Below are 110,642 nucleotides of genomic sequence, written 5' to 3' on the forward strand. Positions count from 1 at the left end.
CGGGAGAAGGTTCGCTCTTGATGGTGAAGTCCCTTGCGGATGGAGCTGTCGGGAGTCGCAGTGACCAGATGGCTGGGACTGTTTATCAAAAACACAGCACTCTGCAAACACGAAAGTGGACGTATAGGGTGTGACACCTGCCCGGTGCCGGAAGGTTAATTGATGGGGTTAGCGCAAGCGAAGCTCTTGATCGAAGCCCCGGTAAACGGCGGCCGTAACTATAACGGTCCTAAGGTAGCGAAATTCCTTGTCGGGTAAGTTCCGACCTGCACGAATGGTGTAACCATGGCCATGCTGTCTCCACCCGAGACTCAGTGAAATCGAATTCGCCGTGAAGATGCGGTGTACCCGCGGCTAGACGGAAAGACCCCGTGAACCTTTACTACAGCTTGGCACTGAACATTGAACCTACATGTGTAGGATAGGTGGGAGGCTTTGAAGGCGTGACGCCAGTTGCGCTGGAGCCGTCCTTGAAATACCACCCTTGTATGTTTGATGTTCTAACGCAGGGCCCTGAATCGGGCTCGCGGACAGTGCCTGGTGGGTAGTTTGACTGGGGCGGTCTCCTCCCAAAGAGTAACGGAGGAGCACGAAGGTTGGCTAATCCTGGTCGGACATCAGGAGGTTAGTGCAATGGCATAAGCCAGCTTAACTGCGAGACGGACAGGTCGAGCAGGTACGAAAGTAGGTCATAGTGATCCGGTGGTTCTGAATGGAAGGGCCATCGCTCAACGGATAAAAGGTACTCCGGGGATAACAGGCTGATACCGCCCAAGAGTTCATATCGACGGCGGTGTTTGGCACCTCGATGTCGGCTCATCACATCCTGGGGCTGAAGTCGGTCCCAAGGGTATGGCTGTTCGCCATTTAAAGTGGTACGCGAGCTGGGTTCAGAACGTCGTGAGACAGTTCGGTCCCTATCTGCCGTGGGCGTTGGATGATTGAAGGGAGTTGCTCCTAGTACGAGAGGACCGGAGTGAACGAACCTCTGGTGTTCGGGTTGTCACGCCAGTGGCACTGCCCGGTAGCTAAGTTCGGAATCGATAACCGCTGAAAGCATCTAAGCGGGAAGCGAGCCCTGAGATGAGTCATCCCTGACCCCTTGAGGGTCCTAAAGGGCCGTTGGAGACCACAACGTTGATAGGTGGGGTGTGTAAGCGTAGCGATACGTTGAGCTAACCCATACTAATTACCCGTGAGGCTTAACCATACAACACCCAAGAAGTGTTTCTGGCCTTGTAGCGAATGAGCGAACTACTCAAATTCAGTGGTAATGACAACGCACACTAGCGAAGTCGTTATTCACGTCAGCTTTCCGAGATTGAAGATTTTTGCCTGGCGGCAATAGCGCAGTGGAACCACCTGACCCCATGCCGAACTCAGAAGTGAAACGCTGTAGCGCCGATGGTAGTGTGGCATTCGCCATGCGAGAGTAGGACACTGCCAGGCACCCAATACAAGAAACCCCGCTCACTCGAGCGGGGTTTTTTATTGCCTGAAATTCAGCCCTCACTGGAGGGCAAGCGGGCACTATGGTGCTGTTCGTCGTTCACTTGTTGCCTGCCTGTACCGGAAAAAGTTGCGGCTGCTCTGGCCGCATTGAACCCACATGTTGGCTCTCTCCGTTTTCATCATTTTTAGCGTAATAACCCAGTCGGAGCCGTTCTGTCTAAACCCGCCGCCCGCGCTGCGATTGGGGTTGTATCTGAATCATAACTCGGTAGAGTAAGGGGCATTCCGGGTTGGTCCGTGCCATGGTTTCGGTTTCTTTTTCTGGTATGGGACTCTCCGCCTGTTTTCATTCACCTTCACTCAGTGGTACCGATATGGAACAAGTAAACAAGTCAACCTTCAACGATGTGCTGGAATATGTGCGTATGTCCCGTCGTCAGAACAAGCTCAAGCGTGAAATCGCGGACAACGAGAAAAAGATCCGTGACAACCAGAAGCGGGTACTGTTGCTCGACAACCTGAGTGACTATATCAAGCCCGGCATGAGCATTGACGAGGTTCAGGCCATCATCGCCAACATGCGGACCGATTATGAAGAGCGCGTAGATGACCATATCATCAAAAATGCCGAGCTTTCCAAGGAGCGCAAGGAGCTGAGTACCAAGCTGAAGAGTATGAGCACCAGCAAATAATACCGCCCCGCTCTCATCGACACCGGCCTCTGGCCGGTGTTTCATTTTCATGCCGCAGCTCGGATCTCTTGCCGCGTTGCAACAATCGGCTCCCATTTTCACAATCGCCCTGTTAACATCGCTGCAAAGCGGTCAATAGATTTCAAGCCCTTGACTTGAAACGACTAAGCTTGATTGAAAGACAATAAATTGCGCAACCATGGTGGGGCTGATATGGGCGCATCAAAACAGACGGATTCAAATAAAGTGGCATCTCAGGATTCATCCGTACCTAATACGGACGGGCAACAACAGCGTAAACGCCGACCCTGGTGGCGCTGGTTGTTCTGTTTTATCTTCTTGCTTTGCCTGGCTGCAGTGGTCGTCCTGGTGGGTTATGAAATGAAGACCTCCCGACTGCAGTCACAGGAGATCTCCCGCTATGCGGCCACCCTGACCTATCAGCTCGAACCCGGCCCCAGCAAGCAAATTGCCTTCCCCGACGACGGCCCGTTCGACAAGCGACTCGGTTATGTGCTGATGCCCATGATCCAGGAACGTCTCGTTCAGCGTGGCTACCAGGTGAGCGAACAGGTCCGTTTTTCCGATGCGCTCTACAACTACGCCAGCCACGGTTTCTTCGTGCCTTATACCGAGAAGGTCCAGGCAGGATTGACACTCTATGACTGCCGTGCCGAACCTTTCTACCAGTACAAGTATCCGACTCATTACTATCCAGATTTCAATGCTATACCGCCCCTGGTCATCCAGTCTCTGCTGTTTATCGAGAACCGTGAACTCCTGAGCAACAAGGAACCGCTGGCCAACCCGGCCGTAGACTGGCCGCGCTTTGCCAAGGCGGCGCTGTCTCAGGTGGGCAAGGCGCTGGATATGCAGGATCAATCTGCTGGCGGCAGTACCCTTGCGACCCAGGTGGAAAAGTATCGTCATTCTCCCGATGGACTGACCGTTTCGCCGACCGAGAAGATCCGCCAAATGGTCTCGGCCAGCGTTCGTGCCTATCGGCTGGGGCCCGAGACCCTGGAGGCCCGCAAGCTGGTTGCCTGGGCCTACCTCAACTCGGTCCCGCTCTCTGCGGCGCCCGGTTATGGCGAGGTGCACGGTCTAGGTGATGGCCTCTGGGTCTGGTTTGGCGCCAATGTCGATGAGGTGAATCGACTGCTGGATCCCGCTCGCAACCAGGATTCTACCCTGGCCGAGCAGGGCCTTGCCTTGCGCCAGGTTGTCTCCCTGATGATCGCCCACCGCCGTCCTTCCTATTACCTGGCGCAGGGTAGAGAAGCACTGTCTACCCTGACAGACAGCTATCTGCGACTCTTCGTGCAGGAGGGAATGATCACGCCCCCCCTGATGGAGTCGGCTCTCAAGGCCAAGCTGGTCTTCCGCGATTTCCTGCAGGCACCTGCCATCACTCGAGTCAACAACAACAAGGGACTGCAGGTGGCTCGCACTCGTCTCAGTCGTCAGCTCGGGGTGCAGCTTTATGATCTGGACCGCATGGATCTGACGGCCAACACCACCCTCAATATGCCGCTGCAGAACGAGGTGTCACGGTATCTGCAGCAACTGGCAGACCCTGCATTCGCAGCCCAGGCGGGCCTGTTTGGTGAGCGCCTGCTCTCGCCGGAGAAGACGGGTGATGTGAAGTACAGCTTTACCCTGTTCGAGAAGACGCCGGAAGGGGTCAAGGTGAGGGTGCAGACCGACAACACGGACCAGCCGTTCGACATCAACGAGGGCAGCAAGCTTGAACTGGGATCCACCGCCAAGTTGCGGGTGCTGACGACCTATCTCGAGATTGTCACCGAGTTGCATGACAGCTACGGCAATATGCCGGTGGAGAGCCTGCGAAAGATCGAAGTGTCCGATCAGGACAACATCAGCCGCTGGGCCATCGCCTATCTGATGAGTGCCAAGGACAGAAGCCTGCCGGTGATGCTGGAGGCCGCACTGGACCGCAAGTATTCCGCGAGTCCCTATGAAGGCTTCTTTACCGGCGGTGGCATGCACACCTTCAACAACTTCCGCAAGGAAGACAACGGTCGCATCCCGCCCATTCGCGATGCGCTGCGGGAATCCATCAACCTGCCCTTCGTGCGCTTGATGCGGGACATCGTCCGCTACAGCCTCTACAAGGAGGGAAATCGTGCCCAGTTGCTGAAAGATGACAGGGATCCTCGCCGTACCGAGTACCTAGCCAAGTTTGCTGACAAGGAGGGCCAGACCTACCTGCTGAGGTTCTGGCGCAAATATCGTGGCAAGAGTGCAGAAGAGCAGCTCGATACCTTCCTCGATGGTCTCAAACCCAGCGCGGTGCGTCTCGCCGCCGTGCATCGCTATCTGATGCCGGAAGCCTCCCAGGCCGATTTTGCCGCTTTCCTGGCCAAACGCCTGCCGCGGGAGAAATTGACCGAGAAGCGCATAGAGCAGCTCTATACCAATTACGGCCCTGGCAAATATTCTCTTCCGGATCAAGGTTATATCGCACGGGTGCATCCACTTGAGCTGTGGTTGCTTGCCTATCTCAAGGAGTTTGACAAGGCCACCTTTACCGATGCGGTAACCGCCAGCCGTGACGAGCGTCAGGAGGTCTACAGCTGGCTGTTCAAGACCCGTCATCGCAGTGCCCGGGATAGCCGGATCCGCACCATGCTGGAGGTTGAGGCTTTCCTCGACATCCATCAGCGCTGGGCTCGCCTGGGTTACCCCTTCGATCACCTGGTTCCGTCCCTGGCGACTGCACTGGGCAGCTCGGGCGATCGTCCTGCTGCATTGGCCGAGCTGATGGGGATCATCCAGAACGGCGGCATTCGTGCACCGACCCTGCGCATCGAGCACCTCTCCTTTGCCAAGGGGACCCCCTTCGCCACCGTCTTTGAGCCGGCGAACACCCAGGGGGAACGGGTGATGCCTGCCGAGGTGGCCAACGCCTTGCGCAATGCACTTTCCAAGGTGGTGGAAGGGGGGACGGCGCGGCGCATCGCCGGGGCCTTCGCCTTGCAGGATGGTACTGTCCTGGCCCTGGGGGGCAAGACGGGGACCGGGGACAACCGGATCGAGACGGTCGGTCGCTACGGCAATGTGACCAGTTCACTGGCTCGCAACCGGACTGCGACTTTCGTCTTCTACATCGGGGATGATCACTTCGGCACGCTGACGGCTTATGTACCCGGCAGCCAGTCCGACAAGTTCCGCTTCACGTCGGCGCTGCCTGTACAGGTGCTCAAGGGGATGGCCCCCCTGCTGGTACCCTATCTGCAACCCGCTACTCACACCCAGTGCATGGCGGGCAGCTGAGCGGACATCGCATGAAAAAACGGGGCCATTTCGGCCCCGTTTGATTGTGTACTGCACGCCGCCATGAGGCGGACGTGAGTCATCACTTACAACAGATCTTCAATTTCACCGCGCAGGTACTGGTACATCTCGCGATAGGCTACCGGCGGCTTGTTCAGCTCCCGCTCCTTGTTAGCGGAGCGGATCAGCTGACGCAGCTTCTGGCGATCCAGCTCGTGGAACTGGGACATCAGCTCGTTGAGGGCGCTGTCGCCTTCGGTGATCAGCCGCTCGCGCCACTGTTCGAGGCGGTGCAGGCGGGCGTTCACGGTGGAGTGACGCATCTTGATGATGGAGAGGGCCTCTTCGATGGGGGCGACATCGCGGCTACGCATCAGACGGCCGATGAACTGGAGATGGCGGCGGAAGGACTCATCCTTCTTCGGCTTGAGCTTGCGTCCCAGCTCGACAGCTTCGGCAAGCTCTTCATCCAGGGGGATCTTCTCCAGCTCGCTGTGACTCAGGGAGACGATCTCTTCCCCCATCTTCTGCAAGGCCTCGGCATCACGCTTGAGCTGGCTCTTGCTGGGGCCCCAGTCTTCCCACTCGTTGTCGTCTTGATATTGACTCATCGGTCTCTGTATTCCTGTCATTCACGTTTGGCGGATATGTTACCAGCTTCTCCCGCTGGGCGCAGGGGTCTGATATGCTTAGCCCCTTTCCTTCCCTTCATACAGATGTGAGTTATGGACCAGCAAGATCAAATCCGCCAGGATCAATCCCATCTCGAGGCCGTGGTCGCCGAGGCCCTTGAGATAGCGAAAGGGCTGGGCGCCGGGCTTGCCGAAGTCTCCATCAGCAAACAGACCGGCCTCTCGGTGAACACCCGGGGCTGCGAGCTGGAAAGCATCGAATTCAACAAGGATGGCGCACTCGGCATCGCCGTCTATCGCGACGGTTGCAAGGGGTCCTCCTCCACCACGGATCTGACCAAGCCGGCCATTCGCGCCGCTGTGGAAGCGGCCATGGAGATCGCCCGCCACACCTCTCCCGATGACTGCGCCGGTCTTGCGGATGCGGATCTGCTGGCCTGGGATGCCCCGGACCTGCAACTGTGCCACCAAATCGAGCTGGATCCCCAGCGTGGCATCGCGCTGGCCATCGAGTGCGAGCGGCTGGCCCTGGGGCGGGATGCCCGCATCAAGCACTCTGACGGAGCCAGTTTCTCCAGCCACCTAGGCGTCAAGGTCTATGGCAACAGCCACGGCTTCGTCAAAGGCTATGCTGCATCGCGCAACTCCCTGAGCTGCGTACTGATCGGCGAGCAGGATGGCGACATGCAGCGCGACTACGGCTACTCCTCCAGCCGCTCCCTGAACGGGCTGTGGAGCCCCCAGCGCATCGCTGACGAGGCGGTGGAGCGCACTGTTTCCCGCCTGGGGGCTCGCAAGATCAGTACCCGCCATGCCCCTGTGCTGTTCCACCCCGATACCGCTGCCGGTCTGTGGGGCCATCTGGTGATGGCCATCAGTGGGGGGAACCTCTATCGCAAGTCGAGCTTCCTGCTGGACAAACTGGGCAAGCAGATCCTGCCCGAGTGGCTCACCATCCAGGAGTTCCCCCACTTGCCGGGAGGACTTGCCAGCACCCCGTTCGACGGGGAAGGGGTTCGTACCTGCGACATGGACATCGTCCGCAACGGTGAGCTGATGAGCTGGCTGCTCACCTCCTACTCTGCGCGCAAACTGGGCCTGACCACCACGGGCCATGCCGGGGGTATCCATAACTGGCAGGTTTCCAATACCGGCCAGGACTTTCAGGGCATGCTCAAGGAGATGGGCACCGGGCTGCTGGTGACCGAGCTGATGGGGCAGGGGGTCAACATCGTCAATGGTGATTACTCCCGCGGCGCAGCCGGTTTCTGGGTTGAAAATGGCGAGATCCTCTATCCGGTAGAGGAGATCACCATTGCTGGCAATCTGGCCGACATGTTCAGCCATATCGTGGCGGTGGGCAGTGATGAGGATGAGCGTTCCAGCCTCAAGACCGGCTCCGTACTGGTCGAGCAGATGAAACTGGCGGGGCACTGATCCCCTCCGTCCCGGCCATGAGAAAGGCCCCCTCGCTTTGCGAGGGGGCCTTTTTATGGTCGGCTCATGGTGAAGCCAGCTTATTCCTTGATGCGCTCGATGCGACCACCCAGGCCTTGCAGCTTGTGCTCGATGTCTTCGTAGCCACGGTCGATGTGATAGATGCGATCGACGATGGTGGCCCCTTCGGCCACGAAGCCGGCCAGCACCAGGCTGGCGGAGGCGCGCAGATCGGTCGCCATCACCTGGGCACCCTTGAGCTGCTGGGTGTCGCGGCAGATGGCCACATTGCCCTGCAGTTCGATGTCGGCACCCATCCGTACCAGCTCGGGCACGTGCATGAAGCGGTTCTCGAAGATGGTCTCGGTGACCATGCCGGTGCCCTGGGCGACCGCGTTCAGCACGGTGAACTGTGCCTGCATGTCGGTCGGGAACGCCGGGTAGGGGGCGGTCTTGATGGTGACAGGTTTCAGGGTGCGACCTGTCATGTCGAGGGTGATCCAGTCGTCACCCTTTTCAATCAGGGCGCCAGCCTCTTCCAGTTTGACCAGTACGGCTTCCAGCAGGCTGGGGTCGGTGTTGCGGCAGGTGATCTTGCCACCGGTCACGGCGGCGCCCACCAGGAAGGTGCCGGTCTCGATGCGATCGGGCTGCACGCTGTAGCTGCCACCGTGCAGACGTTCTACGCCGTCGATGGTCAGGGTATCGGTGCCGGCGCCCTGAATGTTAGCTCCGAGCGCGTTGAGGAAGTTGGCCAGATCGACCACCTCCGGCTCACGGGCGGCGTTTTCGATCACGGTGCGACCGTCAGCCAGGGTGGCGGCCATCATCAGGTTCTCGGTACCTGTCACGGAAACCATGTCCATCAGGATATGGGCACCTTTCAGGCGGCCGTCGACGCGGGCTTTGATGTAGCCCTCTTCGATGACGATCTTCGCGCCCATCAGCTCCAGGCCGTGGACATGCAGGTTGACCGGGCGGGCACCGATGGCGCAGCCGCCGGGCAGGGAGACGTCTGCTGCACCGAAGCGGGCTGCCAGCGGGCCCAGGGCCAGGATGGAGGCACGCATGGTCTTCACCAGCTCGTAGGGGGCGACATGATTGTTTACCGCACCGGTCAGTACGGTCACGTTGCCGTTGACCTTGGTGGTGGCGCCCAGCATCTCCAGCAGCTTGAGGGTGGTACCCACGTCTTTCAGGCGCGGTACGTTGGAGAGTTGAACCTCTTCGTCACACAGCAGGGTGGCAAACAGGATGGGCAGGGCGGCATTCTTGGCGCCAGAGATGGTCACTTCACCGGAGAGGGTGCAGGGGCCGGTGATCTTGAATTTGTCCATGGTTTACTTCTTTACCAAATCAGGAGGGCAGCTGGAATTTACGCTCGCGTTTCCACTCGGCGTCGGTATAGGCCTTGATGGAGAGAGCGTGGATCTCGTTGGTGGCGATCTTGTCCATCAGCGGGGCATAGATGGCCTGTTGTTTCTTGACCCGGCTCATGCCGTCAAACATGTCGCCGACGGCGATCACCTGGTAGTGACTGCCGTCCCCTTTGACATGGACTTCGGACAATGGCAAAGCCTCGAGGAGTATCGCTTCAATTTCAGAGACTTGCATTATGAGTCCTCAGTTGTGAGCGGGGTTGAATGAAAGAGGCTGGCCACCCCGTAGAGGTTGGCCAGCGTATGGAAATCGTTGGAGGCACCCACCAGTGTCGGAGTGGCACCCCGTGCCAGTGCCGCCTTGGCCCACTTGACCAGCAGGGCAAGGCCGGCGGAATCCAGGGTAGTGACGGCACCGAGTTCGAGCCGGTCGTCCTGCCACCAGTCGGCGCGGCGTTGCCACAGATCGTTGACCTGCGGGGCCTGCAAGTCACCGCTCAGGATCATGACTTGATCACCAGCGGCTTGGCGTTGTGTTCACGCAGCTGGGCGATCACCGCATCGATGCCGTTCTGGCGGATGAGGCCACCCAGCTCGTTCTGCTTGGCAGAGAGCAGGCTGATCCCTTCGGCAACCATGTCGAAGGCTTTCCACTCGCCGGTCTTGTTGTTCTTGCGCAGCTTGAACTCGAGGAAGATGTCCGGCTTGCCGGCCTCTTTCACGCTGACGTTGACGGCGGTGATGTTGCTCTCGGCGGCTTTGCCAGGCTGGACCTTGACGGTCTGCTTGTCGAAGTGTGCCAGGGCGTCCGCGTAGGAGCTCACCATGTACTCGGTGAAGACGTCGACAAAGGCGTCACGCTGGGCAGGGGTTGTCTGTTTGATCTGGTTGCCGAGCACCTTGTAGGCGGCGAAGCGGTTGTCCACGTAGGGCAGCAGCTCCTCGCGGATGATGACGCGCAGGTGATCTGGGTTGCTCTTTACCTGGGCCTGATCGGCTTTCAGGCGGGCAAAGGTCTGCTGGGCGGCCTGATCCACGAGGGCATAGGGGTCCGAAGTGTTGACATCCGCACGGGCGACGAGGGAGAACAGCATGCTGGTCATCAGACCCAGCATCAGGGCGATCTTCTTGAACATGGTTACTCCTTGGTTGCGGGTGTGTTGGCCGGAGAGGACTGGCTGTAGAGGAACTTGCCAATCAGATCTTCCAGCACGATGGCGGACTTGGTGTCTTCGATCATGTCGCCATCCTTGAGCATGCTGGTGCCCATCTCCTCATCGCTGAACCCCGGTGCCAGACCGATGTACTGCTCACCGAGCAGGCCAGAAGTCAGGATGGAGAGGGTGCTGGTCTCGGAGAACTCGCCGGCACTCTTCTGCATCTGCAGGGAAACGATGGGGACCTGGCTCTTGGGATCCAGGGTGATGTCGCTGACACGACCGACGACGACGCCGCCGACCTTGACCGGCGAGCGCACTTTCAGGCCGCCGATATTATCGAAATGGGCGCGCAGGGTATAGGTTTCTCCTTCCGGTTTGAAACTCAATCCCGCCACTTGCAGTGCCAATGCCAGAATGGCCGCGATGCCAGCCAGCATGAAGGCGCCAACCAGAAATTCTACTTTGCTGAACTTCATCTTTCCCTTATCCAAACATGACTGCGGTGAGTATAAAATCCAGACCGAGCACGGCCAGGGATGAGTGAACCACGGTACGGGTGGTCGCCTGACTGATCCCGGCCGAGGTCGGTTTGGCATCATAGCCGTTGAAGAGCGCTATCCAGGTCACCACCAGGGCGAAGATCAGGCTCTTGATGGCGCCCTGCATGATGTCGTCCTGCCAGTCGACGGAGGCCTGCATGGCGGACCAGAAACTGCCTTCGTCCACCCCCAGCCAGTCGACACCAACCAGCTTGCCGCCAAAGATGCCGATCAGGCTGAACATGAAGGCCAGCAGCGGCATGCTGATGACCCCGGCCCAGAAGCGGGGCGCCACGACCCGACGCAGCGGATCGACCGCCATCATCTCCAGGCTGGAGAGCTGCTCGGTGGCCTTCATCAGGCCGATCTCGGCGGTGAGGGCGGAGCCCGCACGACCGGCGAACAGCAGGGCGGTGACCACAGGACCCAGCTCACGGAGCAGGGAGAGGGAAACCAGAGGCCCCAGGCTCTGCTCTGCGCCGAAATCCTTCAATACGTTGTAACCCTGCAGGGAGAGCACCATGCCGATGAAGAGGCCTGACACCAGTATGATGGCGACGGATTGCACTCCCACCACATACAGTTGCTGCACCAGCAGCGGGAAGTGCTTGCGTGGCTGCGGCCGTCCTGCCAGTGCATGAAACAGCATGATGGTTGCCCGGCCGACGGCGTTGATGAAACGCACACCGCTGCGGCCCAGCTTGCTTATCTGACTTGTCAACATCACAGATCCTGTAGCAGGTCGCCTGCCGGAAAATGAAACGGAACAGGACCGTCGGGCAATCCCTTGAGGAACTGCTCGACTTCGGGATTGTGCTCCTCGCGCAGCTGCTCCGGTGTGCCGTGTGCCACTACCTTGCGGTTGGCGATGATGTAGGCGTAGTCGGCGATGCTCAGCACTTCCTTCACGTCGTGGGTGACGATGACGGAGGTGATGCCGAGTGCATCGTTGAGCTCCTTGATGAGCTTCACCAGCACCGCCATGGTGATGGGGTCCTGCCCCACGAAGGGCTCGTCATACATGATGAGATCCGGATCCAGCGCGATGGATCTCGCCAGGGCCGCGCGACGCGCCATGCCACCGGAGAGCTCGGACGGCATCAGCTTGGCCGCCCCGCGCAGACCGACAGCTTGCAGTTTCATCATGACGATGGTGCGGATCAGCTCTTCCGGCAGGCCGGAGTGCTCCCGCAGCGGAAAGGCCACATTGTCGAAGACGGTCATGCCGGTGAACAATGCGCCACTCTGGAACAGCATGCTCATCCGTTTCCGCACTTCATACAGGCGTGAACGGGAGAGAGTGGGAACGTCTTCCCCGTCAAACAGGATGTGACCGGACTCAGGCTTGAGCTGGCCCCCGATCAGGCGCAGCAAGGTGGTCTTGCCGATCCCGCTCGGACCCATGACGGCGGTGACCTTGCCACGGGGAATGGTCAGGTTGATCCTGTCGTACAGCAGCCGATCCCCGTGACTGAAGGTCAGGTCGGATATGGTGATCAGGTCATCGTTCAAACAATTGTCCATCCGGTATAAATGAAGAGCGAATTTTATGGGCTAGTCTAGGTCTAAGCAACAGCGAGGAACAACTATTGAGCGGGTTTCCCCCCCAAGTACGCGACAGTTTTATGTAACAACCTGCGTCAATGACCGCCCATTCCGCATCCGATTCGCTTATCTCGGCAGACTTTTTTATAATCCCGCAGCAAATTTCGGCCCGGAGCTGTGCCTTTATGTCTGTAAAGCCTGAAAAAGTGTCTGAATTGTTCGATTTCCGTCGCAGCGCCCGAGCGGTGCTGGACATAGAAAAACAAGCCATTGATGGACTCTACCAGTACCTTGACGAGGCGTTCGAGCGCGCCTGCGAGATGGTGCTGCGCTGTGGCGGCAAGATAGTGGTGACCGGCATGGGCAAGTCGGGTCATATCGGCAACAAGATTGCCGCGACCCTGGCCAGCACGGGAACGCCCGCCTTCTTCCTGCACCCGGGCGAGGCGAGCCACGGGGATCTCGGCATGATCTCAGCCGGGGATCTCATCATCGCCATCTCCAACTCCGGCGAGAGCGACGAGATCCTGGCCCTGCTGCCGGTGCTCAAGCGCCGCGGCATTCCACTCATCTGCATGACAGGCAATCCGGCTTCCACCATGGCGAAAGAGGCCAACGTGCACCTGTGCATCAAGGTGGAGAAAGAGGCCTGCCCTCTCGGTCTGGCCCCGACATCCAGCACTACCGCCACCCTGGTGATGGGGGACGCCCTGGCCGTGGCCCTGCTGGAGGCCCGTGGCTTCACCGCCGATGACTTTGCGCTGTCGCATCCGGGCGGGTCCCTCGGCAAGCGGTTGCTGCTGCGAGTGGGCGATCTGATGCACGGCGGCGAGCTGTTGCCCAAGGTGGGGATAGATGCCACCATCAGCCAGGCGCTGCTGGAAGTGAGCCGCAAGGGGCTCGGCATGACGGCGGTGGTGGACGATCAAGGGCTGCTTGCCGGTCTGTTCACCGATGGTGACCTGCGCCGCATTCTGGACCTGCAGGTGGACATCCATCACACCCCCATCAGCCGCGTCATGACGGTGAACTGTGTTACCGTAGGACCTGAGATGATGGCTGCCGAGGCCGTCAAGCTGATGGAAACCAGGAAAATCAACGGGTTGTTGGTCGTGGATGGGGAGAGACACCCGCTGGGTGCCTTCAACATGCATGACCTGCTGAAAGCCGGAGTAATTTGATGCAAGACGTACCGACCCTCTATGGTCCGGTGACGCGCAGCCAGTACGAGAAGGCGGCGCAGATCCGCCTGCTGGTGTGCGATGTGGATGGGGTGCTCTCCAACGGCTTCATCTATATGGGCAATAACGGCGAAGAGCTGAAGACTTTCTGCACCCGTGACGGTGCCGGCATGCGTGCCCTGCTCAATGCGGGCATCGAGATTGCCATCATCACGGGGCGAAACTCCCGCATCGTCAGCGATCGCATGAAGAGTCTGGGAGTCCAGCACCTGGTGCAAGGTGCAGACAAAAAGCTTCCCCACTTCGAGGCCTTGCTGACCAAGCTCGGGCTGGATGCATCGCAAGCCGCCTATATGGGAGATGACACCATCGATCTACCGGTGATGCAGGCTTGCGGCCTGGGTATCGCCGTTGCCGACGCCCATCCGCTTGTGCTGGCGAAGGCGGATCTGGTGACGCGGCTTGGCGGTGGCGTCGGGGCCGTGCGCGAGGTGTGCGACCTGATCTTGCAGGCCCAGGGATTGGCTGACTATCAACCCGAGGCGTCGCGATGAACAAACAGACTGTGCTGTTCGGCCTGCTGTTTCTGGCTGCGCTGGCGGCCTGGCAGCTGGGGGAGATCGAGCTGGTCCCCGAGCCGACCACCAAGACGGAAAATTTTCAACCGGACTTCACCGCCAGAGAGTTGGTGACGACCCGCTTCAACGAGCAGGGCAAGCGCACCGAGCGGCTGGAATCCGAATATGCGGAGTACTACCAGGTGCTCGAGCAGGCCACTTTCACCAAGCCTGTGGTCTACATGTTCGATGACAAGGGCGCGGCCGAATGGAAGCTGACGGCCGAAACCGGGGTACTCAACACCGATGACAATGTGATCCTCCGTGACAAGGTGCATCTGGACGGTCTGCTGCCCGCTTCCTTCATCTCCACGCTGGATACCTCCTATCTGGAGCTGGATCTGGTGACGCAGGGGATGAGAAGCAACCAGCACATCAGCATTGTGGGCCAGGAGTTCCAGACCGAGGGCGTTGGCCTCAAGGGTCACCTGGAACGTAAATATTTCGAGTTACTGGATAAAGGCCATGCCACTTATTTCAATGAAAAACGTTAATCTGGCCCTCACGGCCCTGTTGCTGTGCGGTTCCCTGAATGCCAAAGAGTCCGACTTTGCCGAGAAGGTCTATGTGGATGCGGTCAAGCAGGTGGCCGAGATGCAGGACAACCGCATCACCTTCAGCGAGGATGTCATCATCACCCAGGGCACCATCAAGATTAAGGCCGACAAGGTGGTGGTGATCCGCTCCGGCGACAAGGGCGCCGAGGTGATGACCGCGTATGGCAACCCAGCCACCTTCTTCCAGGTGCTGGACAACGGCAAACCGGTCAATGCCCATGGCAACAGCATCCGCTACGAGCTTAAGAACCGACTGGTGACCATCACCGGCAACGGCCAGCTCAAGCAGGAAGACAGCCAGGTGACCGGCGATCTGATTCGCTACGACATCGTCAAGCAGAAGATGATTGCCGAGAGCAAGGGGCCCACCCAGCGCGTCAAGACGGTGTTCCTGCCGGATCAGGTGGAGAACTTTGACAAACCCGCTGATCAGAAGAAGTAGGAAACAACAGCCATGGCAGTGTTAAAAGCAACGGGTCTGCAAAAGAGCTACAAGCGCCGCATGGTGGTCAGCGATGTGAGCCTGGAGGTGGGAACGGGCCAGATCGTGGGGCTGCTCGGCCCGAACGGCGCGGGCAAGACGACCTCCTTCTACATGATCGTGGGCCTGGTGCAGCGGGATGCTGGCCTCATCACCATCGACGAGCAGGACATCAGCCTGCAGCCCATGCATATCCGTGCCCGCAATGGCATCGGCTATCTGCCCCAGGAGGCCTCCATCTTCCGGCGCCTGTCGGTGTTCGACAACTTGATGGGGGTCATGCAGACCCGCAAGGGGTTGAGCCGCGAAGAGCGGGAGGATAAGGTCGAACAGTTGCTGGAAGAGTTCAATATCACCCATATCCGCGACAGCCTGGGCCAGAGCCTCTCGGGTGGGGAGCGTCGCCGGGTGGAAATCGCCCGGGCGCTGGCGGCAGAGCCGAGATTCATTCTGCTTGATGAGCCTTTCGCAGGTGTTGATCCTATTTCAGTCATCGATATCAAAAAGATCATCCAGCATCTGAAAGAACGCGGGTTGGGTGTGCTGATTACGGACCACAACGTCAGAGAGACGCTGGATGTGTGCGAGAAGGCCTACATCGTCAGCCACGGCAAGATGATTGCCGAGGGCGCGCCGGCCGATATCCTCGCCGATGAGCAGGTCAAGCGCGTCTATTTGGGCGATCAATTCAGTCTATAGTAAGGGGGCACCCCTCATTTTTGTTAGGTGACTGCCTCGCTGAACATAAGGATATCCCGACGTAGATGAAGCCGACATTACAGTTGCGTCTCGGTCAGTCCCTGACCATGACGCCACAATTACAACAAGCGATTCGTCTGCTCCAGCTCTCCACCCTGGAACTCCAGCAGGAAATTCAGCAAGCGCTCGACAACAACCCCTTGCTGGAGCAAGAGGAGAACGAGGCGCAGGAAACCAGTCAGGCAGAGACACAGGACGCCAGCCAACTCGACTCCAGCGATGCCATGGCCCAGGAGAGCATGCCGGATGAACTGCCGGTGGACACCACCTGGGACGAGGTCTACTCGGCCGGTACAGCTCAGAGTGCAGGCCCCATCCATGACGGGGAAGACAGCGTCTATCAGGGGGAGACCACCGAGAACCTGCAAGACTACCTGCTGTGGCAGATGCGGCTCACCCCGTTCAGTGATGTGGATGCTGCCATCGCCCTTGCCATCATCGATGCCATCGACGAATCCGGGTATCTGACTGCCACCCTCGAGGATATTCAGGCTGCAGTCAGCAGCGAGGAGGTAGAAGTCGAACTGGATGAGATCGAAGCCGTGCTCAAGCGGGTGCAGCATTTCGATCCGGTCGGCATCGCCGCCCGTTCGGTGCAAGAGTGTCTGCTGATCCAGCTCGGCCAGTATTCGCCGGACCTGCCCTGGCTCGACGAAGCCAGAGAGGTGATCCGCGAACACATGGACCTGCTCGGCAATCGCGACTACCGCACCCTGGCTCGCAAGACCCGCCTCAAGGAGAGCGATCTCAAGGAGGTGCTGGATCTCATCCAGCAACTGGAGCCCAGACCCGGCAACGGCATCATCCAGAGTGAATCCCAGTACGTGATCCCGGATGTGTCCGTGGTCAAGAAGGGCAGCAAGTGGGTGGTTGAACTCAATCCGGATTCTGCTCCGCGCATCCGTGTCAACGAGGCCTATGCGGCCATGGCGCGCAATGCCCGCAGCAGCACGGATACCCAGTTCATCCGTTCTCATTTGCAGGAGGCCAAGTGGTTCATCAAGAGCCTGGAGAGTCGTAACGACACCCTGCTCAAGGTGGCCAGCTGCATCGTCGAGCAGCAGCAGGGCTTTTTCGAGTACGGCGAAGAGGCCATGAAACCCATGGTACTCAACGACATCGCGGAAGCGGTGGAGATGCATGAGTCGACCATTTCACGGGTCACGACCCAGAAGTACATGCATACGCCCCGCGGCATTTTTGAACTGAAGTTTTTTTTCTCCAGTCACGTCAATACGGAGGGAGGAGGAGAGTGCTCATCGACCGCTATTCGCGCCCTGATCAAGAAGCTGGTGACGGCGGAAAACCCCGCCAAGCCGCTTAGTGATAGCAAGATCGCGGATTTGCTGGCCGAACAGGGTATTATGGTGGCGAGACGCACGATCGCAAAGTACCGTGAATCCTTGTTGATCCCGCCATCCAATCAGCGCAAACGCCTGGTTTAGGCAAACAAAAGGAAGACGTTATGCAAATTAACCTGACCGGACACCATGTCGAGATTACCGAAGCTCTGCGTGATTATGTGAACAACAAATTTGCCAAACTCGAGCGTCACTTTGACCATATCAACAACGTACACGTGGTGTTGAGCGTCGAAAAACTGAACCAGATCGCCGAAGCCAAGCTGCATGTCAGCGGGGGAGAGGTGTTCGCCAATTCGCAGCATGCCGACATGTATGCGGCGATTGATACCCTGCTGGATAAACTGGATCGGCAGATCATCAAGCACAAAGATAAGTTAAATCAAAAATAACTATGCAACTTGAACACATACTGAGTCGGGACTGCACCAAGAGTGCGGTCCCTTGTACCAGCAAGAAACGCGCGCTCGAGATCATCAGTGAACTGGCCGCAGAGCGCCTCGGCGCTTCCCGCCAGGTCCTGTTTGAAAGCCTGCTGGCGCGAGAAAAGATGGGCAGTACCGGGATCGGAGCCGGTATCGCCATCCCCCACGGCCGGATTGACGACGCCTTCGCGCCGACCGCCGTGTTGATGACCTTCTCCGAGCCCATCCCTTTCGATTCTATCGACAATCAACCGGTTGACCTGCTCTTTGCATTGCTGGTGCCGGAAAGCGAGTGCAAGCAGCACCTCAAGACTCTTTCCCTGATGGCATCCAAACTGGGTGACAAGGCCGTCTGCCGCCAGCTGCGCCAGGCGACCAGCGACGAAGAACTCTATCAGATCATGACGTCGGCCTGAGGCCGGGTCTGACACAGCCGCGTTGGCGTGAGGGGACAAGATGCAGTTAATTGTAGTAAGCGGTCGTTCGGGCTCCGGCAAGACGGTGGCCCTGAGGGTGCTCGAGGATCTCGGGTACTACTGCGTGGACAACCTGCCGGTCAACCTGCTGCCCCAGTTGATCGTGTCGGTGGAGAGCCAGTATGACAAGCTGGCTGTCAGCATCGACGTGCGCAACCTGCCTGCCCAGGCAGACAGGCTGGAGAACCTGCTGAGCCAGGTGCGCAACGAGGGGCGAGTCAAGTTTTCGAGCTTCTTCTTCGATGCGGACAACGCGACCCTGCTCAAACGCTACGGTGAGAGCCGCCGTCTGCACCCTCTGTCCCGCAACAAGCTTTCGCTGGACGAGGCGATCCGGGAAGAGACCCACCTGCTGGCACCGCTCTCCTCGACCGCCGACCTGCGCATCGACACCACCAACCTCAGCATTCACGATCTCAGCGAGCTCATCAAAACCCGGGTGCTTGGCAAGAAAGAGAACGAGCTGGTGCTGGTGTTCGAGTCATTCGGTTTCAAGTACGGCATTCCCAAGGATGCGGACTTCGTGTTCGATGCCCGCTTCCTGCCCAATCCGCACTGGATCCCCGAGCTCAAACCCTTCACCGGCAAGGATGAGCCGGTGGCCCGCTACCTCTCCAGCCAGCCCGACGTGATGCAGTTCATCCTGCAGATCGAGAACATGCTGGCGACCTGGTTGCCTCACCTGGAGCGCAACAATCGCAGCTATGTGACCGTCGGGATCGGCTGTACCGGCGGACAACACCGCTCGGTGTTCATCGCCGAGCGGCTGGCCAGCGCATTCCGGTTGCTTGGCAAGAACGTGCAGATCCGCCATCGCACGTTGGACAAGCGTTCAAACCCCGCCTGACAGATCCACAGGATGCTCAGATGACCGTTTCCGCCTCGGTAGAAGTCAAAAACAAGTTAGGCATTCACGCGCGACCGGCCATGATGCTGTTCGAGCTGGTGCAGGGGTTCGATGCCCACGTGTTGCTGCGCAACGAAGAGGGGGTCGAGGCCGACGCGGACAGCGTGATCGGCCTGCTGATGCTGGACTCCGCCCAGGGCAAACAGGTGGAGGTGCAGGTGGAGGGCCCCGAAGAGGTAGAGGCCCTGGCCGCCGTGGTGGCGCTGTTCACCTCGGGCTTCAATGAGGAGTAATACGCCTCGGCGTGCTCAAGGTGCGCTGCGAGCCAGCGCCTTGAAAGCGGCAAAATTCCGACAAGCCAGCAGACTTCTGCCGGCTTTTTCGTTCATCAGTGCCAGAAACAGATCATAAAGTCCCATGGCTTCCTCATAATCCGCCTTGGCGATGGCCAGCACGAAGATGAGGGTAGCGCTCTCGCCGTTACCCCAATCGATCCCCTGGGGGGCCAGCACGGTATAGACCAGGGTGCGGCGCGCCAGCAGGCCGAGGGAGTGGGGCAGAGCGATGCCGTCCCCCAGCATGGTTGAGACGATCTGCTCCCGCTCCTGCAAGGATCCCCGGAATCCGCTCTGCACCAGATCCTCCGCCTCAAGCGGGCTGCAGATGCGATCAAACAGCGCCCCCTGGCTGATGGGTTCATCAAGCACCATGAAGTGGTCGGCATCGAAATACTTGTCGAGCAGATAGGGACGGGTGCGATCGACGAGCACCAGCTTGCCGAGCTGCTCCAGCTGGTACTGGGTCGGGAAGGGGGAGACCTGCACCACGGGAGCATTCTTCTCGCTCACCTTGAGGGTGCTGATGACGAAATCCTGCTCGACTCGTACCAGTCCCTCATAGTCCCGCACCGACTCCAGCGTGGTCAGCTGCAGTTGGGGGTATTCCCGCCGGATGCGTGCTTCCAGCACCCGGAAGGTGGCGTTGCCCGCATCGCACAGCAGCAGCGCCTGGGGGCGCCGGGTGTAACCGATGTCGTAGTGGCGCTCCAGGCCGACCCCGATGTGGATCACCAGGTAGCCGATCTCGTGGTGGGTCAACCGGTAGGGGGTCTGCCTGATCCACTCAGAGATGGCCGCCAGGGTGATGTCGTAGGCGAGGGGGTAATACTGCTTGATGTGGTCCGCCAGGGGATTGTGGCTGCCAATCTGGTATTTGACCCGCAGCAGCATGGCGCCGATATGGGTCTGCAGGTCGGCTCGCAATTGCGGGTCGCCGCGCAGGTCATAGGGGTAGTGGTGGTGGATGTAACCCAGCAGGTGCGCAGTCAGCTGCTCGCTCTCGGCCGCCATGGCCGGGCTGAGCAGGGGCGTCTCTGCAGTGAGGCGAGCCTGGATCTGGATGGCGAGACAGGCGATCTCTTCCTGCCCCGGTGAAGTCAGGGTCGGCAGCTCGGCATAGATGTCGCGGGCCACCACTGCCAGGGGCGGGGTGATGTCGTCGCTGGCAAACTGGCGCAACTCGTGGCCAGACGCCTGGCGAAGCAGGGCGACGGCACAGTAGACGGTGACTTGCTGCAGGCTCTCGTCGGCCAGGCGCAGCTGATGGCGACCGAGTTGCTCGTGAATGTGGTTGCCCACTACCTCCAGCGTCTTGCTGGGACAGAGGGTGGGCAACAGGCTCTGGAGCGGATGCTGGTGCAGCAGCTCCTGGCAGAGCAGTTGGGTGAGGCAGGCGCGGATCGCCATCTCGCTTCCCGCAATGCGCATCCCCACTCTGGGTTTGCTGTCGATGGTGAGCCCGAAGTGGGCGAGCCGCTCCCGCACCTCCGTCATGTCCCCTTGCAAAGCCGCCCGGCTGAGATACCAGGTGTCCGCCAGCTCGTCGAGTTTGATCCCCTGTTCCGCCGTCAGCAGCAAGACCTGGAGGTGCAGCACCCGCTCGCGGCTGGTGCGAGGCAGAGGGCTCTCCTGCCCCTGGGCGGCCAGCAGCGCATCGAACAGTCCCTGATTGTAGATCTTGAGCTGGTAACCGCTGCCCCGCTGATGGATCAGGTGGGCGCCCCGGGTGGCAATGAGCTCGTTCAGGGTCGCCACGTCGGTACGCACCGTGCGGGTGGAAACATTGAGACGGCGGGCCAGCTCCTCCTGTGGCAGAGGCTCGGCGTGAAGCAGGGCGAGCAGTTGCTGGAGTCTGGGGTAGGGCAGCTTGGTCATGAGGGGGTGAGGACTCCTGTCGCGCATGGTGGGTCGATGTTAATAAGGGGGTCATTAACAAGCCAGGCACCGCCCAGTGATCGGACCGGTGCCTGTGGGGTTGCTATGCCAGCAGTGCCTTCACCATGGCGAGGAGGGTACGCACATCCTCCGGCCGGGTCTGGCTGCTCTCGCTGTCGATGATGGAGCTGTAGACATGGGGGATCACCTTCTCGACTCCTGCCTCCAGCGCGATCCGCACTATCTCCTCGAAGTTCTCAAGATCGATGCCGCCGGTGGGCTCCAGCCAGAAGCCGTGTCGGGCACAGGCCTCGGCCACTGCCTGATACTCGGCGCGGCAGGCGAGTCCCCCCATGGGGAAGAATTTGACCGAGCTGCCGCCCATGTCCTTGAGCAGGGCAATGGCGGTATCGATGGGGACGATGCCGTCAGCCTGCTGCGCGCTGAGGGGGCCGGTGGAGATCTTCACCATCCCCGGCGTGCCGGTGGGGGAGACAAGGCCATTGATGAGGGTGTCAGCTTGACCGAGCAGCGCCCGGCTGGCCCCGACCCCGGTGAACACCTGATTGACATGCTGAGGCTGCAACTGGCGGGCCAGCTCGGCCACCATGGCGGACTGGCGCGGATCACCTGCTCCCAGCCCGATGGAGAGGGCGTTGTCGATAAGTTTGGCGTAGGCCTGCATGTCGGCGACGGCAGAGGGGATGTCCGGGTAGTTCTTGGAGAGCACACCGACCAGGACGTGGCCCTCGGCGGCCTCATAAATGTCGACGGCATTCTCTTTGGAACCTGCCAGCACGTTGAGGCAGACCCGATCGCGGTAGTAATTGGGGGTAAGAGACATCAGTTGTTCTCCTGAACGAGGTGGGCAATGGCGGAGTGGATCTGGTCGAGCTGGGGCAGGGTGACGCTGCGCACATCTATCTCGATGTGCCCCTCGTTGGCCTTGTAGCCGCGGCAGTAGATGGCGGGGGTACCCTGTTGCAGACGGGAGACCACCTGGACCGTGGTCATGCCGAGGCGCTCATGGTCGAAGGCGATGTCGGTGCGGGCGATGTCGCGCCCCGCGCTGTCCCACACCACCTTGGCGGTGACGCCGGGCAGCTGGTTGAGGCGCTCGATGAAGGGGGTCATCTTGGCGACCATGGCGGTGCCGCTCTCCTTCTCTTTGGCCAGGTAGCGCTCGATGGCGTGGGTCAGGCCGAGGATCCCCTCCTTGCCCACCTTCATGGCGCGGCCTATGCCGCCAGCCTGCTGCTTGACCCACTCCACATACTGACGTCTGCCGAGCACCAGGCCGCTGGTGGGCCCTTCGATGGCCTTGGCGCCGCTGTAGATGACCAGATCCGCACCCTGGTTGTAGTAGAGACGCAGATCCTCTTCGGCCGCTGCATCGACGATGAGCGGGATCCCGTGGGCCTTGGCCACCTCGGCCGCCTCGGTCACCGACAGAATGCTCTGCTGCACGCAGTGGTGGGACTTGATGTAGAGGATGGCGGCGGTATTGGCATTGATGGCGGCGGCCAGCTGGGCGGGTGAGCACTCGTTGGCGTAGCCTGCCTCCACCACCCTGCCGCCCCCCAGGTTGACCATGGTGCCGACGGGGGCACCAAAGTTCACGTTGTGGCCCTTGGGCAGCACGATGTCGCTCGGCACGTCGTGAGCATGAGCATGCAACTGCTCGAGGCGATAGGGGTCGCCGCGCACTATCACGGCGGCCACCGACTGGGCGATGCCGGCGCTGGCGCAGGAGACCACCACCGCATCTTCAACGCCCAGCAGATCGGCCAGGTAGGCGCCGGTCTTGTTGACCAGATCCTTCACCTCGAAGTAGTGGCCGAGGCCGAAGTTGACCGCATCGACCACCTCCTGCTCGGGGGTGGAGACGCCGAGCAGGGTCATGCGCCCGGAGGCGTTGATCACAGGTTTGAGCCGGTATTTCTCATACACAGAAGGCATGGTGTGATTTCCCGTAGTGAGTCAGAACCAGTTCGCCGCCCACCAGGGCGGCGAGAGGGAGCAGTTGCCGGTCACCGTTGCGGGTGCCGGCCTCGGTATCGGTAAAGAGAGTGGGGCCGCAGCTCACCTCGAACAGGGTGATGTCTGCATCGGCGCCCACCTCGAGTCGCCCCTTGCCGGGCAGGCGCAGGGCATCGGCGGCCTGGTGAGTGACGCAGGCGAGCACCTGCTCCAGGGTCATGCCGATGGCGAAGAACTTCGACATCACGTGGGCAAGGCTGTAGACGGGCCCCTTGATGCGGTTCTTGCAGTAGATGTCTGAACTGATGGTGTGGGGCAGGATCCCCTGGGCAATGGCCAGCTCCGCCACTTCGAAGCTGAAGCTGGCGCCGCCGTGGCCGATGTCGAGCAAGAGTCCCCGCCACATCGCCTCGCGCACCGCCTGGCGCAGTTCACCCGCCGGGGTCAGGATGCGGTTGGGCTTGCCGTTGAAGCAGTGGGTCAGCAGATCGCCCTCCCCCAGCAGGGCGACGATCTCGTCCAGATCCGGCGGCGTGTTGCCCACGTGCACCATCAGTGGCAGGTTGCCATTGGCCTGCTGGATCTGCTTGGCCATGCGCAGGGGGAGCAGACCGTTCTCACCCACCACGCTGCCGCTCATGCGTGCCTTGATGCCGACGATGAAGCCGGGATGGCGTCGGATGGCTGCCGAGGCGAGATCCATATCGAGGTCCCGGCTGTCCGCCAGCTCGTTTTGGCGCAAGAGGCCGATGCGGGAGATGTTGAGCAGGGCGTGCACCCGGGTCTTGCAGGTGGCGGCTATGCGCTGGAAGTCGTCTACGTCGTCGGCCCCGGTACTGCCGGCGTCGATGACGGTGGTGACACCGGACGCCACCCCCACCTTGTCCGGCTCATCGTGGTAGAGGGGGGAGGCGGGGTAGCAGTGGGTGTGGCCGTCAATCCAGCCGGCGCTCACATGGACCTGCCCGCCCAGAGTGAGGGTTTGCTTCGCCTCCGTGCTTTCTGGCAGCGAACCCAGCGCCGCTATCTTGCCATGCTTGATGGCGACGTCGACGAGCTGCCCGTTTCCCAGGCGTCCCGCCCTGATGATCATGTCGTACATGCTGATATCCCTCTTGTAACCTGCTTGCGCTCTTACTGCGAGGCCGCTTCCAAGGCTCATGTGTTGCTCTTCACCTTGCTGACGACCTCTCGCGACAGAGCGCAAACAGGTTCTTGAATGCCGCCCAAGAGACGGCCTTGGATTAAGCCAGGGCGATGGGGAAGACGGTCCCGAACAGCATGGCCCCCAGAATGGCGCCGCCCGTGATGGGCTTTTCCCAGATGTAGAACAGCAGGGCACCCAGCAGGGAGCCTATCCCGATGGGAATGGAGGCGCCCATGGCGGAGAGGATGATGAGGGGACCGAGGAAGCGGCCCGAGCTGTTGCCAGCCCCCATCATGACGTCTGCGCCGTAGGTGGAGTTGCTCTGGTTGATGGTGAACTTGCGCGCCAGAATGATCACGTAGCCGATGGCCATCCCAATCCCCATGCCGGTGATCAGGGAAGCAGTGAAGTTTTCCACCGGATAGATGATGCCGGCCCCCAGCAGCAGGGCGGGCACCCCGAGGCCGACTCCGGTCTGGATGGCGCCGCCGATGTCGAGGATCCCCACCAGGGAGCCCTCGATGATGCGGGCGAACAGGAAGCTGGCACCGAAGGCGGCGACTGCACCATAGGCCCCCGTGTCCATGCCGGCCTTGAGCATGGCAACGAAGGCCACCTCGTTGAAGGCGCCGACCCCGTAGAGGTAGAACATGTGGGTGCCGGCGAAGACGCCGGAAGAGAGCAGACCGACAAAGATGGGGAAGGACCAGTCGGCATACCAGAAGTTGTTTCTCAGTTTCTCATCCATGGTGTGCTTCCTTATTTGCCGCTCATGAGGTTGTGGACGTTTTCCAGCCACAGGGGAACGCCCAGGTGGAAGGATTCAATGAGTTTCATGTCAAAGCCGCGGAAGAAGCCGCTCAGCACGAACAGCAGGACGATGGCACTCATCATCACCTTGGTGACGTGGTTCCAGCCGCTCTCTTCCACCCCCTTGCCGATCAGGATGCCAAGCACCAGACCTGGTACCGCGTTGCCCATGATGAGCTGGGCCAGACCGCCGAAGATGGTGGCCCAGAAGCCGGACTTCTTGCCTGCCTCGATGGCGGCCAGCCAGAAGATCACCGGCATGACGGTGTTGACCAGCAGGTTGGCGGCGGGCACCAGCACCTTGACCGCGGTGACCTGCAGGGCGGCTGGCACGGCGGCGGCGGTGCTGTTGAGGAAGGCGACCACGATGGCACCAATGATGCCGCAGGCGATGGCCATCTTTTTGGGATCATGGAGGGTGGTGGCGAGATCCCGGTTCTTGATCATCAGGGCCGCTGCACCCCAGTTCGGCAGGATGCGGTGATCCACGTCCTGAGTGAAGGCGCCGGCTGCGACCGTGGAGGCCCAGGCGTTGAAGAAGAAGCCCAGACCGAACGAGAAGTGGGAAGCGGGGTCCCCTTCGCAGGAGTTGAGCTCGCCCAGGGTACGGAACGCGCCCATTCCCTGCACGGTCGGGGCGTGGAACATCCGCGCCGCGCCAGCCCCCACCCCGACGCCTACCAGGCCGCCGATGATGAGTGACTTCATCAAAATGATTAGAAACATCCAACTTGTCCTTTTGGTTGTGGGGTCAGGCCCGGGTGAAATCCACCTTGTCGACATCCAGGCTGGTGACCTTGACGGTGATCGCCAACCGGACCCGGAACTCGTGGCGCTGGCGTGGCAGGAAGAAGAACAGGAACTTCTCCACCCGTACCGACTCCTCGGCCTCGAGCACCTCGACCTCGAGGGGTTCGATGCGCAGCATCACCTTGGGGCTCTCCTTGAGCAGGCTGGGTTGCACCTGGCTGAGGGCGGCGGCGAACGCCTGCTGGCGAGTCGCCCCCTTGCCGTTGACCGTGATTCGGGTGGTGAAGTGCTCTTTCATCAGGCGCGTCCGTGTTTCTTGGCGAAGGCTTCGATCAGCTTCTGGCCCAGCTCTTCCTTGTCCATGAAGCCGAAGCCCAGTACCACGCACCCCTCGTTGATGGCGGTGACACCCTCTTCGATGGATCGCATGCCGTAGCGGCACTTGTAGCCGTACTTGGTCTGGGCCGTGATGGCGCCCGCGCCACCGCTGCCGCAGAAGGAGATGCCAAGGTCGGCCTGCTCCTTGTTCATCACATCACCGAGTTTCATGTCGGCGGCCATGCCGGGGATGACGGTCACGGTGGCGCCGGCGGCTTCTGAGCCTGCCCCCACTTTCTGACCCTTGCCGAGACGATCTCCAATCACGAGTTTGATGGCAGTCATTTAGCTTTCTCCTTTTACTGAGCTGAGTTCGTTTTCTTTGGCCACTTCAAAATGGACAGACAAGAGGTGCGCCTCCTCGTAGGCGAGGCGGTCGAGCCAGGCGACGACCTGCTCTGCCAGGCGCAGGGAGAGGGGGGAGATCTCCTCGAACAGGCTGAGGTCGACCTCCGGCAGGGATTCCCCGCTATAGGAGCGCCACACCATGGCCTTGACGTGGGAGGCCAGCATCTGTTGCTGCACGTCGTTGGGGCGTATGCCCTGATCCGCCAGCAGGTTGTGAATGCGGGCCAGGGTCAGGTCGGTCTTGCGCAGCAGTGCCGGGCTGTCCGGGGTCAGGGGGGCGTCATGGGTGTCGGTATTCAAGGTCTGCTCTCCAGGCTGGCAGAAAGGATGGGATCACCATAAAGCGGAGGAGAGTGCGGGAGGAGGCAGGTTTTTTCCGATTCGAAGTGGAAATCCGGAGGAACAGGCATCAAAAGAGGCCTTTTTGGCGTTCAGGATGAGGAAAGGAGCGGACTGGCGGCAAGGGAGTGTGATCGGTGGCGCGTTTTGACGGCGTCTTCGCCCGATTGCTCTTTGGCGCAATGTGTGAGCTGTCTCACGCACAGGTGGGAGCCGAAGGAAAGCGAGCACAAAAAAGGGCCCTGTCGGGCCCTTGCGAGGATCCGCCCCTCAGGTGGCGGGCGCCGCACTGCTGGTCGGCAGGGTCTGATTCTGGTAGCGCAGGTCCTCTTCGATGATGACATCGACGTCCAGCGGCTTGCCGTTGCGGATCACCGAGATGGTGAGCTTGGTGCCGGGGCGGCTCTCGACGATCTTGTCCATGACGGGACGCACGCCGGTGATGGCCTCTCCGTTGATCTTGAGCAGCACATCCCCACGTTTGAGACCGGCCTTGGTGGCTGGGCCATTGGGATCCAGGCTCTCCACCACCAACCCCTGCAAGTCCCCCAGGTTCAGCATGCGCGCGACGATGGGATTGATCTCGACGCTGGAGATGCCGAGGTAGCCGCGGATGACCCGACCGTTGGCGATCAGCTCGTCCATGATGCGCTTGGCCAGCTTGTAGGGGATGGCAAAACTGATGCCATAGCTCTCCTGATTGCCGTTGAGGTGGTAGGCGGCGGTATTGATACCCACCAGATCGCCACGGCCATTGACCAGGGCGCCTCCGGAGTTGCCCTCGTTGATGGCGGCATCGGTTTGCAGCAGATCCTGTCTGCCATTGCTGTCCGGCCCCATGCTGGAGAGGCCGATACGCCCGGTGGCGCTGATGATGCCTTGGGTGATGGTCTGGCCGACGTTGTAGGGGTTGCCGATGGCGAGCACCACGTCTCCCACGTCCGGCAGACGATCCGGGTCCTGAGGGATCACCGGCAGGTTGTCCGATTCGATGTAGAGCACCGCCAGATCGGTCAGTTTGTCGGTGCCGACCAGCTCTGCACTGAATACCCGACCATCTTGCAGGGCGACGATGATCTGGTCCGCATCGGCGATGACGTGATAGTTGGTGAGCACGTGACCGCGCTGGTTCATGATGACGCCGGACCCCAGCCCCTGGGGTCTGAGTTCGGCTTTTTCACCGCGATTGCCGGCGAAGCTGCGGGTGTAGATGTTGACGACGGCAGGGCCGGCGCGATGGGCCGCGTAGGAGAAGCTCAGCTCGCGGGCGTTGGTGATGAGGCCCGGCAGGGGAGCGCCGCCGCGAAAATTGGGAAACACCAGCAACAAAAGCGCAGCCATGGCGAGGCCAAAGCCGACGGACTTGCCCAAGTAGCTGATCAGAGGTGGGATTTTCATGTCTTTCTCGTCCGTACAGGCTGCGGGCAGAGAATAACATTATCGATGGATAAAAATCACCCGCGGCGGTTGCCGCGGGTGTGAGGGGCTTAACGGATCACCAAATAGAGCGAGGAGTCGCCGCGCTGAATGTTCAGCGCCAGGACTTCCGGCTTGTTTTTCAACACCTTGGTCAGTTCACCCATGGAGTTGATGCGCTGGCGGTTGACTCCGATGATGATGTCACCCTTCTGCAGGCCGGAGGCGGCTGCCGGTGAGCGGGGATCGATGTCGGAGACTGCCACGCCGGTCACGGGGTCCGTGATGGTGCTCAGCTTGGCCCCTTCCAGGGCCGGATGCAGGGCGCTGGCCAGGATCTCGCTGTCATCCGCCTTCTTCAGGGTGACCTTGACGGTCTGCTCCTTGCCGTCACGAATGAGGCCGAGCGAGACCTGCTTGTCGGCCCCCATGGTGGCGATTTTGGCACGCAGCTCGCCGAAGGAGCGGATGGGCTTGCCATCGATGCTGATGATGATGTCGCCTGCCTTGATGCCTGCCTTGGCGGCGGCGGAGTCAGGCATGACCTGGTTGACGAAGGCACCGTCCTTCTTGTTGTAGCCGAAGGTCTTGGCGATTTCGCTGGTGAGCTCGGTGCCGGTAATCCCCAGCTGGCCACGGCGCACTTCGCCGTATTTCACGATCTGCTCGGAGAGATCGCGCACCATGTTGGACGGGATGGCAAAGCCGATGCCGATGTTGCCGCCGTTGGGGCCCAGGATGGCGGTGTTGATGCCGATCAGCTCCCCGCGCAGGTTGAGCAGGGCGCCGCCCGAGTTGCCGGAGTTGATGGCCGCATCGGTCTGGATGAAGTTCTCCAGATTTTCGATGTTGAGGCCGCTGCGACCCAGGGCGCTGACAATGCCGGAGGTGACGGTCTGGCCCAGGCCGAACGGGTTGCCGATGGCCAGCGCGTAGTCACCGACTCTCAGCTCGTCGGAGTCGGCGAACTTGATCTGCACCAGATCCTCGGCCTTGATTTGCAGCAGGGCGATATCCGACTGTTTGTCTTCCCCTATTTTCTTGGCCGCATACTCACGGCCATCCTTCAGGTTGACCTTGATCTCGTCCGCCTCGTGGACCACGTGGGCGTTGGTGATCACGTAGCCTTTCTTGGCATCGATGATGACGCCGGAACCAAGCGCCTGGAAGGGCTGCTCGCTCACCTGCTCGTCAGGCATGTTGGGGCCGAAGAAGAAGCGGAATTGTTCCGGCAGGCGTTGGCGGGTGATCTTCTTGCCAGAGACGGAGATGTTGACCACGGCAGGGGTCACCTGCTCGAGGACGGGGGCCAGGCTCGGCATCTCCTGGTTGTTCGCCATCAGGGGCAGTGCGGCCTGCGCCGGTGCTGAGGACATGGCGATACCGACACTGAGGGCTAAGACACTGAATACAGAAAGAGATTTACGCATATGAGAAACAGCTCCCAGAAAAAGTTGCAGTGCAATCGTCAAGGTCTGACCACGATAAAGCGTAATTAGTTCAACCGACGATCAGCCCGGCTGCTTGAGCAGGCCGGACGCACCGGCGTAATCGCGGGGAGGAAGGCCCGGCTCCTCGCTGTTGGCGGCATCGCCTGTTTCTTCCACTTCGGGTTCGCGGAACAGTGGTTCCTGTACCTTGGCCAGGAACTTGCTCTGTTCCGCCATGTGGCGATAAAGGGTCTGGTACTGTTCGGCCAGTTGCTCCATCAGGGCGGCGCTGTCGGCGAAGTGGGTGGTGATCTGCCCCTGGTAGCTTTCCAGCTCCTTGTGGGCTTTTTTCAGCTCCTGTTCCAGGCGTCCGGCATCCCGGCTACGGACAGAGAAGCGGCCGATCAGCACGCCGATGATCAGGGCGGCGATCGCCAGCAGGATCCCGTTAAACAGAGTCATAGAAGCTCCTTGTTACAGCTAACACGATGAATTTGAAGCGGTCGGATGGACCGCAACGCCTCGTTGGCACTATACCGTGCCCCCCGAGAGCGTGATACCATTTTGTCCCTCATTCAGGGACTTGGAGGCGGTTTACAGGATGACCCCGCAGCAAAAATATCAGCAGGATTTGCAGCGCCCCGGCTTTGTGGCCGATCCGGCCCAGGCCATGGCAGTCGCCCGCCTGGAGCGACTCTATCAGGATCTGTGCGCAAGCCCGACTCCGACCAGATCCCGTGGCCTGCTAGGTTGGCTGCAAAAGCCGAAAACCCGTGACCCCGTCCAGGGGTTATATATGTGGGGCGGTGTGGGCAGAGGCAAGACCTGGCTGATGGATACTTTTTTTGAGAGCCTGCCGGGGGAGCGCAAACTGCGCATCCACTTCCACCGTTTCATGCACCGGGTGCACGATGAGCTCAAAGGGCTGACCGGTCAGTCCGATCCGCTCAAGCTGATCGCCCGCAAGCTGGCCGACGAGACCGACGTCATCTGCTTCGACGAGTTTTTCGTCTCGGATATCACGGATGCCATGCTGCTCGGCACTCTGTTCCAGGAACTCTTTGGCCATGGCGTGGTGCTGGTGGCCACATCCAACATCCCCCCTCAGGATCTCTACCGCAACGGGTTGCAGCGTGCTCGCTTCCTGCCTGCCATCGCGCTTATCGAGCGCCACTGCGAGGTGATCAATGTCGATGGCGGTGTCGATTACCGGCTGCGAACCCTGGAACAGGCAGAGATCTATCACTTCCCGCTGGATGATCAGGCCAGGAGCAACCTGGATCGTTATTTCAGCCAGTTGACCGGGATTGGGCAGGTGACTGCCGCCGCACTGGAAATCAACCATCGCCAACTGGGTGCACTGGGCGTGGGGGAAGGGGTGCTTTATATGGAGTTTGAACAGCTGTGCTGTACTCCACGCTCCCAGGGCGACTACATCGAATTGGCCCGTGAGTTCCACACCGTCCTGCTGGCCAATGTGCAACCCATGGGCAGCGGCACGGATGACGCGGCCCGCCGCTTCATCGCCATGGTGGATGAGTTTTATGAACGGCACGTCAAGCTCATCATATCGGCGGCGGTCCCCATGACCGGGCTCTATGGCGAAGGCTTGCTGAATTTCGAATTCAAGCGTTGCCTTTCACGGCTTCAGGAGATGCAATCGCACGAATACCTTGCCAGAGTGCACCTTCCTTAGTCACAATACCGCGCCTGCCAGTCGGATGGGCATCTGCGGCAGGTAGGGTCGGGCGACATTTGCTAGCTTCATGGCAGTGAAATTAGCAGGTGATATTTAAGGCAACTTCACTTATAATCGCCCGGCCCACGTTACAGCTGTCGATAAGACAGCAACACTTTAAGCTTTACTTGTATTCGAAGGGGTACAGGTAGGCCATCGTTTGTTGTTTGTGGGAGAGCCCCCATAAGCAATTGGGTCTGTAACAGGTAATTGGGTTTAACTTAATGAAAACTTTCGTTGCCAAGCCAGAAACCGTAAAACGTGACTGGTACATTGTGGACGCAGAAGGTAAAACTCTGGGTCGTATCGCAACCGAGATCGCTGCTCGTCTGCGTGGTAAGCACAAAGCCGAGTACACTCCGCACGTTGACACCGGTGACTACATCATCGTTGTAAACGCTGAGAAGGTACACGTAACCGGTAAGAAATTTACCGACAAAATGTACCACGCTCACTCCGGTTTCCCGGGTGGTATCAAGTCCATCAGCTTCGACAAGCTGATTCAGCGTAAGCCGGAAATGGTAATCGAAGCTGCCGTCAAGGGCATGCTGCCGAAGGGTCCGCTGGGCCGTGCCATGTTCCGTAAGCTGAAAGTTTACGCAGGCGCAGAGCACGCTCATGCTGCTCAGCAACCTCAAGTACTGGATATCTAACGGGAACTGGCAACATGGCAGAAAATCAATACTACGGTACCGGCCGTCGCAAAAGCTCCACTGCTCGCGTATTCATCAAAGCGGGTAGCGGTAAAATCGTAATCAACCAGCGCTCCCTGGAGCAATACTTCGGCCGTCCGACTGCCCGCATGGTAGTTCGTCAGCCGCTGGAACTGGTCGAGATGACCGAGAAACTGGATCTGTACATCACCGTTAACGGTGGTGGCATCTCCGGTCAAGCTGGTGCGATCCGCCACGGTATCACTCGTGCTCTGATGCAGTACGACGAGACCCTGCGTTCCGAACTGCGTAAAGCTGGCTTTGTTACTCGTGATGCCCGTAAGGTTGAGCGTAAGAAAGTCGGTCTGCACAAAGCGCGTAAGCGTCCGCAGTACTCCAAGCGTTAATTCGCTTTTGGTACGCACTCTCAGGAGTGTCAAAAAAGCCTGGCAATTTGCCAGGCTTTTTTTATTGGTAATGTTACATGTGACAATGCTAAGCATACGTCACAAAAGACAAAAAATTGTGTATTTATTGTTTTTGTCCATCGACTCCCTTTCTTGTCAAATTGTTATCTTTTCTTTAAAATTTCCATGGTCTTTCTGTGTCAATTGCCACTCCGCTTCCATTGCAGTTGTCAGAGGGAGAGGAGAAGTAAACAGGGACACTATAAGAATGAGCGGAGTCCACATGGGAGAGTTTTTGGATGAGCAATGCGCCAGTTGATACCGGTCGCCGCAGATTTCTTACCTGGTCAACGGTTGCCGTTGGCGGTGTAGGAGCTGCTTTTACCGCAGTGCCGTTTATTAAGTCATGGAATCCGAGTGCCAAAGCCAAGGCGGCAGGCGCCCCGGTTGAAGTGGATATCAGCAAGCTGGAGCCGGGTCAGCTAATCCGCGTCGAGTGGCGCGGTAAACCGGTCTGGGTGGTGAAGCGCACCAAGCAGACGCTGGATGCTCTGGCTGCACACGATGACAAGCTGCGGGATCCTGCGTCAGACGAGCCACAGCAACCGGACTATGCCCACAATGGCTACAGATCCATCAAACCGGAAATCTTCGTGGCCGTTGGCATCTGCACTCATCTGGGATGCTCCCCTTCCTATTTGCCCGACAGCTTCGGCGAGCAGGTTCAAGGGGTAACTTCCGGCTTCTTCTGCCCCTGCCATGGCTCCAAATTCGACATGGCTGGTCGAGTGTTCCAGGGCGTCCCCGCACCGCTGAACCTGGTCATTCCGCCATACCAATTTCTTAGCGACACCACCATTCTGGTTGGTGCCGATGGCAAGGAGGCCTGACCATGTTTGCCAAACTCATGGGCTGGATCGATGATCGTTTCCCGCTCACGGCCATGTACAACGACCATATGGCCAAGTATCCGGCGCCCAAGAACCTGAACTTCTGGTACTTCTTCGGCTCGCTTGCCATGTTGGTGCTGGTCAACCAGATCATCACCGGCATCTGGCTGACCATGAACTACAACCCTTCGGCGGAAGGTGCCTTCGCTTCCGTGGAATACATCATGCGGGATGTGGATTATGGCTGGCTGCTGCGTTATATGCACTCCACCGGGGCATCCGCCTTCTTCATCGTGGTTTACCTGCACATGTTCCGCGGCATGATCTACGGCTCTTACCAGAAGCCACGGGAACTGCTGTGGATCTTCGGCATGCTGATCTTCCTGGTGCTGATGGCCGAGGCCTTCATGGGTTACCTGCTGCCCTGGGGGCAGATGTCGTTCTGGGGGGCCCAGGTCATCATCTCGCTGTTCGGTGCCATCCCCGTTATCGGTGACGATCTGACCCTGTGGATCCGGGGGGACTATGTCATCTCGGGTGCGACCCTGAACCGCTTCTTTGCGCTGCACGTCATCGCCCTGCCGCTGGTACTGGTGATGCTGGTGGCCATGCATATCCTGGCGCTGCACGAAGTGGGCTCCAACAACCCCGATGGCATCGACATCAAGAAGCACAAGGACGAGAACGGCTGGCCACTGGATGCGGTCGCGTTCCACCCCTATTTCACCGTGAAGGACATGATCGGGGTAGCCGGTTTCCTGTTCTTCTTCTGTGCCATCATCTTCTTCAAGCCGGATATGTGGGGCTATTTCCTCGAGAAACCGAACTTTGAGGTGGCCAACGGCCTGAAGACACCGGCGCATATCGCCCCGGTCTGGTACTTCACCCCCTTCTACGCCATCCTGCGTGCGGTGCCGGACAAGCTGCTGGGGGTCATCATGATGGGCCTCTCCATCGTGGTGCTGTTCCTGTTGCCCTGGCTGGATCGTTGCAAGGTGCGCTCGGTGCGTTACCGCAGCACCCTGCACAAGCTGAACATCGCCCAGTTCGTGGTCTGCTTCATTATCCTGGGGGTGCTGGGCGTGCTGCCATCAACCCCGACCCTGACGCTGATTGCACAGCTCTGTACTCTGGGTTATTTCGGATTCTTCGTCCTGTTGTTCTTCTACAGCAAGAATGAGAACACCAAGCCGCTGCCGGAGAGGGTGACATTCAAATGAAAAGAATAATTTTTGCAGTGCTGGCCCTGCTGCCTGGTCTGGTGTTGGCCTCTGGCGGTGGCTTCCCCCTCGACAAGGCGGAGTACGATCTGAGTGACAAGGCATCCCTGCAACGGGGGGCCGCCACCTTCATGAACTACTGTGCAGGCTGTCACTCCACCCAGTACCAGCGTTATAACCGGGTGGCGGCCGACATCGGTATTCCGGACGATCTGATGAAGGAAAACCTGGTCTTCACCGGCGCCAAGATCGGCGATCTGATGAAGAGCGCCATGTCCGAGAAGGATGCTGCTCGCTGGTTCGGTGCGCCACCTCCCGACCTGACTCTGGTTGCCCGGGTGCGTGGTGCAGACTGGATCTACACCTATCTGCGTTCCTTCTACGTGGACGAGACCCGTCCATTCGGGGTGAACAACGCCGTCTTCCCGTCCGTGGGTATGCCCCATGTGCTGGAGCCGTTGCAGGGGACGCCCCGCGCCGAGTTCGAGACGCACACCCTGGATGGCGTGGAGATGCAGCAAGTCGTCAGCATCAAATCTGACGGCAACGGTGAAATGAACAACGAAGAATATGATCAGACGGTACTGGATCTGGTAAACTTCTTGGTCTACTCGGCTGAGCCGGTGCAGCAGGAGCGCGAACGCATGGGCTTCTGGGTACTCGGATTCATCGCTATCTTCTTCATCTTCACTGTGCTGTTGAAGAAGGAATTCTGGCGCGACGTTCACTAAGCGACCAGATCGGAGTAATATGACGCACGGCAATGAAGACAGACATGCTTCATTGCCGTTTCTGCTTTTTAATGACGGGAGGGTTCAATGGCTGTAGCTGCCAATAAGCGTTCGGTAATGACGCTGTTTTCCGGTGCCAACGATATGTTCAGCCATCAGGTGCGTATTGTCCTGGCGGAGAAGGGTGTTAGCGTGGATATCTGCCAGGTTGATCCTGCCAACCTGCCGGATGAGCTGGCCGAGCTGAACCCGTACAACACTGTACCGACTCTGGTGGATCGCGAGCTGGCGTTGTACACCTCGCGCATCATCATGGAGTATCTGGACGAGCGTTTCCCGCATCCGCCCCTGATGCCGGTTTATCCGGTCGCGCGCGGCAACAGCCGTCTGATGATGCACCGCATCGAGCTGGACTGGTACTCTCTGGCCGACAAGATCATGGCGGGCACCGATACCGAAGCCGCCCGTGCCGAGTTGCGCGACAACCTGCTGGCCATCGCCCCCATCTTCGGTGAGATGCCCTACTTCATGAGCGAAGAGTTCGGTCTGGTCGACTGCTACATGGCGCCGTTGCTGTGGCGTCTGCCGAGCCTGGGTATCGACTTTACCGGTCGTGGCGCCAAAGAGCTGAAGGCTTACATGGTTCGCCTGTTCGAGCGTGAATCCTTCCAGGCTTCCCTGACCGAGGCCGAGCGCGAGATCCGTGCCGGCGTATGAGCATGGAACCGACAATGACACCCAGTCGCCCGTATCTGCTGCGGGCGTTTTTTGACTGGTTGCTGGATAACGATCTGACTCCCCATCTTGTGGTCAATGCCAACATTCCCCATGTGATGGTACCGATGCAGTTCGTGCAGGATGGCCAGATTGTTCTGAACATCGCCCCCCGGGCCGTGGGCCAGTTCCACATGGACAATGACGCTGTCAGCTTCAGCGCCCGTTTCGGTGGCGTATCGCAGCAGGTCTATATCCCCATGGCGGCCGTACTGGCCATCCATGCCAGGGAGAACGGAGTGGGCACCCTGTTCCCGCCGGAGCCCGGGTATGACCTCTGGCTGGAACAGGCACAGACACCCACGCCGGTTGAGCCCGAGCCGGAACCACCGCGCCCGAGCGGTCGCCCGACCCTGAAAGTCATCAAATAAAAAACGCAGCCTGAAGGCTGCGTTTTTTCATCCTGCCAGATGGTCAATTCTGGGCAAACTCGAAGGCTTTGATCACCTGCTTAACGCCACTGACGTGGCGGGCGATTTCTACGGCCTGATCCCCTTCCTGGCGGGTGACCAGCCCAATGAGGAATACCTCGCCATTCTCGGTGACAACCTTCACCTTGGCGCTGTCGAAGTTCTTGGTGCCCAGCATGTCGGCCCGCACCTTGGAGGTGATCCAGGTGTCATTGCTGCGCACGCCGATACTGACTGGTTTGCCAAGGCGCAGCTCGTTGTAGACATGGCGAACCCCTTCAATCCGGCTCACGATTCTGCCCGCTTCCTGTTTGTAAGCGTCAGAGGGTGTCTGACCCACCAGCAGCACACGGCCGTTGTTGCTGTAGACACTGATCTTGCTGGCGGCGCTCAGGGGCTTGTTGTCGGCCAACAGGTTGGCGGCTTTCAGCTCTATGGTCTGATCGTCCCACTGGGCACCCAGGGTGCGGCGATCGCCGCTCGCTTTGGCGGTGCCAGCCGCGCCACCGACCACCACGGCAGCACAGCCTTGCAGCAGCAGGACGCCGGTCAGCAGGGCAAGAGCGAGAATAGGCTTCTTCATGGTTTCAGTCTTCCTGTTGCGGGAAAAGTGTCTGGTCGATGAGATCACAGAGACAGTGCAGGGTCAACAGGTTCACTTCCAGAATACGAGGACGGCGAGCGGAAGGAACGCGGATCTCCACGTCATTGGGGCCCAGCAGACCGGCGATCTCTCCCCCGTCTCCGCCACCGAGAACAATGATGGTCATGTCGCGGGAGAGGGCGGCCTCCGCAGCCTTGATCAGGCTGCGGCTGTTGCCTGTCGTGGTGATGACCACCAGGATGTCGCCTGGTTGTCCCAGAGCACGTATCTGTTTGGCATAGACCTCTTCGAAACCGTGATCCGTGGCGATGGCGCTGATGGTCGCCATGTCGGGCGTCAGGGCGAGACCGGGCAGGGAGGGGCGAGGAGTTTCATAGCAGTTCACCAGTTCGGAAATGAACAGCTGTGCCAATGCCGAGGAAGGACCATTGCCACATGCCATCACCTTGTGGCCATTGAGCAGGCAGATGGTCAGCATCTGAGCTGCCGTATGGATGGCATCCGGCAGTGCTTCGGCGGCGGCTATCTTGGTCTGGATGCTTTCGGTGTAATTCTCTTTGATGGGATCAGTCATGGGGTCCTCTTAAAATGCGTTCTGGATCCAGTCCGGCTGGTCGCCCTCGAACGCGATCACATCGAATCGACAGGCCTGGTTGGCCTCATTGATGGCATGTTGCTTGAAATAGTGGCGCGCGGCCAGCACGATCTTGTGCTGCTTGCGCCGGGTGACCGAGCTGGCTGCACCGCCATGAGTGGCGTTGGCGCGATATCTCACTTCAACGAACACCAGGGTCTCCCCCTGGCGCATGATGAGATCGATCTCGCCGCCACGGCAGCGGTAGTTGCGGGTAACGGGTTGCAGGCCGCGGGCCTGCAACCAGCGTTCCGCTATTTGCTCAAAGTGTTGTCCCTTGCTCGTCGCTGCCGACGGCAACAGGTTCAACCACTGCTGGTGAAGTTGTGTCAGTAGCCTCTTCATGAGTCGCATCCTCCAGCTGGGGGGCGGCGCTGTCGCTGACCAGCTTGCCATTCTGGTAGGTGGCCCAGTCCAGCATGCGCACTATGTTGCCCTGGGGATCCACGCTCAGCTGGCCGCTCATGCCGGGTTGCTGCATGGCATTGACCTTGCGCATTTGCGGCAGGTTGCCTGCCAGGCTGACGGCATCGTAACCGAGGGCGAACAGGCGCAGCAGGTCGCCCTGGGTCTGGGGCCAGAGCAGGGCAATCTGTTCACGCTGCGTCTCGAAGCCACCCAGCAGCAGTGGCATGTCGGAGATATGCATACCGTTGAGCTCGGATGCTACCTCGGTCGTCCCGCCGTCGTATCCCCGAGAGCTGCTGTAGATGGGCAGGCTGCCCATGGGATTGACCGAGATGTCCACATAGGGCTTGATCATCCGGGTTTCCAGGCTGTTGGCCACCACATAGACGGCGTCGATGCTGCGCGGCGCGGCATCGGACAACTGGACAATCTCCCCGGCTCGAGCCGTGGAACGGCCGCTCAGAGCGTTCTTGACCATGCCCTGCACTTCGTTGCGCGCCCCGAAGGTGGCAACCACGGGCTTCTCCTGGCTGACGCCGGCCCAGGCCTGTTCAAACGCCTTGATACTGCTGTAGCCAATCCGGCCTTGTGCCGCGATCAGCAGCGGCTTGCGGTAGCCCTGACCATAGAGGTACTGGGCCGCCTGGCTCGCATCGGCAGCGGCGGAGAGCGAGAAATAGAAGGTGTTGTCGTTGACGATCGGCTTGTCCAGCTCGTTGAGCGCCAGCACCGGCACGGTCGGACTCGACTTGAGCAGCTCCTCCACCTGATCCTTGAGCAGGGGGCCGATGATCATGTTGGCCCCTTCCTGAATGGCCTGCTTGTAGAGGTCCCCCATCGCCTTGCCCTGGGTATCATAGAAGTTCAGGGTGAACTGGCTCTGATTTTCTTTGTAGGACATCAACATGCCGTTGCGGATGGCGGCGCCCTGGGCTTCCAGGTTGCCGGAGAGCGGCAGGAAGACGGCGATCTGCTGCAGCGAACCGTTGTCCGTAGTAGCGAGATCCCCAAGGCCGGCCGGCATGTCGCTCTGGGCAGGGTGGTTAGGGAAGCTCTGCTTCCAGCCGGCAAGCTGGCGGGCCAGCTGGCTCGGCTGTGCCCCGAATTCGTTCACCAGCGCCGCCAGTCGCAGCCAGCCGGTGGTCACATCGGGAGCTGGCTCCTCTTCGAGCGCCTGCAGGGTGGAGGGGGTCATGCTTTTCAGCAGTGACCAGATCTGCTGGTGATTGGTGGCCAGCTCATTCTTGGCCAGATAAGGTTCCAGCAGGATCAGCGACTTGGCCGCACCAAACTTGTTGTTGATGTCGAGCTGCAGCACCACGCGCTGGCGGTACCAGTCCTTCTGGGTATCGGCATCCAGCACCACATCCGGCTTGCCTTCCAGCAGGATCAGCGCCTGGTTGGCGTTGCCCTGGGCGAGCAGCAGGTGTGCCTGCAGCAGTTGCAACTGCGCCTGCTGCTCCGGGCTCTTCGCCTGCTTCTGCAACTGCTGATACAGGGCGGCAGCCGGTTTGGCCTGGCCGAGCGCCAGATAGCTGCGCGCCGCCATCATCTGCCACACGAAGGCCTCTGCCGGTTTGGCGGGATCCACCTGTTCCAGATACCACTGGGCATTCTTGGTCAGATCCGAGAAGGCTGACGGCATGCCGGGTTGTCCGGAAGATTGATTGGGCTCCGACGCACAGGCGGCGAGCAGGGCTGCCGCGAGTAGGATGCCGAAGAGTCGTGATACACTTAGCTGCTTTATAACCCGGTTCAAGTTCATTCCCCGACCAGTGTTGAAATTCTCCATAGTGTAAACGGGCCAATATGGCGACACAATTGTCGGGACACTCGGAGCTCCCATGAGTGACATCCCAACCCTGTATATAGTCCCCACTCCGATCGGCAATCTGGCCGACATCACCCAGCGAGCACTGGACGTGCTGCGCAGCGTCGATCTGGTGGCCGCCGAGGATACCCGGCATACCGGGATCCTGCTCAACCACTACCAGATCTCGGTGCCGACCTTTGCCCTGCACGATCACAACGAGCAGCAAAAGGCGGATGTGCTGATCGCCCGCATCAAGGAGGGCAAGAGCGTGGCCCTGGTCTCCGATGCGGGGACGCCGCTCATCAGCGACCCCGGTTATCACCTGGTCACCCGTTGTCGCGAAGCCGGGGTCAAGGTGGTGCCGCTGCCCGGTCCCTGCGCTGCCATCACGGCGCTGTCCGCCGCCGGGCTGCCCACCGACCGCTTCGCCTTCGAGGGTTTCCTGCCGGCCAAGGCCAAGGGGCGGGATGATCGCCTGCAAGCCGTCATCGAAGACACCCGCTCTCTGGTGTTCTACGAATCGCCGCGCCGGGTGCAGGAGACGGTGGAAGCCATTGCTCGCATCCTTGGCGAGCGCCAGGTGGTGGTGTGCCGCGAGCTGACCAAGACCTTCGAGTCCATCCACGGTCTGCCCGCCTCCGAGATGCTGGCCTGGCTCGGAGAGGACGATAACCGTTGCCGCGGGGAGATCGTGCTGGTGGTCGCCGGTGCCAGCAAGGTGGATGACGAGTTGCCTGCGGAGGCGATCCGCACCCTGGGCCTGCTGGTCAGCGAGCTGCCCCTCAAGAAGGCTGCAGCCCTCACCGCCGAGATCCACGGGGTGAAGAAGAACGCCCTCTACAAATACGGCCTCGAGCACTATTAATTGCCGTAAACCGGAATTGACGGTTTACCCCGTCCGTCTCGCGAGGCTATAATCCGCGCCTCGGAGTTGGCTGGGCAATCGCTGCTTCGTCGTTGTGTCCCTCGGGACAGACGGGCGGAGGGGAGGAAAGTCCGGGCTTCACAGGGCAGGGTGCCAGGTAACGCCTGGGGGGCGCGAGCCTACGACCAGTGCAACAGAGAGCAGACCGCCGATGGCCCGCAAGGGATCAGGTAAGGGTGAAAGGGTGCGGTAAGAGCGCACCGCGCGACTGGCAACAGTTCGTGGCACGGTAAACTCCACCCGAAGCAAGACCAAATAGGCCCCTATTGGCGCGGCCCGCGTTGGGGGCGGGTAGGTTGCTTGAGCCAGCGAGCGATTGCTGGCCTAGAGGAATGATTGCTACCCGGGGCAACCCGGTACAGAACCCGGCTTACAGGCCGACTCCGACCTCTTTCTGGTAAGTGATTACCTCGAAATCCCGGCACCTTTTGGTGCCGGGATTTTTATTTTCGGCTGGTCACGCGGTCGCGTGGCGCCTTTTGGGGTTTTGTAATAAAGTTCTCGCCCCTTTCGGTCGCTCTGTGTCGTCTGGGCTATCGGTATCGATCATGGAGCCGGCATGTCTCCATGCAGCAGGACGAGATGAAAATGGCAAAGGTGGATTTGTAATGTCATCAAGCGGCGTAATGCACACCCCTTCCCGGTTGATCTGTGCCGAGCGGGGCAGAGCCCTGCCTCAATATGACTTGCTGGGGGTCGAGAGGGCCAATCAGGCCCGTCTCAGGCAACTCAACACCCAACTGAGCGTCTTTTCCCAGCAGGCGTCGGGCTGCATGGCCCAGTTGTTCAATGCGGCGGATTGCGATCTGGGTTACCAGGACTTTTCTTCTGCGTTGGCGCAAGAGGAGGATGATCATCAGGTCTGGGTCGAAGCCCGTACTCCTCTGGATGCCCAGCGTGTCGCCTTTTTCTCCATCTCTCCTGCGGTCATCTATCGGCTTGCCGTGCTGTTTTTCGGCGGCACTCTGCAACACAAGGGGGCCACGGCACCCCATGGCAGGGGATTGACCGACACCGAACAGCGACTGCTGCTGCGGCTGTGCCAGTACCAGGTGGAAATCTGGTCGACCTGTCAAGGTCAGGGAGACCTCTCCTGGCAGTTGAATCTGATCTCCCGGGAGGCCCTGCCCGCAGGCCCGCTCTGGAAGGCGCAGGCCAGTATGCTGGCCGGTGGCAGCCAGCACGATTGGCAGTTCTGGCTGGCGCCCCCTGAAGAGGCGCCCGGTATCGCTGAAGGTCAGCGTGTGCAGGTGGCGCAACTGGAGGAGGCGCTGATCCAGGTGCCGGTGCGGCTGCGGGTAGTCATGGGGCAGATGTCCATGACGCTGGCGGATCTCGAATGCCTCAAGGTGGGAGACGTGCTCTCGCTGGATTTACCCGAGGTGGTGCCGGCCCTGATCGGCCAGCGCCCCTGTTTCAATGGACGCATTGCCGAACATAAAGGCAGCCTGGTGTACCAGGTCGCAACAGTGGTAGAGGAGTAGTCGAATCGTGAACGAGCACAACATGAATGACCCGCTGGATCTGGATGGCCTGGATCAGCTGTTTGGGGACGACATCAGCATGCCGAGTGCGGCCGACTACATGGCGCCGACCAGCAGTACCAAGCAGCGGGATCTCTCCTTCTTTCACCACATTCCGGTCAAGGTGACGCTGGAAGTGGCCAGCACCGAGGTGGCGCTGGGCGAGCTGATGAAGGTGGAAGAGGGGGCCGTCATCGAGCTGGACAAGCTGGCGGGCGAGCCGCTGGATGTCCGCGTCAACGGGCGCCTGCTGGCCAGGGGCGAGGTGGTGGTGGTCAACGGCAAATACGGGCTGCGGCTGGTGGACGTCGTGGACACCAAATTGCTGGGCGGCATGAACGACTGATGCGTTATCTGCTGGTTGCCCTGCTCCTGCTGGCGTTGCCGAGCTGGGGCGCGGACATGACGCTGTTCTCGGTATCGCCGAGCGAAGCAGGGGGAGAGGACTACAGCGTCAAGCTGCAGATCCTCTTCTTCATGACCCTGCTGGGTCTGCTGCCGACCCTGCTGCTGATGATGACCAGTTTTACCCGGATCATCATAGTGCTGGCCATCCTGCGTCAGGCCCTGGGATTGCAGCAAAGCCCACCTAACCGGGTGCTAATCGGCATCAGCCTGATCCTGACCCTGGTGATCATGAGGCCGGTCTGGACCGAGATGTACCAGAACGCCTTCGTGCCATACGACCAGAACGAAATCACGTTGACGGAAGGGCTGGCCCGCGCCGAAAAACCGCTGCGCCAATTCATGCTGGCCCAGACCCGGGAGCCGGATCTCGAGCAGATGCTGCGCATCTCCGGAGAGCCGACCACCCTCGCCAAGAGCGAAGTGCCGTTCGGCGTGCTGTTGCCGGCCTTCGTGCTGAGCGAGCTGAACACCGCCTTCCAGATAGGTTTCATGCTGTTCATCCCCTTTCTGGTCATCGATCTGGTGGTCGCCAGCGTGTTGATGGCCATGGGGATGATGATGCTCTCCCCTCTCATCATCTCGCTGCCATTCAAGTTGATGGTCTTCGTGCTGGTGGATGGCTGGTCCATGACGGTCGGTACCCTGGCGGCCAGTTTCGGCGGGGGAGGCTGACGTGACCCCCGAGCAGAGTGTGGCCCTGGTGGGCGGGGCCGTGAACCTGGTGGTCATCATGGTCTCGGTGCTGATCGTGCCCGGTCTCATCGTCGGGCTGGTGGTCAGCATCTTCCAGGCGGCGACCCAGATCCAGGAACAGACACTGAGCTTCCTGCCCCGTTTCATCGTGACCCTGCTGACCCTCATCTTCACGGGAAACTGGCTGCTGTCGCAGATCACCACCCTGTTCGCCGACCTGTTCCAGAAGATCCCCGGGCTTATCGGATGAACTCCCTGCTGTCGTTCAGTGCGGCCGAGCTGACCGCCTGGCTGGGACAGTGGTGGTGGCCCTTCATTCGCATCGCGGCCGCCTTCTGGGTGATGCCGGTATTCGGTGACGGCCGGGTGCCTGCACAGGTTCGCATCCTGCTGGCCTTCGTCATCAGTCTGCTGATCGCCCCCATGATGAAAGGCATGCCGGCGCTGGATCCCCTCAGTGCCGGCATGATGGTGCTGACCCTGGAGCAGTTGCTGTTCGGTCTGCTGTTCGGGCTCTGCATACAGATGCTGTTCATGGTGATGACCATGGCGGGGCAGATCCTCTCCATGCAGATGGGGTTGGGGATGGCGGTGATGAACGATCCTTCCAACGGAGACACGGCGCCCATCGTCAGCCAGATCATGTTGGTCTTCTGCTCCCTGTTGTTCCTCGGTCTGAACGGCCATCTGGTGACTTTGGATGTCCTGGTGCAGAGCCTGCGGACCTGGCCGCCGGGAACCTCGCTCTACGTCCTCGATCTGAAGGGGGTCATCGGCCTGTTTGGCTGGAGCATCGGAGCCGCCCTCATCCTGACCCTGCCTGCCGTGGTGGCCATGCTGATGGTGAACCTCACCTTTGGGGTGCTCAATCGCACGGCCCCTTCCCTGAACATCTTCTCTCTGGGCTTCCCCATGACGTTGCTGCTGGGGCTGCTCACCATGGCCATCTCCATCAGCGGCGTCCCGGCCCGCTATCTGGATCTGGTCGGTTACGTGCTGACCCAGCTCAGGGCATTGACGCCGACATGAGCCAGCACAGCGCCCAGGACAAAACCGAAGAGGCCTCTTCCCAGAAACGGCGCAAGGCGCGGGAAGAGGGCCAGATTGCACGCTCCAGGGAGTTGAGTTCGGCCGGCCTGCTGCTCGTCGGCGGTCTGGTCATGCAGTGGATGGTACCGAGTTTCGGGCTCTTCTTTGCCGAGCTGATGAAGCAGCCTCAGCGTTTCAACTGGCAAGGGGCACGGGATCCCCAGATGATGATCCAGTGGACCGCGGACGCCCTGATCGGGATGCTGTGGGTGCTGCTGCCTCTGTTCGGCGTGCTGGCCCTGCTGCTGGTGCTGCTCAGTAGCGTGCCTGGCGGCATGGTGCTGGTCTGGAAGAAGCTGATGCCAAGCGGGGAGAAGCTCAACCCGCTCAAGGGGCTCAAGCGGATGTTCTCCACTCACAGCCTGATGGAACTCCTGAAATCCCTGCTCAAGGTGCTGCTGATCGGCGGCACCCTGGCCATGATGCTCCAGCACCAGTGGCCCACTCTGATGATGATGAACCGCATGCCTCCCCAGGCGGCCATGGAGCAGGCGCTGCGGATCCTCTCCCAGGCATTCATCTTGCTAGGCAGTGTGCAGATGCTCATCGCGGTGCTGGATGTGCCCTACCAGCGCTGGTCCTTGAACAAGCAGTTGAAGATGACCAAGCAGGAGGTCAAGGACGAGCACAAGAACAGCGAGGGGCGTCCGGAAATCAAGGCGAGGATCCGCCAGGTGCAGGGGATGCTGGCCAGGGCCCGCATCGAACAGCGTGTGCCCCAGGCCGATGTCATCATAGTGAACCCGACCCATTATGCGGTGGCCATCAAGTACGATCCCGAGCGGGCCAACGCCCCCTATGTGATTGCCAAAGGGGTGGACGGCATGGCGGAGCGGATCCGCGAGGTGGCCAAAGCCCATGACAAGCGGGTGATGAGCCTGCCCGAGCTGACCCGGGCCATCTACTACTCCACCCGGGTGGATCAGGAAGTGCCGGCGGGTCTGTACACCGCGGTCGCCTATGTATTGAACCATGTATTGCAGCTACGGGCCTATGAGGCTGGCAAGGGCAGGAAACCCAATCCCCTTGCCCCCCTGCACGTACCGCCCGAATTACGTCAACCTGAGAGGTAAGTTGTGAACTGGCGTGTCTTTACCCAATCCTATACAGCCATCCCCATGATGCTGCTGGCCATCCTGGCGATGATGATACTGCCTCTGCCAGGCTGGCTGCTGGATGCCCTGTTCACCTTCAACATCGTGCTGGCGGTGCTGGTGCTGCTGGTCTCCGTCTCGGCCCGCCGGCCCCTCGACTTCTCCGTCTTCCCGACCGTGCTGCTGGTGGCCACCCTGATGCGCCTCTCCCTCAACGTCGCCTCCACCCGGGTGGTGCTGCTGCACGGCCATGAGGGCAACGAAGCGGCCGGCAAGGTGATCCAGGCCTTCGGCGAAGTGGTCATCGGTGGCAACTACGTGGTGGGTCTGGTGGTCTTCGTCATTCTGATGATCATCAACTTCGTGGTGATCACCAAGGGGGGCGAGCGGATCTCGGAAGTGTCCGCCCGCTTCACCCTGGACGCCATGCCGGGCAAGCAGATGGCCATCGACGCCGACCTCAATGCAGGGACCCTGGATCAGCACCAGGCCCGGGCAAGACGGGAGGAGATCGCCAGGGAAGCAGACTTCTACGGGGCCATGGACGGGGCCTCCAAGTTCGTACGTGGTGATGCCATCGCCGGTCTGCTGGTGCTCATCATCAACCTGGTAGGGGGCCTGGCCATCGGCATCTTCCAGCACTCGCTGCCGGTTTCCGATGCCTTCCGCATCTATGCCCTACTCACCATAGGTGACGGTCTGGTCGCCCAGATCCCCTCCCTGCTGATGTCCACGGCGGCAGCCATCATCGTCACCCGCGTGAGTGACGAAGGGGAGATGTCGGATCAGGTTGGCCAGCAGATCCTGGCCTCTCCTCGGGTTATCTACACGGCGGCTACCGTCATGCTGATCCTGGGGCTGGTTCCCGGCATGCCCATGCTGGCCTTCCTCAGCTTTGCGGCCGTGCTGGCCTGGACCGGCTGGAGCGTCAGCAAGCGCCGGGTGCAGGATCCCGCGCTGGATGCGGCCGAGGCGCTGACGCGCCAGATGGTGCAGCCGGAGCCCCAGGGACTGGAGTGGCAGGATCTGCCCCCGGTGGACGCGGTCGCCATCGAACTGGGTTATCGCCTGGTACCGCTGGCGGAGGCGGACAAGGGGGCCGAGCTGCTGGCCCGGGTGCGCGGTATTCGCAAGACACTCTCCGAGCAGTACGGCTTCCTGCTGCCCGAGATCCGGGTGAGGGACAACCTGCAATTGCAGCCGGATCAGTACCGCATCAAGCTCTCCGGCATCCCTTTGGCCTCGGGCAATGTGGATTGCCAGCGGTTGATGGCCATCAGCAGCGGTGAGACCTATGGCGCCCTGGATGGCGAGCTGACACAGGATCCTGCCTATGGCATGAGTGCGGTCTGGATTTCGCCGGACAACAAGGCCAAGGCCCTCAATCTGGGCTACTCGGTGGTGGATTCCGCCACCGTCATCGCGACTCACGCCAGCAAGCTGCTCAGGGAGCAGCTCGACGGCCTGTTTGGTCATGACGAGGTGGGCAAGCTGGGTCAGCATCTGGCGACCCAGTCCCCCCGTCTTGCGGAAGAGCTCAATCTGGCCCTGACCCAGATGCAGCAACTGCGGGTCTTCCGCCAGTTGCTCAAGGAGCAGATCAGCCTCACCGACATCCGCACCATCGCCACCACCTTGCTGGATGCGAGCGAGCTGACCAAGGATCCCGTCCTGCTGGCGTCCGATGTGCGCTGCGCACTGAAGCGCCAGATCGTCAGACAGGCGATAGGGTCCCGCGACGTGCTGGCGGCCTTCACCCTGGATGACCGGCTGGAGCAGACCCTGCTGACGGCCATGAGCCAGTCACAGCAGCAGGGCAAAATCCAGCTGGACAGCTTCCCGGTGGATCCCCAGTTGCTGGCGCAGTTGCAGCAGAATATGCCGCTGGTGAAGGAGCAACTGCAGCAACAGGGATATGCGCCCGTGCTGGTGGTGATGCCCCAGCTCAGACCGCTGATAGCCCGTTATGCCCGTTCTTTCTCGAAAGGCCTCAAGGTGCTCTCCTATAACGAGATACCGGAAGATTTGCGAGTCGAAGTCATCGGGACTCTGGGCTGAAGTGGAATTGCCTTGGCGTCACAGGGACAGGAAGCGCCTATTCCGCATATCTGCTTGAATTGTCATATAAAGCCGCTATCATGTGACGACTTTTGACGCGATACATACTGACAGCAAAGAAAAAATAGAAATAGTCGGATGTATCACATGGCTTCAGGGACAACGTAGCCATGCCATCCAAATACGGGTCGTCGCATGATAAAGGCAAACTGAACTGAAAAGTCAGGACGCAAAGCCTCCGGTCTAACAGCATTGATGCTAATGATAGCGGGGTTACCAAGGCCATGATTTCCCGCCTTGTTTTTATACCGATACAGACCATTCACTCAATAACGGGTGCTGTCTCTATTTGTGTGTCTTTATTTTTCACGCATCAGTTCTGTTGATTGATTCATGTGCAATCACAGGTTCGGGATATATGTTTTCTGATTTATCTAGCAAGGAAAATTCAATACCGACCGGTATTGAAACGCATGCTCATTTATTATTAGTTTCCGCTTCGTTATCAAATGGAAACGATGTTGATCGTATATTGCTCAGTGCCGGTTATCGTGTTTCCTGTGTCGATTCCGTGTCGCTGGCCAAGCAATTTCTCTCGAACCATGCGGTCGATCTCATTCTGCTCGACATGGCGGTCATGACCGAGGCCGGGCCCGCCATGGTGCAGACGCTGGCAGGGACCGACTGCGTCATTCTGGTCAACGAGCATCAGGCCTACCTGGCGGCGGAAGCCATGCGGGCCGGCGCCATCGACTACATCATCAAGCCCTTCAGCCAGCGCCAGATCCTCGATGTGGTGAGAGGGGCCCTGCGCCTGCGCCAGGCCATTCCCAATCTGATCGCCACGTCTCCCCAGAGCCTGCAGGTGTTGCAGCTTGCCCGGCGGGCAGCCAAGACATCGGCCACCATCCTCATCGGTGGCGAATCCGGAACAGGCAAGGAGCGACTGGCTCGCTACATCCACGAGATGTCCAGCCGGGCCGGCAAGCCTTTCGTGGCCATCAACTGTGCGGCCATCCCGGAAGCCATGCTCGAATCCATCCTGTTCGGACACAGCAAGGGGGCCTTCACCGGGGCAACCGCCAACCAGCAGGGAAAATTCGAGCTGGCCCAGGGCGGCACTCTGCTGCTCGACGAGATCTCCGAACTGCCGCTGGCGCTGCAGGCCAAGTTGCTGCGGGTGCTGCAGGAGAAAGAGGTGGAACGCCTCGGCAGTCATCAGGTGATCGCGCTGGATGTGCGGATCATCGCCGCCAGCAACCGGGACCTGAGGGAGCTGGTGCTGCAGGGCGCGTTTCGCGAGGACCTTTTCTACCGGCTCGACGTGCTTCCCATGAGCTGGCCGGCACTGCGGGAGAGGCGGGATGACATCCTGCCTCTGGCGGAATACTTCATCGAACGCTACGCCGCACAGCAGGGGTATCGCCTCGGCGAGAGTGCCCGTCAGCAACTGCTCTCCTATGACTGGCCTGGCAATGTGCGCGAGCTGGACAACGTGATTCAGCGAGCGCTAATTATGGCTCGCGGCTTGCATATTCAGGCCGTCGATCTGATGTTGCCCCATTACGCCGCCGAAGCCGACACCCCGCAACCGCAGGCGCTTGCGGCCCCCGAGGGGCTCAGCGAGACCAAGCGGCATGCTGAATTTCAATTCGTCCTTGAGACGTTGCGCCGTTTCCGTGGTCACCGGACACGCACGGCCGAAGCCCTCGGAATGACGACCCGGGCACTTAGATACAAGCTGGCTGCCATGCGCGAGCAGGGCATCGATGTCGAGCAGCAGATACAAAACTAAGGGATAACCGAGTGAAGATTGAGATCATGTCATCACAGGTGACGCTCCTGCAGCAGATGCAGGAAATGCAGCGAGTCGCCAGTCAACCCCCTTCCATCGAACCGAACGAGGCGTCAGGCGTCTCGTTCAGCGACGCCATGCGCGACGTCGTCGGCCGCGTCAACGAGCAGCAGAACATCGCCTCCCGATTGATGACCGCCGTCGATGCGGGTCAGAGCGACGATCTGGTGGGGGCCATGGTGGCCAGCCAGAAGGCCGGTCTCAGTTTTTCCGCCCTGATGCAGGTGCGCAACAAACTGATGACGGGCTTTGATGACATCATGCGCATGCCGCTCTGAGGTTGATCATGACTGAACTGGTATCCTCCGCACCGGGGGCGTCGGGCTCCCTGCTGGCCCGGGTGCAGGACGGGGTGCGCAACTGGCGTACCCTGTCTCGCGACAACAAATCCATTCTGACCATCGCGCTGCTGGCCGCCGTGGTTGCCGCCACCATAGTGGTCATCCTCTGGACCTCCAGCAAGAATTACGTGCCCCTCTACGGCAAGCAGGAGCTTTACGACACCGCCAACATCATGGAGATGCTGGAGAAGGAGCAGGTACCCTTCCGGCTGGAGAAAAGCTCCGGCCAGATCCTGGTACCTGAAAGCCAGTTGGCCCACATCCGCATGGCGCTGGCCGCGCGGGGCGTGAGGGCGGCCATGCCGTCCGGCCTGGAGGGGCTCGACAATGTCACCGGCCTTGGCACCAGCGAGTTCATGGAAGGGGCGCGCTACCGCCATGCCCTGGAAGGGGAGCTGGCCAGAACCATCATCTCCCTGGATGCGGTGCGCAGTGCCCGGGTGCATCTGGCCATTCCGAAGCGGACCCTGTTCGTGGGGCGCGACGAGGAAAAACCCAGCGCGTCCGTGATGCTGGATCTGCAACCGGGCCAGACCATGGAGCCGGGCCAGGTCGAGGCGATTGCCAACCTGGTGGCGGGCAGTATCTCCGGCATGAAGCCCGGGGCCGTCACCGTGGTGGATCAAAGCGGCCAGCTGCTGAGTGCCGAGCTCGGCGACAAGGCCGGTTTCGGCAAGCAGAGCGTCCAGCAGATGGAATATGTGCGCAAGCTGGAGCAGTACATTCGCCAGCGTGCCAGCGACATGCTCTCCCCCATGCTGGGCACGGGCAACTTCCGGGTGCAGATCGCCGCGGACGTCAATTTCAATGCGGTGGAAGAGACCCAGCAACAGCTCGATCCCAATGCCGTGGTGACCAGGGAGTCCAACAAATCGGACAAGACCATCGATGCCCTGGCCCTCGGTATCCCCGGTGCGCTCTCCAATCGACCGCCCGAAACCGCTCCCAAGACCGATCAGGCCGCCACCGAGGGGAATGCTGCCCAGAAGCCTGCCAAGAACGATACCCGCACCGAGCGGCAGGAAGTCAGCAGGCAGTATGAAAGCAGCCGCACCATAGTGCATACCCGCTATCAGCAGGGACGACTGGAGAAGATGAACGTCTCCATCCTGCTCAATCAGCAGAGCGCCCCCAAGGAGGGGTGGAGTCCGGAACAGCTCGAGCAGATCCGCCAGATGGTGGAGCGCTCGGTGGGCTTTGACGGCACCCGTGGCGACCAGATCAGTCTGCAGGTCTTCGATTTCACCGGTGCGGTGCCGGTGGAGCCGCCAGCGTCGAGCTGGCTGGAAACCCCTTACTGGCAAGACTCCCTGCGTTACCTGGTGGGTGGTTTGCTGGGGCTGACCCTGGTGTTCTTCGGCATCCGTCCTCTGGTGAAGCACCTGGTGCGTACCCAGCAATATCCCGACACTGATGCCGCACAGGAGCCGGACGAGGAGCAGGAGCCGACCATGGGCCTCTCCATGCGCCGGGAAGGGGATGGGGAACTGGAAGAGTCTGCGACGGGCAAGAGCCTGTCCCAGTCTCAGTCCGAGTTCCGGCTCGAGCCCCAGTTCTCCTCCCTGGATCTGGAGGCGCTGCCCGAACCGGGTTCCGAGCTGGAAGTCCAGCTCAAGCACCTGCAACTGCTGGTAGACAAGGACACGGCCCGGGTGGCGGAAGTGGTCAGACAATGGGTGAGTGGCAATGAGCAACGTTAATCTGAATCAGAACGCGGTCGACATCGACATCGACAATCTGGAAAAAGCCGCGATCCTGCTGCTGAGCATGGGCACCGAGGCGGCGGCCAAGGTGATGCAGAAGTTGTCCCGCGACGAAGTGCAGCGCCTCATCTCCAAGATGGCCAGCCTCTCCGGCGTGAGTTCGATAGAAGCCAAGTGGACGCTGCAGCAGTTCTTCAACCAGTATCGCGAGCAGAGCGGCATCGGCAGCGCCTCCCGGGAATATCTGGAACAGACCCTGGATCTGGCGCTGGGCCAGCGGCTTTCCCGCAGCCTGCTCGACAGCCTCTATGGCGATGCGATGAGCCAGGACATCCAGCGCCTGCAATGGGTGCCGGCGGATGTGCTGGCCCGCTTCTTCCGCAATGAGCATCCCCAGATGCAGGCGGTCTTGCTCGCCTTTCTGCCCCCCCAGACCGCCTCTGCCGTGCTCGATGCCCTGCCGGGGTCGGTGCACGACGATCTGCTGGTGAGGGTTGCGAGCCTCAGCTCGGTCAGCGAACACGTGCTGGGTGAGCTGCGGCTCACCCTGGATCGCTGCCTCGCCTATGTGGCCGATCAGTCCGGCGCCAAGGTCAACGGGGTGCGCCAGGTGGCCGATATCCTCAATCGCTATCAGGGGAACAAGGAGCAGATGCTCACCCTGCTGCGGGAGCACGATGGTGAGCTGGCCCTCGAAATCGAGAAGAACATGTTCGACTTCATGGCCCTGCGTCGCCAGAGCGACGATACCCTGCAACGTCTGGTGCAGGAGCTGCCGGCGGATCTGCTGGCCCTGGCCCTGAAGAACACCGATGCCGGTTTCCGCAAGGTGGTACTTGGCGCCATGCCCAAACGGATGGCACAGGCACTGGAGGCCCAGATCCAGGATCAGGGCAGCGTCTCCCTGCGCAAAGTGGAGCAGGCCCGGGAAGAGGCCATGAAGCTGGTGCGCGAGCTGGTGGAGCAGGGCGAGATCGAGTTCCAGCTGTTCGAAGAGCCCACCGTCAGTTAACAGGAGACAGGCATGAGTCAGCATGTGCGCAAACTGGCGGCAGGTGCCACCCGTCTCTACCGCTTCCCGGCACTGGGCCAGAGCGGGGAAGAGGCCAGAAGCCAGCAGGAAGAGTTCGAATACGGCTACCAGCAGGGGCTGGAGCAGGGGCAGGCGGAAGGGTATCAGGCCGGTTACCAGCAGGGGCTGGCCAGTGGCCTGTTCGAGGGGGAAGCCAAGGGGCTGCAGCAGGGACAGGTGCGTGGTCTGGCCCAGGGGCTGGCCGAGGGACGTGCCGCCTTCGATGAGGCCATGGTGCCCTTTGCAACGTTGCAGCAGCAGTGGGAATCCCTGACCCGGGCCCGGATGCTGGAACAGAAGGCCCTGGTCGCCCAGCTGGTGGCCCAGGTGGCCAAGCGCGTGATTCAGGCCGAGTTCACCCTCAATCCCCAGCAGGTGCTCCAGCAGGTGGAGCAGGCCATGGCCAGCCTGCCGAGCGAGTCGGAAGAGCTGGTGATCTACCTCAACGAAGGAGACCGGCAGCGCCTGGCTGAGCAGGGGGTGACCCGCTGCGAGAAGTGGCCGTTGCAGGTGGATCCGGCACTGGCCGTGGGGGACGCCCGCATCGAGACACGGGCCGCGGTGGTCGAGATCAACACGGGGGAGCGCCTCGGCCGCTGCATCGAACAACTCAACCAGACCCTGGAACTCTCTTCGGATGCATGATGCGCTGCAACAGGCGCTGACCTGTGCCCTCGATAGCCTGGAGGAGGTGCCCGGCTATCGTCGTTATGGCAGGCTGGTGCGCGTGACCGGCCTGACTCTGGAAGTCGTGGGGTGCCAGCTCATCATGGGGCAGCGCTGCGAGGTGGAGACCGCCACCGGCGCCGCCCTGCTGGCGGAAGTGGTCGGCTTCAACCGTGACATTTCCTACCTGATGCCGCTCCAGCCCATGAGCGGTCTCTATGCCGGCGCCCGGGTGCTGCCCGTCGACGGAGAGGAGACCATCCGGGTCGGCGAGCATCTGCTTGGCCGGGTCGTGGATGGCCTGCTGCAACCGCTGGATGGCCGTCCCCTGAAAGAGGAAGGGGAACGGGTTCCCCTGTTTTCCTCCCCTCCCAATCCCCTGTTGCGCACCCCGGTACGCGAACCGCTCGACGTGGGCATCCGGGCCATCAATGGCCTGCTGACGGTGGGCAAGGGCCAGCGTCTGGGACTGTTTGCCGGTTCAGGTGTGGGCAAGAGCATGCTGCTCGGCATGATGACCCGCAATACCAGCGCCCGCATCGTGGTGGTGGGGCTCATCGGCGAGCGTGGCCGGGAGGTGAGGGAGTTCATCGAACACAGCCTGGGCAGCGAGGGGCTTGCCCGTGCCGTGGTGATCGCGGCACCGGCGGATCAGTCCCCCCTGATGCGGCTGCGCGCCGCCCAGCTGTGCCACCGCATCGCCGAATATTTCCGCGAACAGGGTCAGGATGTGTTGCTGCTGATGGACTCCCTGACCCGCTACGCCCAGGCCCAGCGGGAAATCGCGCTGGCCATCGGCGAACCCCCTGCGACCCGCGGCTATCCGCCCTCGGTGTTCAGCCTGCTTACCCAGCTGGTGGAGCGGGCGGGCAACGGCACGCACCCCGAGGGCAGCCTGAGCGCCTTCTATACCGTGCTGGCGGAAGGGGATGACCAGCAGGATCCCGTGGTGGATTCCGCCAGGGCCATTCTCGATGGTCACATCGTGCTGACCCGCCGCCTGGCGGAGGAGGGGCACTATCCCGCCATCGACATCGGTGCCTCGGTGAGCCGGGTGATGCCTCAGGTGGTCTCTCCCGAATGGCAGGGGCTGGCTGTGAATCTGCGCCAGCTCTGGGGCCGTTACCAGCAGGTGCGTGAGTTGCTGCCCCTGGGGGGTTATCAGCCCGGGGCGGATCCCCAGATGGACGAGGCGGTCCAGCGCTATCCTGCGATCGCCAGTTTCCTGCAGCAGGGCATTCAGGAAGAGACGCCCATCACCCAGGTGCTGGGCGGTCTCAAGCATGTGCTCGGCAGGGCGTAAGGAGGCGGCATGCTGAAATCCTATCTCGGTCTGCAGCAGGATGCCCTGGAGGCCATGGGCAAGGAGCGGCAGCGTCTGCGCGAGGTGGCGATGAAGGAGGAGCACCGAGCCCTCAGGCTGCAGGAGGTCATCGAGACGATGCATCCGGGCTCGTCGAGCTTTCATCCCCTGCTGTGGCAGAACAAGCAGCAGATGCAGGGGCAGCTTCGCCACCTGCTGATCCACCAGTTGCAGCAGTGTGCGCTCGCCAGCCAGGATCTGGCTCATCACGAGGGGCAGCTCGTCAGGCAGTTCGGTCGGGTCAAGGGGCTGGAGCTGTTGCTGGACAAGCGGGCCCTGGCGGCCCGTCAGCGTCAGGAGTCGGGTGAGCAGCGGCAGCTCGACGAACTCGCCGCACTGGGTCATCGTGCCCGGCAGGGAACGTAAAGGGTCAGTCGGGGAAGTGCTCCTGCCTGCCATAGGATGACTCCTGGCCCAGCAGGGTGTGGATGGTCTCTATCTGGCTTGCCAGCAGGCGGCCGTTCTGCTCGTTCTGGCGGCGGCACTGTAGCAGCAACTGCTCCAGCCGCTGCCACTGCTCGTCCACTTGCTGGCGCAGCGGGGAGGGGAGCTTGCCGATGAGGATGGCCATGCCCCGTTCGTCAGGTTTGAGCCCCAGTGCCTGGAGATGTTCGCAGCGCAGCCTGACCTGGTGCTGGATCTCGCCCATGAGCCGGGTCTGTTGCCGGTTGTGTTCCGTCAGCCCGGCCACGTCGTGGCTTGCCAGCAGACGGTACTGATTGAGCAGCAACTGCAGCAGGTCGGCGTAGCGGCCACAATCCTGCCGGATGCCGATGATCAACTGCTGGATCCGTTGTTTGGGAGGCAGACTCATCGGCGATGCATGTCCAGAATGGCCTGGCTCAGGGCATCCATGTCCAGTTCGAGCCGACCCTCGCTGATGGCCTGGCGGATCTGGTTGACCTTCTCCATGTCCACATCAGAGGTGGAGGCCAGCTCGACCCTCGCCTGATTGATGGTCTGGGCGGTGGCGCTGATCCTGGCTTCCCCCTGGCTGGCCTGGGGCTGGGGTGCCGGTGTGGCTCCCGCCTTGCGCTGAGACTGGGGTTGAACGTAGACAGGGTCGGTGCGTGTGATTTTCATAACGTGAATTCCTGGTGGTCTCTCTTGTGACAGGCGACCCTGAGGTGGCCGAACTTGAATCAAACTCGCCATTTCTGCGCTAAAAGCGGGTTTCGACTTCCCCCTTGTCAACCACCCAGGCCTGGATCTCTTTGCCGGAACCGATATTCCTGACCCTCACCCCTTCACCGATGGCGCCGTTTGACAAGGCCGTTCCACGGGTCGTGGCCGAAAAGCCCGGTTGCCCGGCCCGGATCAGCACCCCTTCCCCTGCCCGGACGGCCCAGGCCTGTTGCAGATCGAGTTCACCGACCAGTTGCCCCATCCTCAGATGGCGAAGGCTCTTGCTGCCTGCCAGGGGCTGCGAGCTGTGGGTGAAGCCCCGCTGCAACCGGCTGGCATCGAGGGATTTCTCCAGCAGATCCTCCGGGGCGATGACATGTCCCTTGGGGATGTCCCGTGCCGCCACCCAGACCGGCAACATCAGGGTGACCTCCACCCGGGCCCGCAACTGCCAGGCGGGCTCGGTACATTCCACCAGATAGGGGCGCCGCCCCCAGGGCTGGCGATACTGCCCGCCAGCCTGGAAGCGAACCGCCTGACGACATGCCGGCAGGTGGGCCACGGCGGGGGAGAGCCAGACCTGATAGTCGGCCCGGGTCTCTGGCCAGGCTTGCTGGCGCAGATACTCCCCCAGTGCCGTTTCGGCATCTGCCCTCAGACCGTCGGTCAACTGCTGCGACAGCGACGAAGTGGCCGCCCACGAGGGGAGCGCCAGGAGCAGCAGGGCAAGGAGACCTGCTCGCTTCCCTATGGGAAACAATGCTTCCCCTTTTGTCACTCTTGTCAGCCAGGGGTGATGGCCTGACCAGCGGAAACAACGGTTTTTCATGATTGGCATGAGTCTTGATAAAGGATGCACCGGTCTGACTGGTTCACAAGAAGGATGAAGCATGAGTATCTCATTTGACAGTGCGCTTGGCGTACACCCCTATGCCCTCGATGTGCGGGCAGACAGGGCTCGTATTCTGGCAGGGAACTTGGCCAATGTGGATACCCCGGGCTATCTGGCACGGGATGTGGATTACAAGGCCATCCTCGGCCGGGTCGCCCGGCAGGTGGAGGCAGGAGAGCCGGGCAGCACCATCAGCGAGGGCACCATGGGCAATGACATGCAACATCCCCTCTACCGCATACCCTATCAGGTCTCCATGGATGGCAACACCGCAGAGCTCAGCGTGGAGCAGAGCAAGTTTGCCAGCAATGCCACCGACTTCCAGACCAGTCTCACCTTCCTGAATATGAAAATCACCGGGATCGCCAAGGCGATCGAGGGCCGTTAATCATGTCGTTCAATCGCATCTATGACATCGCCGGCAGCGCCATGCGGGCGCAGACCGTCCGCCTTGACACCGTGGCTTCCAACCTCGCCAACGTCGACAGCGCCGCCGGCAGCGAAGAGGCCGCCTTCCGCGCCATCAAGCCCGTCTTCTCCACCCTCTATCAGCGGGTGCAGGAGGCCGAGGGGCTGGGGGCAGCCCAGGTGCAGATCGCCGGTATCGTCCAGTCTGACCGCCAGGTGGAGAAACGTCTGGAGCCGACCAATCCCCTGGCCGACGGGGATGGCTTCGTTTACTACTCCAACGTCAATGCGGTGGAAGAGATGGCGGACATGATGAGCGCCTCCCGGGGATTCGAGACCTCGGTCGAGGTGATCAACCGCATCAACAGCATGCAGCAAGGGCTGCTGCGTCTTGGTCAGGGGGTGTAAATGAGCCTGCCTCAAGTCAGCAGCCTGGATACCGCCCGCAGCGCCAGCCAGCGCGCCGCCACCCCTGAGATAGCCGCCAACGGTACTTCCGAGGGGCAGGGGGTCCAGCTTCGCAACGAATTCCTCCAGATGATGGTGGCCCAGATCCAGAACCAGGATCCCACCAACCCCCTGGATGGTGCCCAGTACGTTACCCAGCTGGCCCAGTTCAGCATGGTGGAAGGGGTCGAGAGCCTGAAAGTGCTGCAGCAGAAGTCCATCAACATGATGGACACCCAGCAGGTGCTCCAGAGCACGGATCTCATCGACAAGGAAGTGATGGTGCCGAGCCAGACCCTTGGCCATGAGCAGGAGAAGGCGATCCGCGGTCAGGTGGAGCTGGGCGGCGCGGCCGACACGGTCGAGCTCAAGGTCTATGACAAGCACGGCACCCTGGTCGCCACCAAGAACTGGGGCGAGAGCAAGGCGGGGGCGCTGGATTACGAATTGCCGGTGCTGCCCGCTGGCGAATACAGCTTCGAGGTGAAGGCTTCCCTGGGGGGAGTCGCCACCACCACCCGCAATTATGTAGCCAGCCAGGTGGAGCGCGTCAGCTTGCCGGGCACGGGCGAGATCATGCTGCAAGTGGCAGGCGTGGGGGAGGTTCCCCTGTTCAGCGCCGTCCAGTTTGGCAAGTCGGCGTAACCAGATAGGAGCGAAACATGTCTTTTAATATCGGACTGAGTGGCCTGCGCGCCGTCAACCAGGAATTGAGCGTCATCAGCAACAACGTGGCCAACGCCAGCACCGCCGGTTTCAAGTCCAGCCGTGCCGAGTTTGCCGCCATCTACGGTGGCGGCCAGGCCGGCGGCGTGGAGATGAGCAACGTCTCCCAGAACTTCGATCGCAACGGGGATGTGACCCGTACCGGGCGGGGCCTGGATCTGGCCATCTCCGGCAACGGCTTCTTCGTGCTCAAGGATGACAACGGTCAGACCTCCTATACCCGGGCCGGCCTGTTCCAGCGTGATGCCAGCAACTACCTGATCACCGCCAGCGGCAACCGTCTGCAGGGTTATGTGACCAATGATGCGGGTGAGCTGCAATCCGGCGTGGTGGGTGACATTCAGGTCAAGGCGGGCAGCCTGGCGGCCAAGCCGTCTGACACCCTGGAGTTCGTGGCGAACCTCAAGGCGGACGCCAGCGTCATCGACCAGGGGCTGCACCCCTTCGATCCCGCCAAGGCGGACAGCTTCAGCTACTCCCAGTCCAGCAAGGTGTATGACTCTCTTGGGGTCGAGCACACCGTCACCCAGTATTTCGTGAAGACCGGCGAGAACACCTGGCAGGTCAACTATGCCTTCAACGGGACCCAGACCGGTGCGCCGGTGACCATGGAGTTCAACACCAACGGCACCCTGAAGTCGCCGACCACGGCCCCCGTACTGAACCTGGCCCCCGCCGGTGCCGAGCCCATCACCCTCACCGCCGATCTGGCCCGGGTCAGCCAGTACGCCTCCGATTTCAACGCCACGCGCAACCAGTCCAACGGCTATACCGCCGGGGATCTGACCGGGGTCAGGGTGGATGCGGACGGCGGTGTCTACGCCACCTTCACCAACGGCCAGAGCCTGCTCCAGGGTCAGGTGGTGATGGCGAACTTCGCCAATCCCCAGGGCCTGCTGCAAGCGAACAACACCACCTGGCAGCAGTCGTTCAGCTCGGGCCAGCCCGTGCTGGGGGCACCGGGCAGCGGGACCCTGGGCGGCCTGACGGCGGGAGCCTACGAGGCATCCAACGTCGACTTGACCGGGGAACTGGTCAGCCTGATGACCTCCCAGCGCAACTACCAGGCCAACGCCAAGACCATCAGCTCGGCGGACAAGATGACCCAGGTCCTGTTCAACTCCTTCTAAGGCGTGATTCGTGGAAAAGCTTATCTATACCGCCATGTCGGGGGCGCAACACACCCTCATGGCCCAGCAGATCCGGGCCAACAACCTGGCCAACGTGAATACCGCCGGTTTTCGTGCCGACTTCGAGCGGGCGTCCGCCTATGCCCTGACCGGCGATGGCTACCAGAGCCGGGTCATGGCCAGGGAAGAGCAGGCGGGAACCGACTTTCGGGCGGGTGCCCTGATGCAGACCGGCCGCAAGCTGGACGTGGCGATCCGCGGCGACGGTTTTCTCACCGTGCAGACAGCAGACGGCAAGGAGGCCTACACCCGTGCCGGCAACCTGGAGGTGGACGGGGAGGGGTTGCTGACCCTCAACGGCCGTCCCGTGCTCGGGGATGGCGGCGAGATGGTGCTGCCCGCCTATCGGGATCTGAGCTTTGGCAAGGATGGCTCCCTCAGCATCACCCCGCCGGGGGGCGGCGCCCGTCTGGACGTGGGCCGGCTCAAGCTGGTGAACCCGGATCCGGCCGAGCTGGTCAAGGGGGCTGACGGCCTGTTCCGCCAGCGCCAGGGCGGGGATGCCGAGATCAGCGAGCAGGTGGTGCTGGCGTCCGGTTTCCTCGAGGGGGCCAACGTGAACGCGGTGGACGAGCTGATCGGCAGCATGTCCCTGACCCGCAATTTCGAGTTGCAGGTCAAGTTGATGAAGACGGCGGACGAGCAGGCCAGGCAGGGTGCCAGGCTGATCTCTGGCCAGGGCTGACGGCGGCCATGGCGGCCGGGAATGAATACTGACGGGGTGCACCCCGTTCGAACGAATCAGGTGGAGAAACGAAGATGCATGCAGCGCTTTGGGTGAGCAAGACGGGTCTGTCGGCACAGGATGCCAAGATGGCCAGCATTTCCAACAACCTGGCCAACGTCAACACGGTCGGTTTCAAGCGCGATCGGGTGGCGTTCGAGGATCTGTTCTATCAGGTTCAGCGCCAGCCCGGTGCCCAGCAGGATCAGCAGAACCTGTCCCCCATCGGCATCCAGATGGGTAACGGTGTGCGGGTGGTCGGCACCCAGAAGGTATTCACGCCAGGGCAGTTCCAGAACACCAATCAGGAGCTGGACATGGCGGTGGTGGGGGCCGGCTTCTTCAGCGTCGAGCGCCCGGATGGCGAGACGGCCTATACCCGCAACGGTCAATGGCACCGCAATGCGGAAGGGCTGCTGGTCAATGCCGACGGCCTGCCCATGCTGCCGCAGATCCAGATCCCGGACAACGCTACCAAGATCGCCATCGGCACAGACGGCACCGTGAGCGCCACCCTGCCGGGACAGCAGGAGAACGTGGAGCTGGGGCGCATCACCCTGACCAACTTCTCCAACCCGGCCGGTCTGGAAGCCCTGGGGGGCAACCTCTACCGGGCGACCGGTGCCTCCGGTGAAGCCATCGAAGGGGTTCCGGGTGAAGAGGCCATGGGGGCCATCAAGCAGTTCACCCTGGAGAGTTCCAACGTGAACGTGGTGGAAGAGATGGTGGACATGATCACCACCCAGCGCGCCTACGAGATGAATGCCAAGGTGGTCTCCTCCGCCGATCAGATGCTCAAATTCGTGACCCAGGCGCTGTGATGATGAGGCCGGTGTGGTATTGCGTCGTGCTCGCCCTGCTGCTGGGGGGCTGCTCCACCTATGAGTTGCAGGCCCCCGAGCCCGGTGACGAGAAGTGGGCTCCTTCCCGCTCCGAGCTGACGAAAGCCGGGGTGGGGGAGGATGGCAGCCTCTACCGTAACGACTATATGATGACCCTGTTCCAGGATCGCCGTGCCTACCGGGTCGGCGACATCCTGACCGTCATGCTGGAGGAGCGCACCCAGTCCAGCAAGAAGGCCAACACCAGCATGAACAAGAACAGCAATCTGAGCGTGCCTGTGCCTTCCATCGGCGGTGTTTCCCGACCGGACTGGAGTGCCTCTATCAAGGCGGATCGCGACTTCGACGGCGGGGCGACCTCCAGCCAGCAGAATACTCTGGCGGGGGCCATCACGGTCACCGTGGCCGAAGTGATGCCCAACGGGGTGCTGGGGATCCGGGGGGAGAAGTGGATCCGCCTCAACCAGGGGGATGAGTACATCCGTCTTGGGGGCATGGTGCGGGTCGAGGACATCGACCAGAGCAACCGCATCTCGTCCCAGCGCATCGCCGATGCCCGCATCACCTATGCCGGTCGCGGTGCCCTGGCCGACAGCAACCAGATGGGCTGGCTGTCGCGCTTCTTCAGTTCCGCCTTCTCCCCCTTGTGAGGATTTCGATGAACAGATGGTATATCGCCCTGCTCTGCCTGGCGCTGTCGGGCGTGGCCGGCGCCGCTGTCCCCGCCAAACGGGCCCTGCTGGACATTGCCGACGTGCAGGGGATGAGAGCCAACCAGCTGGTGGGCTATGGCCTGGTGGTCGGCCTCTCCGGCACCGGGGATCGCAGTCAGGTCAAATTCACCGGCCAGTCCATGACCAACATGCTCAAGCAGTTCGGGGTGCAGCTGCCCGATGACATCGACCCCAAGCTCAAGAACGTGGCTGCCGTCTCCGTGCAGGCGACGCTGCCCGCCCTCGCCGGCAAGGGTCAGCAGATGGACGTGACCGTGACCTCCATCGGCGATGCCAAGAGCCTGAGAGGCGGATCGCTGCTGCTCACTCCCCTGCGCGGCATCGACGGTGAAGTCTATGCGGTCGCCCAGGGCAACCTGGTGGTGGCAGGGGTCAAGGCGGAGGGGCAATCCGGCTCCTCCGTGACCATCAACGTGCCAACGGCCGGCATCATCCCGAACGGTGCCATCATCGAGCGGGAGGTGGCCAGCAACTTCTCGGACAAGCCGGAAGTGACGCTCAACCTGCACCAGCCCAACTTCAAGACGGCCCGCAACGTGGAGCGGGAGATCAACCGCCAGCTTGGCCCCGTGGCCAAGGCGGTCAGCGCCGGTCGCATCCAGATTGCGGCTCCCCGGGACGAGAGCCAGCGGATCTCCTTCATGGCCCTGTTGCAGGACATCCAGGTGGACATGGGCAAGGAGCGGCCGCGAGTCGTTTTCAACAGCCGTACCGGCACCGTGGTCATGGGGCAGGGGGTCAAGGTGCACAAGGCGGCGGTCAGCCACGGCAGCCTGACGGTGACCATAGGTGAGAGCCAGACGGTGAGCCAGCCCAATGCCTTCTCCAACGGGCGGACCACCACGACGCCCAACTCCCAGATCCAGGTTGACCGGGAGCGCAACAACATGTTTGTCTGGCCGGATGGCACCTCCCTGGAGGTGATCGTCAAGGCGGTGAATTCCCTGGGGGCGACCCCGGATGATGTCATGGCCATCCTGCAAGCCCTCGACGAGGCGGGAGCCCTCGAAGGCGAGCTGGTGGTCATCTAAGGATCTCTATGACCAGAATTACCTCGGAGCCTGGTTTCTATCAGGATCTCAATGAACTGCAGCAGATAAAGAGCAACCCGGATCAGCGCGCGGCCCTGGAGGCGGCGGCCGGCCAGTTCGAGGTGAGCTTCCTGCAGACGGTGCTCAAGCACATGCGTTCGGCGTCCGACGCCATGCAGGATGAAGAGGACAGGCTTATCAAGGGGGAGTCCCTCTACCGCGACATGTACGACAGCCAGCTCGCGATGAGCCTGGTCAAGTGCGGCGGCATGGGGCTCAAGGAGCAGATGGTCAATCAACTGGCCCCCACATTAAAGAATGCCGAGCCGGTGGTCGCTTCAGATTCCCAGACCCTGGCTGCCTTCAGTCAGCCTCTGAATTCGGCAAAAATGAGGAAAGTTGACTGATGTCGCTGCTCAGTATCGGTTTTAGCGGACTCAATGCATCGCAGATCGCATTGAACATCTCTGCCCAGAATATCGCCAACGTCAATACCATCGGGTACAGCCGCCAGGAGGCCATGATGGGCAGCCTGTCGGGCTTTGGCCGGATGGACAACGGCATGGGGGTCGAGGTGACCGGGGTTCGCAGGATCACCGATGACTATCTGGTCTCCCAGCACTGGCGCAGCCGCTCCGCGACCGGCTCCTCCTATGCGTTTCACCAGTACATCAATACGACAGAGCAGTTGCTCGGCAGCGAGTCGATGAACATCACCAAGGGGCTGGACAGTTTCTTTGCGTCCCTGAGCGCCGCTCTCGACAGCCCGGAAACACCGGCGCAGCGCAGCCAGATCGTCAGCTCGGCCGGTGCCCTGGCCAACCGCTTCGGCCAGTTGAACGAGAGCCTGCTGACCCAGGAGAAGCAGATCGACGATCAGCTGGGCAGTACCATTACCCAGGTGAACAGCTATCTCAAGCAGGTGGCGGAGCTCAACACCCAGATCGGCGAGCAGGCTTCCAAGGGGGTCAACACCTCGGCGCTGGAAGACAGCCGCGAGCAGATAGTGCGCGAGCTGTCGACCTTCATGGAGGTGCGGGTCAACCGTCAGAGCGACGGCTCCTTCTCCCTGAGCCTGCCCCAGGGCCAGCCCCTGGTGCTGGCCGGCAGCAGCAGCACCCTCTCTCTGGCCGGTGACACCCTGAGCCTGAGCTTCGGGCCGCAATCCTTCGAGGTCCCCAGGCTTCAGGGCGGCACCCTGGCGGGCGTGCTGGAATATCGCACCACAGTGCTGCGCCCCCTGCGCGACGAGCTGAACCAGATCGCGAAGAAGCTGGCGGATGACTTCAACGCCAAGCAGGCGGGTGGCGTCGATCTGAACGGCGATCCCGGCAAACCCCTGTTCAGCTACGACCCCCTCAATCCCTCCGGCACCCTCAAGGTGGCCGACGGCTTTACCGGGGATCACCTCGCCTTCGCCAAGGCGGGGGGCGGCAACGGCGACAACCGCAACCTGCAGGAGCTGCTGACCATCAAGGATGATCAGTACGATGCCTACAGCGCCCTGCTTGGCAAGATGGCGGTGCAGAGCGGTCAGGCCAAGGCGACCATGGAGGCCGATGCCAACATGGAGAAACAGCTCGCCACCAAGCTCAGCAGCGTGAGCGGCGTCAACCTCGATGAGGAAGGGGTCAAGGTGATGGCCTACACCAAGGCGTATCAGGCCAATGCCAAGGTGATCAGCACCTCGGATCAACTCTTCAATTCCATTCTCAACATGTTCTGACGGAGTCCGCATGCGCATCAGCACCAACCAGATCCAGCTCAGCATGCTCGACAACCTGCAGCGGGGCTTTGGCGACTACGCCCGGCTGGATCGCCAGATCTCCTCCAACAAGCGGATCCTGCAGCCTTCGGACGATCCCGTGGGCAGCGTGCAACTGCTCGGTCTGAAGAAAGAGCAGGTGGCCATGGCCCAGTACCAGAAGAACATCGCCAATGCCAAGAGCCAGCTATCCCAGGGGGAGCTGCAGTTCGAGACCATGACCAACATGCTGAGCCGGTTGCGGGAGCTGACCCAGACGGCAGCCAACGGTTCCCTCTCCGAGGACGATCGCCGGGCGGTGTCCAGCGAGGCGGCCATCATCAAGGAGGGGCTGCTGGATCTCGCCAATGCCCGCAACGAGAACGGTTCAAGCCTGTTCAGCGGTAGCCAGGTGGACAAGACCCCCATCGTCCAGGGGCCGGGTGGCGGCTATCTCTATCAGGGGGATGCACTGGTGCGGGAGGTGGAGATTGCCCGGGGGGTGACGGTGTCCCTCAACCAGACCGCAGACAGCCTGTTCATCCAGAACGGGGATTTCTTCAAGCAGCTGGACGACATGGTGGCGGCCTTCGATGCCGGCGCACCGGATGCGGCGGATCAGGCCAGAGCCATGCTGGATCGCAGCAAGACCCTGCAGGATGACATCAGCCAGATGGTGAGCACCATAGGGGCACGCATCAACCTGCTGGATCAGGTGGACGAGGGTCATGCCGAGAAGAGCACCTATAGCAAGGAAGTGAGCAATCAGATAGAGTCCCTCGACTACGCGGGGGCCGTGACCCAGCAGGCGCATGTGCTGATGGCTCTGCAGGTGCAACAGCAGGCCTTCGCCAAGGTGAATGGCCTGAGCCTGTTCAACTACATGCCCTAAATCTGTCTAAGGAGCCAGGATGCAGATTCAACAAACCCGTCCGGGGAGCGTGGTCGAAACGCCGGCCCAACCCAGGTTGCAAGGTCGTTCGACTGCCCAGGCTACTTCTCCCCAGACTCCTCGCAATGAACGCCAGCCCAATGTCATCCGGCTGGATCGCTGGGCCCTGATCGGCACGGCGCAGCAGCGCATCGCCCATGCCCAGGGGGGCGAGCAGGCCCTGAGCCAGGTGTGGGGCGAGCTGAAGCGCCTGGAGCAGCAGCTCGGCCAGCAGAAGGCGGCGAGCGGGGATCTGGTCTCCCGTCTCAAGGTACTGGAAGAGAAGCTGACCCAGCCGCAGGCGCCACTGACGAGCGAGCTCAGGCCACGCTTGCTGGCGTCGGCCACGGACAGCAGGGTGCACTACAGCGCGGAGCGGCTCGATCTGCTGAGCCCAAGGGCGAGTGCCGAGCGTCTCGTCTTCTCCTTCCCTCAGACCAGCAGCGCCGTCGAGGTGCTGCTGCCCGCCGATGCCAGTGAAGCGGAGGCGGCCGCCCGTCTGGATCGCGCGCTGCGCAAGGAGCATATCCAGGCGCGCCTGAACGAGCTGGGCAAGCTGGAGCTGAGCGTGCCGGATCAGCACAGGCGCAAGCTGGATGAACCCGTGCTGCTGAGCGGCGAGGGCATCCGCATTCCCGCCGGCAACCCGGTACCCGTGCAGTTCAAGCCAAAGGCGGGGCAGTTGACCCAGCTCGGCGAGGGGCTCGACAAGGGGGAGATCAAACAGGAGCAGCAACGGCTGAAGCGACTGCTCGGGGAGATAGAGCAGTCGATGCGCGAGCTCAAGCAGTTTCGCCAGCGGATGGTGAAGCAGCTCGATCGGGTGAAGTCACGCAGCCAGAACCTGCAGCAGGAGGAGCTGGTCCAGTTGCAGGGCAAGCTCAGCCTCCAGCTCAAGGAAGGGGGCTTCATGGGGACCATGTCCGGTCTGCTTGCCCAGGCCAACGTCTCGCGCCAGAACGTGGTGGCGCTGCTCACCTAGGGGGCCAGGTCCCGTTCACGACAGAAAACCGCCATGCAGCTCGCTGGCGGTTTTCTGTTTTCAGGGCTTGAGCAGGGCGTACAGGGAGATGTCCGACGCGAAGCCTGAGTCGTTGAGCCCCTGTTCTATGGTCTTGATAAAACTCGCATTGTGCTGGCGTATAGTGTGGTAGCTGTAGAAGAGGTTGACCACGTCCTGCTCGTCCAGCTCCTTGTCCATGGCCAGCAGGCAGAGGTAGTTGCGCAGCAGGAAGTAGTCGACCACCAGCAGCTGATAGGCCTGGCACTTGTCGCCCTGCTGCAACGGGAAGTTGTGGTGATAGACGTAGTAGAGCAGGTAGTTGTCCAGGATCTGGGGATGGCTGGCCAGGAAGGGGGCGACCCTGTCGTGCCAGACTTGCTGCAGGTGTGCAAGCTTGTCCTCGTCGTAGGTTCCCTCCAGTACCTCGTTGATCTTGTCGAGGCAGACCTGCATGGTCTGCCGCCCCCGTCTCCCCTGGGAATAGGCCAGCAACTGGTGGGTCATGGTTCTGAGGCCCCACCACTGCAGTCTGGGCAGGGCGGGCAACTGCTCGAACATGGTGTTGAGCTCCCCGCGTTCGGCCAGTACCGCCACCTGATCAAGGAAGGCCTCGTGGGAGAGTTGCGCAGGATCCCGATGGATCAGCATGCCGACCAGCCATAGCCGAATCGCCACGGGGATATCCGTGGCGGCCAGCACGTGAATGCTCAGGCTGTGCAACGTCGCCATGGCGTTGGAGGGGGGCGGAGCGAAGGGCAGGGGCTGGGTGAGCTCGGTGACCTCGGTCTGCATCGCCAGGGGGTCAAGCAACAACTGGCGGCACACCTGGGGGCAGGAGAGCATCAGGGACCTCTTGAGCTGGTTGCCGATGCGGGTCTGGGCTCTGGGGTAGGTCTTGCAGGTGTGACTCAGGGCATCCGGACCCGCCTTGCTGTGGATCTGGCACAGGTGGTTTTCATCGAGGAAGGGGCAGGCGCCCTGTTCGTCGAGCTTTATCTCCCCCCAGCGCTCGTTGCTCTGCTTCACCTTGATGATGTGCAGCTTGCTCAGGGACTTGACCGTGGGGTCGGGGTGGCGTTCATAGCTGCGGAAGGTCTGCTTGTCGATGCTGATGGTCCAGCTGTGGCAGCAGTTGTCCTCGCAGCGATCGCCGATGCACTGGAAATGTTGAACGAAATGCGGTGTGTAGAGCGAAGCAGCCATGTCGCCATCCGGTAGTGAGAGAGGACGTTTTAAAAGCAATAAGCATGCCGGATGGGGGAGGCGGCGAGCACCCGGGATACCGGAATGCCCGGGAGGGGGCCAGAAGAAAAATATGCGGAGGGAAGATTACATTTCTGTGCGAAAGGGGTCGTCTCTATCTGATGTCAACCTAACGGGCTGCTGTGCAGCGTTTAACTCGAGGAATACATCATGGGCTTGTCCATCCATACCAACTTCGCCTCCCTGACCACCCAGAACCAGCTGAACAACACCAACAAGATGTTGGGCACTGCCATGCAGCGCCTGGGCACCGGCCTTCGCATCAACTCCGCCGCCGACGACGCAGCCGGTCTGCAGATGGCTACCCGCCTGCAAGCCCAGTCCAACGGCCAGAAGGTCGGTATGCGCAACGCCCAGGATGCCATCTCCATGATGCAGACCGCAGAAGGCGCCATGGATGAGATGACCAACATCGTTCAGCGCATGAAGGACCTGGCGACCCAGGGTGCCAACGGCACTACCAGCGCCGATGACTATACCGCCCTGAACGCCGAGTTCGGCGAACTGACCAAGGAGCTGGGTAATATTGTTAACAACACCAGCTTTGGTGGCCAGAAGTTGTTGAAAGGAGGGTCGTTCGAGGCTGCCGCTGGTGTGACTTTCCAGATTGGTGGCTCTAGTACTGAAACATTGAAGGTTGATGTAGCTACCGCGATGAAGGACCTTACTGGCACTACCGCAACTAGTGGTATTGCAGGCGCAGAGATTGTCGCGGGTATTGGTGATCAAGCCAAAGCCAGTGACGCGATTACCGCCACAAGTGACCTGCTTGATCAAATTGGTGCTGTCCGTTCTTCCTTCGGTGCCAACATCAACCGTCTGGAGCACACCGTCAACAACCTCTCCAACATGAAAGAGAACACCGACATGGCGAACGGTCGCATCATGGATGCCGACTTCGCCCAGGAGAGCACCAACATGACCAAGAACCAGATGCTGATGCAGGCTGGCATGTCCGTGCTGTCCAACTCCAACCAGATGACCGGCATGGTGACTTCCCTGCTGCGTTGATCCTGGTGGCACCCATCCCCTGGTGGGTGCCTTTTTCCCGTTTCCCCTCCCAGCTCCTCCCGCGCCCTCTTTTTTCATCATATTTTTCACCCGCAGCTCAAGTCTTGCCTCGCACCTGTCGCTTCTCTTGTTCGTAGGGTTATCCGCTGCGGTAGCAGCCTTCTTCGAGGAATAGATCATGGGTTTGTCCATTCATACCAACTTCGCTTCTCTGACCACTCAGAACCAGCTGAACAACACCAACAAGATGCTGGGCACCGCCATGCAGCGCCTGGGTACCGGTCTTCGCATCAACTCCGCCGCCGATGATGCCGCCGGTCTGCAGATGGCCACTCGCCTGCAAGCCCAGTCCAACGGCCAGAAGGTCGGCATGCGCAACGCCCAGGACGCCGTCTCCATGATGCAGACCGCCGAAGGTGCCATGGACGAGATGACCAACATCGTTCAGCGTATGAAAGACCTGGCCACTCAGGGCGCCAACGGCACTGCGAGCGCGGAAGACCGTCTGGCCATGGGCACCGAAATGAAGGAACTGACCGCCGAGCTGAAGAACATCAGCGATAACACCCGTTTCGGTGGTGAGGCTCTGATCGGCGCTGGTGGCAAGTTCGAAGCCGGTACTGTGACTTTCCAGATCGGTGGTACTGCCGCCGAGAAGCTGGACGTCAAGGCCGACACCAACGTCAAGGCCGTCAACACCGCTATCACCACGGCGACCTCCGACCTGTCCACCGCCGATGCCACCGCTCTGGCTTCCACTGACTTCAATGCGCAGATCACCAAGATGGAGACTGCTCTGGGCGCAATCGGTACCGCCCGTTCCCAGTTCGGTGCCAACATCAACCGTCTGGAGCACACCGTCAACAACCTCTCCAACATGAAAGAGAACACCGACATGGCGAACGGCCGCATCATGGATGCCGACTTCGCCCAGGAGAGCACCAACATGACCAAGAACCAGATGCTGATGCAGGCTGGCATGTCCGTGCTGTCCAACTCCAACCAGATGACCGGCATGGTGACTTCCCTGCTGCGTTGATGGTTTGCCGGGCCGCCCCGAGAGGGGCGGCTCTTGTTTGACAACCGCTTGCCGGTTGGAAAGGGCCGAGCCGGTCTTTTCCAACGGGCATGCCACCGAATAAGGGGATAAAGATGCAAATAGATCCGGCCAGCACGGCGATGCAACTGGTAGCCGTCGAGCGCCAGAACATGGACAAGCTGCTGAAGAAGCAGCTGGACAGCGTCAAGGCGCAGCAGAGCGCCATCAGCAGCCTCACCACCAAGCTGTCGAGTTTCCAGACCCTGCTCAAGGATCTGAACAAGGCGAGCAGCCTGCAGGCTCAGAAGGCCACCCTGTCCCAGGAAGGGCTCATGACGGTGACGAGCAATGGCAAGGCCAGCTCGGGTCAGTACAGCTTCTTCGTGGAGCAGCTTGCCCAGTCCCATCAGGTCGGCTTGCAGCTTGACAGTGACACGGCACCGCTGCCGGCAGACGGCGTCTTCTCCCTGACCGTCAAGGGCAAGACCCTGGACATCGACCTGGCTTCTCTCCCGGCTGGCGCCACCGTCAAGGATCTGGTCTCCCAGATCAACAATGCCAAGGACAACCCGGGGGTGAAGGCGACCCTGGTACGCACCGACGGCAAGGTCAGCATGGTACTGACCAGCAAGGAGAGCGGCGTGGAGAACGCCATCACCCTGGGGTACAGCGGGGATGGTGCCAATGCCCTCGGGGTGGCGATGGCCGGCAAGACGGACATCACCCAGGCGCAGGACGCCAAGCTGCGCATGGGGGGGGACAACCCTCTCACCATCACCTCTGCCAGCAACAAGATAGAGAACGTGGTGGATGGCCTGACGTTCCAGCTGACCAAGGCGCAAAAGGCGGATGATGCTCCGCTGCTGGTCACGGTGGATCAGGACAAGGAGGCGGTTACCGGCTCCCTCAAGAAGTTTGTCGACAGTTACAACGAGCTGGTGGATGAGCTGGCCAAGATGACCTCCAGCGATCCCAAGGCGCCGGGAGCCCTCTCCTCCGACAGCGGGGTACGCAGCCTCAAGAGCGTGATTGCCCGCAGCGTGCGGGAGTTGCCCGATGATCTGACCCTGGGGAGCCTGGGGATCAAGACCGACAAGGCGGGCAAGCTCTCCTTCAACGAGACCGACTTCAACAAGGCGCTGGAGAAGGATCCCGAGCTGCTCGGCAAGGCACTCATGGGCGATGACGGTCTGCTCAAGCGGATGAGTAATGCCCTGGACCCCTATACCAAGCGGGACGGTGCACTCAAGGGGCGCAAGACAGGTCTTGAAGCGAACGAGAAGCGGGTGAACGAGCGGATGGAGGCGCTGGATCGGCGCATGGATTCCGCGTATAAGCGCTACCTCAATCAGTTCACCACCATGAACCAGATGTTGCAGACCATGGGCAGCTTGTGAGACGGCTAGCCCGTAACACTTTGAATAAGCGAGTTTTTCATGTTTGAACCCCAAGAAGGCTATGACGCCTACCAGTTCGCCGCCACCCAGGCCAAGGCAGCGAGCGCCGATCCGCACCAGCTGGTGCTGATGTTGATGGATGGCCTGCTCGACGAAATTGCCAGGGCCGAGGGCCACATTCTGGCCAGGCAGTACGAGCGCAAGGGGCAGTCCATCAACAAGTGTCTGCAGATCCTGGGAGGGCTCGACAGTGCCCTCGACATGGACAAGGGCGGGGAGCTGGCCAGCAACCTGCACCGTCTCTACGACTACTGCGGCCAGCGGCTGTTCGAGATCAGTGTGGCCAACGATGTCGCGGGCTTTGCAGAGGTGCGTCGCATCCTGCTGGAGCTGAAAGAGGGTTGGGAAGCGATGGCCCGCCATCCCCGTTGATGCGGAAATCCACCTTCCTCATGGGGCAAAGGTCGGAACTAACGTATTGAAATATAATGTTTATATATTTGGCCTGCTCCTTGCTTGCCCGCAAGGTCGTCCTATTTTGAGGCCATCATCATGTCCATGACAGGAGCCGTGCCCCCCGGTGCGGAACGCGAGACCCGTCAGCGCCAGCTCCTGGGGCTCGGGCGTCTTATCTTGCAGCAGGCCCGCGCCGGACAGTGGGATGCGGTGCGGCTGGCGGATCAGCGTCTTGCCCAGCTGGTGGCGCATCTGAACAGCCAGCCTGCATTGTGGCAATCCCTGATGCCGGCCCGGGATCAGGTGCGCCACTGGCATCGGGAAGCCTTCGCGCTCTGTGAGCAGGAAACGGCGCTGCGCAAGCAGGAGTGGGACAGCCTCTCCCGCAAGCGGGAAGGATTGCAGGCCTACGACGAGGCGCAGACATGGGCATGATCCCTCTCCCCGTGGCAGAGACACTGCCCGCTTCCCCATCCGGTGGTTTTACCCGCCTCTCCCGCCAGCCTGACGGGCAGGGGGAAGAGTACCAGCCTCTGGATCTTCCGCAGGAGGCGATGCTTCCTCCGTCCACCACCCCTTCCGCCCCCGTCGACGAGACGGAGCAGGAGGAGAGCGTCGAAGTGGCTGCGGATGTCGCCGAGCAACTCGCCGCCTTCAACCAGATGCCACCACCTTTTGTCCGCCAGGAGGAGGGACGCCTTCCTCCTGCCCGTTTGTCATCGAATGGCGGCCTTGCCCCCGTCGGGGAGGTGCAACCCGCCTCCTCGCCTGTGCTGCGCGCCCTCAGCGGGTTCGAGCGAATGGAAGGGGAGCGGATGCCGGTGCCGCCGGTTTCCGTTGGCAAAGAGAGCCTCCCTCAACCCGCCGGAGAGCTGGCCATGCGAATGCTCCAGCCGACCACCCAGGGCGAGCTGCCTGCGACCCGGAGTGCGGCAGTGGTGGTGCCTCTTCCCGGGGAGCCCGCCCCGGAGCGGGAGGTCAGCGTCACCGAATTCAAGGCAATGGCGGGGTTGTCGCCCGCGCTCTCTGCCGCCAGGCCTGCGGAATACCAGTGGGCACCGGCGCGTCTTGCCGCAAGCGAGGCCCAGTGGGGCCAGCAGCTGGTCGATGTGCTCAAAGACAGGGTCGAGCTGCAGGTGAACCACAGCATCAAGCAGGCCCATATCCGCCTCGATCCCCCCGAGCTGGGTCGCCTCGAACTGACCGTGAGGATGGAAGGGGATCGGCTCAACGTGCAGCTCAACGTGACCAACCCGGCGGTGCGTGAAGCCCTGATCCAGTCGATGGAGCGGCTTCGCATGAGTTTGGCTCCCCATCATGCCGGTGGCGTCGAGGTGAACGTGGGCCAGGGGGGAGAGCAGGAGCGGGGGGATCGCTGGCAGCAGGAAAAGATCCTGGCAGGTCGACGACAGTGGCAGGAAGAACAGGACGCATCGGGTAGTGCTGGCCAGGATTGGCTCAACACCCTGGTGTGACATTTCAAGATCTGGCAATAGCGAGAGTGATTTCAAATTATGCGGCGTGTCATGAAGTGGTTGATGGTGATAATGATGGCGCTGTGCCTGCTGGCGGCGCTGGCTTATGGCGCCTATCTCAAGCGGGATACGGTTGCCGTCTGGCTGGGTCTGGCAGAAGCCAAGCCCGAGCTGAGCAAGACGCCGCTGTTCAAACCGATGGAGCGTTTCGTCATCAGCCTGGAGGGGGACAGAGAGCCCCACTATCTGGTGCTTGAGCTGGCGCTGGTCACCCACAATCCCCAGCAACTGGAGACGCTCAACGAGCTGACCCCCCTGATCCGCAATGCCATGGTGCAATATTTCAGCCATCGCTCCCATGAAGCGGTGAAGCAGGAGCTGCAGAACATCTCGGCCCTTCAGACCTCTCTGCTCGGCAAACTGGTGGGAACCCTGGAGGGGTATGGCTACAAGCCCTATCTGGATGAAGTGCTGGTCACCAAGGTCCTGGTGCAGTAGCGAACATGATGGACGCTGGTTGGGATACTCCTTGCGAACTGACCGCCTCCGCTCCCCGCACCGGTGAGCAGGTGATCCTGAGCCGTTATCTGCCTCTGGTGAAGCGGGCAGCCACTCACCTGCGCAGTCAGGTGAGCGCCAGCTTCGATCAGGAGGACATGGAGCAGGTCGGCATGATGGGGCTGCTGGAAGCCTGGCGTCGCTATGGGGGTGAACCGGATGCCCAGTTCGAGAGCTATGCCTTCAAGCGGGTACGGGGAGCCATGCTGGATGAGCTGCGGCGCCTCGACTGGCGCCCCCGTCAGCTGCGCCAGCAGGTGCACGGTCACAACCAGGTACAGCGGGAGCTGTTCAATCGTCTGGGGCGCAACCCGACCGAGCAGGAGCTGGCACAGGCGCTGTCCTGCACCGTCGAGGAGGTGCGCCAGCTCGCCTATGCGAGCCAGGCCGAGGCGTTGCAGAGTCTGGAGGAGTGGCTGGAGAACGGAGGCAGGGCGCCAGCATCCGAGTCTGACGATCAGGATCTGGCCATGACCCTTGCCAAGGTGCTCGGCACCCTGGACAAGCGTGAACAGCTGCTGCTTTCCCTCTATTACCAGCAGGAATTGAACATGAAGGAGATTGCACTGGTGCTCGGGCTGACCGAGTCGCGGGTGTGTCAGCTCCACAAGCAGTGCGTCCTTCAGCTCAAGCAGCGATTGGTCGACTCCATATAGTTATGCCTCTCCCCGCGGGGGGAGTCTTGTTGATTTCTGCGGGAGCATCCATGCAAAAACAGATTGGTCTTGGTGTCATTTTCGTGTGTGTGATCGGCGGCTTCATGATGGCCGGGGGGCGCCCCATCGCCCTGTGGCAGCCTGCCGAACTCATCATCATCATAGGGGCGGCGGTCGGCTCCATGTTCCTTGGCAATTCCAAGGAGGTGATGCATGAAATGTGGCGCCAGATGAAGCTTTGCTTCAAGTCCAACAAGGACGAGAAGGAGATCTATCGCGAACTGCTGACCCTGATGCACCAACTGCTGGAAGAGACCCGCAACAAGGGGATGAAGGCGCTGGACGAGCACGTGGAGAATCCGCAGCAGAGTTCCGTCTTCCTCATGTATCCCCAGGTATCGGAAGATCCGCAACTGCTGGGCTTCATCATCGACAACCTGCGTCTGCTGGGCATGGGCAAGATCACGCCCCATGAGCTCGACACCATACTGGAGCAGGAGATCATGGCCATCGAGGAGGACATGCTCAAGCCCGCCCACGCGCTGCACAAGACCGGGGAGGCCTGCCCCGGCTTCGGGATCCTGGCGGCGGTGATGGGGATAATCATCACCATGCAGCAGCTCGACGGCCCCCTCAGCAACATAGGCGTGCACGTGGCGGCCGCCCTGGTGGGCACCTTCATCGGCATCTTCCTCTGTTATTGCCTGCTGGAGCCCATCAGCAATGCCATGGAGGAGATGGTCAAGCGCCGCATCGGCATGCTGATGTGCATCAAGTCGATCCTGATCGCCCAGCTGCGGGGCAAGACGCCGCTGCTCTCCGTCGATTCCGGCCGCAAGATGCTGGAGCCTGACGTGAAACCCAGCTTCCTCGAACTGGAAGACTGGGTGACCAACAGGGCCATGTGATGCGCAACCACGAGCAGATCGTCATCAAGCGCCAGCAGCGGCGCAGCAGCGCTCCCAAGGGGGGCGGTGCATGGAAGGTGGCCTTCGCCGACTTCACCCTGGCCATGATGGCCTTCTTCATGGTGCTCTGGATCCTGGCCGTCTCCAGCCAGGAGGAGCGTGATGTGGTGGCCAGCCGTCTACGCGACTACAGCATCATGGACAGCGAGGCCAATCCCTTCGATATCCGCAACAGTCCCTATCCGGTGGATCTTGGCGGCAACCCCTCGGTACTGGAGGAGTTGAGTCCCCAGTTCGTGGAGGAGGGGCAGCGTATGCCCAGACACATGGAGCGTGACCGCAGCATCTTTACCGATGGCGCCAAGGGAGGCTATGAGAGCCTGCTGGCGGGCAAGATTGAGGGAGAGAAGCAGATGGCGCAGTTGGCCGGTTTCATCGGGTCCATGGCGGATCAGATGCAGGCCAGAAACAACCTGGAGCTGCAATTGGTGCCCCAGGGTCTGCGGATCCTGATCCGCGACGATGACGAGCGCGAGATGTACAGCCGTGGCAGCGCCCGCATCAGCCCCTATTTCCGCCATCTACTGATGGCACTGGCTCCTGTCTTTCAGCGAGTGGAGAACCGGGTCATGATCTCGGGCCACACCGACAGCACCCCCTTTGCCGGTGACAACTACAGCAACTGGGAGCTCTCCTCCGATCGCGCCATGATGGCGAGGCGTGTCCTGCTTGCTGGCGGCATGCCCCCCGAGCGGGTGGGTCAGGTGGTCGCCATGTCGGATACCATGCTGGACAACACCGCCGATCCCAAAGGCAGCCAGAACCGCCGCATCGAGTTGCTGGTGATGACGACCCAGGCGGAAAAGGGCCTGGAGCAGCTGTTCAGTGCCCAAACCCAAGCCGCCACCCGGATAGCCAAGGATGCCGTTGCCCATGGAAACCCCTGACGCCGATCTGCCCCCCGTGACACCGTTCAAGGATCCCAGGCGCAAACTGCCGCGCTGGTATCTCCATGACGGGACCACGCCCCTGGAATCCCAGAGTTGCGGCATCGCGGCCCGGCTCATGGTCTCCGGCCTGCTGTTCGACAAGCGCATCGGACGGGCGGTGATCAAGGATATCGGACCGGGTGGGGTCGGTTTCCTCGCCCCCGCCCGTTTTACCTTGCCCGATAACGTCAGCCTGTCGTTGTCACCGCGGATCGTGCTGGCCTGTCATATCACCCATCGCAGGGCCATAGGCCAGTACCTCAGCTTCTACGGCGCGCGATGGGTCGATCCTGACTCGGTGGATCTCGCGCCTGTTCTGAGCCACTGGCGCCACTGTTTCATGGCGCCAGCAGAGGGCGAGCCTGCTCCAATCCCAGTGGATCCGGCAACCGCTCAAGAGTGAGGCCTCCCCGCCCCATGTCCAGTCCCCGTGCAGGCATCAACAGCAGGGGATCGTGCAGGCTTTCCAGGGACACGGCCCGCACCAGCTGCGGGCGTGTCTCTTGATGGCGCGGGGCAGGAGGGGCCTTGCCTCCGCCATAAACGATGGGGCAGTCACTCACCTCCCGGGGATCGGGCAATCGCCAGGCGGGATTCCACCGGCTTGCCTCGTTCATGGCAACCCCCCGTTCCATGGCCCACTCCAGCAATGAGCAGCCCCCCGGCTGCCGCCATACCCGGATATTTTCTCCCGCCTGCCAGGGCGGCAGGACAAACCCGTGCTGCGCCGCTCTGTCCAGCAATTGGGAGAGCGCGAGGAAGCGCGCCACATAGAGGCGCGTTTCGGTAGGCAATTGCAACTCCCACACATTGCGTGTCCCGCCGTTGAGCACCGCCTTCAGTACTCTTCCCTCTCCCGCGTTGTAGGCCGCCAGTGCCAGCAACCAGTCCTGCCCGAAGAATTGATGCAGCCAGCCGAGGTAGGAGAGCGCCGCCTCCGTCGCCAATGGCAGGGAGTAGCGGCCATCGAAGCCGTTCGTCATGGGGACGGAGAAGCGGGCTGCGGTATCCGGCATCAACTGCCAGGGCCCGGCGGCGCCCGCCGAGGAGATCACGTCAAGCCGGTAGCTGCTCTCGATCAGGGGCAGCAGTGCCAGCATGGGTGGGAGTTTTCGCGTCTGAACCTGCTCCGTGACCCAGCGGATCATGGGCTGGGACTCGGCGAGCCTCGTTTGCAGGTGGCTGCGCTGGCGCAGCAGAAAGCGGGTCTGCTCGTTGACCAGCTCGGCACCCGGGCCGACAACGGGGGTAGGAAAACCCGCCTGCCAGTGATAATGATCATAGGAGTAACAAACGGCACTGCTCAGTAGCGAGAGCCCGGGGAGAAGGCGCAGGGATATTTTGGCAACAGCGGACAGAGCCTGGCGGGAAAATGATAAAAACACGATGTATCTCAACAGTTTTTGACAATATCTGTCGACTGTTCATGTGGTATCCAGGACGTGATAAGCATGATAACACGAGTAAAAAAGACCCCAAAGGCGGGCAGGGCGATTCAGAAATTTCTGCTTTATCTGATCCTCGTTAATTTTGGTTTGATGTGGCTCTATATCATGTATGCCGACGAGCTGACATTGGGCGCCAATCTACTGCTGACTTTTCTTCTCATCGTCTATAACCTGCTGCTCTGCCAGCTGGTGGTGCTGCGAGCCCGTCGGGTAGGGGATGGCTATATCATCTATCCCGTGGTGGGCGTCAGCATTATCCTGTGCGCCGTCGTGCTGTTCCGTTTCATCATTTCCCCGTGAAATCGATTAATTACGAGGCACACTTCGCCGGGATGATTTAATTCCCCCATGAATAACTTGTGGAAAATCAATTCATTTAATCGGTAGTCCCATCACGCTGCGTCAATATGTTCCCCATGCCCGAGATCCTTGCTTGAAAAGCCCCCTGCTCGTCCTTAAACTTCATGGTGGAGAAAAGTGGATCAAAGTGGTTTTATTGGGCATCTAGCCTCCATAACTCACCTTCGGGGACTGCAATTTGTTGCGTGGCGCTCACGCCATCAGCCTGGACAGCAAGGGGCGGTTGGCGATTCCGACCAAATTTCGTGATTGGCTGCGCGACGAATGCGACGGTCAGCTGGTCTGCACCATCGACATCGCCCATCCCTGTCTGCTGCTTTATCCCCTGAATGAATGGGAAGAGGTGGAGCGCAAGCTGAAGACCCTTTCCAGCACCAACCCGGCGGAACGCCGCCTGCAGCGTCTGCTGCTCGGCCACGCGGCCGAATGCGAACTGGATGGCAATGGCCGTTTGCTGCTCAGCCAACCGCTGCGCAGCCATGCCGGGCTGGACAAGAAAGTCATGCTGGTGGGCCAGCTCAACAAATTCGAGCTGTGGGATGAAGCCCGCTGGCAACAACAGATCAACGACGACATCCTGGGCCTGCCCGAGGACGACTGGGCAAGTTCACCACGACTACAGGATTTTTCTTTATAAATGACCCAAGCCGCTGAACACATCACAGTGCTGTTGCACGAAGCCGTCGAAGGGCTGGCCATCAAGCCGGACGGTATCTACGTCGACGGTACCTTTGGCCGGGGGGGTCACTCTCGTCTCATTCTCCAGCATCTGGGCCCCAATGGCCGTCTGATCGCCATCGACCGGGATCCCCAGGCCATTGCCGAGGCGGCCAAGATCCAGGATCCCCGTTTCGAGATCGTGCACGGTCCCTTCTCCGGCATCACCCGCTATCTGACCGAGCGCGGCCTGCTGGGCAAGGTCGATGGCTTCCTGCTGGATCTCGGTGTCTCCTCCCCCCAGCTTGATGATGCCGAACGTGGCTTCAGCTTCATGAAGGACGGCCCGCTCGACATGAGGATGGATCCCACCTCCGGTCAGAGCGCCGCCGAGTGGCTGGCCCGTGCCGATGTGGACGACATCGCCTGGGTGCTGAAAACCTTCGGTGAGGAGCGCTTCGCCAAGAAGATTGCTCGCGCCATCGTGCACGATCGGGTGACCGAGCCCTATGTGCGCACCCGCCAGCTGGCGGAGATGATTGCCCGGGTCAACCCGAGCAAGGAGAAGGGAAAGCACGCGGCGACCCGCAGCTTCCAGGCCATCCGCATCTACATCAACAGCGAGCTGGACGAGATCGAAACCGCCCTCAACGGCGCGCTGGACGTGCTGGCTCCTCACGGTCGTCTCTCCGTCATCAGCTTCCACTCTCTGGAAGATCGGCTGGTGAAGCATTTTATTCGCAAGCATGAGAAAGGTCCGGAAGTACCCCACGGGATCCCCCTGACCGAAGCCCAGCTGGCCGGTGGTCGCAAGCTGAAGTCGATCGGCAAGGCGCTCAAGCCTTCCGACCACGAGGTCAATGAAAACACCCGGTCCCGCAGCTCGGTGCTGCGGGTCGCAGAGCGTCTTGCGGAGTAAACGATGAGCGATGTGCGCGTTCACCTCGCCAGGGAGATCGTTGCGGATCTCTGGCGCCACAAGTTGCAGGTCCTGTTGACCGTCGCAGTGCTGGTCACCGCCTTTGCGGTGATCCTGGTGACCAACATGACCCGGGGTCTGACGGCCAAGCAGAACGATCTGATGGCGGAGGAGGACAGGCTCAACATCGAGTGGCGCCACCTCTTGCTGGAACAGGGCACACTGGCTGAGCACTCCCGGGTGGCGAGTCTGGCCATGGACAAGTTGCAGATGGCTCGCCCCCTGGTGACCACTGAAAAGGTAATTACACAACCATGACACGCAAGGCCGCCACCAAGGCTCCGGCAAAGGACAAAGCCAAGGCGAAAGCACCCTCACTCTACCCGTGGCGCTTTCGTACCCTGGTTTTCTTCATCGGCATCGCGTTTGCGGGGCTGATCCTGCGGCTGGCCTGGATCCAGGTGATCGATCCGGACAGACTGCGCCAGGAGGGGGACATGCGCTCCCTGCGCACCACCTCCACCCAGGCGGTGCGCGGCATGATCACGGACCGCAATGGCGAACAGTTGGCGGTATCCGTGCCGGTCGAAGCGGTCTGGGCTGATCCCAAGACGGTGCACGAGTCCGGTGCCATCCACAACGAGCGTGCCTGGCTGGCACTCTCCGCCGTGCTCAAGCTCGACATCAACACCCTCAAGCATCGCATCGCCAACCCGAGCAAGCGCTTCGTCTATCTGCAGCGTCAGGTGACGCCTGCGGTGGCCGAGTACATCAAGGGGTTGAAGCTGGGGGGCATCTATCTGCGCCCCGAGGCGCGCCGTTTCTACCCGACCGGCGAGATAAGCTCCCATCTGGTGGGGGTGACCAACATCGATGGCAGCGGCATCGAGGGGATTGAGCGCAGCTACAACGAGTGGCTGACCGCGACCCCTGGCGAGATGCGGGTGCGCAAGGACAGGCAGGGCCGCGTCATCGAGCGCTTGGGCCTGGTGAAAGAGGGCAAGCACGCCAACGATCTGCAACTGAGCATCGATCAGCGGGTGCAGGCGCTGGCCTATCGCGCCCTCAAACGGGCTACCGACGAGAACAAGGCCACCTCCGGCTCCATGGTGATGCTGGATGTGAAGACCGGCGAGGTGCTCGCCATGGTCAACACCCCCTCCTACAACCCGAACAACCGCGGCCAGTACCAGAGTTTCCGGGTGCGAAACCGGGTGGTGACCGATACCTATGAGCCGGGCTCCACGGTCAAGCCATTGATTTTGCTTAGTGCCTTGCAAGCCGGTGTCACCAGCTGGAAGGACTTCATCCCGGGCGGCCCCCTCTTCATCGGGGCCAAGCAGATCCGTGACGTGAGTATCCACAAGGCGACCAACCTGTACGACATCCTGCGCTACTCCTCCAACATCGGCATGTCGCGCATCGCGCTGCGGATGCCGGCCCAGGAGATGATCAACACCCTGAGCATGGTGGGCTTCGGCATGGACACCGGCAGCGGCCTGATGGGGGAGAGCAGCGGCATGCTGCCCCAGCGTCGCCGCTGGTCCGACATCGAGCGAGCCACCCTGTCGTTCGGTTATGGTCTGCGAGTGACCCCGCTGCAGCTGGCCTCCGCCTACGCCACCCTGGCCAACAAGGGCAAGCGGGTACCGCTCTCCATCATCAAGGTGACCAAGCCGCCCAAGGGTGAGCAGGTCATCGATCACAACAACGCCGCCGCCATGTTGCAGGCGCTGGAGTACGTGGTCAGCAATGCCATTCCCAAGGCCCAGATCCCCGGTTATCGCGTCGGTGGCAAGAGTGGTACCGCCAAGGTGGCCGTGGCTGGGGGCTATGGCAAGGACTACATGGCCTGGTTTGCCGGTTTCGCGCCGGCCAGCAATCCCCGTTTCGTCATGGTGGTGGTGATCAACGAACCCAAGGGAGATGCCTACTACGGCGGTGCCGTGGCGACCCCGCCCTTTGCGGAGGCCATGGGAGGCGTGTTGCAGCTCTTCAACATCCGTCCCGATGCGATCCCGCCCGAGGTACCCGCCAAGCTTGCCCGCACGGAGGCCAACAATGGCGCACCGCGTACTTGACGGGCATCCGGCTTTTTCCATCGGCCCCGCTGCTGTCGGGGCGTTTTCCATGGCGTGTACGAGCGCCCGCATTCCCGCATTTTCGGAGGCTTCCCATGCCGCCCCGCACACTTGATCAACTGATGAGCCGCTTCGGCATCGATGCCCCGGCGCTTTCCCTCACCGATCTCCAGCTCGATAGTCGGCGGGTCGGTCCCGGCTCGCTCTTCGTGGCGATTCGTGGCCATCAGGTGGATGGCAGGCGCTTCATCGAACAGGCGGTGGCTCAGGGAGCGACCGCCGTGCTGTTTGAGGAGGACGGAGAATTCGTCCCTCCGGCGACCCAGATCCCCTGCATCGGCATGAGGGATCTTCCCGCTCGTCTCTCCGAGCTGGCCGGTCATTTCTACGGTCACCCTGCGCAAAAGCTGCAACTGGTGGGCATCACGGGCACCAACGGCAAGAGCACCACGGCCCTGCTGGTGGCCAACTGGCGCACCCTGCTGGGGGGCAAGGCCGGGGTCATGGGCACCATAGGCAACGGTCTGTTTGGCGAGCTCATCGAAGCAGAGAACACCACGGGCAGCGCGGTCCAGGTGCAGGCCAATCTGGCCGCCTTGCAGCAGCAGGGGGCTGATCTGGTGGCGATGGAGGTCTCCAGCCACGGTCTGGTGCAGCATCGCGTGGCGGCCCTGCCGTTTGCCGCGGCAGTCTTCACCAACCTGAGCCGGGATCATCTGGACTATCACGGCACCATGGAGGCCTATGCCGCGGCCAAGGAGGAGCTGCTGAAGCTGGTGGATGAGCCTTGCGCCGTCATCAACGCCGATGACCATCTGGGACGGCAATGGCTGGCGACCTATCCCGGTGCGGTGGCCTTCGGGGTTCATGGTCCGATTGAAAACCATGCTGGACGACAACTGACGGCGCAGGATCCCCATTTCCACCAACAAGGTTTTGATACGCGCATTAACTCCAGCTGGGGGAATGGTGTATTATCCGCCCCCTTGCTCGGCCGCTTCAACGTCAGCAACGTGCTGGGCGCCATGGGCGCCATGCTGGTGCTCGGCTACGACTTCGATGACCTGCTGGCGACGGCCCCCAGACTGCAACCGGTGACCGGTCGCATGGAGTGCTTCGGCGGTGGCGATGCGCCGCTCGCCGTGGTCGATTACGCCCACACCCCGGATGCACTGGAGAAGGCATTGCAGGCCCTGCGGGTGCACTGTCACGGCCGGCTCTGGTGCCTGGTGGGATGCGGCGGCGACAGGGATCGCGGCAAGCGTCCCATGATGGCTGCCATGGCGGAGCTGCATGCGGACTGCGTGATCCTGACCGACGACAATCCCCGTACCGAGGAGCCGGCCCGGATCATGGCCGACATGGTGGCGGGTCTTCGCGATCCCGGCGCCGTGCAGATTGAGCACGACAGGACCAAGGCAATCCAGCTGGCACTGAGTCAAGCGAGCAAAGAGGACATCATCCTGGTGGCCGGCAAAGGCCACGAGGATTATCAGATCATTGGAACCGACAAGCGGCACTACAGCGATCGGGAAACCGTCGCAGCCGCCTTGCACACATTAATGGAGTCATTCAAATGATGACCCTCAGGCTTGCCGACCTGGCGCAGGTGCTCGATGCCCGTCTGATCGGGGGCGACCATGAGATCACGGCGGTCAGCACCGACACCCGTACCCTGGGCGCGGGGGCGCTGTTCGTGGCCCTGCGCGGCGAGCGTTTCGACGCCCACGATTTCTGCGACCAGGCGGTTGCCGCCGGCGCCAGTGCCCTGCTGGTGGAGCGCGAATTGCCGCTGGCCATTCCACAACTGGTGGTGGGCGACACCCTCAAGGGACTTGGGCGTCTGGGCAGGCTGGTGCGCGAGCGCATCAATCCGAAAGTGCTCGCCATCACCGGCAGCTGTGGCAAAACCACGGTGAAGGAGATGGCGACGGCCATCCTGCGTTGTGAAGGGGAGGTGCTGGCCACCGCCGGCAACTTCAACAACGAGGTGGGGGTGCCGCTGACCCTGCTGCGCCTCGAGCCGCAACACCAGTTCGCGGTGATGGAGCTGGGAGCCAACCACCCGGGCGAGATCGCCTGGACCACGTCGCTCGCCAGACCCGACGCCGCCATCATCAACAACGTCGCTGCCGCGCACCTGGAAGGCTTTGGCTCCCTGGAAGGGGTGTTCCATGCCAAGAGCGAAATCTTCGAAGGGCTAGGCGAGGGCGGCACCGCCATCGTCAATGCCGACAACGAGTTCTGGCCGAAGTGGCGTGAAAAGGGCATCCAGTGCGCCTTCTCCCTCGAGGATCAGCGTCAGCCGTTCCACGCCCGCGACATCGTGCTCAACGAGCAGGGTTGTGCCGGGTTCGTGATGGTGACGCCCCAGGGAGAGGTGAATCTGACCCTGGCCATTCCGGGTCGCCACAACGTGGCCAACGCCCTGGCTGCTGCCGCCGGGACCCTGGCCCTGGGCGCATCGCTTGCGTCCGTCAAGGCGGGGCTGGAGCAGATGGCGCCGGTCAAGGGCCGTTTCTGCGTGCAACGCTGGGGTGGCCTCACTCTGGTGGATGACACCTACAACGCCAGCGTGGAGTCCGTGCTGGCGGGTATCGATGCCCTGACCGCCATGAACGGCTACAAGGTGCTGGTATTCGGTGACATGAAAGAGTTGGGTGAGGAGTCCGCCGCGCAGCATGCCCGGGTCGGACACCATGCCCGTGAGCAGGGCCTCGATGCCGTGCTGACCGTAGGGGAACAGAGTCGCCACACCGCAGATGCCGCGGCTGGCCGACATTTCGATAACAAGGCGTCGTTGTTTGAAGTGCTTGCGCAAATGATAAAGACACATCAGGAAATTTCGATTCTGGTCAAGGGCGCCCGTGGCTCCCGCATGGAAGATATCGTCGAGATGGTCAAGGGCCATCAGGAGTCAGCCACATGCTAGTCTGGCTGGCGGAACTGCTCACCCCGCACTTCACCTTCTTCAACGTCTTCTCCTACCTGACGTTTCGCGCCATCCTGTCGATCATCACCGGTCTGGTGGTGGCGCTCTGGATGGGGCCGCGCCTCATCCGTCGCCTGCAGATCATGAAGTTCGGCCAGGTGATCCGCAACGATGGCCCCGAATCCCACCTCAGCAAGAAGGGCACCCCGACCATGGGTGGCCTGATGATCATCGCCGCCATCTTCACTTCTGTGCTGCTCTGGTGCCGCCTCGACAACCCCTATGTCTGGCTGGTGCTGTTCGTGCTGGGGGCCTATGGCGCCATCGGCTTTGCCGATGACTATCTCAAGGTGGTGCGCAAGAACACCGATGGCCTCATCGCCCGCTGGAAGTACTTCTGGCAGTCCGCGGTCGCGCTGGGTGTGGCAGTTTTCCTCTACGCCACGGCCACCCACGATGGTCAGACCCAGCTGGTGGTCCCCTTCCTCAAGGATGTGATGCCCCAGCTCGGCCTGATGTTCATCCTGCTGACCTACTTCGTCATCGTCGGTACTTCCAACGCTGTCAACCTGACCGATGGCCTGGATGGCCTCGCCATCATGCCCACCGTGATGGTGGCGGGGGGCTTCGCCCTGATCGCCTGGGCGACCGGCAACGTCAACTTCGCGAACTACCTGCACATTCCCTACGTGCCCTACACCTCCGAGCTGGTGATCGTCTGTACCGCCATTGTGGGCGCGGGCCTGGGCTTCCTCTGGTTCAACACCTACCCGGCCCAGGTCTTCATGGGGGATGTGGGTTCCCTGGCCCTGGGCGGCGCGCTCGGTACCATCGCCGTGCTGGTGCGCCAGGAGTTCCTGCTGGTGATCATGGGGGGGGTCTTCGTGATGGAGACCGTCTCGGTGATCCTGCAGGTCGGATCCTACAAACTGCGCGGCGTGCGGATCTTCCGCATGGCCCCCATCCATCACCACTATGAGAAGAAGGGCTGGCCGGAGCCGCGCGTCATCGTGCGCTTCTGGATCATCACCCTCATGCTGGTGCTGCTTGGCCTCGCCACCCTGAAGGTGAGGTAAGCCATGGTCATCATCATCGGACTCGGCAAAACCGGACTCTCCTGCGTCGATTACTTCCTCGACCGCGGCGTCACGCCGCTGGTGATGGACACCCGTGCCAACCCGCCGGGCAAGGACGAGCTTCCCCCCGAGGTGGAGCTCATCCACGGGCTGGACGCGGAGCGGCTCAAGCAGGCGCACATGATAGTGGCCAGCCCGGGCATCGCCCTGGCGACTCCGGAGTTGAAGGCCGCCGCCGAGTTCGGGGTGCGCATCGTCGGTGACATCGAACTGTTCGTGCGTGAAACCCAGACGCCCGTCATCGCCATCACCGGTTCCAACGGCAAGAGCACGGTCACCACGCTAGTGGGTGAGATGATCGCCGAGGCGGGGCTCAAGGTCGGTGTGGGGGGCAATATCGGCACCCCGGCGCTGTCGCTCCTCAAGCAGCCCATGGATCTCTGCGTGCTGGAGCTCTCCAGCTTCCAGCTCGAGACCACCTACAGCCTGCGGGCCGCCGCCTCCGTGGTCCTGAACCTCAGTGAAGATCATATGGATCGCTATGCCGGCATGGCGGATTACCGCGCCGCCAAGATGGAGATCCATCAGCACTCCCAACACATCCTGATCAATCGCGACGATCCCCAGACCCTGCCCGATGTGGGTCAGGTGTGGCAGAGTTTCGGCCTCGACTGCAACGGCTACGGTCGCTGCGAGCTGGAGGGCCGTCACTGGCTGACCTTGCACGGCGAGCCGCTCCTGGCGGTGGACGAGATGAAGATAGTGGGTGCCCACAACCAGGCCAATGCCCTGGCGGCCATGGCCCTGTGCGATGCGGTGGGCATTCCCCGCGAGGCACAACTTGCCGTGCTGCGCCGCTTTGAAGGCCTGCCTCACCGTGCCCGCTTCGTGCGGGAGGTAAATGGGGTGCGCTGGATCAACGACTCCAAGGCCACCAACGTGGGGGCGACCCTGGCCGCCGTGGCCGGGGTACGTGAAGCGGTCAAGGGCCGCCTGCTGCTGCTGGCCGGTGGCCAAGGCAAGGGGCAGGACTTCGGCCCGGTGCAGGCCCTGCTCGGCAGCCAGATCGATCACATGTACTGCTTTGGCCAGGATGCCGAGGTGCTGCTGGCCCTGGGCGAACAGACCGAGCGGGTTGCCGATCTTGACGCTGCTGTCGCCAAGGCGGCGGTCGATGCCAGGCCCGGTGACTGGGTGCTGCTGGCTCCGGCCTGCGCGAGCCTGGATCAGTTCAAATCCTTTGAAGCGCGCGGCGATCGCTTCACCGAACTGGTGATGGGCTTATGAACGCCCTGCGCGTGGTTGCGGGATTCTTGCAGCGCTGGTTGCTACCGGCGCGCCCCGCCGGTCTCTACGATCGGCAGCTGGTGGTACTGGCCCTCGCCCTGATGGGCGTCGGGCTGGTGATAGTGGCGTCCGCTTCCATTCCTGAGGGGATCGCCATCAACAACGATCCCTTCATGTTCGTGAAGCGCCACGGCATGTTCCTCGTGATGGCGCTGGGTATCTCCTGGTTCGTGTTGCAGGTACCCATGGCACGCTGGCAGCACTACAACGGCCCCATGTTGCTGCTGGCCATCGTGCTGCTGGTGATGGTGTTGCTGGTGGGGCGCAGCGTCAACGGTTCGGTACGCTGGCTGCCGCTTGGCCCCTTCAACTTGCAGCCGGCTGAGTTCGGCAAGCTGGCGCTGTTCGTCTATCTGGCGGGCTATCTGGTGCGCCGCCAGAGCGAGGTGCGCGAGCGCTTCATCGGTTTCATGAAACCCATGGCGGTGCTGTTCGTGGTGGCCATCCTGCTGCTGGCCCAGCCGGATCTCGGGTCAGTGGTGGTGATGTTCGTCACCTCCCTCGGGATGCTGTTCCTGGCCGGAGCCCGGCTGGTGCAGTTCATCGGTCTCATCCTGGTGGGGGTGAGCGCCGTGGTGACCCTGATCATCGCGGAGCCCTACCGGATGCGGCGGGTGACCTCTTTCCTCGACCCCTGGGCCGATCCCTTTGGCAGCGGCTATCAGCTGACCCAGTCCCTGATGGCCTTTGGTCGGGGGAGCTGGTTTGGCGAGGGGCTCGGCAACTCCATCCAGAAGATGGAGTACCTGCCGGAGGCCCACACCGACTTCGTGTTCGCCATTCTGGGCGAAGAGCTGGGCTACGTGGGGGTGCTTGGCGCACTCTTCCTGATTTTTGCGCTGGCGGTGAAGGCGCTCAAGCTGGGTCACCAGGCGCTGGTGGCCGAGCGGCTCTATGAAGGTTATCTGGCCATCGGCATCGGCATCTGGTTCAGCTTCCAGACTTTCGTCAACGTCGGTGCCGCCAGCGGCATGATGCCTACCAAGGGGCTGACCCTGCCGCTGGTCAGTTATGGCGGCTCCAGTCTCATCATCATGATGGTGGCGGTGAGCATGTTGATTCGTATCGATTTCGAGTTGCGCCAGGCGAGTGCCCAGGCGCGCGTGCGGGAGGTTGCGTGAGCAAGACGTTACTGGTGATGGCGGGTGGTACCGGGGGCCATGTGTTCCCCGGCCTGGCCGTCGCCGATCGCCTCAAGGCCCAGGGCTGGACCATCCACTGGCTCGGCACTGCCGACCGGATGGAGGCGGAGCTGGTGCCTGCCCATGGTTATCCCATCTCCTTCATCGACATCCAGGGGGTGCGTGGCAACGGCATCAAGCGTCTGCTCGCGGCGCCCTACCGTGTCATCAAATCCGTGCTTCAGGCCCGCCAGGTGCTCAAGACCATCCAGCCCGATGTGGTGCTGGGCATGGGGGGCTTTGCCTCCGGCCCGGGTGGCGTGGCCGCCTGGCTGTCCGGCATTCCGCTGCTGCTTCACGAGCAGAATGCCGCCGCCGGCCTGACCAACAAGCTGCTGGCCCGTATTGCCAGGCGGGTACTGATGGCCTTCCCCGGTGCCTTCGCCCCCAATGCCCGAACCGCCGTGGTGGGCAACCCGGTGCGCCCCGAGGTGGTGGCGCTGCCGGATCCCCAACTGCGTAGCAGCAGCAATCCTCTGCGCCTGCTTGTGGTTGGTGGCAGCCTGGGGGCCCGGGTCCTCAACGAGCAGGTGCCTCCTGCGGTTGCAGCTGCCGGTGTGCCCATCGAGGTGCGTCACCAATGCGGCAAGGGCAACGGGGAGGCCGTGGCTGCTTCCTATGCCGGGCTGGGGGTCGAGGCCGAGGTGAGTGAATTTATCAAGGACATGGCGGATGCCTATGCCTGGGCTGACCTGGTGGTGTGCCGCGCCGGCGCATTGACCGTCTCCGAAGTGGCCGCTGCCGGTGTGGCCGCCATCTTCGTGCCCCTGCCCCATGCGGTGGACGATCACCAGACCCGCAACGCCCTGACCCTGGTCGACGGCGGTGCGGCCGAGTTCCTGCCCCAGTCCGAGCTGACGCCGGCGGCGCTGGCGTCGCGCCTATCCTGGCTCGCCGGGCGCAGGGAAACTCTGTTGAACATGGCCCAGGCCGCGCGCCGGGTCGCCATCATCGATGCTGCCGAACGGGTTGCCGATGAGTGCAAACGGCTCGCCACCGGCTGAGCCAAACGAGATGGAAGGCCAAGATGTGCCGCCAAGGCCCGCTTCTGTCTTCGAACTGATGAATGTCGCCGAATGAAAATGGCCTGTGGCCGCGAATTGAGAAAGAACTATGACCAAGGTTGAACTGGCAAAACTGCGTACCGTTATCCCCGAAATGCGCCGTGTGCGTCGCATCCACTTCATCGGCATCGGTGGCGCCGGTATGGGCGGTATTGCGGAAGTGCTTGCCAATGAAGGGTATCAGGTGACCGGCTCGGATCTGGCCCGCAACGGGGTGACCGAACGCCTGGCCTCTTTGGGCGCACACATCTTTGTTGGTCACAGTGCCGAGCATGTGGACGGTGCCAGCGTGGTGGTGGTTTCCACCGCCATCAAGCAGGACAACCCCGAGCTGCTGGCTGCCCGCGAGCTGCGTATTCCCGTGGTGCGCCGCGCCGAAATGCTGGCTGAGCTGATGCGCTTCCGTCACGGCATCGCCATCGCCGGGACCCACGGCAAGACCACCACCACCAGTCTGGTGGCGAGCATCTATGCCGAGGCGGATCGCGACCCCACCTTCGTCATCGGCGGTCTGCTCAACAGCGCCGGCACCAATGCCCGCCTGGGCAGCAGCCGTTATCTGATTGCCGAGGCGGACGAGAGCGACGCCTCCTTCCTGCATCTGCAACCCATGGTCTCCATCGTGACCAATATCGAAGCGGATCACATGGACACCTATGGCGGCGATTTCTCCAGGTTGAAGGCCACCTTCATCGATTTCCTGCACAACCTGCCGTTCTACGGCCTGGCCGTGGTGTGCGTGGATGACCCCGTGATCCGCAGCATGCTGCCGGAGATCGCCCGTCCTACCCTCACCTACGGTCTGAGCGATGATGCCGATGTGCAGGTGCTGGACTTCGTGCAGACCAGCAATCGCAGCCGTTTCCGGGTGCGCCGTGCGGGGGCGGGTGAGCTGGAGGTGACCCTGAATCTGCCGGGCATCCACAACGCCCTCAACGCCGCCGCCGCCATCGCGGTGGCGACAGAAGACGGCATCGGCGACGAGGCCATCATCCAGGCACTTTCCAAGTTTGAAGGGGTGGGGCGCCGCTTCCAGCAATATGGCGAGTTTGAAACCGGCCGTGGCAAGGCCATGCTGGTGGACGATTACGGTCATCACCCGAGCGAAGTGAAGGTGACCATCAACGCCGCTCGCGCCGGCTGGCCCGAGAAGCGGCTGGTGATGGTGTTCCAGCCGCACCGCTACAGCCGGACCCGGGATCTCTACGAAGATTTCGCGGATGTGCTTTCCAAGGTGGACGTGCTGGTGATGCTGGAGGTCTATGCCGCCGGTGAGGAGCCCATTCCCGGTGCCGATGGCCGTGCCTTGTGCCGTTCCATCCGCTCCCGCGGCACCCTGGAGCCCATCTTTGTCGCAACGCCGGATGATGTGCCCGCGGTGCTGGCCGACCTGATTGGTGAGGGGGATCTGGTATTGACCCAGGGGGCGGGGAACGTCGGTGCGCTGGCCCGTCGTCTCGGCGAGATGAAATTGAGCGTGGATAGCATGAAATCCGGTGCCTGAGGGCCCAATGAGTATTTTGACCGCCAAGCCGAGGCCTATATAATGGCGAACCGGTCTGCAAGTGGCCGGCATGGCGCGTTTTACGGGGATCGATCGGGTGGAGGCAAGGGCACAAGGGCGCACCAAGGGGGGCTTCATCGCCGGGGTGGCATTTTTCATCCTGGTCATGTGGGGGCTCTACCAGACTGCGCTGGATGTTAAAGACTGGCTGACGGATGCCAGTCGGTTGCCCATGAGCGAGCTGTTGCTGCAGGGGCAACACGAATATTTGAAGGCCGATGAGTTGCGTGCTGCCGTGCTGGATGGTGCCGAACTTCGCAACTTCTTCGAGCTGGATGTGAACGAATTGCAGGCGCGTCTGAACGCTCTGCCCTGGGTGGCCCAGGTCTCGGTACGAAAGAAGTGGCCGAACAAGATCAAGGTCTATCTCACGGAACAGGATGTGGCGGCTCGCTGGAACGGCAACCGCTTCGTCAACACCAAGGGTGAGGTATTCAGTGCCCCGGACAGGGTGAAGAAGCCCCTGATGCAGTTGTCCGGGCCCGATGATCAGGCCGCCAAGGTGCTGGAAGCCAGCCATCAGTACGAGACGCTGCTGGCGGCCAAGGGATACAAGTTGCTGGGGGTGAATCTGACCCCCCGCCATGCCTGGGAACTGACCCTGGATGGCAACATTCAGCTGTTTGTGGGGCGCTCGGATATCGCGCTTCGTCTGCAGCGGTTTATCGATGCCTTTCCGGTCATCGAGCCCCGTGAGCGGGTTGCTTACGTGGATCTTCGATACGACACCGGGATGGCAGTTGGCTGGAAGAAAAGCGAAGAGAAAGTGAATGACCAACACCGCAGATAGAAATTTGATTGTCGGACTGGATATCGGCACGACCAAGGTGGCGGTACTGGTTGGCGAAGTATTGCCTGATGGCGAACTCAATGTCATCGGCATGGGCAGCCACGCTTCTCGCGGGATGGAGAAGGGCGGGGTCAATGACCTCGACTCCGTGGTCAAGTCCCTGCGCCGCGCGGTGGAAGAGGCCGAGATGATGGCAGACTGCCAGATCAGTTCCGTCTATCTGGGGCTGTCCGGCAAGCACATCGATTGCCGCAACGAGACCGGCATGGTGCCCATCTCCGACGAAGAGGTGACCCAGGAGGATGTGGACAACGTCATCCACACCGCCAAGTCGGTGCGGTTGTCGGACGAGCTGCGGGTGCTGCACGTGCTGCCCCAGGAGTTCGCCATCGACTATCAGGAAGGGATCAAGAACCCGGTCGGTCTCTCCGGCGTGCGGATGGCAGCCAAGGTGCATCTCATCACCTGCCACAACGACATGGCGCGCAACATCGAGAAGTGTGTGGAGAAGGTGGGTCTGCGGGTGGATCAGCTGATCTTCTCCGCCCTGGCCTCCAGCTACGCCGTGCTGACCGAAGACGAGAAGGAGCTGGGTGTCTGCGTGGTGGACATCGGTGGTGGCACCATGGACATGTCGCTCTTTACCGGGGGCGCCCTGCGCCACACCAAGGTGATTCCCTATGCCGGCAGCACGGTGACCAGCGACATCGCCTATGCCTTCGGCACGCCGCCGCTGGATGCGGAGGCGATCAAGGTGCGCTATGGCTGTGCCCTCGGCCGCCTGGTCAGCAAGGAAGACAATATCGAAGTGCCCAGTGTCGGCGGTCGCCCGGCGCGCAGCCTGCAACGGCAGACACTGGCGGAAGTGATTGAACCCCGTTACACCGAGTTGCTCTCCATGGTGAATGACGAGCTGGTGCGGGTGCAGAGCGAATTGAAGGCACAGGGGGTCAAGCATCAGCTGGCCGCCGGTGTGGTCTTGACCGGTGGCGCGGCCCAGATCGAAGGCATTGTGGAGTGCGCAGAGCAGATCTTCCAGAGCCAGGTCCGGGTGGGCGAGCCCATGAATATCCGGGGATTGAGTGACTATGTACAGGCACCGGTGTACTCGACTGCGGTCGGGTTGTTGCAGTACGGCCGCACCAACCAATCCACCGGCAGTAACAAGGAATATGCCGCCAAGGCAAGCGTAGGTGGGCTGGTCAAACGGGTCAGCAACTGGTTGCGTGGCGAGTTCTAAAGATTTTGCTGAGTCAGGCAAATAAAGCGGAGAGACAACATGTTTGAATTTATGGATAGCCACACTGACGAAGCCGTCATCAAGGTGATAGGTGTGGGTGGCGGCGGCGGCAACGCAGTCGAGCACATGGTTCGTCAAAACATCGAAGGTGTCGAGTTCATCACCGTGAACACCGACGCCCAGGCACTGCGTAACTCCAGCGCCAATACCACCCTGCAGATCGGCGGTGGCATCACCAAGGGTCTGGGTGCCGGGGCCAACCCGGAAGTGGGTCGTGACGCCGCCATGGAAGACAGGGAAGCGCTGCGCGAGCTGCTGACCGGTTCCGACATGGTGTTCATCGCTGCCGGCATGGGTGGTGGTACCGGCACCGGCGCTGCCCCGATCGTGGCCGAAGTGGCCCGCGAGATGGGTATCCTGACCGTTGCCGTCGTGACCAAGCCGTTCTCCTTCGAAGGGAAGAAGCGGATGGGCTTCGCCGCTCACGGCATCGAAGAGCTCTCCAAGAACGTCGACTCCCTGATCACCATCCCCAACGACAAGTTGCTGAAGGTACTGGGTCGCGGCATCTCCCTGCTGGACGCCTTCAAGGCGGCCAACGACGTGCTGCTGGGTGCAGTACAGGGCATCGCCGAGCTGATCACCCGCCCGGGCCTCATCAACGTCGACTTCGCGGACGTACGTACCGTGATGCGCGAGATGGGTACAGCCATGATGGGTACCGGCTCCGCCTCCGGTGACGACCGTGCCGAAGAAGCGGCCGAGAAGGCCATCTCCAGCCCGCTGCTGGAAGACGTGGATCTGGCCGGTGCCCGCGGCATCCTGGTCAACATCACTGCCGGCATGGACATGACCATCGAAGAGTTCGAGACCGTGGGTAACGCGGTCAAGGCCTTCGCGTCCGAGAACGCTACCGTGGTGGTGGGTACCGTAATCGACCCGGAAATGCACGACGAACTGCGCGTTACCGTAGTGGCGACCGGTATCGGTGCCGAGCGCAAGCCCGACATCACCCTGGTCAAGAACAACATGGTTCAAGAGCGTCCGGCCCGTCAGCCCCTGATCAGCGAAGCCCTGCAGTCTCGCGTGATGGAAGAGGCCCCGGCCAAGGTGGTGAACGCCGAGCCGCAAGCTCGTCGCGAACCTGATTATCTCGATATTCCTGCGTTCCTGCGCAAGCAGGCAGACTAAGCCTCTGATGGCTCTGGTTTGTTTGTTGCTTAAGGATTGTGCTAAGATGGCCCGGCAACGACCATCTGGTCAGGAATTTGAGCTGTTAAAGCGGATACGCCCATGATTAGACAAAGAACCTTGAAAACGAGTGTCCAGGCCACCGGTGTGGGCCTGCATTCGGGCCGGAAAGTCACTATGACGTTCCGTCCGGCGCCTGTTAACACAGGGATCGTTTACTTGCGTACCGATCTGAATCCTGTGGTCGCGCTGCCAGCCAACGCCGATCAGGTGCGTGATACCGTGCTTTGTACCGCTCTGGTGAACGAAGCCGGTGTTCGCGTGTCGACCATCGAACATCTGTCTGCCGCTCTGGCCGGGATGGGGATCGACAACCTTTATGTCGAGGTTGATGCCCCCGAGATCCCGGTAATGGACGGCAGTGCGCATCCGTTCATCTATCTGCTGCAGGAAGTGGGTATTCGTGAACAGAACGCGCCCAAGCAGTTCGTGCGGATCAAGCAGAGCATCCGGGTTGAAGACGGCGACAAGTGGGCGGAATTCCACCCCTATCGCAACGGCTTCAAGATGGATCTCGAGATCGATTTCCAGCATCCGGTGTTTGAAGGCCGCAACCAGCGTTGCGTGCTGGACTTCTCCGGCAGCTCCTTCGTGAAAGAGATCAGCCGTGCCCGTACCTTCGGCTTCATGCGTGATATCGAGTACCTGCGTTCCCAGAATCTGGCACTGGGCGGCAGCCTGGAAAACGCCGTGGTGCTGGATGACTACCGGGTGCTGAACGAAGATGGTCTGCGCTACGAAGACGAGTTCGTGAAGCACAAGATGCTGGATGCCATCGGCGATCTGTACATGTGCAATCGCAGTATCATCGGTGAATTCCGTGCCTACAAGACGGGCCATGCCCTGAACAACAAGCTGCTGCGTGCCCTGCTGGCCCAGCAGGAGGCCTGGGAACTGGTGACTTTCGAGGGTGAGGGCGACAAAGCGCCTATCGCTTACTACGACAACGGTCTGGTTCTGGCCTGATAGCTGTGCAACAGGACGTCGGTCATCTCTCCGCACCGACGTCCTGTCATTTGTTTATTCCATCCTTTAATACCGATTATCTCCCGGTTTTATTGCCCGTGCAGGCCCTTGGCCTCACCTGACCGAGAAGACAGATTTCTATGAGCATTACCCTGATCCTCCACGGTAAGCAGCGCCGCAGGTTGCACTTACCCAAACAACGTCTGGCCTGGGTCGGCGGTATTCTCTTCACTGTATTGGCCTTGGGGGGCGGCTGGCTCTGGCAGAGCTGGCAGCAGAAAATGGAGGCGCTGGAAGTGGCGCTGACCCTGGCGCAGCAGCAAAAATCCACGCAAGGGGCCGATGAAGCCCGCGAACAGCTTGCCATGCTGGCCGCCCAGGTGGGCACCATGCAGGGACAACTGGGTCGCCTCAACGCCCTCGGCGAGCGCCTGACCGAGAAGGCGGACCTCGATCCCGAGGAGTTCAACTTCAAGGAGCTGCCCCCGATGGGCGGCCCTTCCTATGATGCAGACCTGGAAGTCAGCCTGGGTGAACTGCAAGATTCCATGGAACACCTCAGCCGTCAGCTCAGCAGCCGCGAAGAACAGCTGTCGGTACTTGAATCCTTCATCATGAACCACCATATCACCGATGCGGGTTTCATCCCCGGCTCACCGGTGAAGCAGGAGCGTGTCTGGATCTCCTCCGGTTTCGGTGGGCGGGTCGATCCGTTCAACGGTCGCGCCAAGATGCACAAAGGAGTGGATTTCCGCGGCAGGCCCGGCACCCCCATCCTGGCGACAGGCAAGGGGATTGTCAGCTGGGCGGGGCGCCATCCGGAGTTTGGCAACATGGTGGAGATTGACCATGGCAATGGTCTGGTCACCCGCTATGCCCACAATTCCAAGTTACTGGTGGATGTGGGCACCCTGGTCGATGAGGGCCAGAAGATTGCCCTGATGGGGCGAACCGGTCGTGCAACCGGAGTTCATTTGCATTACGAAGTGTTGAAAGATGGTCGTCAGGTCAACCCCGCGCGCTTTCTGAATGCCAGACGGGGTTAGGTTTTTTCTTCAGGTTCCAGTGACGGAACGCTTATATAACCAAAACAGTTGGTACCCATGATTAGCACACTGCTCACCAAGATTATCGGCAGCCGGAACGACAGAACGCTCAAGGCTTTGCGCAAAATTGTAAAACAAATCAATGCGATGGAGCCTCAGTTCGAGGCACTGTCCGATCAGGAACTGCAGGCGAAGACCGCCGAGTACCGTCAGCGTCTGGAGCAGGGCGAAACACTGGAGCAGTTGCTGCCGGAAGCGTTCGCCACCGTCCGTGAAGCCTCCCGCCGTGTGTTCGGCATGCGTCACTTCGACGTCCAGCTGATCGGCGGCATGGTGCTGAACTCCAACCGCATTGCCGAAATGAAGACAGGTGAAGGTAAAACCCTGACGGCCACCCTGCCGGCCTACCTGAACGCCCTCACCGGCCGCGGTGTGCACGTCGTGACGGTGAACGACTATCTGGCCAAGCGTGATGCGGAAGCCAACCGCCCGCTGTTCGCCTTCCTCGGCATGACAGTGGACTGCAACGTGCCCGGCATGGATGCGTCCCAGAAGCGCGATGCCTACGCTGCCGACATCACCTACGGTACCAACAACGAATTCGGTTTCGACTACCTGCGCGACAACATGGCATTCTCGCCGGAGCAGCGCGTACAGCGTCCGCTCAACTACGCGCTGGTGGATGAGGTGGACTCGGTGCTCATCGATGAAGCCCGCACCCCGCTCATCATCTCCGGTCCGGCGGAAGACAGCTCCGCCATGTACACCCAGATCAACAAGTTGATCCCCCTGCTGGTCAAGCAGGACAAGGAAGACTCCGAGGAGTACACCGGCGACGGCCACTACACGGTAGACGAGAAGAACCGCCAGGCGCTGCTGACCGAAAACGGCCAGATCTTCGTGGAAGAGCTGCTCAAGAAAGAGGGACTGCTGGCCGAGGATGACTCCCTGTTCTCCGCCACCAACATCAGCCTGCTGCATCACGTCAATGCCGGCCTGCGTGCGCACACCCTGTTCGAGCGCAACGTCGACTATATCGTCCAGAAGGACGAGATCGTCATCGTCGACGAGCACACCGGCCGCACCATGCCGGGTCGTCGCTGGTCAGACGGTCTGCACCAGGCGGTCGAGGCGAAGGAAGGGGTCAAGATCCAGAACGAGAACCAGACCCTGGCCTCCATCACCTTCCAGAACTACTTCCGTCTGTACGACAAGCTGGCAGGCATGACCGGTACTGCGGATACCGAAGCCTTTGAATTCCAGCAGATCTATGGCCTGGATACCGTGGTCATCCCGACCAACAAGCCGATGGTGCGCAAGGACATGGGCGATCTCGTCTACCTGACCGCCCAGGAGAAATACGCGGCCATCGTGCAGGACATTCGCGAGTGCGTGAAACGCGGCCAGCCCGTGCTGGTCGGTACCGTCTCCATCGAGAACTCCGAGCTGCTCTCCGGCATCCTGACCAAGGAAAATATCCCGCACAAGGTACTGAACGCCAAGTTCCATGCCATGGAAGCGGAGATCGTCGCCCAGGCCGGCCAGACCGGCGCCGTCACCATCGCCACCAACATGGCCGGTCGTGGTACCGACATCGTGCTGGGCGGCAACTGGCAGGCGGAGATCGCCCAGCTGGAAAACCCGTCAAGCGAGCAGATTGCCGAGCTGAAAGCGGCCTGGCAGGTGCGTCATGACGAAGTGCTGGCGGCCGGTGGCCTGCACATCATCGGTACCGAGCGTCACGAATCCCGTCGTATCGATAACCAGCTGCGCGGCCGTTCCGGTCGTCAGGGTGATCCGGGTTCCTCCCGCTTCTACCTCTCCATGGAAGATACCCTGATGCGGATCTTCGCCTCCGACCGCGTGACCGGCATGATGAAGAAGCTGGGCATGGAAGAGGGCGAGGCCATTGAGCATCCCTGGGTAACCAAGGCCATCGAGAATGCCCAGCGCAAGGTGGAAGGTCGCAACTTCGACATCCGTAAAAACCTGCTCGAGTTCGACGACGTGGCCAACGATCAGCGCAAGGTGGTCTACGAGCAGCGCAACGAACTGCTGGACACCAACGACATCTCCGAGACTATTCACGTCATCCGTGACGACGTCTACGGCGCTATCATCGACGAGTACATCCCGCCCCAGTCCCTGGAAGAGATGTGGGACGTACCGGGTCTGGAAGCGCGTCTGAAGTCCGATTTCGCCCTGGATCTGCCGCTGCAGCAGTGGCTGGCGGAAGACGACAAGCTGTATGAAGAGAAGCTGCGCGAACGTATCCTGGATGAAGCCACCAAGCTCTATGCCCACAAGGAAGAGCTGGTCGGCAAGGAGGTGCTGCGCAACTTCGAGAAGGCGGTGATGCTGCAAACGCTGGATGGTCTGTGGAAAGAGCACCTGGCGGCCATGGATCACCTGCGTCAGGGCATCCATCTGCGCGGCTACGCCCAGAAGAACCCCAAGCAGGAGTACAAGCGCGAATCCTTCGATCTGTTCACCCAGATGCTGGAAACCCTCAAGCGCGACGTGGTCAGCATCCTGAGCCGAGTACAGGTGCAGGAGCGGGATGTGGAGGCGATGGAAGAGCAGCAGCGCCAGCAGGCCGAAGCCGCTCCCCGTACCTACACCCATGCCACGGCCGAAAACCAGCTGGCTGACGAGGATACGGGTGGGGCCGAGGGCCATACCACCTTCGTGCGCGACGAGCAGAAGATCGGGCGCAACGATCCCTGCCCCTGTGGTTCGGGTAAAAAATACAAGCACTGTCACGGTCAGCTGACCTGACACCCTGCCATGATGAATACACCGCCTCCGGGCGGTGTATTCATTTTCGGACCAAGGAGGGGACGATGAGCAGATTGCCGGCGGGATGGGATGGGGAGGCACATGGGCACTGGCTGCAGGAGAGACGCCAGGAGGCGATCCGTTGTGTGCTGAGCAGGCTGAACGCAGAGACGAACAAATCCGTTCCCCTGCAACTGCAGTTTGCCTATTACCTATTTTTGTCCGGCGATCCCGCTTCGGCGGCACAGGTGCTGACGCTGGCGTACCGGTCCGCGCCCGATAACACTGAGGTGCTGCGCAATCTCTGTGTCTGCCTCTCGCGCTCCGATCAGCATGAGCGGGCCGTGATGCACCTGGTCGAACTGGTGCGGCGCGAGCCGGATGATTATCTGGTCCATGACGGGCTTTGCACTTCCCTTGCCAAGCTAGGACGCCATGAAGAAGCGGCACAAGCGGGAACCCGTGCCCTGACTCTCAAGGATGAGGCCGTCTCGCAGCCTGTCGCGGGGTGGGTGCTGCCGGCAGAGGGGCCGGATGACTGGCTCGCGGAGCAGGGGGAGAAGCAGGCAGTCATCGCCTTCTCCTTGTGGGGAGTACAGCCCCGCTATTTGCGGGGAGCGCTCGACAATGTGCTGGCCGCAGCCTACCTCTATCCTGGCTGGCGGGTGCGCTTCTATGTGGATGGCAGTGTCCCTCAGGGGTTTCTGGCCTGCCTGCAGGAACATGGCGCCGAGATAAAGGTGCAGCCCGATGGCCAATCCCAGCGTCAGCGCCTCTGCTGGCGCTTCCAGGTCGCCAATGATCCCGGCGTGGGGCGCTTTCTTGTGCGCGATGCGGACTCCGTGCTGAATCTGCGGGAGCGGCTGGCGGTCGATGACTGGCTTGCATCGGGGCGCTGGTTCCATATCATGCGTGACTGGTGGAGCCACACCGATCTGGTGCTGGCCGGCATGTGGGGCGGTGTGGCCGGTGTGCTGCCTCCCCTTGCGCCGCTGATGGCGAGCTATCAGCCCAGTACCATGGAAACACCGAACATCGACCAGTGGTTCTTGCGGGACTGTTTATGGCGCTATCTGCGCCAGAGCGCGCGGGTACACGATCGTTGTTTCACTCCGCCCGGTGCGGTGCCCTGGCCGCAGGTTGCGCCGCCGGGCAATGAGCATGTCGGGCAGGATCTCTTCAGGGCCCGGGGGGATCAGCAGGCCATTCGGCTTGCCCCCTGGATCGCCCGTTTGCCGTGTTTACGCTGAGGACAATGATGGAACAGAAGAAACGGATCTGGGTGGCGGTGGGCGTCATCGAGAACGAACGGGGCGATATCTTCATCGCCAAACGCTCAGCCGATCGCCATCAGGGGGATCGCTGGGAGTTTCCCGGTGGCAAGGTGGAGTCGGGGGAGGATCTGCTCACCGCGCTGGACAGGGAATTGTGGGAAGAGATCGGGATCCGAGTGCAGGATTGTGCCCCCTTCATGGAGCTGCACCACGATTATCCCGACAAGCAGGTCTTGCTGGATATCTGGAAGGTGACCCGTTTCCACGGCGAGCCCTTTGGCAAGGAGGGACAGGAGTGCCGCTGGGTACCACTGGCCTCGCTGCACGAATACCACTTCCCGGATGCCAACGGCCCCATCGTCGCGCGGTTGCAGGCCTCGCTTGCCTGAAAGGGAATCAATACCAGCGAAAAAGGGCCTGAGGGCCCTTTTTTGATCGTGAAGTGTTTATTGCCAGGGATCGCCCTGTTCCGGATCGGGCAGCAGATCCGGGTTGATCTCGCCCGGGATGCGCTTCTGTTCATCCGCCCACTCGCCGAGGTCGATCAGCTGGCAGCGCTTGCTGCAGAAGGGGCGAAACGGGCTCTGCGGACCCCATTCGATCTCGCTCTGACAGGTCGGGCACTTTACCTTGGTCACCATGGGGCGCCCCTCAACAACAGGCAAGCTGGAAGGAGACGTCGCCTATCTGCTGTTCCGTCGTCGGCAGGAAGCGCAGGGCGAAGCGGTTCTTGTGGCCGCTCAGGGTCGGATAGCAGGGCTGGGTGCCCGCCAGACGGATGCGGATCAGTTCAGCCCCTTCGGCGGTATCCTGGAAGAAGCCGTTGGTGGCCACCTGGTCGCTGAAGTTGCCCGACTCGCGCCACAGGCGCAGCAACAGGGAGATGGCGTTCATCAGCAGGGTGATGTCACTCAGCCATTGCTGCATCTGCTGGTGGCGGGTGACGGCCGGGGTCGCCAGCCAGTGGTGCAGTTGCGGCACATCGAAGGCGCACAGACCACCCGGAATGGAGAAGCGCTGACGAATGGAGCCGAGCAGGCGATCCTCTTTCAGACGGGCGCCGGGGCGCGGGGAGTTCAGCAGGTTGCGGGAGAGCTGGGTGCTCTCCTGCTGCATCCGCTGGATCTGCTCGAGATCGACGTCAGGCAGACTGGCCCAGTGGCTCAGGCGTTGGCCGAGGCGCTCCAGATCCTTGATGAGATCGGCACGCAGGTCACCACGCTCCAGCAACTCCTGCAAATCGAACAACCCCTTGAAGAAGGCGATATGTGCCCAGGACTGGTCACTCTCCAGATTGTCGCGGATCTGGGAAAACAGGGACTCCAGACGAAGATAGGTCCGGCTTTTTTCATTGAGGGGGAAATCGTAAATCATGCCTAATCCTGGCCAGCCATAAACCGGCCTAGTGTACTCACAGTTGGTGGGCTTGTTGAGAGGCAAATGCCAGATATGTCTGGTGCAGGGCGAAAATTCGCTCCTCTATGGTCTCACTCGTACCACTCTGGTTGTCCAGGACGTCGTCGGCCATCGCCAGGCGCTCGCTGCGGCTCGCCTGGGACGCCAGTATCGCCTGGGCCTGTTCCCGACTGACGCCATCGCGGCGGCAGGTACGCTCGATTTGCGTCGCTTCGTCCACATCGATCACCAGCACCCGATCGGCGAGGGAAGTGAGCCTGTTTTCCACCAGCAAGGGGACGACCAGCAGGCAGTAGGGGGAGCGGGTTGCCGCACACTGGCGCAGCATCTCGCTACGGATGAGGGGATGGAGCAGGGCATTGATCCACTCCTTGGCCTGCGAGTCGGTGAAGATCCGCTCTCGCAGCCGGCGGCGATCGAGCTGGCCATCGGGGGTCACGACATCCGGGCCAAAATGGGTGGCGATGGCAGCCAGAGCAGGGGTGCCGGGCTCCACCACCTCACGGGCGATGATGTCCGCATCCACCACCTCGATGCCCAGCTCGGCAAAGCGGTTGGCAACCGTGGTCTTGCCGCTGCCGATTCCCCCTGTGATTGCGACTACATACATGGGTCAGAGATCCTTTTGCTAGAGCACAACATCAAGATACCAGCGGGTGATGCTATCGCCCCACAGCAGCGTTATCCAGCCCGCGATGGCGAGATAGGGGCCAAAGGGAATGGGTTTGCCCTGGTGGTGATTGCGCAGCAGGATGAGACCGATGCCGATGATGGCGCCTGCCAGCGAAGAGAGCAGCAGCACGATGGGCAAGGCTTGCCAGCCGAGCCAGGCGCCCAGCGCCGCCAGCAGTTTGAAATCCCCGTACCCCATCCCCTCTTTGCCGGTTAGCAGCTTGAAGGCCCAGTAGAGGCTCCAGAGCACCAGATAGCCCGCCATGGTACCGATCACCGCATCGGCCAGGGGCACGAAACCGCCCGCCAGATTGAACAGCAAGCCACCCCAGAGCAGGGGCAGGGTGAGCTGATCCGGCAAGAGCATCTTGTCTAGGTCGATGAAGGTCAGTGCGACCAATGTCCAGGTGAGCAGCAGAGCAGCAAGGGTGCCCCAGCCAGGGGCAAGCGCGGCTGCCACCGAGACCGACAGCAGTGCGGTGAGCAGCTCGACCAGGGGATAGCGAGCCGAAATGGGGGCGTGGCAGTTGCGGCAGCGCCCCCTGAGCCATAGCCAGCTCAACAGGGGAATGTTCTCCAGCGCCCCTATGGGGTGGTCGCAGTGGGGGCAGCGGGAGCGAGGCACCATGAGGTTGTATCGTCCGGTTGCAGGAGGAGTCTCTTCATCGTTACCGAAATAGTCGCTGTATTCGGCATGCCAGGTCCGCTCCATCATGATGGGCAGACGATGGATCACCACGTTCAGGAAGCTGCCCACCATCAGGGAGAAAAGGAAAATCAAGGAGAGATAGAGCCAGGGCAAGCCCTGGGCCAGTTCGATCAAAGGCACCATAGATCAATCGCTTGTGTCGGGAACGGGGATGGCAGATGGCCGGGGGAAATGCACCGCCCGGCCCTCTGTCGAGGGGGTCAGTGTATCACAGAGCCCAGCTTGAAGATGGGGAGGTACATGGCCACGACCATGCCGCCGACCAGCACCCCGAGCACCACCATGATGATGGGTTCGAGCAGGCTGGTGAGGCCGTCGACCATGTCGTCCACCTCCTGTTCGAAAATGGCGGCGACCTTGGAGAGCATGTCGTCGATGGCGCCGGATTCCTCACCGATCATCACCATCTGGGTCACCATGTCGGGGAAAAGATCCACGGTGCGCATGGCGACGTTGATCTGCATGCCGGCCACCACCTCGTTGCGAATGGCCATGGTCGCAGTGCGATAGACATAGTTGCCGGATGCTCCGGCCGCCGAGACCAGGGCATCCACCAGCGGGATACCGGCGGAGAAGGTGGTGGAGAGGGTGCGGGCAAAACGGGCCATGGCCGCCTTGTGCAGTATGTTGCCCACCACGGGAATGGTGAGGATGAACTTGTCCGTGTTGTCCCTGACCTTCTGGGATTTTCGCCAGGCCCGCACATAGAGGAAGACGGCGAGAGCAGCGCCGCCAAAGATGGCGTACCACCACTCCTGCATGAAGCGGGAGATGGCGATGACGAACCGGGTGAAGGCAGGCAGCTCGGCACCGAAGCTCTTGAAGATATCCTCGAACTGGGGAATGACGAAGAGCAGCAGGATGGAGGTGACGACGATGGCCACCAGAATGACCATGGACGGATAGAACATGGCCTTCTTGATCTTGGATTTGAGGGCTTCGTTCTTCTCGCGGTAGATGGCGATACGGTCGTAGATGGTCTCCAGGGCACCGGATTGCTCCCCGGCCTCGACCAGGTCGCAATAGAGGTCGTCGAAGTGGCGGGGATGGCGGCGCAACGCCTCCGAGAGCGGGGTGCCCGTTTCCACATCGGCGGCGATCTGGCCGATGAGCTCGCGCACCGCCGCTTTCTCGTGGCCGCGGGCAATGATCTGAAGACTCTGCACCAGAGGCACGCCGGCGGAGAGCATGGTGGTGATCTGGCGGGAGATGACGGCGATGTCCATCGGCTTGATCTTGGCGCCGCCCTTGGAGAAGAGCCCCTGGCTCTGCTTGCTGACCCTGGTGACGTTGACGCCCTGCTTGCGCAGCTCGGCCTTGACGGTGGTGATGCTGTCGGCTTGCAGCTCGCCTGAGACCTTCTGTCCCTTGCGGTTGACGCCGTGCCAGCGGTAGGAGAAGACTTTTTTCGGTGCGTTGCGTTTTTGAGCTAATGTGGCCATCACTGCATCCTGCAATTGGGCGACGGTGGCCGGATGCTGCTGCCTGTCCGGCTCATCTTGGCTTGAAGAAGGTCATCGGGGTGATGGCAGCGGCTTCACCCGGCGAGATGACTCGGGCACTGCGAACTCAGTTGGTGGTGATCCTGTTGATTTCGGCCAGACTGGTGACGCCAAGACGCGCTTTCTCGAGGCCGGATGTGCGCAGGGTGCGCATCCCTTCCTTTTGGGCTATCGCGGCAATCTGCAGCGAGTTGGCTCCCTGCATGATGAGTTTGGCGATGTTGTCGGACATCAGCATGATCTCATAGATGCCGACCCGGCCTCTGTAGCCTCCCGAGCACTCCTTGCATCCCACGGGCTTGAACAGCCGCAACCCGGCGGCCAGTTGCTGCTGGGTGAAGCCCAGCTCCAGCAACTCGGCTTCCGGCACCACTTCCGGCGCCTTGCAGTGATCGCAGAGTTTGCGGGCAAGGCGCTGGGCCATGATGAGGGTGACCGAAGAGGCGATGTTGAAGGCCGGCACCCCCATGTTCATCATCCGGGTGAGCGTTTCTGCCGCCGAGTTGGTGTGCAGGGTGGAGAGCACCAGGTGACCGGTCTGGGCGGCCTTGATAGCAATCTCGGCGGTTTCCAAATCCCGTATCTCCCCCACCATGACGATGTCGGGATCCTGGCGCAGGAAGGAGCGCAGGGCGCTGGCGAAGGTGAGCCCCGCCTTGGGATTGATCTGCACCTGGTTGACGCCGGGCAGGTTTATCTCGACCGGATCTTCGGCGGTGGAGATATTGACCTCGCTGGTGTTGAGGATGTTGAGGCCGGTATAGAGTGAGACCGTCTTGCCTGACCCCGTCGGGCCGGTCACCAGGATCATGCCCTGAGGTTTGGAGAGGGCGTGCAGGTATTGCGTCTTCTGCCGGTCGTCAAAGCCGAGTTGATCGATATTGAGCCGGGCGGCCGAGGAGTCCAGCAACCGGATCACGATCTTTTCGCCCCACATGGTGGGCAGGGTGTTGACCCGCATGTCCATGGATCTGTTGCGTGAGATCTTGAGTTTGATCCGGCCATCCTGGGGCAGGCGCCGTTCGGCAATGTCGAGCCGCGCCATCACCTTGAGGCGAGCCGCGAAGCGGTTGGCCAGGTTGACCGGCGGCGTGGCGACTTCGTGCAGTATGCCGTCTACCCGAAAGCGGATCCGGTACTTGGTCTCGTAGGGTTCGAAATGCAGGTCGGAGGCCCCGCGCTTGATGGCATCCATCATGATCTTGTGGATGTATTTGACGATGGGGGCGTCATCGTCCGCGGTGTTGACGCTCTCATCGAGGCGGGAATTCTCGTCGGAGACCTCGAGCTCGGAGATCTCGGCCTCGTCGATGTGATCCATGCCGAGGGTATCCTGCTCGCTCTCCATCAACTTGCCGATGGCGGCGGTCAGCTTGCTCTCCTCGACCAGCAGGGCTTCCGTGTGCAGACCGAAGCTGAAGCCGAAATCCTCCAGGGCCGACACGTTGGTCGGATCGGACATGGCGATATAGAGGGTATGCCCCTGGGTGTAGATGGGCAGGACGTGGTGTTTTTCAATCAGCTTTTGATTGAGGTATTTCTGCGGGATCTCGGCCAGGTCGAAGGCGGCCAGATCCAGCAGAGGTACCCCATACTCAAGCTCGCAAAAGTCGGCGAGGGCCTTGCTGTCGAGGATGTCGTTTTCAATCAGGAAGGTGACAAAGGGCTTGCGCTGCGCCCTGGCCTGGCTCAGATAGCGCTGTGAGTCCGGCTCACTGAGGAGGGAGGAAGCGGCCAGGCTGGTGGCCAGGCCGCTATTAAGGCTAGAGGTCATGCGTTAGCAGAGGCCGTTTGTTTTACATGCTCCGGATATTTTCCAGATCACCTGATCCCCTGCATCGAGAGTCGCTGCATTGGAGACAGATATTTCGTAAGTCGCAGGGGTGTAACCCTCAAATACCGTGGCATCTCCTGTGGCTGTAATGGCGGCAGCACTTGCGACTACAGATGTCACGTTGGCAGTGTTAAAAGAACCTGAAACTGCATTCGTTGCTGCCAGTGCGCAATTAGCAATTAACGTAGCTCGAACAGTCTCTGTTGAACCTTGAACGCAAACTTCATAAGCCGTCTTGGCTGGGCCGGTTGCTGCAATAACCTCCGAAAACTTGGCGCGTTTGGTGTAGCTCTGATACGCCGGCAAGGCGATGGCGGCGAGGATGGCGACGATCGCAACGACGATCATCAATTCGATTAGCGTAAACCCTGACTGTCTTTTCATGTGAAATATCCTTTTTTCCATGTTTCCTGATAAGCACCGGTGGAATGCTATCCACGCTGGTATCTTATCCGAGCGCTTCGGGTTGGCAACAGAGGCGGGGACCTTGTTAGCCACTTTTATGTCATTTAGTGAAATGTGTAGAAAAATCAAAGATTAAATGGCTTCCATTGGCACTTGTCATGAGGCGGGAGGGCCCATCTTCACACTCCTTATGTCGTGGGATCCTGCATAAAGAAAAGGCGCCGATGGCGCCTTTTGCAAGTTTCGAGCCCTGTAATATTTTTGGGCACGAGCAACGGATGGGGCTTGCTCAAGCCTCGACAAAGCGCATGGAGAGATCCAGTGCCCGCACATGCTTGGTCAGCGCTCCCACCGAGATAAAGTCGATCCCGGTCGCGGCGTATCCGGCAAGGGTATCGAGGGTGACGTTGCCGGAGACTTCCAGCTTGGCTCTGCCCTGATTGAGGCGAACAGCGTCCTGCATCATGGGGATGTCGAAGTTGTCCAGCATCACGATGTCGGCCCGTGCGGCCAGGGCCTGCTCCAGCTCGGCCAGGGATTCGACCTCGACTTCCACCGGTTTGTCCGGATTGAGACGGCGCGCTTCGCTGATTGCTTCCGCGATGCCACCGCAGGCGAGAATGTGGTTCTCCTTGATGAGGTAGGCATCAAACAGACCGATACGGTGGTTTTTGCCGCCCCCGCAGGTGACCGCATACTTCTGGGCGCTGCGCAGGCCGGGCAGGGTCTTGCGGGTATCGAGGAGGCGGCAGTCAGTGCCTTCCAGCTCGGCCACATAACGGGCGGTCAGGGTGGCGACCCCGGAAAGGGTCTGCACGAAGTTCAGCGCGTTGCGCTCGCCGGTCAGCAGCACGCGGGCGGGGCCATGGAGGCGGAACAGCTCCTGATTGGGGGCAAGGCGTTCACCATCTTGCACTTTCCACTCGACCTTCACTTCGCCACCGAGCTGGGCAAACACCTCGTCGACCCAGGGCTGGCCGCAAAATACGCCCGCCTCGCGGGTGATGACTCGCGCGGTCGAGATGCGATCGGCAGGGATCAGCTGGGCCGTGATGTCGGCGCTGGCATCCGGTTGATCCAGCGCGGTGAGGGCATCGCCCAAGTCTTCGAGAAGTGCGGCGCGCACGGCGCGGCGGATGTCCTGTTGTAACATGCCTTATTCCTGCAAGGGTCTGAGAAGCAATTGCCTGTCTTTCTGGCGCAATTCCAGCCTGCCCAGGGCATTCATGCCCACCAGGATCTCCTCCCCGTCGGCAGCCGGATTGATAAAGACGGACAAATCGTACAGGGTCAGCGGACCCATCGCCAGACTTTCGATCCGGCCAGTTTCGACCTGGATCTCTCCGGCTGCCGTGTTGACCCGGCTGCGGCCCGTGGCGACGAGGCCGAGCCGGGCGGCCACCTGGCTCGGTATGGTCACCCGGGTTGCTCCTGTGTCCAGCAGCAGTTGCACCGGCTGGTCGTTGATGGCACCCTCCAGACGATAATGGCCGCTGGCATCGGCCTTGAGTAGCAGATCGCCGCTGGCGGTCACCGACGGTTGTTCACGACCATGAAAGTAGAGGGTCAGCAGACCCAGCAGCGAGAGCCAGGCGAGCAGCCAGAGACGGCGTGCCATCGGGTGCATAGTGTGTCCCATATCGCGCGAGTGAATGGCTCAGCCTAACATAGCGTTATCCATGAATTCAGAGACTTGTTCCCAGTTTTCCCATCCCGCCAGAGGCACATCGCTTCCATTTGTGAGTCGAGCAGACGATGACACAACCCACAACCCTGTTTTCCATCGATCGTGAAGGATGGTGCGAGCAGGCCCGCAAGGTGCCTTCCCCCCATCACAATGAGAGGCTCAGCCCGGATGATGTCTCCTTGCTGGTGATACACGGCATCAGCCTGCCCCCCGGGCAGTTTGGTGGCCCCTTTATCGACGATCTGTTTCTGGGGCGCCTCGATCCCGGTGCTCACCCCTATTTCGCCGGTATTCATCAACTGAGGGTCTCGGCCCACTGCCTGATCCGCCGCGATGGGGAACTGGTACAGTACGTGCCTTTTGGCGCCAGGGCATGGCATGCGGGAGTCTCGAGCTGGGAGGGGAGGGAGGCGTGCAACGATTTTTCCATCGGGATCGAACTGGAAGGGACCGACGAGCTTCCCTACAGCGACAAGCAATACGAGGTGCTGTCGGACCTCAGCCGGGCGATTGTTCACCGTTATCCCGCCATCACGGCGGACCGTATTGTCGGCCACTGCGACATCGCGCCGGGCCGCAAGACGGATCCGGGTGACAGTTTCGAATGGCCTCGCTATCGGGAAAAGCTTCACTTTGAGTGAAAAATCTAAAAATTATTTTTTGTTTTTAGAATCAATGGCTTGCCTTGTCTGGCAAGCCATTTTTCATGCTGTTGAATAAATGTTATCGGTGAGCAAGCTCACAAATATTGGTCAGACCATTTTCTATGAGCTATATCATGATTCCGCGTTTTTACCCCCAAAGTGGCAACCGAGCTTCTTGATTCAGATCATCTTTTGGGTGGACTTTTTTCAAGCCCTCTGCTAATTTTCGCCCCAACCATAAAATTGGTAATACCAATTTAACAAAGTAGCCTCATGCCCTATATCAAGATAACTCAGCCCAAGCTGGCCGACGCCATTGTCGCCGAGCTGGAAAGCATGATTCTGGAAGGCAGCCTGCAGCCGGGCCAGAAGTTGCCGCCCGAGCGGGAACTCGCCATCCAGTTTCAGGTGTCGCGCCCTTCCTTGCGCGAAGCCATCCAGCGCCTGGAAGCGAGAGGACTCTTGTATCGTCGTCAGGGCGGTGGCACTTACGTACAAAATGCCCTGAGCAAGGGGATCGCCGACCCCCTGTTCGAACTGCTCAGCACTCACCCGGAAGCCCAGTACGACCTGCTGGAGTTTCGTCACGCGCTGGAAGGCATCTGTGCCTACTATGCTGCGCTGCGGGGCACCGAGGCTGATTTCGAACGGATTCGCCTGGCGCAAGCCGCCATCGAAGAAGCCGGTCAGCAAGGCTCGCTGGTGGTCGAATCGGCCGCCGTGACCCAGTTCTATCTGGCCGTGGCCGAGGCCTCCCACAACGTGGTGCTGCTGCACCTGTTGCGGGCCATGGGCCCCATGCTTGAGCAGAACATTTTACGCAATAACGAAATTTTGAATCGCCGTCCGGGAGTGGTCGCCAAGATCCGTCGCCATCGTGCGAGCCTGATCGAGGCTATCCTGTCGGGGGCTCCGGAGCGGGCCAGGGCTGCTTGTCATGAGCACCTGGCCTTTATCGAGGACACCTTGTTGGATATGCAGAGGGAAGACAGCCGGATCCAGCGATCCATGCGTCGGATCCGTCAGCAGGAAAACTAATCCCACAAGGCTTTCTTAATTGTCGAATGCTTGCGCCCTTCGCCGTGCAATGCCGTGCAATCACAACAACATAGGAACCAGCCATGTCTGATATCCTGAAGAACGATGTGGACCCGATAGAAACGCTGGAGTGGCTTGCCTCTCTGGAATCCCTGCTGCGTGAAGAGGGTCCGCAACGCGCTCAGTTCATCCTTGAACAGTTGGCCGAGAAAGCCCGCGCAAGCGGTGTGGACGTGGCTGCCAAGGCAAACCGCGACTACATCAACACCATCCCGTCCAGCGACGAGCCGGCCTACCCGGGCGACCTGGAAATGGAACGCCGCATTCGCGCCATCATCCGCTGGAACGCCATGATGATCGTGCTGCGCGCCTCCAAGAAAGACCTGGACCTGGGTGGTCACATGTCTTCCTTCGCCTCTTCCGCGACCATCTATGAAGTCTGCTACAACCACTTCTTCCGTGCCCGCAACGAGAAGGACGGTGGCGATCTGG

The 110,642-nt window shown here is 61.1% G+C and carries 120 protein-coding genes, 2 rRNA genes, 1 other RNA gene and 1 riboswitch (2 of these 124 only partly in view); of the genes, 85 read left to right on the forward strand and 38 right to left on the reverse strand.

Annotated features, from left to right (window positions below; translation table 11 throughout):
* The 4 genes from C2U37_RS09440 to C2U37_RS09455 all read left to right on the forward strand — a co-directional run.
* A 23S ribosomal RNA gene (locus tag C2U37_RS09440) occupies positions 1-1,210 on the forward strand; it begins 1,679 nt to the left of the window's first position.
* A gap of 124 nt (positions 1,211-1,334) precedes the next feature.
* Positions 1,335-1,449: ribosomal RNA gene (gene rrf, locus C2U37_RS09445) — 5S ribosomal RNA — on the forward strand.
* A 377-nt stretch (positions 1,450-1,826) separates the two neighbouring features.
* Positions 1,827-2,144, forward strand: a complete 318-nt coding sequence (tmaR, locus tag C2U37_RS09450) for a PTS system regulator TmaR (protein ID WP_010672687.1) — start codon at positions 1,827-1,829, stop codon at positions 2,142-2,144.
* A gap of 213 nt (positions 2,145-2,357) precedes the next feature.
* Positions 2,358-5,441: a transglycosylase domain-containing protein gene (locus C2U37_RS09455; RefSeq protein ID WP_104452176.1), complete on the forward strand. Its 3,084-nt coding sequence runs from the start codon at positions 2,358-2,360 to the stop codon at positions 5,439-5,441.
* An 86-nt stretch (positions 5,442-5,527) separates the two neighbouring features.
* Here the strand turns inward: C2U37_RS09455 and yjgA are convergent, their stop codons facing one another.
* On the reverse strand, positions 5,528-6,052 hold the full coding sequence (gene yjgA / locus C2U37_RS09460) for a ribosome biogenesis factor YjgA (RefSeq protein WP_275874326.1): 525 nt from the start codon (positions 6,050-6,052) through the stop codon (positions 5,528-5,530).
* A 114-nt stretch (positions 6,053-6,166) separates the two neighbouring features.
* On the opposite strand from yjgA, the gene pmbA reads away from it, so the two are divergent.
* Positions 6,167-7,510 carry a metalloprotease PmbA gene (gene pmbA, locus C2U37_RS09465; RefSeq protein WP_104452178.1) on the forward strand — a complete coding sequence of 448 codons (1,344 nt, stop codon included), beginning with the start codon at positions 6,167-6,169 and terminating at the stop codon, positions 7,508-7,510.
* Positions 7,511-7,590: 80 nt separating this feature from the next.
* On the opposite strand, the gene murA is transcribed toward pmbA, so the two are convergent.
* The 7 genes from murA to mlaF are packed head-to-tail and all read right to left on the reverse strand — an operon-like array spanning position 7,591 to position 12,112.
* Complete coding sequence (gene murA, locus C2U37_RS09470; protein ID WP_041211853.1) at positions 7,591-8,847, reverse strand: UDP-N-acetylglucosamine 1-carboxyvinyltransferase; 1,257 nt, start codon at positions 8,845-8,847, stop codon at positions 7,591-7,593.
* 19 nt (positions 8,848-8,866) lie between these two features.
* Complete coding sequence (gene ibaG / locus C2U37_RS09475; protein WP_010675882.1) at positions 8,867-9,124, reverse strand: BolA family iron metabolism protein IbaG; 258 nt, start codon at positions 9,122-9,124, stop codon at positions 8,867-8,869.
* Positions 9,124-9,396, reverse strand: a complete 273-nt coding sequence (locus C2U37_RS09480) for an STAS domain-containing protein (RefSeq protein WP_010675881.1) — start codon at positions 9,394-9,396, stop codon at positions 9,124-9,126. The genes ibaG and C2U37_RS09480 overlap by 1 nt, the downstream gene beginning before the upstream one ends.
* Positions 9,393-10,025, reverse strand: a complete 633-nt coding sequence (gene mlaC, locus C2U37_RS09485; protein WP_039040470.1) for a phospholipid-binding protein MlaC — start codon at positions 10,023-10,025, stop codon at positions 9,393-9,395. The genes C2U37_RS09480 and mlaC overlap by 4 nt, the downstream gene beginning before the upstream one ends.
* 2 nt (positions 10,026-10,027) lie before the next feature.
* Positions 10,028-10,525, reverse strand: coding sequence for an outer membrane lipid asymmetry maintenance protein MlaD (mlaD, locus tag C2U37_RS09490; protein ID WP_010675879.1), 498 nt, complete (start codon positions 10,523-10,525; stop codon positions 10,028-10,030).
* Between the two features lie 7 nt (positions 10,526-10,532).
* Positions 10,533-11,312 carry a lipid asymmetry maintenance ABC transporter permease subunit MlaE gene (gene mlaE / locus C2U37_RS09495; RefSeq protein ID WP_010675878.1) on the reverse strand — a complete coding sequence of 260 codons (780 nt, stop codon included), beginning with the start codon at positions 11,310-11,312 and terminating at the stop codon, positions 10,533-10,535.
* Positions 11,312-12,112 (reverse strand): phospholipid ABC transporter ATP-binding protein MlaF, encoded by an 801-nt coding sequence (gene mlaF, locus C2U37_RS09500; RefSeq protein WP_029314846.1) that lies wholly within the window; start codon positions 12,110-12,112, stop codon positions 11,312-11,314. Before mlaF ends, mlaE begins: the two co-directional genes overlap by 1 nt.
* Before the next feature lie 206 nt (positions 12,113-12,318).
* Here mlaF and C2U37_RS09505 point away from each other — a divergent pair, with 206 nt between their 5' ends.
* The 10 genes from C2U37_RS09505 to npr all read left to right on the forward strand — a co-directional run bounded on the left by C2U37_RS09505 (position 12,319) and on the right by npr (position 19,130).
* Positions 12,319-13,314 (forward strand): KpsF/GutQ family sugar-phosphate isomerase, encoded by a 996-nt coding sequence (locus C2U37_RS09505; RefSeq protein ID WP_042880205.1) that lies wholly within the window; start codon positions 12,319-12,321, stop codon positions 13,312-13,314.
* Positions 13,314-13,868: a 3-deoxy-manno-octulosonate-8-phosphatase KdsC gene (gene kdsC / locus C2U37_RS09510; RefSeq protein WP_042864828.1), complete on the forward strand. Its 555-nt coding sequence runs from the start codon at positions 13,314-13,316 to the stop codon at positions 13,866-13,868. The genes C2U37_RS09505 and kdsC overlap by 1 nt, the downstream gene beginning before the upstream one ends.
* The gene (lptC, locus tag C2U37_RS09515) at positions 13,865-14,425 is read left to right on the forward strand and encodes an LPS export ABC transporter periplasmic protein LptC (RefSeq protein ID WP_039040473.1); all 561 of its coding nucleotides are present in this window, start codon (positions 13,865-13,867) and stop codon (positions 14,423-14,425) included. The genes kdsC and lptC overlap by 4 nt, the downstream gene beginning before the upstream one ends.
* Positions 14,412-14,930, forward strand: a complete 519-nt coding sequence (gene lptA / locus C2U37_RS09520) for a lipopolysaccharide transport periplasmic protein LptA (protein WP_010675873.1) — start codon at positions 14,412-14,414, stop codon at positions 14,928-14,930. The genes lptC and lptA overlap by 14 nt, the downstream gene beginning before the upstream one ends.
* A 12-nt stretch (positions 14,931-14,942) precedes the next feature.
* The gene (gene lptB, locus C2U37_RS09525; RefSeq protein ID WP_010675872.1) at positions 14,943-15,668 is read left to right on the forward strand and encodes an LPS export ABC transporter ATP-binding protein; all 726 of its coding nucleotides are present in this window, start codon (positions 14,943-14,945) and stop codon (positions 15,666-15,668) included.
* A 65-nt stretch (positions 15,669-15,733) separates the two neighbouring features.
* Entirely contained in the window at positions 15,734-17,173 is a 1,440-nt protein-coding gene (locus C2U37_RS09530) for an RNA polymerase factor sigma-54 (protein ID WP_041211850.1), read from the forward strand.
* A 20-nt stretch (positions 17,174-17,193) separates the two neighbouring features.
* The gene (gene hpf, locus C2U37_RS09535) at positions 17,194-17,481 is read left to right on the forward strand and encodes a ribosome hibernation promoting factor (protein WP_005305957.1); all 288 of its coding nucleotides are present in this window, start codon (positions 17,194-17,196) and stop codon (positions 17,479-17,481) included.
* Between the two features lie 2 nt (positions 17,482-17,483).
* On the forward strand, positions 17,484-17,930 hold the full coding sequence (gene ptsN, locus C2U37_RS09540; protein ID WP_010675870.1) for a PTS IIA-like nitrogen regulatory protein PtsN: 447 nt from the start codon (positions 17,484-17,486) through the stop codon (positions 17,928-17,930).
* A 40-nt stretch (positions 17,931-17,970) separates the two neighbouring features.
* The gene (gene rapZ, locus C2U37_RS09545) at positions 17,971-18,837 is read left to right on the forward strand and encodes an RNase adapter RapZ (protein ID WP_104452179.1); all 867 of its coding nucleotides are present in this window, start codon (positions 17,971-17,973) and stop codon (positions 18,835-18,837) included.
* A 20-nt stretch (positions 18,838-18,857) separates the two neighbouring features.
* Positions 18,858-19,130 carry a PTS phosphocarrier protein NPr gene (npr, locus tag C2U37_RS09550; protein WP_010675868.1) on the forward strand — a complete coding sequence of 91 codons (273 nt, stop codon included), beginning with the start codon at positions 18,858-18,860 and terminating at the stop codon, positions 19,128-19,130.
* 15 nt (positions 19,131-19,145) lie between these two features.
* On the opposite strand, the gene C2U37_RS09555 is transcribed toward npr, so the two are convergent.
* From C2U37_RS09555 to C2U37_RS09610, 12 genes are all read right to left on the reverse strand, one after another.
* Complete coding sequence (locus C2U37_RS09555) at positions 19,146-21,050, reverse strand: BglG family transcription antiterminator (protein WP_104452180.1); 1,905 nt, start codon at positions 21,048-21,050, stop codon at positions 19,146-19,148.
* 103 nt (positions 21,051-21,153) lie between these two features.
* Positions 21,154-21,894 (reverse strand): 2-dehydro-3-deoxy-phosphogluconate aldolase, encoded by a 741-nt coding sequence (gene dagF / locus C2U37_RS09560; protein WP_041211846.1) that lies wholly within the window; start codon positions 21,892-21,894, stop codon positions 21,154-21,156.
* The gene (locus C2U37_RS09565; protein WP_104452181.1) at positions 21,894-23,009 is read right to left on the reverse strand and encodes a DgaE family pyridoxal phosphate-dependent ammonia lyase; all 1,116 of its coding nucleotides are present in this window, start codon (positions 23,007-23,009) and stop codon (positions 21,894-21,896) included. The genes dagF and C2U37_RS09565 overlap by 1 nt, the downstream gene beginning before the upstream one ends.
* On the reverse strand, positions 22,993-24,132 hold the full coding sequence (locus tag C2U37_RS09570; RefSeq protein WP_104452182.1) for an amidohydrolase/deacetylase family metallohydrolase: 1,140 nt from the start codon (positions 24,130-24,132) through the stop codon (positions 22,993-22,995). Before C2U37_RS09570 ends, C2U37_RS09565 begins: the two co-directional genes overlap by 17 nt.
* A gap of 142 nt (positions 24,133-24,274) precedes the next feature.
* On the reverse strand, positions 24,275-24,925 hold the full coding sequence (locus C2U37_RS09575; protein ID WP_010675863.1) for a DUF4310 family protein: 651 nt from the start codon (positions 24,923-24,925) through the stop codon (positions 24,275-24,277).
* An 11-nt stretch (positions 24,926-24,936) separates the two neighbouring features.
* Complete coding sequence (locus C2U37_RS09580) at positions 24,937-25,713, reverse strand: DUF4311 domain-containing protein (RefSeq protein WP_010675862.1); 777 nt, start codon at positions 25,711-25,713, stop codon at positions 24,937-24,939.
* A gap of 25 nt (positions 25,714-25,738) precedes the next feature.
* Positions 25,739-26,035, reverse strand: coding sequence for a DUF4312 family protein (locus tag C2U37_RS09585; protein ID WP_041211841.1), 297 nt, complete (start codon positions 26,033-26,035; stop codon positions 25,739-25,741).
* On the reverse strand, positions 26,035-26,400 hold the full coding sequence (locus C2U37_RS09590; protein WP_104452183.1) for a glycine-rich SFCGS family protein: 366 nt from the start codon (positions 26,398-26,400) through the stop codon (positions 26,035-26,037). The genes C2U37_RS09585 and C2U37_RS09590 overlap by 1 nt, the downstream gene beginning before the upstream one ends.
* A complete protein-coding gene (locus C2U37_RS09595) occupies positions 26,401-26,763 on the reverse strand; it encodes a transcriptional regulator (RefSeq protein ID WP_010675859.1) in 363 nt (120 codons plus the stop codon). It lies immediately after the preceding gene.
* A 309-nt stretch (positions 26,764-27,072) separates the two neighbouring features.
* Positions 27,073-28,200: an outer membrane-stress sensor serine endopeptidase DegS gene (degS, locus tag C2U37_RS09600; protein ID WP_010675858.1), complete on the reverse strand. Its 1,128-nt coding sequence runs from the start codon at positions 28,198-28,200 to the stop codon at positions 27,073-27,075.
* A gap of 89 nt (positions 28,201-28,289) precedes the next feature.
* Entirely contained in the window at positions 28,290-29,648 is a 1,359-nt protein-coding gene (locus tag C2U37_RS09605; protein ID WP_029314844.1) for a Do family serine endopeptidase, read from the reverse strand.
* A gap of 81 nt (positions 29,649-29,729) precedes the next feature.
* A complete protein-coding gene (locus C2U37_RS09610) occupies positions 29,730-30,110 on the reverse strand; it encodes a YhcB family protein (RefSeq protein ID WP_010675856.1) in 381 nt (126 codons plus the stop codon).
* Between the two features lie 139 nt (positions 30,111-30,249).
* Here C2U37_RS09610 and zapE point away from each other — a divergent pair, with 139 nt between their 5' ends.
* The 8 genes from zapE to C2U37_RS09650 all read left to right on the forward strand — a co-directional run bounded on the left by zapE (position 30,250) and on the right by C2U37_RS09650 (position 36,432).
* Complete coding sequence (gene zapE, locus C2U37_RS09615) at positions 30,250-31,344, forward strand: cell division protein ZapE (protein WP_104452184.1); 1,095 nt, start codon at positions 30,250-30,252, stop codon at positions 31,342-31,344.
* A gap of 266 nt (positions 31,345-31,610) precedes the next feature.
* Positions 31,611-32,039, forward strand: a complete 429-nt coding sequence (gene rplM / locus C2U37_RS09620) for a 50S ribosomal protein L13 (RefSeq protein ID WP_005336289.1) — start codon at positions 31,611-31,613, stop codon at positions 32,037-32,039.
* Positions 32,040-32,053: 14 nt separating this feature from the next.
* Positions 32,054-32,446: a 30S ribosomal protein S9 gene (gene rpsI / locus C2U37_RS09625; protein WP_005336286.1), complete on the forward strand. Its 393-nt coding sequence runs from the start codon at positions 32,054-32,056 to the stop codon at positions 32,444-32,446.
* A 299-nt stretch (positions 32,447-32,745) separates the two neighbouring features.
* Entirely contained in the window at positions 32,746-33,336 is a 591-nt protein-coding gene (gene petA / locus C2U37_RS09630; RefSeq protein ID WP_010675854.1) for a ubiquinol-cytochrome c reductase iron-sulfur subunit, read from the forward strand.
* 2 nt (positions 33,337-33,338) lie between these two features.
* Entirely contained in the window at positions 33,339-34,556 is a 1,218-nt protein-coding gene (locus tag C2U37_RS09635; RefSeq protein ID WP_010675853.1) for a cytochrome b, read from the forward strand.
* Positions 34,553-35,287: a cytochrome c1 gene (locus tag C2U37_RS09640; protein WP_039040484.1), complete on the forward strand. Its 735-nt coding sequence runs from the start codon at positions 34,553-34,555 to the stop codon at positions 35,285-35,287. The genes C2U37_RS09635 and C2U37_RS09640 overlap by 4 nt, the downstream gene beginning before the upstream one ends.
* A gap of 87 nt (positions 35,288-35,374) precedes the next feature.
* Positions 35,375-36,004 (forward strand): stringent starvation protein SspA, encoded by a 630-nt coding sequence (gene sspA / locus C2U37_RS09645; protein ID WP_039040485.1) that lies wholly within the window; start codon positions 35,375-35,377, stop codon positions 36,002-36,004.
* Positions 36,001-36,432 (forward strand): ClpXP protease specificity-enhancing factor, encoded by a 432-nt coding sequence (locus C2U37_RS09650; protein ID WP_039040486.1) that lies wholly within the window; start codon positions 36,001-36,003, stop codon positions 36,430-36,432. The genes sspA and C2U37_RS09650 overlap by 4 nt, the downstream gene beginning before the upstream one ends.
* Before the next feature lie 43 nt (positions 36,433-36,475).
* Here C2U37_RS09650 and dolP read toward each other — a convergent pair whose 3' ends face one another.
* Genes dolP through C2U37_RS09670 form a run of 4 tightly spaced genes read right to left on the reverse strand, consistent with a single transcriptional unit; the run spans position 36,476 to position 39,762 of the window.
* Positions 36,476-37,054, reverse strand: a complete 579-nt coding sequence (gene dolP / locus C2U37_RS09655; RefSeq protein WP_010675849.1) for a division/outer membrane stress-associated lipid-binding lipoprotein — start codon at positions 37,052-37,054, stop codon at positions 36,476-36,478.
* Positions 37,055-37,058: 4 nt separating this feature from the next.
* Positions 37,059-37,649, reverse strand: coding sequence for a D-sedoheptulose-7-phosphate isomerase (locus C2U37_RS09660; RefSeq protein ID WP_010675848.1), 591 nt, complete (start codon positions 37,647-37,649; stop codon positions 37,059-37,061).
* A 9-nt stretch (positions 37,650-37,658) separates the two neighbouring features.
* A complete protein-coding gene (locus C2U37_RS09665; protein ID WP_080770042.1) occupies positions 37,659-38,054 on the reverse strand; it encodes a YraN family protein in 396 nt (131 codons plus the stop codon).
* Positions 37,972-39,762, reverse strand: coding sequence for a penicillin-binding protein activator (locus tag C2U37_RS09670; RefSeq protein ID WP_045522195.1), 1,791 nt, complete (start codon positions 39,760-39,762; stop codon positions 37,972-37,974). Before C2U37_RS09670 ends, C2U37_RS09665 begins: the two co-directional genes overlap by 83 nt.
* 199 nt (positions 39,763-39,961) lie before the next feature.
* On the opposite strand from C2U37_RS09670, the gene rsmI reads away from it, so the two are divergent.
* The 16 genes from rsmI (at position 39,962) to lfiJ (ending at position 55,086) form a co-directional block, all read left to right on the forward strand.
* Positions 39,962-40,795, forward strand: coding sequence for a 16S rRNA (cytidine(1402)-2'-O)-methyltransferase (rsmI, locus tag C2U37_RS09675; protein WP_104452186.1), 834 nt, complete (start codon positions 39,962-39,964; stop codon positions 40,793-40,795).
* A 62-nt stretch (positions 40,796-40,857) separates the two neighbouring features.
* An RNA gene (gene rnpB / locus C2U37_RS09680) (RNase P RNA component class A) lies at positions 40,858-41,244 on the forward strand.
* Positions 41,245-41,463: 219 nt separating this feature from the next.
* The gene (gene lfiM / locus C2U37_RS09685; protein ID WP_167826399.1) at positions 41,464-42,339 is read left to right on the forward strand and encodes a lateral flagellar motor switch protein LfiM; all 876 of its coding nucleotides are present in this window, start codon (positions 41,464-41,466) and stop codon (positions 42,337-42,339) included.
* A 7-nt stretch (positions 42,340-42,346) separates the two neighbouring features.
* Complete coding sequence (lfiN, locus tag C2U37_RS09690) at positions 42,347-42,724, forward strand: lateral flagellar motor switch protein LfiN (RefSeq protein ID WP_041211834.1); 378 nt, start codon at positions 42,347-42,349, stop codon at positions 42,722-42,724.
* Positions 42,724-43,458, forward strand: coding sequence for a flagellar type III secretion system pore protein FliP (gene fliP, locus C2U37_RS09695; RefSeq protein WP_041211833.1), 735 nt, complete (start codon positions 42,724-42,726; stop codon positions 43,456-43,458). The genes lfiN and fliP overlap by 1 nt, the downstream gene beginning before the upstream one ends.
* Before the next feature lies 1 nt (position 43,459).
* Positions 43,460-43,729: a flagellar biosynthesis protein FliQ gene (fliQ, locus tag C2U37_RS09700; RefSeq protein ID WP_041211832.1), complete on the forward strand. Its 270-nt coding sequence runs from the start codon at positions 43,460-43,462 to the stop codon at positions 43,727-43,729.
* On the forward strand, positions 43,726-44,508 hold the full coding sequence (gene lfiR, locus C2U37_RS09705) for a lateral flagellar biosynthetic protein LfiR (RefSeq protein WP_104452187.1): 783 nt from the start codon (positions 43,726-43,728) through the stop codon (positions 44,506-44,508). Before fliQ ends, lfiR begins: the two co-directional genes overlap by 4 nt.
* Positions 44,505-45,641 (forward strand): flagellar biosynthesis protein FlhB, encoded by a 1,137-nt coding sequence (flhB, locus tag C2U37_RS09710; RefSeq protein WP_041214022.1) that lies wholly within the window; start codon positions 44,505-44,507, stop codon positions 45,639-45,641. The genes lfiR and flhB overlap by 4 nt, the downstream gene beginning before the upstream one ends.
* Before the next feature lie 3 nt (positions 45,642-45,644).
* Entirely contained in the window at positions 45,645-47,720 is a 2,076-nt protein-coding gene (lfhA, locus tag C2U37_RS09715) for a lateral flagellar biosynthesis protein LfhA (RefSeq protein ID WP_041211829.1), read from the forward strand.
* Positions 47,721-47,913: 193 nt separating this feature from the next.
* A riboswitch (cyclic di-GMP riboswitch) is annotated at positions 47,914-48,001 on the forward strand.
* 251 nt (positions 48,002-48,252) lie between these two features.
* Positions 48,253-49,515, forward strand: a complete 1,263-nt coding sequence (gene lafK, locus C2U37_RS09720; protein WP_269475233.1) for a lateral flagellar response regulator transcription factor LafK — start codon at positions 48,253-48,255, stop codon at positions 49,513-49,515.
* An 11-nt stretch (positions 49,516-49,526) separates the two neighbouring features.
* Positions 49,527-49,853: a lateral flagellar hook-basal body complex protein LfiE gene (lfiE, locus tag C2U37_RS09725; RefSeq protein ID WP_080767903.1), complete on the forward strand. Its 327-nt coding sequence runs from the start codon at positions 49,527-49,529 to the stop codon at positions 49,851-49,853.
* A 17-nt stretch (positions 49,854-49,870) separates the two neighbouring features.
* Positions 49,871-51,616: a lateral flagellar M-ring protein FliFL gene (gene fliFL / locus C2U37_RS09730; RefSeq protein ID WP_406568613.1), complete on the forward strand. Its 1,746-nt coding sequence runs from the start codon at positions 49,871-49,873 to the stop codon at positions 51,614-51,616.
* Positions 51,603-52,631 (forward strand): lateral flagellar motor switch protein FliGL, encoded by a 1,029-nt coding sequence (fliGL, locus tag C2U37_RS09735; RefSeq protein ID WP_041211827.1) that lies wholly within the window; start codon positions 51,603-51,605, stop codon positions 52,629-52,631. The genes fliFL and fliGL overlap by 14 nt, the downstream gene beginning before the upstream one ends.
* 12 nt (positions 52,632-52,643) lie before the next feature.
* Positions 52,644-53,336 (forward strand): lateral flagellar assembly protein FliH, encoded by a 693-nt coding sequence (gene lfiH / locus C2U37_RS09740; RefSeq protein WP_041211826.1) that lies wholly within the window; start codon positions 52,644-52,646, stop codon positions 53,334-53,336.
* The gene (lfiI, locus tag C2U37_RS09745) at positions 53,329-54,660 is read left to right on the forward strand and encodes a lateral flagellar FliI-like assembly ATPase LfiI (protein ID WP_041214019.1); all 1,332 of its coding nucleotides are present in this window, start codon (positions 53,329-53,331) and stop codon (positions 54,658-54,660) included. The genes lfiH and lfiI overlap by 8 nt, the downstream gene beginning before the upstream one ends.
* A 9-nt stretch (positions 54,661-54,669) precedes the next feature.
* Positions 54,670-55,086, forward strand: a complete 417-nt coding sequence (gene lfiJ, locus C2U37_RS09750) for a lateral flagellar protein LfiJ (protein ID WP_104452188.1) — start codon at positions 54,670-54,672, stop codon at positions 55,084-55,086.
* Between the two features lie 4 nt (positions 55,087-55,090).
* On the opposite strand, the gene flgN is transcribed toward lfiJ, so the two are convergent.
* The 3 genes from flgN to lfgA form a co-directional block, all read right to left on the reverse strand.
* The gene (flgN, locus tag C2U37_RS09755; protein ID WP_041214018.1) at positions 55,091-55,534 is read right to left on the reverse strand and encodes a flagellar protein FlgN; all 444 of its coding nucleotides are present in this window, start codon (positions 55,532-55,534) and stop codon (positions 55,091-55,093) included.
* On the reverse strand, positions 55,531-55,803 hold the full coding sequence (gene flgM, locus C2U37_RS09760; protein ID WP_041211822.1) for a flagellar biosynthesis anti-sigma factor FlgM: 273 nt from the start codon (positions 55,801-55,803) through the stop codon (positions 55,531-55,533). Before flgM ends, flgN begins: the two co-directional genes overlap by 4 nt.
* A 79-nt stretch (positions 55,804-55,882) precedes the next feature.
* Entirely contained in the window at positions 55,883-56,674 is a 792-nt protein-coding gene (gene lfgA, locus C2U37_RS09765; protein ID WP_041214017.1) for a lateral flagellar basal body P-ring formation protein LfgA, read from the reverse strand.
* Positions 56,675-56,735: 61 nt separating this feature from the next.
* On the opposite strand from lfgA, the gene lfgB reads away from it, so the two are divergent.
* From lfgB to C2U37_RS09825, 12 genes are all read left to right on the forward strand, one after another.
* Positions 56,736-57,125, forward strand: a complete 390-nt coding sequence (gene lfgB / locus C2U37_RS09770; protein WP_041211820.1) for a lateral flagellar basal body rod protein LfgB — start codon at positions 56,736-56,738, stop codon at positions 57,123-57,125.
* Between the two features lie 2 nt (positions 57,126-57,127).
* Positions 57,128-57,553, forward strand: a complete 426-nt coding sequence (flgCL, locus tag C2U37_RS09775) for a lateral flagellar basal body rod protein FlgCL (protein ID WP_041211819.1) — start codon at positions 57,128-57,130, stop codon at positions 57,551-57,553.
* Positions 57,554-58,237: a flagellar hook assembly protein FlgD gene (locus C2U37_RS09780; protein WP_104452189.1), complete on the forward strand. Its 684-nt coding sequence runs from the start codon at positions 57,554-57,556 to the stop codon at positions 58,235-58,237. It begins immediately after the preceding gene.
* Positions 58,238-58,254: 17 nt separating this feature from the next.
* Positions 58,255-59,448: a lateral flagellar hook protein FlgEL gene (gene flgEL, locus C2U37_RS09785; RefSeq protein WP_041211817.1), complete on the forward strand. Its 1,194-nt coding sequence runs from the start codon at positions 58,255-58,257 to the stop codon at positions 59,446-59,448.
* 10 nt (positions 59,449-59,458) lie between these two features.
* Positions 59,459-60,193, forward strand: coding sequence for a lateral flagellar basal-body rod protein LfgF (lfgF, locus tag C2U37_RS09790; protein ID WP_041214015.1), 735 nt, complete (start codon positions 59,459-59,461; stop codon positions 60,191-60,193).
* Positions 60,194-60,267: 74 nt separating this feature from the next.
* Positions 60,268-61,053, forward strand: coding sequence for a lateral flagellar basal-body rod protein LfgG (gene lfgG / locus C2U37_RS09795; RefSeq protein ID WP_041211815.1), 786 nt, complete (start codon positions 60,268-60,270; stop codon positions 61,051-61,053).
* Positions 61,053-61,724: a flagellar basal body L-ring protein FlgH gene (flgH, locus tag C2U37_RS09800; RefSeq protein WP_041211814.1), complete on the forward strand. Its 672-nt coding sequence runs from the start codon at positions 61,053-61,055 to the stop codon at positions 61,722-61,724. Before lfgG ends, flgH begins: the two co-directional genes overlap by 1 nt.
* An 8-nt stretch (positions 61,725-61,732) precedes the next feature.
* Positions 61,733-62,839, forward strand: a complete 1,107-nt coding sequence (gene fgIL / locus C2U37_RS09805; protein WP_041211813.1) for a lateral flagellar basal body P-ring FlgIL — start codon at positions 61,733-61,735, stop codon at positions 62,837-62,839.
* Positions 62,840-62,847: 8 nt separating this feature from the next.
* A complete protein-coding gene (locus C2U37_RS09810; protein ID WP_104452190.1) occupies positions 62,848-63,246 on the forward strand; it encodes a rod-binding protein in 399 nt (132 codons plus the stop codon).
* On the forward strand, positions 63,246-64,565 hold the full coding sequence (lfgK, locus tag C2U37_RS09815) for a lateral flagellar hook-associated protein LfgK (protein WP_041211811.1): 1,320 nt from the start codon (positions 63,246-63,248) through the stop codon (positions 64,563-64,565). The genes C2U37_RS09810 and lfgK overlap by 1 nt, the downstream gene beginning before the upstream one ends.
* Before the next feature lie 10 nt (positions 64,566-64,575).
* Positions 64,576-65,475 carry a lateral flagellar hook-associated protein LfgL gene (gene lfgL / locus C2U37_RS09820; protein ID WP_041214013.1) on the forward strand — a complete coding sequence of 300 codons (900 nt, stop codon included), beginning with the start codon at positions 64,576-64,578 and terminating at the stop codon, positions 65,473-65,475.
* Between the two features lie 19 nt (positions 65,476-65,494).
* The gene (locus C2U37_RS09825; RefSeq protein ID WP_104452191.1) at positions 65,495-66,496 is read left to right on the forward strand and encodes a hypothetical protein; all 1,002 of its coding nucleotides are present in this window, start codon (positions 65,495-65,497) and stop codon (positions 66,494-66,496) included.
* Positions 66,497-66,556: 60 nt separating this feature from the next.
* On the opposite strand, the gene fliB is transcribed toward C2U37_RS09825, so the two are convergent.
* Complete coding sequence (gene fliB / locus C2U37_RS09830) at positions 66,557-67,720, reverse strand: flagellin lysine-N-methylase (RefSeq protein ID WP_199770522.1); 1,164 nt, start codon at positions 67,718-67,720, stop codon at positions 66,557-66,559.
* 210 nt (positions 67,721-67,930) lie between these two features.
* On the opposite strand from fliB, the gene lafA (C2U37_RS09840) reads away from it, so the two are divergent.
* The 11 genes from lafA (C2U37_RS09840) to C2U37_RS09890 all read left to right on the forward strand — a co-directional run bounded on the left by lafA (C2U37_RS09840) (position 67,931) and on the right by C2U37_RS09890 (position 76,672).
* Entirely contained in the window at positions 67,931-68,791 is an 861-nt protein-coding gene (gene lafA / locus C2U37_RS09840) for a lateral flagellin LafA (RefSeq protein ID WP_042015082.1), read from the forward strand.
* Between the two features lie 178 nt (positions 68,792-68,969).
* Positions 68,970-69,830: a lateral flagellin LafA gene (gene lafA / locus C2U37_RS09845; RefSeq protein ID WP_042015083.1), complete on the forward strand. Its 861-nt coding sequence runs from the start codon at positions 68,970-68,972 to the stop codon at positions 69,828-69,830.
* Between the two features lie 113 nt (positions 69,831-69,943).
* A complete protein-coding gene (gene lafB / locus C2U37_RS09850) occupies positions 69,944-71,227 on the forward strand; it encodes a lateral flagellar capping protein LafB (protein ID WP_104452194.1) in 1,284 nt (427 codons plus the stop codon).
* A 39-nt stretch (positions 71,228-71,266) separates the two neighbouring features.
* Complete coding sequence (gene lafC / locus C2U37_RS09855) at positions 71,267-71,659, forward strand: lateral flagellar export chaperone LafC (protein ID WP_041211804.1); 393 nt, start codon at positions 71,267-71,269, stop codon at positions 71,657-71,659.
* Positions 71,660-71,779: 120 nt separating this feature from the next.
* A complete protein-coding gene (locus C2U37_RS09860; RefSeq protein ID WP_041214009.1) occupies positions 71,780-72,118 on the forward strand; it encodes a hypothetical protein in 339 nt (112 codons plus the stop codon).
* Positions 72,109-73,158, forward strand: coding sequence for a flagellar hook-length control protein FliK (locus C2U37_RS09865; protein ID WP_104452195.1), 1,050 nt, complete (start codon positions 72,109-72,111; stop codon positions 73,156-73,158). The genes C2U37_RS09860 and C2U37_RS09865 overlap by 10 nt, the downstream gene beginning before the upstream one ends.
* A gap of 39 nt (positions 73,159-73,197) precedes the next feature.
* Entirely contained in the window at positions 73,198-73,656 is a 459-nt protein-coding gene (gene lafF / locus C2U37_RS09870) for a lateral flagellar basal body-associated protein LafF (protein WP_041211801.1), read from the forward strand.
* Positions 73,657-73,661: 5 nt separating this feature from the next.
* Positions 73,662-74,372, forward strand: a complete 711-nt coding sequence (gene lafS, locus C2U37_RS09875; RefSeq protein ID WP_104452196.1) for a lateral flagellar system RNA polymerase sigma factor LafS — start codon at positions 73,662-73,664, stop codon at positions 74,370-74,372.
* Between the two features lie 50 nt (positions 74,373-74,422).
* On the forward strand, positions 74,423-75,280 hold the full coding sequence (gene lafT, locus C2U37_RS09880) for a lateral flagellar motor stator protein LafT (protein WP_041211799.1): 858 nt from the start codon (positions 74,423-74,425) through the stop codon (positions 75,278-75,280).
* The gene (gene lafU / locus C2U37_RS09885; protein ID WP_104452197.1) at positions 75,280-76,227 is read left to right on the forward strand and encodes a lateral flagellar motor protein LafU; all 948 of its coding nucleotides are present in this window, start codon (positions 75,280-75,282) and stop codon (positions 76,225-76,227) included. Before lafT ends, lafU begins: the two co-directional genes overlap by 1 nt.
* On the forward strand, positions 76,214-76,672 hold the full coding sequence (locus C2U37_RS09890; RefSeq protein WP_042015087.1) for a PilZ domain-containing protein: 459 nt from the start codon (positions 76,214-76,216) through the stop codon (positions 76,670-76,672). The genes lafU and C2U37_RS09890 overlap by 14 nt, the downstream gene beginning before the upstream one ends.
* Here C2U37_RS09890 and C2U37_RS09895 read toward each other — a convergent pair.
* Complete coding sequence (locus C2U37_RS09895; RefSeq protein WP_104453214.1) at positions 76,608-77,465, reverse strand: lytic transglycosylase domain-containing protein; 858 nt, start codon at positions 77,463-77,465, stop codon at positions 76,608-76,610. The genes C2U37_RS09890 and C2U37_RS09895 overlap by 65 nt on opposite strands.
* A gap of 255 nt (positions 77,466-77,720) precedes the next feature.
* On the opposite strand from C2U37_RS09895, the gene C2U37_RS09900 reads away from it, so the two are divergent.
* The 20 genes from C2U37_RS09900 to mutT all read left to right on the forward strand — a co-directional run bounded on the left by C2U37_RS09900 (position 77,721) and on the right by mutT (position 100,632).
* A complete protein-coding gene (locus tag C2U37_RS09900; protein WP_041211797.1) occupies positions 77,721-78,017 on the forward strand; it encodes a hypothetical protein in 297 nt (98 codons plus the stop codon).
* A 238-nt stretch (positions 78,018-78,255) separates the two neighbouring features.
* Entirely contained in the window at positions 78,256-78,714 is a 459-nt protein-coding gene (mraZ, locus tag C2U37_RS09905; RefSeq protein WP_039040489.1) for a division/cell wall cluster transcriptional repressor MraZ, read from the forward strand.
* Positions 78,715-79,653 carry a 16S rRNA (cytosine(1402)-N(4))-methyltransferase RsmH gene (gene rsmH, locus C2U37_RS09910; protein WP_042015088.1) on the forward strand — a complete coding sequence of 313 codons (939 nt, stop codon included), beginning with the start codon at positions 78,715-78,717 and terminating at the stop codon, positions 79,651-79,653.
* Between the two features lie 3 nt (positions 79,654-79,656).
* Positions 79,657-79,971 carry a cell division protein FtsL gene (gene ftsL, locus C2U37_RS09915; protein ID WP_010675842.1) on the forward strand — a complete coding sequence of 105 codons (315 nt, stop codon included), beginning with the start codon at positions 79,657-79,659 and terminating at the stop codon, positions 79,969-79,971.
* On the forward strand, positions 79,968-81,734 hold the full coding sequence (locus C2U37_RS09920) for a peptidoglycan glycosyltransferase FtsI (protein ID WP_010675841.1): 1,767 nt from the start codon (positions 79,968-79,970) through the stop codon (positions 81,732-81,734). The genes ftsL and C2U37_RS09920 overlap by 4 nt, the downstream gene beginning before the upstream one ends.
* Before the next feature lie 95 nt (positions 81,735-81,829).
* On the forward strand, positions 81,830-83,314 hold the full coding sequence (gene murE, locus C2U37_RS09925) for a UDP-N-acetylmuramoyl-L-alanyl-D-glutamate--2,6-diaminopimelate ligase (RefSeq protein WP_045522167.1): 1,485 nt from the start codon (positions 81,830-81,832) through the stop codon (positions 83,312-83,314).
* Positions 83,311-84,666, forward strand: coding sequence for a UDP-N-acetylmuramoyl-tripeptide--D-alanyl-D-alanine ligase (gene murF, locus C2U37_RS09930; RefSeq protein ID WP_039040491.1), 1,356 nt, complete (start codon positions 83,311-83,313; stop codon positions 84,664-84,666). Before murE ends, murF begins: the two co-directional genes overlap by 4 nt.
* The gene (mraY, locus tag C2U37_RS09935; RefSeq protein ID WP_010675838.1) at positions 84,660-85,742 is read left to right on the forward strand and encodes a phospho-N-acetylmuramoyl-pentapeptide-transferase; all 1,083 of its coding nucleotides are present in this window, start codon (positions 84,660-84,662) and stop codon (positions 85,740-85,742) included. Before murF ends, mraY begins: the two co-directional genes overlap by 7 nt.
* 3 nt (positions 85,743-85,745) lie before the next feature.
* Complete coding sequence (gene murD / locus C2U37_RS09940) at positions 85,746-87,029, forward strand: UDP-N-acetylmuramoyl-L-alanine--D-glutamate ligase (RefSeq protein ID WP_041211794.1); 1,284 nt, start codon at positions 85,746-85,748, stop codon at positions 87,027-87,029.
* A complete protein-coding gene (ftsW, locus tag C2U37_RS09945; protein ID WP_010675836.1) occupies positions 87,026-88,210 on the forward strand; it encodes a cell division protein FtsW in 1,185 nt (394 codons plus the stop codon). The genes murD and ftsW overlap by 4 nt, the downstream gene beginning before the upstream one ends.
* Positions 88,207-89,274 (forward strand): undecaprenyldiphospho-muramoylpentapeptide beta-N-acetylglucosaminyltransferase, encoded by a 1,068-nt coding sequence (murG, locus tag C2U37_RS09950; RefSeq protein ID WP_042880173.1) that lies wholly within the window; start codon positions 88,207-88,209, stop codon positions 89,272-89,274. The genes ftsW and murG overlap by 4 nt, the downstream gene beginning before the upstream one ends.
* Positions 89,275-89,383: 109 nt before the next feature.
* Positions 89,384-90,838 (forward strand): UDP-N-acetylmuramate--L-alanine ligase, encoded by a 1,455-nt coding sequence (gene murC, locus C2U37_RS09955; RefSeq protein WP_104452198.1) that lies wholly within the window; start codon positions 89,384-89,386, stop codon positions 90,836-90,838.
* A 97-nt stretch (positions 90,839-90,935) separates the two neighbouring features.
* Positions 90,936-91,688 carry a cell division protein FtsQ/DivIB gene (locus C2U37_RS09960; protein WP_029314839.1) on the forward strand — a complete coding sequence of 251 codons (753 nt, stop codon included), beginning with the start codon at positions 90,936-90,938 and terminating at the stop codon, positions 91,686-91,688.
* A complete protein-coding gene (gene ftsA / locus C2U37_RS09965; protein WP_010675832.1) occupies positions 91,669-92,928 on the forward strand; it encodes a cell division protein FtsA in 1,260 nt (419 codons plus the stop codon). The genes C2U37_RS09960 and ftsA overlap by 20 nt, the downstream gene beginning before the upstream one ends.
* A gap of 39 nt (positions 92,929-92,967) precedes the next feature.
* On the forward strand, positions 92,968-94,119 hold the full coding sequence (ftsZ, locus tag C2U37_RS09970; RefSeq protein ID WP_005305686.1) for a cell division protein FtsZ: 1,152 nt from the start codon (positions 92,968-92,970) through the stop codon (positions 94,117-94,119).
* A gap of 102 nt (positions 94,120-94,221) precedes the next feature.
* Complete coding sequence (lpxC, locus tag C2U37_RS09975) at positions 94,222-95,145, forward strand: UDP-3-O-acyl-N-acetylglucosamine deacetylase (protein WP_010675831.1); 924 nt, start codon at positions 94,222-94,224, stop codon at positions 95,143-95,145.
* Positions 95,146-95,285: 140 nt separating this feature from the next.
* Complete coding sequence (locus C2U37_RS09980; RefSeq protein WP_039040495.1) at positions 95,286-96,191, forward strand: M23 family metallopeptidase; 906 nt, start codon at positions 95,286-95,288, stop codon at positions 96,189-96,191.
* A gap of 57 nt (positions 96,192-96,248) precedes the next feature.
* Positions 96,249-98,969, forward strand: a complete 2,721-nt coding sequence (gene secA / locus C2U37_RS09985; RefSeq protein WP_041211791.1) for a preprotein translocase subunit SecA — start codon at positions 96,249-96,251, stop codon at positions 98,967-98,969.
* 65 nt (positions 98,970-99,034) lie between these two features.
* Positions 99,035-100,219, forward strand: coding sequence for a tetratricopeptide repeat protein (locus C2U37_RS09990; RefSeq protein ID WP_104452199.1), 1,185 nt, complete (start codon positions 99,035-99,037; stop codon positions 100,217-100,219).
* A gap of 8 nt (positions 100,220-100,227) precedes the next feature.
* A complete protein-coding gene (gene mutT / locus C2U37_RS09995; protein WP_174213873.1) occupies positions 100,228-100,632 on the forward strand; it encodes an 8-oxo-dGTP diphosphatase MutT in 405 nt (134 codons plus the stop codon).
* A 57-nt stretch (positions 100,633-100,689) separates the two neighbouring features.
* On the opposite strand, the gene yacG is transcribed toward mutT, so the two are convergent.
* From yacG to C2U37_RS10040, 9 genes are all read right to left on the reverse strand, one after another.
* Complete coding sequence (gene yacG / locus C2U37_RS10000) at positions 100,690-100,884, reverse strand: DNA gyrase inhibitor YacG (RefSeq protein ID WP_039040499.1); 195 nt, start codon at positions 100,882-100,884, stop codon at positions 100,690-100,692.
* Between the two features lie 10 nt (positions 100,885-100,894).
* On the reverse strand, positions 100,895-101,617 hold the full coding sequence (gene zapD, locus C2U37_RS10005) for a cell division protein ZapD (protein ID WP_010675825.1): 723 nt from the start codon (positions 101,615-101,617) through the stop codon (positions 100,895-100,897).
* A gap of 37 nt (positions 101,618-101,654) precedes the next feature.
* Positions 101,655-102,269, reverse strand: a complete 615-nt coding sequence (coaE, locus tag C2U37_RS10010) for a dephospho-CoA kinase (RefSeq protein ID WP_104452200.1) — start codon at positions 102,267-102,269, stop codon at positions 101,655-101,657.
* Positions 102,270-102,287: 18 nt separating this feature from the next.
* Entirely contained in the window at positions 102,288-103,163 is an 876-nt protein-coding gene (locus tag C2U37_RS10015; protein WP_104452201.1) for a prepilin peptidase, read from the reverse strand.
* A gap of 77 nt (positions 103,164-103,240) precedes the next feature.
* Positions 103,241-104,482 carry a type II secretion system F family protein gene (locus C2U37_RS10020; RefSeq protein ID WP_010675822.1) on the reverse strand — a complete coding sequence of 414 codons (1,242 nt, stop codon included), beginning with the start codon at positions 104,480-104,482 and terminating at the stop codon, positions 103,241-103,243.
* 127 nt (positions 104,483-104,609) lie between these two features.
* Positions 104,610-106,316: a PilB family type IVa pilus assembly ATPase TapB gene (gene tapB / locus C2U37_RS10025; protein WP_104452202.1), complete on the reverse strand. Its 1,707-nt coding sequence runs from the start codon at positions 106,314-106,316 to the stop codon at positions 104,610-104,612.
* A gap of 3 nt (positions 106,317-106,319) precedes the next feature.
* Positions 106,320-106,760: a pilin gene (locus tag C2U37_RS10030; protein ID WP_104452203.1), complete on the reverse strand. Its 441-nt coding sequence runs from the start codon at positions 106,758-106,760 to the stop codon at positions 106,320-106,322.
* 310 nt (positions 106,761-107,070) lie between these two features.
* Entirely contained in the window at positions 107,071-107,934 is an 864-nt protein-coding gene (gene nadC, locus C2U37_RS10035; protein WP_041211785.1) for a carboxylating nicotinate-nucleotide diphosphorylase, read from the reverse strand.
* 3 nt (positions 107,935-107,937) lie between these two features.
* A complete protein-coding gene (locus C2U37_RS10040; RefSeq protein WP_104452204.1) occupies positions 107,938-108,408 on the reverse strand; it encodes a retropepsin-like aspartic protease family protein in 471 nt (156 codons plus the stop codon).
* Between the two features lie 128 nt (positions 108,409-108,536).
* Here C2U37_RS10040 and ampD point away from each other — a divergent pair, with 128 nt between their 5' ends.
* The 3 genes from ampD to aceE form a co-directional block, all read left to right on the forward strand.
* Positions 108,537-109,109, forward strand: coding sequence for a 1,6-anhydro-N-acetylmuramyl-L-alanine amidase AmpD (gene ampD / locus C2U37_RS10045; RefSeq protein WP_102949050.1), 573 nt, complete (start codon positions 108,537-108,539; stop codon positions 109,107-109,109).
* A gap of 276 nt (positions 109,110-109,385) precedes the next feature.
* Positions 109,386-110,150: a pyruvate dehydrogenase complex transcriptional repressor PdhR gene (pdhR, locus tag C2U37_RS10050; protein WP_010675815.1), complete on the forward strand. Its 765-nt coding sequence runs from the start codon at positions 109,386-109,388 to the stop codon at positions 110,148-110,150.
* Between the two features lie 83 nt (positions 110,151-110,233).
* Positions 110,234-110,642 carry the beginning of a pyruvate dehydrogenase (acetyl-transferring), homodimeric type gene (gene aceE / locus C2U37_RS10055; protein ID WP_104452205.1) on the forward strand. It continues 2,252 nt past the right edge of the window, so the window shows 409 of its 2,661 coding nt (coding positions 1-409); it begins with the start codon at positions 110,234-110,236; its stop codon lies beyond the right edge, outside the window.

The sequence above is a fragment of the Aeromonas sp. ASNIH1 genome (assembly GCF_002934285.1).
GTDB classification, from domain to species: domain Bacteria; phylum Pseudomonadota; class Gammaproteobacteria; order Enterobacterales; family Aeromonadaceae; genus Aeromonas; species Aeromonas caviae.

Coding starts and splice junctions, on each gene's coding strand:
- tmaR (WP_010672687.1), top strand. CDS start 1,827: ATGGAACAAGTAAACAAGTCAACCTTCAACGATGTGCTGGAATATGTG.
- C2U37_RS09455 (WP_104452176.1), top strand. CDS start 2,358: ATGGGCGCATCAAAACAGACGGATTCAAATAAAGTGGCATCTCAGGAT.
- yjgA (WP_275874326.1), bottom strand. CDS start 6,052: ATGAGTCAATATCAAGACGACAACGAGTGGGAAGACTGGGGCCCCAGC.
- pmbA (WP_104452178.1), top strand. CDS start 6,167: ATGGACCAGCAAGATCAAATCCGCCAGGATCAATCCCATCTCGAGGCC.
- murA (WP_041211853.1), bottom strand. CDS start 8,847: ATGGACAAATTCAAGATCACCGGCCCCTGCACCCTCTCCGGTGAAGTG.
- ibaG (WP_010675882.1), bottom strand. CDS start 9,124: ATGCAAGTCTCTGAAATTGAAGCGATACTCCTCGAGGCTTTGCCATTG.
- C2U37_RS09480 (WP_010675881.1), bottom strand. CDS start 9,396: ATGATCCTGAGCGGTGACTTGCAGGCCCCGCAGGTCAACGATCTGTGG.
- mlaC (WP_039040470.1), bottom strand. CDS start 10,025: ATGTTCAAGAAGATCGCCCTGATGCTGGGTCTGATGACCAGCATGCTG.
- mlaD (WP_010675879.1), bottom strand. CDS start 10,525: ATGAAGTTCAGCAAAGTAGAATTTCTGGTTGGCGCCTTCATGCTGGCT.
- mlaE (WP_010675878.1), bottom strand. CDS start 11,312: ATGTTGACAAGTCAGATAAGCAAGCTGGGCCGCAGCGGTGTGCGTTTC.
- mlaF (WP_029314846.1), bottom strand. CDS start 12,112: ATGGACAATTGTTTGAACGATGACCTGATCACCATATCCGACCTGACC.
- C2U37_RS09505 (WP_042880205.1), top strand. CDS start 12,319: ATGTCTGTAAAGCCTGAAAAAGTGTCTGAATTGTTCGATTTCCGTCGC.
- kdsC (WP_042864828.1), top strand. CDS start 13,314: ATGCAAGACGTACCGACCCTCTATGGTCCGGTGACGCGCAGCCAGTAC.
- lptC (WP_039040473.1), top strand. CDS start 13,865: ATGAACAAACAGACTGTGCTGTTCGGCCTGCTGTTTCTGGCTGCGCTG.
- lptA (WP_010675873.1), top strand. CDS start 14,412: ATGAAAAACGTTAATCTGGCCCTCACGGCCCTGTTGCTGTGCGGTTCC.
- lptB (WP_010675872.1), top strand. CDS start 14,943: ATGGCAGTGTTAAAAGCAACGGGTCTGCAAAAGAGCTACAAGCGCCGC.
- C2U37_RS09530 (WP_041211850.1), top strand. CDS start 15,734: ATGAAGCCGACATTACAGTTGCGTCTCGGTCAGTCCCTGACCATGACG.
- hpf (WP_005305957.1), top strand. CDS start 17,194: ATGCAAATTAACCTGACCGGACACCATGTCGAGATTACCGAAGCTCTG.
- ptsN (WP_010675870.1), top strand. CDS start 17,484: ATGCAACTTGAACACATACTGAGTCGGGACTGCACCAAGAGTGCGGTC.
- rapZ (WP_104452179.1), top strand. CDS start 17,971: ATGCAGTTAATTGTAGTAAGCGGTCGTTCGGGCTCCGGCAAGACGGTG.
- npr (WP_010675868.1), top strand. CDS start 18,858: ATGACCGTTTCCGCCTCGGTAGAAGTCAAAAACAAGTTAGGCATTCAC.
- C2U37_RS09555 (WP_104452180.1), bottom strand. CDS start 21,050: ATGACCAAGCTGCCCTACCCCAGACTCCAGCAACTGCTCGCCCTGCTT.
- dagF (WP_041211846.1), bottom strand. CDS start 21,894: ATGTCTCTTACCCCCAATTACTACCGCGATCGGGTCTGCCTCAACGTG.
- C2U37_RS09565 (WP_104452181.1), bottom strand. CDS start 23,009: ATGCCTTCTGTGTATGAGAAATACCGGCTCAAACCTGTGATCAACGCC.
- C2U37_RS09570 (WP_104452182.1), bottom strand. CDS start 24,132: ATGTACGACATGATCATCAGGGCGGGACGCCTGGGAAACGGGCAGCTC.
- C2U37_RS09575 (WP_010675863.1), bottom strand. CDS start 24,925: ATGGATGAGAAACTGAGAAACAACTTCTGGTATGCCGACTGGTCCTTC.
- C2U37_RS09580 (WP_010675862.1), bottom strand. CDS start 25,713: ATGTTTCTAATCATTTTGATGAAGTCACTCATCATCGGCGGCCTGGTA.
- C2U37_RS09585 (WP_041211841.1), bottom strand. CDS start 26,035: ATGAAAGAGCACTTCACCACCCGAATCACGGTCAACGGCAAGGGGGCG.
- C2U37_RS09590 (WP_104452183.1), bottom strand. CDS start 26,400: ATGACTGCCATCAAACTCGTGATTGGAGATCGTCTCGGCAAGGGTCAG.
- degS (WP_010675858.1), bottom strand. CDS start 28,200: ATGAAAATCCCACCTCTGATCAGCTACTTGGGCAAGTCCGTCGGCTTT.
- C2U37_RS09605 (WP_029314844.1), bottom strand. CDS start 29,648: ATGCGTAAATCTCTTTCTGTATTCAGTGTCTTAGCCCTCAGTGTCGGT.
- C2U37_RS09610 (WP_010675856.1), bottom strand. CDS start 30,110: ATGACTCTGTTTAACGGGATCCTGCTGGCGATCGCCGCCCTGATCATC.
- zapE (WP_104452184.1), top strand. CDS start 30,250: ATGACCCCGCAGCAAAAATATCAGCAGGATTTGCAGCGCCCCGGCTTT.
- rplM (WP_005336289.1), top strand. CDS start 31,611: ATGAAAACTTTCGTTGCCAAGCCAGAAACCGTAAAACGTGACTGGTAC.
- rpsI (WP_005336286.1), top strand. CDS start 32,054: ATGGCAGAAAATCAATACTACGGTACCGGCCGTCGCAAAAGCTCCACT.
- petA (WP_010675854.1), top strand. CDS start 32,746: ATGAGCAATGCGCCAGTTGATACCGGTCGCCGCAGATTTCTTACCTGG.
- C2U37_RS09635 (WP_010675853.1), top strand. CDS start 33,339: ATGTTTGCCAAACTCATGGGCTGGATCGATGATCGTTTCCCGCTCACG.
- C2U37_RS09640 (WP_039040484.1), top strand. CDS start 34,553: ATGAAAAGAATAATTTTTGCAGTGCTGGCCCTGCTGCCTGGTCTGGTG.
- sspA (WP_039040485.1), top strand. CDS start 35,375: ATGGCTGTAGCTGCCAATAAGCGTTCGGTAATGACGCTGTTTTCCGGT.
- C2U37_RS09650 (WP_039040486.1), top strand. CDS start 36,001: ATGAGCATGGAACCGACAATGACACCCAGTCGCCCGTATCTGCTGCGG.
- dolP (WP_010675849.1), bottom strand. CDS start 37,054: ATGAAGAAGCCTATTCTCGCTCTTGCCCTGCTGACCGGCGTCCTGCTG.
- C2U37_RS09660 (WP_010675848.1), bottom strand. CDS start 37,649: ATGACTGATCCCATCAAAGAGAATTACACCGAAAGCATCCAGACCAAG.
- C2U37_RS09665 (WP_080770042.1), bottom strand. CDS start 38,054: ATGAAGAGGCTACTGACACAACTTCACCAGCAGTGGTTGAACCTGTTG.
- C2U37_RS09670 (WP_045522195.1), bottom strand. CDS start 39,762: ATGCCGTCAGCCTTCTCGGATCTGACCAAGAATGCCCAGTGGTATCTG.
- rsmI (WP_104452186.1), top strand. CDS start 39,962: ATGAGTGACATCCCAACCCTGTATATAGTCCCCACTCCGATCGGCAAT.
- lfiM (WP_167826399.1), top strand. CDS start 41,464: ATGTCATCAAGCGGCGTAATGCACACCCCTTCCCGGTTGATCTGTGCC.
- fliP (WP_041211833.1), top strand. CDS start 42,724: ATGCGTTATCTGCTGGTTGCCCTGCTCCTGCTGGCGTTGCCGAGCTGG.
- lfiR (WP_104452187.1), top strand. CDS start 43,726: ATGAACTCCCTGCTGTCGTTCAGTGCGGCCGAGCTGACCGCCTGGCTG.
- flhB (WP_041214022.1), top strand. CDS start 44,505: ATGAGCCAGCACAGCGCCCAGGACAAAACCGAAGAGGCCTCTTCCCAG.
- fliGL (WP_041211827.1), top strand. CDS start 51,603: ATGAGCAACGTTAATCTGAATCAGAACGCGGTCGACATCGACATCGAC.
- lfiH (WP_041211826.1), top strand. CDS start 52,644: ATGAGTCAGCATGTGCGCAAACTGGCGGCAGGTGCCACCCGTCTCTAC.
- lfiI (WP_041214019.1), top strand. CDS start 53,329: ATGCATGATGCGCTGCAACAGGCGCTGACCTGTGCCCTCGATAGCCTG.
- lfiJ (WP_104452188.1), top strand. CDS start 54,670: ATGCTGAAATCCTATCTCGGTCTGCAGCAGGATGCCCTGGAGGCCATG.
- flgN (WP_041214018.1), bottom strand. CDS start 55,534: ATGAGTCTGCCTCCCAAACAACGGATCCAGCAGTTGATCATCGGCATC.
- flgM (WP_041211822.1), bottom strand. CDS start 55,803: ATGAAAATCACACGCACCGACCCTGTCTACGTTCAACCCCAGTCTCAG.
- lfgA (WP_041214017.1), bottom strand. CDS start 56,674: ATGAAAAACCGTTGTTTCCGCTGGTCAGGCCATCACCCCTGGCTGACA.
- lfgB (WP_041211820.1), top strand. CDS start 56,736: ATGAGTATCTCATTTGACAGTGCGCTTGGCGTACACCCCTATGCCCTC.
- flgCL (WP_041211819.1), top strand. CDS start 57,128: ATGTCGTTCAATCGCATCTATGACATCGCCGGCAGCGCCATGCGGGCG.
- C2U37_RS09780 (WP_104452189.1), top strand. CDS start 57,554: ATGAGCCTGCCTCAAGTCAGCAGCCTGGATACCGCCCGCAGCGCCAGC.
- flgEL (WP_041211817.1), top strand. CDS start 58,255: ATGTCTTTTAATATCGGACTGAGTGGCCTGCGCGCCGTCAACCAGGAA.
- lfgG (WP_041211815.1), top strand. CDS start 60,268: ATGCATGCAGCGCTTTGGGTGAGCAAGACGGGTCTGTCGGCACAGGAT.
- flgH (WP_041211814.1), top strand. CDS start 61,053: ATGATGAGGCCGGTGTGGTATTGCGTCGTGCTCGCCCTGCTGCTGGGG.
- fgIL (WP_041211813.1), top strand. CDS start 61,733: ATGAACAGATGGTATATCGCCCTGCTCTGCCTGGCGCTGTCGGGCGTG.
- C2U37_RS09810 (WP_104452190.1), top strand. CDS start 62,848: ATGACCAGAATTACCTCGGAGCCTGGTTTCTATCAGGATCTCAATGAA.
- lfgK (WP_041211811.1), top strand. CDS start 63,246: ATGTCGCTGCTCAGTATCGGTTTTAGCGGACTCAATGCATCGCAGATC.
- lfgL (WP_041214013.1), top strand. CDS start 64,576: ATGCGCATCAGCACCAACCAGATCCAGCTCAGCATGCTCGACAACCTG.
- C2U37_RS09825 (WP_104452191.1), top strand. CDS start 65,495: ATGCAGATTCAACAAACCCGTCCGGGGAGCGTGGTCGAAACGCCGGCC.
- fliB (WP_199770522.1), bottom strand. CDS start 67,720: ATGGCTGCTTCGCTCTACACACCGCATTTCGTTCAACATTTCCAGTGC.
- lafA (WP_042015082.1), top strand. CDS start 67,931: ATGGGCTTGTCCATCCATACCAACTTCGCCTCCCTGACCACCCAGAAC.
- lafA (WP_042015083.1), top strand. CDS start 68,970: ATGGGTTTGTCCATTCATACCAACTTCGCTTCTCTGACCACTCAGAAC.
- lafB (WP_104452194.1), top strand. CDS start 69,944: ATGCAAATAGATCCGGCCAGCACGGCGATGCAACTGGTAGCCGTCGAG.
- lafC (WP_041211804.1), top strand. CDS start 71,267: ATGTTTGAACCCCAAGAAGGCTATGACGCCTACCAGTTCGCCGCCACC.
- C2U37_RS09860 (WP_041214009.1), top strand. CDS start 71,780: ATGTCCATGACAGGAGCCGTGCCCCCCGGTGCGGAACGCGAGACCCGT.
- C2U37_RS09865 (WP_104452195.1), top strand. CDS start 72,109: ATGGGCATGATCCCTCTCCCCGTGGCAGAGACACTGCCCGCTTCCCCA.
- lafF (WP_041211801.1), top strand. CDS start 73,198: ATGCGGCGTGTCATGAAGTGGTTGATGGTGATAATGATGGCGCTGTGC.
- lafS (WP_104452196.1), top strand. CDS start 73,662: ATGATGGACGCTGGTTGGGATACTCCTTGCGAACTGACCGCCTCCGCT.
- lafT (WP_041211799.1), top strand. CDS start 74,423: ATGCAAAAACAGATTGGTCTTGGTGTCATTTTCGTGTGTGTGATCGGC.
- lafU (WP_104452197.1), top strand. CDS start 75,280: ATGCGCAACCACGAGCAGATCGTCATCAAGCGCCAGCAGCGGCGCAGC.
- C2U37_RS09890 (WP_042015087.1), top strand. CDS start 76,214: ATGGAAACCCCTGACGCCGATCTGCCCCCCGTGACACCGTTCAAGGAT.
- C2U37_RS09900 (WP_041211797.1), top strand. CDS start 77,721: ATGATAACACGAGTAAAAAAGACCCCAAAGGCGGGCAGGGCGATTCAG.
- rsmH (WP_042015088.1), top strand. CDS start 78,715: ATGACCCAAGCCGCTGAACACATCACAGTGCTGTTGCACGAAGCCGTC.
- ftsL (WP_010675842.1), top strand. CDS start 79,657: ATGAGCGATGTGCGCGTTCACCTCGCCAGGGAGATCGTTGCGGATCTC.
- C2U37_RS09920 (WP_010675841.1), top strand. CDS start 79,968: ATGACACGCAAGGCCGCCACCAAGGCTCCGGCAAAGGACAAAGCCAAG.
- murE (WP_045522167.1), top strand. CDS start 81,830: ATGCCGCCCCGCACACTTGATCAACTGATGAGCCGCTTCGGCATCGAT.
- murF (WP_039040491.1), top strand. CDS start 83,311: ATGATGACCCTCAGGCTTGCCGACCTGGCGCAGGTGCTCGATGCCCGT.
- mraY (WP_010675838.1), top strand. CDS start 84,660: ATGCTAGTCTGGCTGGCGGAACTGCTCACCCCGCACTTCACCTTCTTC.
- murD (WP_041211794.1), top strand. CDS start 85,746: ATGGTCATCATCATCGGACTCGGCAAAACCGGACTCTCCTGCGTCGAT.
- ftsW (WP_010675836.1), top strand. CDS start 87,026: ATGAACGCCCTGCGCGTGGTTGCGGGATTCTTGCAGCGCTGGTTGCTA.
- murC (WP_104452198.1), top strand. CDS start 89,384: ATGACCAAGGTTGAACTGGCAAAACTGCGTACCGTTATCCCCGAAATG.
- ftsA (WP_010675832.1), top strand. CDS start 91,669: ATGACCAACACCGCAGATAGAAATTTGATTGTCGGACTGGATATCGGC.
- ftsZ (WP_005305686.1), top strand. CDS start 92,968: ATGTTTGAATTTATGGATAGCCACACTGACGAAGCCGTCATCAAGGTG.
- lpxC (WP_010675831.1), top strand. CDS start 94,222: ATGATTAGACAAAGAACCTTGAAAACGAGTGTCCAGGCCACCGGTGTG.
- C2U37_RS09980 (WP_039040495.1), top strand. CDS start 95,286: ATGAGCATTACCCTGATCCTCCACGGTAAGCAGCGCCGCAGGTTGCAC.
- secA (WP_041211791.1), top strand. CDS start 96,249: ATGATTAGCACACTGCTCACCAAGATTATCGGCAGCCGGAACGACAGA.
- C2U37_RS09990 (WP_104452199.1), top strand. CDS start 99,035: ATGAGCAGATTGCCGGCGGGATGGGATGGGGAGGCACATGGGCACTGG.
- mutT (WP_174213873.1), top strand. CDS start 100,228: ATGGAACAGAAGAAACGGATCTGGGTGGCGGTGGGCGTCATCGAGAAC.
- yacG (WP_039040499.1), bottom strand. CDS start 100,884: ATGGTGACCAAGGTAAAGTGCCCGACCTGTCAGAGCGAGATCGAATGG.
- zapD (WP_010675825.1), bottom strand. CDS start 101,617: ATGATTTACGATTTCCCCCTCAATGAAAAAAGCCGGACCTATCTTCGT.
- coaE (WP_104452200.1), bottom strand. CDS start 102,269: ATGTATGTAGTCGCAATCACAGGGGGAATCGGCAGCGGCAAGACCACG.
- C2U37_RS10015 (WP_104452201.1), bottom strand. CDS start 103,163: ATGGTGCCTTTGATCGAACTGGCCCAGGGCTTGCCCTGGCTCTATCTC.
- C2U37_RS10020 (WP_010675822.1), bottom strand. CDS start 104,482: ATGGCCACATTAGCTCAAAAACGCAACGCACCGAAAAAAGTCTTCTCC.
- tapB (WP_104452202.1), bottom strand. CDS start 106,316: ATGACCTCTAGCCTTAATAGCGGCCTGGCCACCAGCCTGGCCGCTTCC.
- C2U37_RS10030 (WP_104452203.1), bottom strand. CDS start 106,760: ATGAAAAGACAGTCAGGGTTTACGCTAATCGAATTGATGATCGTCGTT.
- nadC (WP_041211785.1), bottom strand. CDS start 107,934: ATGTTACAACAGGACATCCGCCGCGCCGTGCGCGCCGCACTTCTCGAA.
- C2U37_RS10040 (WP_104452204.1), bottom strand. CDS start 108,408: ATGCACCCGATGGCACGCCGTCTCTGGCTGCTCGCCTGGCTCTCGCTG.
- ampD (WP_102949050.1), top strand. CDS start 108,537: ATGACACAACCCACAACCCTGTTTTCCATCGATCGTGAAGGATGGTGC.
- pdhR (WP_010675815.1), top strand. CDS start 109,386: ATGCCCTATATCAAGATAACTCAGCCCAAGCTGGCCGACGCCATTGTC.